We start from the raw sequence: 115,343 nt of genomic DNA on the forward strand, positions 1-115,343 counted from the left end.
GCGTGACCGTGCGCCTCGGTGACGGCGACACCCTGCCCGAGGGCACCGACCTGATCGTCACCGCGCCCGGCTGGCGGCCGGACAAGCCGCTGTTCACCGCCGCCGAGCGGGCCGGCGTGCCGGTCTGGGGCGATGTGGAGCTGGCCTGGCGGCTGCGCGGCCCCGACGCCGCGCCCTGGCTGGCCGTGACCGGCACCAACGGCAAGACCACCACCGTGCGGATGCTCGCCGCCATCCTGGAGGCGGCGGGCCTGCGCACCGCCGCCGTCGGCAACATCGGCGTCTCCCTGCTCGACGCGGTCCTCGGCGACGAGAAGTACGACGTCCTCGCCGTGGAGCTGTCCAGCTACCAGCTGCACTGGGCGCCCTCGCTGCGCGCCCACTCCGCCGTCGTCCTGAACCTGGCACCGGACCACCTCGACTGGCACGGCTCCATGGAGGCCTACGCCGCCGACAAGGGCCGTGTCTACGAGGGGAATCGGGTCGCCTGCGTCTACAACGTGGCCGACAAGGCCACCGAGGACCTGGTGCGCGCCGCGGACGTCGAGGAGGGCTGCCGGGCCGTCGGGTTCACCCTCGGCGCCCCGGCCCCGTCCCAACTCGGCGTCGTGGACGGCATCCTGGTCGACCGCGCCTTCGTGGAGAACCGGCAGCGCGCCGCCCAGGAACTGGCCGAGGTCTCCGACATCGACCCGCCCGTCCCGCACAACGTCGCCAACGCCCTTGCCGCCGCGGCCCTCGCGCGCGCCTTCGGCGTGCCCGCCAAGGCCGTACGGGACGGCCTGCGGGCCTTCACCCCGGACGCCCACCGCATCGCGCACGTGGCCGACGTGGACGGCGTCGCGTACATCGACGACTCCAAGGCCACCAACACGCACGCCGCGGAAGCCTCGTTGGCCGCCTACGAGTCCGTCGTCTGGATCGCCGGCGGCCTCGCGAAGGGCGCGGTCTTCGACGAACTCGTCGCCGGGGCGGCGGCGCGGCTGCGCGGCGCGGTCCTGATCGGCGTGGACCGTGCCCTGATCCGCGAAGCCCTCGCGCGACACGCGCCGGAAGTACCCGTCGTCGACCTCGACCGGACCGACACTGGGGCGATGCTCCAGGCGGTCCAGGAGGCGAAGCGGCTCGCGCGGCCCGGCGACACGGTGCTCCTCGCCCCGGCCTGTGCCTCCATGGACATGTTCACCAACTACAACAAGCGCGGTGACGCGTTCGCGGAGGCCGTACGCGAACTCGGCGCGGGCGCCTGACGGCGGGTCCCGGCCACAGCGGGTGCTTCGGGACCCCCATGGAGGGACGCGTGACTCGGATGTGGCTGCCAGCGCCCGGACGGACCGGGGCGCCCCCCGGCGGACGGCGCCCCCGCGGCCGGGCAGGAGCCGGCGATGTCCGGTAGCCGCACGGGCCGTCCGCCGGCGCAGCGGTCCGTACGGCGGCCCGCGCCCCCCGGAGCCTCCCGGGACAACCCGATGCGCCGGCTGCGCAGCCGCGCGAAGAAGGCCTTGGACCGGCCGCTCACCGCGTATTATCTGATCCTCGGCGGCAGCCTGCTGATCACCGTGCTCGGTCTGGTGATGGTCTACTCGGCCTCCCAGATCACCGCGTTGCAGCTGTCGCTGCCGGGGTCGTACTTCTTCCGCAAGCAGTTCCTGGCCGCCGTCCTCGGCGGCGGGCTGCTGCTCGCCGCCTCCCGCATGCCGGTGAAGCTGCACCGGGCGCTGGCCTACCCGATCCTCGCGGGCGCCGTCTTCCTGATGGCCCTGGTGCAGGTGCCCGGGATAGGGATGGCGGTCAACGGCAACCAGAACTGGATCGCCCTCGGCGGCTCGTTCCAGATCCAGCCGAGCGAGTTCGGCAAGCTCGCGCTGGTGCTGTGGGGTGCCGACCTGATCGCGCGCAAGCAGGACAAGAAGCTGCTGACCCAGTGGAAGCACATGCTGGTGCCGCTCGTCCCGGTCGCCTTCCTGCTGCTCGGGCTGATCATGATCGGCGGCGACATGGGAACGGCGATCATCCTGACGGCGATCCTGTTCGGGCTGCTGTGGCTCGCGGGGGCGCCGACCCGGCTGTTCGTCGGCGTGCTGTCGGTCGCTGCCACGCTCGGTGTGATCCTCATCAAGACGAGCGACAACCGGATGGCCCGGCTCGCCTGCATCGGCGCCACGGAACCCAAGGAGGGCGTCACCGACTGCTGGCAGGCCGTGCACGGCATCTACGCCCTCGCCTCCGGCGGACTCTTCGGCTCGGGCCTCGGTGCGAGCGTGGAGAAATGGGGCCAACTCCCCGAAGCTCACACCGACTTCATCTTCGCCGTCACCGGTGAGGAACTGGGCCTTGCGGGGACACTGTCGGTGCTGGCCCTCTTCGCGGCTCTAGGCTATGCGGGTATCCGCGTGGCCGGACGCACGGAGGACCCCTTCGTGAGGTACGCCGCGGGAGGCGTGACCACCTGGATCACCGCCCAGGCAGTGATCAACATCGGTGCGGTGCTCGGCCTGCTGCCGATCGCCGGCGTCCCCCTCCCGCTGTTCTCCTACGGAGGCTCCGCCCTGCTGCCGACCATGTTCGCCATCGGGCTGCTGATCGCCTTCGCGCGCGACGAGCCCGGTGCGCGAGCGGCGCTTGCGCTGCGGCAACCTCGCTTTGGTAGAAAGCGGGCGGGGGCCTCCGGCTTCGGCCGGGAGCCTCGGAGATGGAACACGATGCGACGGCGTGCCTCGGTGGCGCGTTCGTCCGGAGAGCGGTGAATTTCGGTGCATGTCGTACTCGCCGGCGGGGGCACCGCGGGCCACATCGAGCCCGCGCTCGCCCTCGCGGACGCCTTGCGCAGGCAGGACCCGACCGTGGGGATCACGGCCCTGGGCACGGAGCGCGGCCTGGAGACCAGGCTCGTCCCCGAGCGCGGCTACGAGCTGGCGCTGATCCCCGCGGTACCGCTGCCGCGCAAGCCCACCCCTGAGCTGATCACCGTCCCGGGCCGGCTGCGCGGCACCATCAAGGCGGCCGAGCAGATCATGGAGCGCACCAAGGCGGACGCCGTCGTCGGCTTCGGTGGCTATGTCGCCCTGCCCGGCTATCTGGCCGCCAAGCGCCTCGGCGTGCCGATCGTGATCCACGAGGCCAACGCCCGCCCCGGCCTGGCCAACAAGATCGGCTCCCGGTACGCGGCCCAGGTCGCCGTCTCCACCCCGGACAGCAAGCTGCGCGGCGCCCGCTACATCGGCATCCCGCTGCGCCGCTCCATCGCCACGCTGGACCGCGCCGCCGCGCGCCCGGAGGCCCGCGCGCTGTTCGGCCTGGACCCGAACCTGCCCACGCTGCTCGTCTCCGGCGGCTCGCAGGGCGCCCGCCGCCTCAACGAGGTGGTCCAGCAGGTCGCTCCCTGGCTCCAGCAGGCCGGCATCCAGATCCTGCACGCGGTCGGCCCGAAGAACGAACTACCTCAGGTCCACCAGATGCCGGGAATGCCCCCCTATATTCCGGTAGGTTACGTGGACCGGATGGATCTCGCGTACGCCGCGGCCGACATGATGCTCTGCCGCGCGGGCGCGATGACCGTCGCCGAACTCTCCGCCGTCGGACTCCCGGCCGTCTATGTCCCGCTGCCCATCGGCAACGGCGAACAGCGCCTGAACGCCCAGCCGGTGGTGAAGGCCGGCGGCGGGCTCCTCGTCGACGACGCGGAACTCACGCCCGAGTGGGTGCAGCAGAACGTGCTGCCCGTGCTCGCCGATCCGCACCGGCTGTACGAGATGTCCCGCGCCGCCGCCGAGTTCGGCCGCCGGGACGCCGACGACCTGCTCGTCGGCATGGTGTACGAGGCGATCGCCTCGCACCGTCGCCAGTGACGGAGCGAATCGAGCCAAGACAGGGAGCAAGCGTGGCCGGACCGACCACCGCCGAGCGCGGTGAACGCCAGCAGGAGTTGTCCGGCCCGCCGCCCGTCCGGCGGTCGAAGAGGCCCCGCCTTCGTAGGATCGTCATTCTGGCGGTGGCGACCGTGCTCCTCGGGGGCGGTTCCGTCTGGCTGTTGTACGGCTCGCCGTGGCTGCGCGTGGAACGGGTCTCCGTCTCCGGGACCCGGGTGCTGACGCCCGCACAGGTGCGTTCGGTCGCGGCCGTTCCGGTCGGGGCGCCGCTGGTGTCGGTCGACACCGATGCGATCGAGGCCCGACTGCGCAGGAAACTGCCGCGAATTGACACGGTCGACGTCGTCCGGTCATGGCCGCACGGAATCGGCCTGAAGCTGACCGAGCGCACTCCGGTTCTGGTCATGGAGAAGGGCAAGGACTTCATCGAAGTGGACGACGAAGGTGTCCGATTCGCCACGGTTCCCCAGGCGCCGAAAGGCGTTCCCGTACTGGAATTGACCGTGTCCCGGCCCGGTTCGGCCGCGGCCAGCCTGCGGCGTTTCGGCGTCGACGGGCTGGTGCGCGAGGCCGTGCAGGTCGCCGCCGACATTCCGGCCGCCGTCGCCCATACCACCCGGACCCTCAAGGTCCGTTCCTATGACGACATCTCGCTGGAGTTGAGCGACGGCCGCACCGTCGCGTGGGGGAGTGCCGACAACGGCGCGGCGAAGGCCCGCACGCTCACCGCGCTCATGAAAGCCGCGCCCGATGCGCGGCACTTCGACGTCACGGTTCCCACCGCACCCGCGTCGGCAGGAAGTTGACGCACATCAGTGCAGGCCAGCACCCTGGGTGGGCACTGCTATGGCTGATCACATAGGGTGAAAAGAAAAACGGGAGGTTCGGCGTGTTCGTTGAACGTGCGCCACTTGTCGACTTAGTGTCCTGTTCGGAAGAGTCCAAGGAACAGGCACACTGGTAACCCTAAACTTCAGCGTTAGGGTTCGGGTCGGCGTTCGGACCGTCCCATTCGGCATCAGTCGTCGGATCGCGGCACGGCCGCGAGGCGGCGACACGTAATCGAGGCGAGAGGCCTTCGACGTGGCAGCACCGCAGAACTACCTCGCAGTCATCAAAGTCATCGGTGTCGGCGGCGGTGGTGTCAATGCCATCAACCGGATGATCGAAGTCGGTCTCAAGGGCGTCGAGTTCATCGCCATCAACACCGACGCGCAGGCGCTGTTGATGAGCGACGCCGATGTCAAGCTCGACGTCGGCCGCGAACTCACCCGCGGACTCGGCGCGGGCGCCAACCCGGCCGTCGGCCGCAAGGCCGCCGAGGATCACCGCGAGGAGATCGAGGAGGTCCTCAAGGGGGCCGACATGGTCTTCGTGACGGCCGGTGAAGGCGGCGGCACCGGCACCGGCGGCGCGCCCGTCGTGGCCAACATCGCACGCTCCCTGGGCGCCCTCACCATCGGCGTGGTCACCCGCCCGTTCACCTTCGAGGGCCGGCGCCGCGCGAACCAGGCCGAGGACGGCATCGCCGAACTCCGCGAAGAGGTCGACACTCTCATCGTCATCCCGAACGACCGGCTGCTGTCCATCTCGGACCGCCAGGTCTCGGTGCTCGACGCCTTCAAGTCGGCCGACCAGGTTCTGCTCTCCGGTGTCCAGGGCATCACCGACCTCATCACCACGCCCGGCCTGATCAACCTCGACTTCGCCGACGTGAAGTCGGTCATGTCCGAGGCCGGCAGCGCCCTCATGGGCATCGGCTCGGCCCGCGGCGACGACCGCGCGGTGGCCGCCGCCGAGATGGCGATCTCCTCGCCGCTGCTGGAGGCCTCCATCGACGGCGCCCGGGGCGTCCTGCTCTCCATCTCCGGCGGTTCCGACCTCGGCCTGTTCGAGATCAACGAGGCCGCCCAGCTGGTCAGCGAGGCGGCCCACCCCGAGGCCAACATCATCTTCGGCGCGGTCATCGACGACGCGCTCGGCGACGAGGTGCGCGTCACCGTGATCGCGGCCGGCTTCGACGGCGGCCAGCCGCCGGCCCGCCGGGAGAACATGCTCGGCTCGGCCGCCCCCTCGGGCCGCCGCGAGGAGCCTGCCCCGGCCCGGCAGCCGGAGAGCCGTTCGTCCTTCGGCTCGCTCGGCAGCGTGACCCCGAAGGAGGAGCCGGAGCCCGCGCCCCTCCCGGTCAACGAGGCCCCGGTCGTCCCGTCCATCCCCCCGGCGCCGCGGACCTACGCGGACAGCGCGGCCGAGGAGCTGGACGTGCCGGACTTCCTGAAGTGATAGGACAGCGCGACACCGCGAACGGCGCGCACTTCGCCTTCACCGACCGGTGGGGCGGGGTGAGCGCCGTTCCGTACGAGGAGCTGAATCTCGGCGGAGCGGTCGGTGACGACCCCGACGCCGTACGCACCAACCGCGAACTGGCCGCCAAGGCGCTGGGGCTCGACCCGGCACGGGTCGTGTGGATGAACCAGGTCCACGGCGCCGGCGTCGCCGTGGTCGACGGGCCCTGGGCGGACCGCCCGGCGCCGGAGGTCGACGCGATCGTCACCGTGCGGCCCGGACTCGCGCTCGCCGTGCTCACCGCCGACTGCACCCCCGTCCTGCTCGCCGACCCCGTCGCGCGGGTCGTCGCCGCGGCCCACGCGGGCCGGCCCGGCCTGGTCGCCGGAGTGGTCCCCGCCGCCGTCCGCGCGATGATGGAACTGGGCGCGGACCCGGCCCGGATCGTCGCCCGCACCGGGCCCGCCGTCTGCGGCCGGTGCTACGAGGTGCCGGAGGCGATGCGCGCCGACGTGAGCGCCGTCGAACCGGCGGCGCACTCCGAGACGAGCTGGGGCACACCGGCGGTCGACGTGGGCGCCGGCGTGCACGCGCAGCTCGACCGGCTCGGGGTGCGCGACCGGGGGCAGTCGCCGGTGTGCACGCTGGAGTCGGATGATCACTTCTCGTACCGCCGCGACCGCGCCACCGGGCGGCTCGCGGGCTATGTGTGGCTGGACTGATGGGGCATGACGGACCGTAGGGCTGAACTCGCCGTAAATCTGGCGAAAGTGGAGGAACGGATCGCCGCGGCCTGTGCGGCCGCCGGGCGCAAGCGGGAGGAGGTGACCCTGATCGTGGTCACCAAGACCTACCCGGCTAGCGATGTGCGGATCCTGTCGGAACTCGGTGTGCGTCATGTGGCGGAGAACCGCGACCAGGATGCCGCGCCCAAGGCCGCCGCCTGTTCGGATCTGCCCCTTATGTGGCATTTTGTCGGTCAGTTGCAGACCAACAAGGTGCGTTCTGTGGTCGGTTACGCGGATGTCGTGCAGTCCGTCGACCGTTCCCGGCTCGTCACGGCGCTCTCCAAGGAGGCCGTGCGCGCCGGGCGCGAGGTCGGCTGCCTCATCCAGGTCGCGCTCGACGCGGCGGAGACCGCCGACCCGGCGGCACCGGTGCCGGGCGGGGCCGCGGGAGGCGAGCGGGGCGGTGTGGCGCCGGGCCGGATCGAAGAGTTGGCCGACCTCGTCGCCGCCGCTCCGGCGCTGCGGCTCGACGGGCTGATGACCGTCGCCCCGCTGGCCGGGGAGTACGCCGGTCGTCAACGCGAGGCCTTCGGGCGGTTGATGGATTTGTCGACTGACCTGCGCCGAGCCCATCCGGCTGCGAACATGGTCTCGGCAGGGATGAGTGCGGACCTCGAACAGGCCGTGGCGGCCGGAGCGACACATGTGCGCGTCGGCACCGCGGTACTCGGAGTCCGCCCCAGGCTCGGGTAACGTCGCCAAGAAGTCGGACCACAGCAGAAAATATGGTCAATGTCGCCGAAACGCGGCACAACGACCACGTGGATCGCGGGCACTTGGCAGTAGTCAGTCGATCCACCACAGAGCGGAGGACTCAGAGCATGGCCGGCGCGATGCGCAAGATGGCGGTCTACCTCGGCCTCGTGGAGGACGATGGGTACGACGGCCGCGGGTTTGACCCCGACGACGACTTCGAGCCCGAACTCGACCCGGAGCCGGAGCGGGACCACCGACGGCACGAGCCGTCACACCAGTCGCACGGATCACATCAGCCTCAAAGGGACGAACCGGTACGAGTGGTACAGCCGCCGGCACCACGCGAACCGGTGTCCCATTCCGCTTCGCTGTCCGCGGAATCCGGACGTCCGGCGCGAATCGCGCCCGTGGCATCCATCACACAAGAACGTCAGTCCCTGGAGAAGAGCGCGCCGGTGATCATGCCCAAGGTCGTGTCCGAACGTGAGCCTTACCGGATCACCACGCTCCACCCGCGGACCTACAACGAGGCCCGTACCATCGGGGAACACTTCCGCGAGGGCACTCCGGTGATCATGAATCTGACCGAGATGGATGACACGGACGCGAAGCGACTTGTCGACTTTGCGGCCGGTTTGGTGTTTGGTCTTCATGGCAGCATCGAGCGGGTGACGCAGAAGGTGTTTCTGTTGTCGCCTGCTAACGTCGATGTCACGGCGGAGGACAAGGCCCGCATCGCAGAGGGCGGGTTCTTCAACCAGAGCTGAGACACAACACCGGACAGTGCACGAAAACAGGGGAGAGGGAAGCACGGATCATGAGCGTGTTCCTGGACGTGGTCTACATCGCGCTGATGTGCTTCCTCATCGTGCTCATCTTCCGGTTGGTTATGGACTACGTGTTCCAGTTCGCCCGCTCATGGCAACCCGGCAAGGCGATGGTGGTCGTTCTGGAGGCCACCTACACTGTCACCGATCCACCGCTCAAGCTCCTGCGGCGGTTCATCCCGCCGCTGCGTCTCGGGGGCGTGGCGCTCGACCTGTCCTTCTTCGTACTGATGATCATCGTCTACATCCTGATCTGGATCGTGAGTCGGCTGTGAGCGATGTGAACTACCGTCTTGCCGAATGCCGACGACTACGTTGAGGTGAAGAGATGCCGTTGACCCCCGAGGACGTGCGGAACAAGCAGTTCACGACCGTCCGCCTCCGAGAAGGCTATGACGAGGATGAGGTCGATGCCTTCCTCGACGAGGTCGAAGCCGAGCTGACCCGTCTGCTCCGTGAGAACGAGGACCTGCGCGCCAAGCTGGCGGCCGCCACGCGTGCCGCCGCCCAGAACCAGCAGAACATGCGCAAACCCCCGGAGCAGGACCAGCAGCAGGGCGGCATGCCTCAGCAGGGCGGTATGCCTCAGCAAGGCATGCGAGGTCCGGGCGCTCCGGTGCCCGCCGGCATATCGGGCCCGCCGCAGCAGCAGATGGGTGGCCCCATGGGTGGTCCGCCCCAGCTGCCGAGCGGTGCCCCGCAGCTGCCCGCCGGTCCCGGCGGTCAGGGCGGTCCGCAGGGTCCCGGCCCGATGGGTCAGGGGCCGATGGGCCAGGGCCCGATGGGTCAGGGCTCGATGGGCCAGGGTCCGATGGGTGGTCAGCCCCCCATGCAGCAGCAGATGGGCGGTCCGATGGGCGGCCCCCCCATGGGCGGCCCGATGGGCGGCCCCGGTCAGGGCCCCGGTGGCGACAGCGCCGCCCGTGTCCTCTCGTTGGCCCAGCAGACCGCCGACCAGGCGATCGCCGAGGCCCGTTCCGAGGCCAACAAGATCGTCGGCGAGGCCCGCAGCCGCGCCGAGGGTCTGGAGCGTGACGCCCGTGCCAAGGCCGACGCCCTGGAGCGGGACGCGCAGGAGAAGCACCGTGTCGCGATGGGCTCCCTGGAGTCCGCGCGCGCCACGCTGGAGCGCAAGGTCGAGGACCTGCGCGGCTTCGAGCGCGAGTACCGCACGCGCCTGAAGTCGTACCTGGAGTCGCAGCTGCGTCAGCTGGAGACCCAGGCCGACGACTCGCTGGCCCCGCCGCGCACCCCGGCCGCCGCCTCCCTGCCGCCGTCCCCGGCGCCTTCCATGGCCCCGGCCGGCGCGGGTGCCCCGTCGTACGGCGGCAACCAGGCGATGGGCGGTCCGCCCGTGCCGCCCGCCCCGTCCTACGGCGGTCAGCAGCAGATGTCCCCGGCGATGACCCAGCCGATGGCTCCCGTCCGTCCGCAGGGTCCGTCTCCGATGGGCCAGGCCCCCTCGCCGATGCGCGGGTTCCTCATCGACGAGGACGACAACTGAGGGCCGCCGCACGGTAAGTAGTACGCCGTAGGCGTCGGCAGCGTTCACAGGGCGGGGCCCCGGATCCAGATCCGGGGCCCCGCCCTCGTGCTGCGCGTGTGCACGGGATCTGCGCCGGCTGCGCCGAGTTGAGGCGCACGCGACGGATGTGGCTCCTGTGCCCCGTGTGCTCTGCGCGGCATATGTGCCACCTGCCCCTGTGGGGCGCGCTCGTTCGGCGTGTGCGACGCCGAAGGGCCGGGCCACCGGGAACTCCCGGCGGCCCGGCCCTCTCCGGTTCCCCGGCCCTACGCCTTGCGCAGCCGGAAGGTCAGCGACAGACCCTCGTCGGTGAACGGCTTCCCGTAGGAGTCGTCCGCCTCGCCCTGGGCGAAGTCCGTGGCCAGGACCTCGTCGGCGATCAGTGCCGTGTGCTCGCTCAGCGCCGCGATGACCGCCGGGTCCGTGGCGGTCCAGCGCAGTGCGATCCGGTCGGCCACGTCGAGGCCGCTGTTCTTGCGGGACTCCTGGATCAGCCGGATCGCGTCACGGGCGAGGCCCGCCTGGCGCAGCTCCTCCGTGATCTCCAGGTCGAGGGCCACGGTGGCGCCCGAGTCCGAGGCCACCGACCAGCCCTCGCGCGGGGTCTCCGTGATGATCACCTCGTCCGGGGCCAGGGCGACCGTCTCGCCGTCGACCTCCACGGACGCGGTGCCTTCACGCAGGGCCAGGGACAGCGCCGCCGCGTCGGCGTTCGCGATGGCCTTGGCGACGTCCTGGACGCGCTTGCCGAACCGCTTGCCCAGCGCGCGGAAGTTCGCCTTGGCCGTCGTGTCGACGAGGGAGCCGCCCACCTCCGAGAGAGAGGCCAGCGAGCTGACGTTCAGCTCGTCGGTGATCTGCGCGTGCAGCTCGGGGTGGAGGGACTCGAAGCCCGCGACCGCGACCAGGGCACGCGACAGCGGCTGCCGGGTCTTGACGCCCGACTCCGCGCGCGTGGCGCGGCCCAGCTCCACCAGCCGGCGGACCAGGACCATCTGCCGCGACAGCTCCGGGTCGATCGCCGACAGCTCCGCCGCGGGCCAGGACGCCAGGTGCACCGACTCGGGCGCGCCCGGGGTGACCGGCACGATCAGGTCCTGCCAGACGCGCTCCGTGATGAACGGGGTCAGCGGGGCCATCAGCTTCGTCACCGTCTCGACGACCTCGTGCAGGGTGCGCAGCGCGGCCTTGTCGCCCTGCCAGAAGCGGCGGCGCGAGCGGCGGACGTACCAGTTCGAGAGGTCGTCGACGAAGGCGGACAGCAGCTTGCCGGCGCGCTGGGTGTCGTACGCCTCCAGGGACTGGGTCACCTGGTCGGTGAGCGCGTGCAGTTCGGAGAGCAGCCAGCGGTCCAGCAGCGGGCGGTCGGCCGGGGCCGGGTCCGCCGCGGACGGGGCCCACTCCGACGTGCGCGCGTACAGGGCCTGGAAGGCGACCGTGTTCCAGTACGTGAGGAGCGTCTTGCGGACGACCTCCTGGATGGTGCCGTGCCCCACGCGGCGGGCCGCCCACGGCGAGCCGCCGGCCGCCATGAACCAGCGCACCGCGTCCGCGCCGTGCCGGTCCATGAGCGGGATCGGCTGCAGGATGTTGCCCAGGTGCTTGGACATCTTGCGGCCGTCCTCGGCGAGGATGTGGCCCAGGCAGACGACGTTCTCGTACGACGACCTGTCGAAGACCAGCGTGCCGACCGCCATCAGCGTGTAGAACCAGCCGCGGGTCTGGTCGATGGCCTCGGAGATGAACTGCGCCGGGTACCGGCTCTCGAACAGCTCCTTGTTCTTGTACGGGTAGCCCCACTGCGCGAACGGCATCGAGCCCGAGTCGTACCAGGCGTCGATGACCTCCGGCACGCGTGTGGCCGGCTGCGCGCACTCGGGGCAGGCGAAGGTGACCTCGTCGATGAACGGGCGGTGCGGGTCGAGGCCGGACTGGTCGGTGCCGGTCAGCTCGGTGAGTTCGGCGCGGGAGCCCACACAGGTGAGATGGCCGTCCTCGCAGCGCCAGATGGGCAGCGGGGTGCCCCAGTAGCGGTTGCGGGACAGGGCCCAGTCGATGTTGTTGTTCAGCCAGTCCCCGTACCGGCCGTGCTTGACCGTCTCCGGGAACCAGTTGGTCTTCTCGTTCTCCTCCAGGAGCCGGTCCTTGATCGCCGTGGTGCGGATGTACCAGGACGGCTGCGCGTAGTAGAGCAGCGCCGTGTGGCAGCGCCAGCAGTGCGGGTAGCTGTGCTCGTACGGCACGTGCCGGAAGAGCAGGCCGCGCGCGGCGAGGTCCTCGGTGAGCTTCTCGTCGGCCTTCTTGAAGAAGACGCCGCCGACCAGCGGGACGTCCTCCTCGAAGGTGCCGTCCGGGCGGACCGGGTTGACGACCGGCAGGCCGTAGGCGCGGCAGACCTTGAGGTCGTCCTCGCCGAAGGCGGGGGACTGGTGGACCAGGCCCGTGCCGTCCTCGGTCGTGACGTACTCGGCGTTGACCACGTAGTGGGCCGGTTCGGGGAACTCCACCAGCTCGAAGGGGCGTTGATAGGTCCAGCGCTCCATCTCGGCGCCGGTGAAGGTCCGGCCGGTGGTCTCCCAGCCCTCGCCGAGCGCCTTGGCGACCAGCGGCTCGGCGACGACCAGCCGCTCCTTGCCGTCGGTCGCGACGACATAGGTGACCTCGGGGTGCGCGGCGACCGCCGTGTTGGACACCAGGGTCCAGGGGGTGGTCGTCCACACCAGGAGCGCGGCCTCGCCCGCGAGCGGGCCGGAGGTGAGGGGGAAGCGGACGTAGACGGACGGGTCGACGACCGTCTCGTAGCCCTGCGCCAGCTCGTGGTCCGACAGGCCCGTGCCGCACCGCGGGCACCAAGGGGCGACGCGGTGGTCCTGGACCAGCAGGCCCTTGCCGAAGATCTCCTTCAGCGACCACCAGACCGATTCGATGTACTCGGGGTCCATCGTGACGTAGGCGTCGTCGAGGTCGACCCAGTAGCCCATGCGGGTCGTCAGCTCGGAGAAGGCGTCGGTGTGCCGCAGGACGGACTCGCGGCACTTCGCGTTGAACTCGGCGATGCCGTACGCCTCGATGTCCTGCTTGCCGGAGAAGCCCAGCTCCTTCTCGACGGCCAGCTCCACCGGCAGGCCGTGGCAGTCCCAGCCCGCCTTGCGGCCCACGTGGTAGCCGCGCATGGTGCGGAAGCGGGGGAAGACGTCCTTGAAGACGCGGGCCTCGATGTGGTGGGCGCCGGGCATGCCGTTGGCGGTGGGCGGGCCCTCGTAGAACACCCACTCGGGGCGGCCCTCGGACTGCTCCAGGCTCTTGGCGAAGATCTTCTGCTCCCGCCAGAAGTCGAGCACCCCGTGCTCGAGCGCGGGCAGGTCGACCTGGGCGGGCACCTGGCGGTACGTCGGCGCTGTCATCTGCGGGCTTCCTCCAACGGAACGTGCTGCCTTCCGTCGGAGGGACGAGAGCCTTCTGGCCTGTCGACGCCGTGTGCGGCGCGCTCCCGCGGTACCACCCTCCTTGGCCCCCGATGCGTCTTACGCGCCGGTGAGCCCCCTCATTGGGGTCGCGATGCCGGTTCTACCGGCCGTGGTGGGTCTTCCACGGCTTTCTTCCGGCGGCTCCGGGGTGATCTTCACGTCGCGCTCGCCCCCGGGCTCCCACCGTCCCCGGGTCGCTCTGGGCTGCGTACGCCGCTACTCGTCCCCATCCACGCTTTTCGCTCCGCCCAGTGTACGGCGCTCCGGGGACAGCGGCCGACCGGATTTCCGGCACCGGTGGCGAGGGAGACCGCCAGATGGTGAGATGACCCGAATGGAGAGGTACGGGTGTTCGTATCCTGGGATGCCCGGCTCGGCGGATTACCCGGCGGGTAGCTGGGCACAACGCATGAAGGCTTGCCGCGCTGGGGTCGCGGGGCGGGTGGATCGGGCGGCGTGCCCCGTTGCCGCGGGACGCAAGTCGATTTATCGTCCCAGCACGATTCGCGCGCAAGATCACAATATGTGAAGGGGCCGCGGCCATGGTGGCGAAGAAGACCGCCGTACAGCAGTCGGCATCGGGCAGGTCCCGGGCCGCCGCCGTGGGTGCCTCCGGCGGCTCGGTCAAGGACGCGGGAGGCAAGAAGACCACGCAGGGGCGGGCCGCGAAGAAGGCGCCCGCGGCGAAGCGGGCGCCCTCGAAGAACGCGGCCGAGGTGGCGGTGGGGAAGGTCCCGGCCAAGGAGATCGCCGGGACGGCGCCTCCCCGGAAGGCCGCCGCGCGGAAGAAGGCGGCCGAGAAGGCGGTCGGCAAGGAGACCACCCGGAAGGCCGCCGCGGAGACCGCCCCGAAGGAGGCGGTCGCCGCGGAGCCGGCGCCGAAGAGGGCGGCCGTGAAGGCGCCGGCCGCGAAGAAGAAGCCGGCCGAGGAGCCGGCCGCGAAGAAGACGGCACAGAAGAAGGCGGTTCGGAAGAAGGCCGCCCAGAAGAAGACGGCCACCAAGAAGGCGGTCGCAGGCAGCACGGCGGCCGAGAAGACGGCGGCCAAGGGGGCGGCGGCCGCCGAGCGGACGGTGGCGCGGGAGGGCGGCTCCCCGAAGGACGCCGCCAAGGGCGCGGGCAAGCAGAGCACGGCCAAGAAAGCGGGCGCGGCGCAGGCCGCGAAGCAGACGGGAGCCATGACGGTGGTTGCGAAGAAGACTCCTGGCACGGCCACGGCGGCCACGACCGCCGTCCCCAAGGCGCGGGTCGCCGCGGCGGCGGGACCCGGCGAGCTCGCGGTCCGCCCGGGCGAGGCCCCCTGGACGCCGGAGGAGGTCGAGGAGGCCCGCGCGGAGCTGCTGTCCGAGGTGGAGCGGCTGCGCACCGAGATCAGCTCCTCCGAGGCCTCGCTGGTGGGCCTGATGCGCGACTCCGGGGACGGCGCCGGCGACGACCAGGCGGACACCGGCACCAAGAACATCACGCGCGAGCACGAGATGGCGCTGGCCGCCAACGCGCGCGAGATGCTCGTCCAGGCCGAGCGCGCCCTGCAGCAGCTCGACACGGGCACGTACGGCCTCTGCGAGAACTGCGGCAATCCCATCGGGAAGGCCCGGATGCAGGCCTTCCCGAGGGCCACCCTGTGCGTCGAGTGCAAGCAGAAGCAGGAACGCCGCTACTGAGCGCGTGGGTCGTCCCGGGCGTGCCGTAGTCTCGTCCCCAGCCAGGTACCTAGGTTGAGGGACTCACGTGACAGAGGCGGAGCGCATCATCGGTACGCCGGACACCCCGGACGACAGCGACGAGCGGACGGCCGGAGCGGACCAACAGGACATCCCGGCCGAGCGGCCCCGGGGCAGGCGCCGGATCGCCGTGCTCTTCGGGGTGGCCGTCTTCGCGTACGCCCTCGACCTGATCAGCAAGATGATCGTGGTCGCGAAGCTGGAGCACCATGCGCCGATCGAGGTCGTCGGCGACTGGCTGGAGTTCAACGCCATCCGCAACCCCGGCGCCGCCTTCGGGGTCGGACAGGCCTTCACGATCATCTTCACCGTGATCGCGGCGGCCGTGATCGTGGTGATCATCCGCCTCGCCCGCAAGCTCTACAGCCTGCCCTGGGCGGTCGCGCTCGGCCTGCTGCTCGGCGGTGCGCTCGGCAACCTGACCGACCGGATCTTCCGCTCGCCGGGCGTCTTCGAGGGCGAGGTCGTCGACTTCATCGCCCCCAAGGGCTTCGCGGTGTTCAATCTGGCCGACTCGGCGATCGTCTGCGGCGGCATCCTGATCGTGCTGCTGTCGTTCCGCGGCCTCGATCCGGACGGCACCGTCCACCGGGACTGACCGCGGCGGCCCCGGATCCGGGCCGGGGGCCGCGGCACTCTCGTACGAGGCTGTCGGCCCCGTCCGGCATACTCGACGGGTGAGCACGATTCCCGAGATCCGTACCCTGCCCGTGCCCGACGGCCTGGAGGGTGAGCGTGTCGATGCCGCCATCTCCCGGATGTTCGGCTTCTCCCGGACGAAGGCGGCGGAGCTGGCCGCGGCGGGCAAGGTACAGGTCGACGGCGCGGTGGTCGGCAAGTCGGAGCGGGTGCGCGGCGGGGCCTGGCTCGAGGTCGAGATGCCGCAGGCGCCCGCCCCGGTGCAGGTGGTCGCCGAGCCGGTCGAGGGCATGGAGATCGTGCACGACGACGACGACATCGTGGTGATCGTCAAGCCGGTCGGCGTCGCGGCCCACCCGTCGCCGGGCTGGAGCGGGCCGACGGTCATCGGCGGACTCGCCGCGGCCGGCTACCGGATCTCCACCTCCGGCGCGGCCGAGCGCCAGGGCATCGTGCACCGCCTCGACGTCGGCACGTCGGGCCTGATGGTGGTCGCCAAGTCCGAGTACGCGTACACGTCGCTCAAGCGCCAGTTCAAGGAGCGCACGGTCGACAAGCGCTACCACACCCTGGTCCAGGGCCACCCGGACCCGACCAGCGGCACCATCGACGCCCCCATCGGCCGCCACCCCCACCACGACTACAAGTGGGCGGTCACCGCCGACGGCAAGCCGTCCGTCACGCACTACGACCTCATCGAGGCGTTCCGCGCCGCCTCCCTGCTCGACGTGAAGCTGGAGACCGGCCGCACCCACCAGATCCGGGTCCACATGGCAGCCCACCGCCACCCCTGCGTCGGCGACCTCACCTACGGCGCCGACCCCACGCTCGCCAAGCGGCTGCGCCTCGGCCGCCAGTGGCTGCACGCCGTGCGCCTGGGCTTCGAACACCCCGGGGACGGCACGTGGGCCGAGTTCGCCAGCGACTACCCGGAGGATCTGCAGCAGGCGCTGGACCGGGTCCGCGAGGAGACCTACGCGTGAGCGCGCCGTACACGGTGCGCGTCGCCGAGAATCCGGCCGACCGCGAGGCCTGCTTCGCGGTGCGCAAGGAGGTCTTCGTCGTCGAGCAGGGCGTCCCGCAGGACATCGAGTACGACGCGTACGACGCCGTCGCCGTGCAGGTGCTGGCGGTGGGCGAGGACGGGGTGCCACTCGGCACCGGCCGGCTGCTGTACGGCGCGAGGGCCGCCGAGAAGACCGGCGGCGACCCGTCGCTCGGCTCGCTGGGGCGGCTCGCGGTCCGCCGGGAGGCGCGCGGGCTCGGCGTCGGCGTGGCGCTGGTGCGGGCCATCGAGGAGGCGGCACGCGCGCGTGGCCTGACGGCGGTCGACCTGCACGCCCAGACGCACGCCCTGGGCTTCTACGAGCGGCTGGGCTACACGCCGTACGGGCCGGAGTACCCGGAGGCGGGGATCCCGCACCGGGCGATGCGGCGCGCCCTGTAGCCGCTGAGCCCGGCGGGCGGGGGCAAAGGCGGGGGCAAAGGGGGACATGGCAGGCTTGAGCACTGTTGTGTGATCGTCGACTCCCGGAGCGCTGACAGTGGATCAGTTGGCCCTGCTGTTCGTGTTGCTGCTCGGGGCCCTGGTCAGCGTCCCGCTGGGAGACCGGCTCGGGCTGCCCGCCCCGATCCTGGTGACCCTGTTCGGCATCGTCCTCGCGGTGCTCGACTTCGTGCCCAACGTGAACATCCCGCCCGAGCTGATCCTGCCCGCACTGCTGCCGCCACTGCTGTACGCGGCGGTGCGGCGCACGTCCTGGCGGCAGTTCGCGGCCAACAAACGGCCGATCTTCCTGCTGGCCGTGGCCCTGGTGTTCGTCACGACCGTCTGCGTGGCCGTCGTGGCCAACGCGATCGTGCCCGGTCTGCCGATCGCCGCCGCCGTGGCGCTGGGCGCGCTGGTCGCCCCGCCCGACCCGGTCGCCGCCACCGCTGTCGCCGGGCAGCTCGGACTGCCGCGCCGGCTGGTGTCGATCCTCGAGGGCGAGGGGCTGTTCAACGACGTCACCGCGATCGTGCTGTACCACGTGGCGATCGCCGCCGTCGTCAGCGGCACCTTCTCGCCCTGGCGGGCCGGGATCGACCTGGTGCTGTCCGCCGTGGTCGCCGTCGCCGTGGGACTCGTCCTGGGCTGGGGCGCGAACAAGCTGATGGACGTGCTCGGGGACGCGACCCTGCAGATCGGGCTGACCCTGCTGGTGCCGTACGTGTCGTACGTGCTGGCCGAGGAGCTGCACGGCTCCGGCGTGCTGGCCGTGCTCACCACCGCGCTGTTCATCTCCGAGTACGCCACCGACGCCGACGACGTGATGACCCGGCTCGCCGGGCACACCTTCTGGGACATCGTCGACACGCTCGTCACCGGGGTCGCGTTCGGACTGATCGGGCTCGAACTGCACAACGCGATCCGGACGGCCTCCGGCCACTGGGCCGAGATGCTCGGCTGGGCCGCCGCCGTGGCGGGTGTCGTGGTGCTCGTACGGCTGCTGTGGCTGCTGCCCGCCACCTGGCTCACCAAACGGCTGCACGCGAAACGGGACTTCGACGAGGACATCCCGATGAGCCTGCGCGAGACCGTCGTCATGTGGTGGTCGGGGATGCGCGGGGTGGCCTCGGTGGCCCTGGCGCTGGCCATTCCGCTGACGACCGAGGACGGGTCGCCCTTCCCCGACCGGGACGAGATCGTGTTCATCGCGTTCGGGGTGATCATGGCGACGCTGGTGCTCCAGGGGCTGACCCTGCCGTGGCTGGTGAAGCGGCTCGGGGTGCGGGCGGACACCGAGCGGGAGAAGGAGTTCGAGAAGCAGCTGGCGGTGCGGGCGGCACGGGCGGCGAAGCGGCGGCTGCGGGAGATCGAGGAGGTCGAGGAGCTGCCGGAGGAGCTGTCCGAGCAGATGCTGCGGCGGGCCTTCGACATCGGGGTGCGGATCAGCCCCGACATCGGCGAGGGCGAGCGCCGGGAGGCGCACGAGCAGCGGGTGCGGCGGGTGAAGCGGCTGCGGCGGATCCAGCAGGAGCTGCTCAGCGCGGCGCGGCACGAGGTGCTGGCGGCGCGGAGCGAGCCGGGGGCGGATCCGGAGATCGTGGACCGGGTGCTGCGGCATCTGGACGTGCGCAGCCTGCGCTGAGCGGCCGACGGGATCCGTTTGGCCGGCCGGATCCGCTTGGCCGGCCGAGGGCGGTCATATGAGCACACGGGGGGTGTGGACAACCGGAGGCCCGGGCGGCGCCCCGCTCGTACTCTCGGATCATGGCTCGCAACATTGTGATCAGTGGTGGTGGGACGGGGATCGGGCGTGCGGCGGCCCGGGTCTTCGCGGCGGACGGTGACCGGGTGCTGCTGCTCGGGCGGCGCGGCGGGGTGCTGGAGGAGGCGGGAGTGCCGGGGGCGCTGACGTACGCCGTCGACCTCGGCGACCCGGCGGGCGTGCGCGGCGTGGCGCGGTTCGTCGCTGAGGAGCTCGGCACCGTGGACGTGCTCGTGCACAGCGCCGGCGGCAACGGGGGCCGGGAACCCGAGGGGCCCGCCGAGGACCCCCTCGACGCCGTCGCGCACACCTGGTCGGTCAACTTCCGGATCAACACCCTGACCGCCGTGCTCCTCACGGAGGCGCTCAAGGAGCGGCTGGCCGAGCCCGGCGGGCGGGTGCTGTTCCTCAGCTCCATCGCCGCCTACCGCGGCTCGGGAACCGGGGCGTACGCGGCGGCCAAGGCGGCCCTGCATCCGTACGCCCACGATCTGGCCCGGCAGTTGGGCCCGCGCGGCATCACCGTGAACGTGGTGGCGCCCGGCTATGTGGAGGACACCGAGTTCTTCGGGGGCGCGATCGAGGAGGCGAGACGGGAGCGGCTGATCGCCGAGACGTCCACCGGCCGGGCCGGCACCCCGGGGGACGTCGCGACCACCCTGCACTGGCTGGCCTCGCCGGGCGCGGGGCACATCACGTCACAGATCATCCAGGTCAACGGAGGTGCAGAGCGCGGTCACTGACCGATCCGGCGCGGCCGGTGGCCGACGGGCTCAGCCGCGGCCCGTCCTCGGCGGCTCGTGCGCCCGCCGCGTGGCCGGACCGTCCTGGGCGGGGATGCCGCCCGGCGGTGGCACGGCGTCCGCCGTGTTGACCCGGGGCAGCGCGTACGGGTGCTCCGCGCACAGCCAGCGGATCATCTGCTCGCGCACCGTGACCCGGACCGTCCACACGTCGTCCGAGTCCTTGGCGGTCACCAGGGCACGGACCTGGATGGTGTTCGGCGTCGCGTCGGTGACGGTGAGGTTGGCCGAACGGCCGTCCCAGGCCGGGCACTCGCGCACGATGTCGCGCAGCTTCTCCCGCATCGCCTCCAGCGGCGCCGAGTGGTCCACGTGCCAGTAGACGACGCCGGTCAGCTGCGGGGTGCCGCGCGACCAGTTCTCGAACGGTTTGGAGGTGAAGTACGACACCGGCATGGTGATCCGGCGCTCATCCCAGGTCCGTACGGTCAGGAAGGTCAGCGTGATCTCCTCGACGGTGCCCCACTCACCGTCCACGACCACCACGTCGCCGAGCCGCACCATGTCGCCGAACGCGATCTGCAGCCCCGCGAACAGATTGGCCAGCGTGGACTGGGCGGCGACACCGGCGACGATGCCGAGGATGCCTGCCGAGGCCAGCAGCGAGGCGCCGGCCGCGCGCATCGCCGGGAACGTCAGCAGCATCGCCGCCACGGCCACCACGCCGACCACGGCGGCCACCACGCGCATGATCAGCGACACCTGGGTACGGACCCGGCGGACCCGGGCCGGATCGCGGTGCACACGGGCGTAGCGGGAGTAGGAGGTCTCGACGATCGCCGCCGCGATCCGCACCACCAGCCAGGCCGCGGAGCCGATCAGCACCAGGGTCAGCGTCCGGCCGACGGCGACCCGGTGGTCCGGCAGCAGGCGGGCCTGCTCGTAGGAGCCTCTGAGCAGGGCCGCGGCCAGCACCAGCTGGTACGGGATCCGGCCGCGTCGCAGCAGCTCCCACAGCGGGGTCTCGTTGTGCCGCGCGTCGGCCTTGCGCAGCAGCAGGTCCGTGGCCCAGCCGATGAGCAGGGTCAGAACGACACAGCCACCGACCACGATCAGGGGGCGGAGCACGATTTCCATGCCTGAGAACGTAACCGGCTCCGGCGGCCGTGACCATGCCGATCGGTGACGGCCGCGATCCGGCCGTGCGGCGTTGCCGTGTCCGGCTGGCACGATGGCGGCATGAACATCATGCTCTTTCACTCGACCTACGGCCGCCGACCGGCGGTGCGCGCCGCGGCCGACCGGTTGCGGGCCGCCGGGCACGAGGTGTGGACGCCGGACCTCTTCGCGGGGCGCACGTTCGAGACGGTCGAGGAGGGCATGGCCTGCAAGGACGAGATCGGCAAGGACGAACTGCTGAAGCGGGCCGTGCTGGCGGCGGCGCCCTACTCGGAGCGCGGGCTGGTGTACGCCGGGTTCTCGCTCGGCGCCTCCATCGCGCAGACCCTGGCCCTCGGCGACGAGAAGGCGCGTGGCCTGCTGCTCCTGCACGGGACCTCGGACATCGCGCCGGGCGTCTCGGTGGACGGGCTGCCGGTCCAGCTGCATGTGGCCGAGCCGGACCCGTTCGAGACGGACGACTGGCTGAGCGCCTGGTATCTGCAGCTGGGCCGGGCGGGGGCGGACGTCGAGGTCTACCGGTACGCCGGGGCCGGCCATCTGTACACCGACCCCGGACTGCCGGACTACGACGAGGAGGCGGCCGAGGCCACCTGGCGGGTGGCGCTCGGCTTCCTCGGCGCTCTGTAGTCCGCGGCTACACCGGGTCGTAGGTGCGCTCGACCTTCTGTGTGCCGCTGCGCGTGCGGTACGAACGCACCCAGGAGGAGCTCGCGTTCGCGGCGGTGCGGTCGGACAGGGCGTAGTAGTCCAGCTGTGCGCGGTCCGCGGTGAGGTCCAGCACGCCGTAGCCGTGGCGGTCGGTGTCGACCCAGTGGACGTGCCGGTTGGCCGCGCGGATGACCGGCGCGGCGATCGCCGAGACGGTGCCCTCGGGGACCTTCACGATGTCGTCGAGGTTGTCGGAGGTGACCGAGGTGACCACGAACTCGGTGGCGGCCGACGGCGACAGCGGATAGGTCCCGGCGTCCACGGGCACGTCGTTGGCCCAGGCCATGTGGATGTCGCCGGTGAGGAAGACCGTGTTGCGGATCGCGTTCGAGCGCAGATGGGCGAGGAGTTCGCGGCGGTCGTCGGTGTAGCCGTCCCACTGGTCGGTGTTGAGGGCGAGCCCCTCCTGGGGCAGCCCGAGCAGCTTGGCCAGCGGCTTGAGCAGGTCGGCGGCGAGGGAGCCGACGACGAACGGCGAGATCATCACCGAGTTGCCGACCAGCCGCCAGGTGGTGTCGGACGCCGTCAACCCGGCCTTCAGCCAGTCGAGTTGGGCGCGGCCCGTGATCGTACGGTCCGGGTCGTCCACCGAACCGCTGCCCGTGGACACCTGCTGCGAGCGGAAGGAGCGCAGATCGAGCAGGGACAGGTCGGCGAGCTTGCCGAAGCGCAGCCGGCGGTAGGTGGTGCCCGCGATGGCCGGGCGCACCGGCATCCACTCGAAGTAGGCCTGCCTGGCGGCCGCCTGGCGGGCGCTCCAGGTGCCCTCGGCGCCCTCGGTGTGGTTCTCGGCGCCGCCGGACCAGGTGTCGTTGGCGAACTCGTGGTCGTCCCAGATCGCGATGACCGGTGCCTGCTGGTGCAGGGCCCGCAGATCGGGGTCGGTCTTGTACGTGCCGTGCCGGGCGCGGTAGTCGGCGAGCGTGAGGATCTCGTGTGTGGGCGTGTGCGGGCGGACGACCCTGCCCCGGGTCCCGTAGTCGCCGGACCCGTACTCGTAGATGTAGTCGCCGAGGTGCAGCCAGGCGTCCAGGTCACCGCGCGCCGCGAGGTGGCGGTACGCGGCGAAGTAGCCGGCCTCCCAGTTGGCGCAGGAGACCACGCCGAAGCGCAGGCCCGTGACGGACGCGTCCGCCGCAGGCGCGGTGCGGGTGCGCGCCACCGGGGAGTCGGTGCCGCCGGCCGAGAAGCGGAACCAGTAGTCGGTGGCGGGCCGGAGGCCGCGGATGTCGGCCTTGACGGTGTGGTCGGCGGCGGCCGTCGCGGTCGTGGAGCCCCGGGTGACGACGTCCGTCAACGCCTTGTCACGGGCGACGACCCAGCTGACCTCGGTGTCCGGGCCGATGCCGGAGCCGGGGACGGCATCGGCGGCCGGGGTCACCCGGGTCCACAGCAGGACGCCGTCGGGCAGCGGGTCGCCGGAGGCGACGCCGTGCAGGAAGGCGGGGGCCTGGGTGGCGGCCCGGGCGGGCAGCGCGGCGGCGAGCGGGGCGGCGGCCAGGGCCGCGCCGGCGGTGGCCGCAGCGGCCTTGACGACCGTACGGCGGCGTGGCGAGGGGGAGTTGGTGCCCTCGGATGCTCTGTGTCGAGTGGTCACGACCGCTCAGGTTACTGAGCGGTACGGACAAGAGCGGGCGAACGGGGGAAGTTCGCCCGCTCTTCATCCGGGGGCCAGATCCCGCAGGGCGTCAGCCCTTGAGGGCGGCGTCCACCACCCGGTTGAAGTCGTCGACCGTCATGGGCGGGTTGCCCTGGCTGTCGGCGGTGAGCATCTTGCCGTCCATGACGAAGCTCGGGGTGCCCGTCACGCCGTCCTTGTTGGTGTCGAAGGTCTTCGACATGGCCAGCGCCCAGGCGTCGTAGGTGCCGTTCTTCACCGCGTCCTGGAACTTGGTGTTGCCCTTCAGGGCGGAGACGGTGTCGGCGACCTCGATGAGGTAGTCGTCGCTCTTGAACTTGTCGTTCGTCTCCTCCGGGTGCCACTTCGCCGAGTACAGCGCGGCCTTGTAGTCCAGGAACGCCTCCGGGCTCACGTTCAGCGCGGCGCCCATGGCGCTCATCGCGTTCTTGGAGCCCTCGCCGTTGCTGCCGACCTTGCCCTTGCCCAGCGAGTCGCCGTCGAGGAAGGTGCCGCCGATGAACTGGACCTTGAACTTGCCGTCGTCGACGTCCTTCTTCAGGGTCGGGCCGACGGTCTGCTCGAACTGGGCGCAGACCGGGCAGCGTGGGTCCTCGAAGACCTTGAGGGTCTTCTCCGCGCTGCTCTTGCCGATCACGACGGTGGTGCCGTCGGTGCCGGTGGTGTTGGCCGGGGCGACGACCTTGTCGTCCTTCTGGGCCTCCCAGTGGCTGGGCTTGTTGGCCTGGACGACGGCGTAACCTATGCCGCCCGCGGCGGCGAGGACGGCCACCACCGAGCAGGCCACGACGAGCTGCCGCCTGACCTTGGCGCGCTTGGCCTGCCGCTCGCGCTCCTCGCGCAGCCGTTCCCGGGCCGCCGTCTTCGCCGACTGGCTGTTCCGCTTGCTCATATTGGTGATCTCCATGTGGGACGCGCACAGGTCGTGCGCGGGATACGTGTGGGGGACTTCTGGTGCTCAGCTGTGCCCGGCCCGTCGTGACGGGCCGGCGGCCTCGCTCAGGCGAAGGCCGGAGCGGCCGGAGCGGCCGGAGTGGCCGAAGAGACCGGTGAAACCGGTGCGGCCGACGGGGCCGGGGAGCATGAGCACGGCGGTCCACGCCGTCCCAGGGAGTGCACGAGGAGCCGGTCGCGGGCGGCGGTCGTCCGCGGCGCGGGGCGCGGCAGCCGGCGCGCCGGGGTGCGCCGCACCACCACCGCCACCGCGGCCACCGCCAGCAGCAGCGGCCGGAACGTGGTGGCGGCGACCGCGCGCAGCAGCTGGGCCAGCGCCCGCTCGCCGCGGCGCAGCCAGCAGGCCGCCAGGAGCCCGACGCAGACGTGCGCGGCGAGCAGCAGCCAGGCGGCGACCGGATCGGCGTGCGCGAGGAGCGCGGCGGCGCGGCCGGGGCCGCCGGTCACCTGGGCCAGCGGGGCGCCCACGGTGCCGCCCTGGCACAGCACGTCGAGCCCGACCGCGCGCAGCGGGCCGGCGACCGGGCCGCCTGCCCGGCCGTAACAGGCGTGCTGGCCGGTGGTGAACACCGTGTCGGCGGCCAGCTCCAGCGGAATCAGCAGGGCCGCGATGTGGCCAAAACCGCGCTCGCGGCCCGCCAGCGCGTACGCGGTGACGAAGACGCCCGCGGCGACCGCGGCCACGGTCGGCAGCGGCAGCGGGACCTGGGACAGCAGCACGTGCGACGCGGTGCTGAGGGTCACGACGAAAGCCGTGAACAGCGCCGCGCGCACGGCTCTGAGCTGGGTCCCGGATATGTCCATAGCGGTGGAGAGTCTGTCACGTACTCATGTAAGAGACCCCTAAAGGGTGCCTGTGAATCCCGCTGATCACAGCCCCGGGATCCGGCCGTTGCGGAACAGGTCGACAAAGATCCGGTGGTCGGCACGCGCGCGTGCGCCGTAGCTGTGGGCGAAGTCGGTCAGCAGGGCGGGGAATCCGTCCTCGTCGGCCGCGATCGCCGCGTCGATGGCCCGCTCCGTGGAGAACGGCACCAGGGACTCGCCGGAGGTGTCGTCCGCCGCGGCGTGCATCGTCGCGGTGGCCCGGCCCAGGTCGGCGACGACGGCGGCGATCTCCTCCAGATCGTCGATGTCGCCCCAGTCCAGGTCCACGGCGTACGGCGAGACCTCGGCGACCAGCTGGCCCGCGCCGTCCAGCTCGGTCCAGCCCAGCCACGGGTCGGCGTGCGCCTGCAGCGCGCGCTGGGAGATCACCGTGCGGTGGCCCTCGTGCTGGAAGTAGTCGCGGATCGCCGGGTCGGTGACATGCCGGGAGACGGCCGGGGTCTGGGCCTGCTTGATGTAGATCACGACGTCGTTCTCCAGGGCGTCGCTGTTGCCCTCCAGGAGGATGTTGTACGACGGCAGCCCGGCCGAGCCGATCCCGATGCCGCGCCGCCCCACGACGTCCTTCACGCGGTACGAGTCCGGGCGCTCCAGCGACGAATCCGGCAGCGTCTCCAGGTAGCCGTCGAAGGCGGCGAGCACCTTGTAGCGGGTGGCCGCGTCCAGCTCGATGGAGCCGCCGCCGGGCGCGAAGCGGCGCTCGAAGTCGCGGATCTCGGTCATGGAGTCCAGCAGTCCGAAACGGGTCAGCGAGCGCGCGTCACGCAGCGCGTCGAGCAGCGGACCCCGCGCGGTGTCCAGCGTGAAGGGCGGCACCTCGTCGCGCTTGGCGCCGGTGGCCAGGGCGTGGATGCGCTCGCGGTAGGCGGACGCGTAGACGGCGACCAGGTCGGTGATCTGCTCGTCGCTCAGCGCCTTCGCGTACCCGACGAGGGCGATGGAGGCGGCGAAGCGCTTCAGGTCCCAGGTGAACGGGCCGACGTACGCCTCGTCGAAGTCGTTGACGTTGAAGACCAGGCGGCCGTTGGAGTCCATGTACGTGCCGAAGTTCTCCGCGTGCAGGTCGCCGTGGATCCACACGCACGAGGTGCGCTCGTCCAGGTACGGGCCGTTCAGTATCCGCCCGGCGCCCCGCCCGGCGCCTCGCTCGGCGTCGAGGTCGTGGTAGAAGAGGCACGCCGTGCCCCGGTAGAACGCGAACGCCGAGGACGCCATCTTGCGGAACTTCACGCGGAACGCGGCTGGGTCGGCGGCCAGCAGCTCGCCGAAGGCGGTGTCGAAGACGGCGAGGATCTCCTCGCCGCGCTGCTCGTCGTTGAGCTGGGGGACCGACATCGCTGGGTGCCTCCTGGTGCGGATGGTGCGTGACATGGGGGGTGGATCTTCCCCCTCCCGGCAACGTGCGACGGGCCGGGGGAGTGCCCGTGCTCTCCGGATGAAGGTACGCGGGGGACCCCGCCGCGTGTCAGTGCCGAGGCATAGACTTCGACGCTGTCCCCCCGGACCGTCCGCAGCCGATCGGAAGATCGTCGACGATTGTTTTCTTTGGAGGCCGAAACCGTGTCGAAGCCGCCCTTCACGCACCTGCACGTCCACACCCAGTACTCGCTGCTGGACGGTGCCGCGCGGCTCAAGGACATGTTCAACGCCTGCAACGAGATGGGCATGACCCATATCGCCATGTCCGACCACGGCAACCTCCACGGGGCGTACGACTTCTTCCATACGGCGAAGAAGGCCGGGGTCACCCCGATCATCGGCATCGAGGCGTACGTCGCCCCGGAGTCCCGGCGCAACAAGCGCAAGATCCAGTGGGGCCAGCCGCACCAGAAGCGGGACGACGTCTCCGGCTCCGGTGGTTACACCCACAAGACGATCTGGGCGGCGAACAGGACGGGCCTGCACAACCTCTTCCGGCTCTCCTCGGACGCGTACGCCGAGGGCTGGCTGCAGAAGTGGCCCCGCATGGACAAGGAGACCATCGCCCAGTGGTCGGAGGGCCTGATCGCCTCCACCGGCTGCCCGTCCGGCGAGCTCCAGACCCGGCTGCGCCTCGGCCAGTACGACGAGGCGCTGAAGGCGGCCGCCGAGTACCAGGACATCTTCGGCAAGGACCGCTACTTCCTGGAGCTGATGGACCACGGCATCGACATCGAGCACCGGGTCCGCGACGGCCTCCTGGAGATCGGCAAGAAGCTCGGCATCCCCCCGCTGGTCACCAACGACTCGCACTACACGTACGCGCACGAGGCGACCGCCCACGACGCCCTGCTGTGCATCCAGACCGGCAAGAACCTCTCCGACCCCGACCGCTTCAAGTTCGACGGCACCGGCTACTACCTGAAGTCCACGGACGAGATGTACGCCGTCGACTCCTCGGACGCCTGGCAGGAGGGCTGCCGCAACACGCTCCTGGTGGCCGAGCAGATCGACACCACGGGCATGTTCGAGAAGCGCGACCTCATGCCCAAGTTCGACATCCCCGAGGGCTACACCGAGGTCACCTGGTTCCAGGAGGAGGTCCGCCGCGGCATGGAGCGCCGCTTCCCGGGCGGCGTCCCCGACGACCGCCAGAAGCAGGCCGAGTACGAGATGGACGTCATCATCCAGATGGGGTTCCCGGGCTACTTCCTCGTGGTCGCCGACTTCATCATGTGGGCCAAGAACAACGGCATCGCGGTCGGCCCCGGCCGTGGCTCGGCCGCCGGCTCCATCGTCGCGTACGCCCTCGGCATCACCGACCTCGACCCGATCCCGCACGGCCTGATCTTCGAGCGGTTCCTCAACCCCGAGCGCATCTCGATGCCCGACGTCGACATCGACTTCGACGAGCGTAGGCGCGTCGAGGTGATCAGGTATGTGACGGAGAAATACGGCGCCGACAAGGTCGCCATGATCGGCACCTACGGCACCATCAAGGCCAAGAACGCGATCAAGGACTCCGCGCGCGTGCTCGGCTACCCGTACGCGATGGGCGACCGGATCACCAAGGCCATGCCCGCCGACGTCCTCGGCAAGGGCATCCCGCTGTCCGGCATCACCGACTCCGCCCACCCCCGTTACTCGGAGGCGGGCGAGGTCCGCGGGATGTACGAGAACGAGCCGGACGTGAAGAAGGTCATCGACACCGCCCGCGGTGTGGAGGGCCTGGTGCGGCAGATGGGCGTGCACGCCGCCGGCGTCATCATGTCCAGCGAGACCATCACCGAGCACGTCCCGGTGTGGGTGCGGCACACGGACGGCGTGACCATCACCCAGTGGGACTACCCGAGCTGTGAGTCGCTCGGCCTGCTGAAGATGGACTTCCTGGGCCTGCGCAACCTGACGATCATGGACGACGCCGTCAAGATGGTGAAGGCCAACAAGGGCGTCGACATCGACCTCCTCGGTCTCCCGCTCGACGACCCGACGACCTTCGACCTGCTCCAGCGCGGCGACACCCTCGGCGTCTTCCAGTTCGACGGCGGTCCGATGCGCTCGCTGCTGCGCCTGATGAAGCCGGACAACTTCGAAGACATCTCCGCCGTGTCCGCCCTGTACCGGCCGGGCCCGATGGGCATGAACTCGCACACCAACTACGCGCTGCGCAAGAACGGCCAGCAGGAGATCACGCCGATCCACCCGGAGCTGGAGGAGCCGCTCAAGGAGGTCCTGGACGTCACCTACGGCCTGATCGTCTACCAGGAGCAGGTGCAGAAGGCCGCCCAGATCATCGCGGGTTACTCGCTCGGCGAGGCCGACATCCTCCGCCGCGTCATGGGCAAGAAGAAGCCCGAGGAGCTGGCGAAGAACTTCACCATCTTCCAGACCGGCGCCCGCAAGAACGACTACAGCGACGAGGCCATCCAGGCCCTGTGGGACGTGCTGGTCCCGTTCGCCGGCTACGCGTTCAACAAGGCGCACTCGGCCGCGTACGGACTGGTGTCGTACTGGACCGCGTACCTCAAGGCGAACTACCCGGCCGAGTACATGGCCGCGCTCCTGACCTCCGTCAAGGACGACAAGGACAAGTCGGCGATCTACCTCAACGAGTGCCGCCGCATGGGCATCAAGGTGCTCCCGCCGAACGTCAACGAGTCGGTGCACAACTTCGCCGCGCAGGGCGACGACGTGATCCTCTTCGGCCTGGAGGCGGTGCGCAACGTCGGCACGAACGTGGTCGAGTCGATCATCAAGTGCCGCAAGGCCAAGGGGAAGTACGCGTCCTTCCCCGACTACCTCGACAAGGTCGACGCGGTCGTGTGCAACAAGCGCACCACGGAATCGCTCATCAAGGCGGGCGCCTTCGACACCATGGGCCACACCCGCAAGGGCCTCACCGCGCAGTACGAGCCGATGATCGACAACGTGGTCGCGGTCAAGCGCAAGGAGGCCGAGGGCCAGTTCGACCTCTTCGGCGGGATGGGCGAGGACACCGGCAGCGAGCCCGGCTTCGGACTCGACGTGGAATTCACCACCGACGAGTGGGAGAAGACCTATCTGCTCGCCCAGGAGCGGGAGATGCTCGGTCTGTACGTCTCCGACCACCCGCTCTTCGGCCTGGAGCACGTGCTGTCCGACAAGGCCGACGCGGGCATCGCCCAGCTCACCGGAGGCGAGCACGCGGACGGCGCCGTCGTCACCATCGGCGGCATCATCTCGGGTCTGCAGCGCAAGATGACCAAGCAGGGCAACGCCTGGGCGATCGCCACCGTGGAGGACCTCGCCGGCTCCATCGAGTGCATGTTCTTCCCGGCCACCTACCAGCTGGTGTCGACCCAACTCGTCGAGGACGCCGTGGTGTTCGTCAAGGGCCGGCTCGACAAGCGCGAGGACGTGCCGCGGCTCGTGGCGATGGAGCTGATGGTCCCGGACCTGTCCAACGCGGGCACCAACGCGCCCGTGGTGCTCACCATCCCGGCGGTCAAGGTGACCCCGCCGATGGTCAGCCGCCTCGGCGAGATCCTCAGCCATCACAGGGGCGACAGCGAGGTCCGGATCAAGCTCCAGGGCCCGCGCAAGACGACGGTGCTGCGCCTCGACCGGCACCGGGTGAAGCCGGATCCGGCGCTCTTCGGCGACTTGAAGGTGCTGCTCGGCCCGTCCTGCCTGGCCGGCTGACGCCCCGCCGCGCGGGCCGCTCCGGCGGCCCCGCACCGGGCTCCGCGGCCCCACCTGCCGACAAGGGGCGCACCCGCGCAGGGTGCGCCCCTCGGGTGTCCGGGCCTCAGCGGCCCCGTCGGACCGTGCGAGTCCGAGCCGGCGAGCCTCAGTTGTGGCCGAAGCTCTTCTTCTGCTTACGGGCGGCATCCGCCGGGTCGCCCTGGGCGTGCGTCATCGACTCACGGGACTCCGTCGCCGCCCGCTGCGAGGGCTGCGGAGCCTGCTCGGACTGCGCTGCGCGGTTCTGCGGGCCACCCTGCTTGCGGTTCTTGTTCTTGGCCATGGTGTCTGCCTCCTGAGGGGATCTAGGGGCCAGGGCCGCCATCAGATTCACATAGGCTGACAACAGGCGCATTTCGGATAATTACCCTGTGTAACAGGGCAGGTCGCGGCATGCGGCCTGGATGCGCCACGCCGAAGATCGAGTTCGAGCCGTTAACCTCCGCGTGGTCGGGCAGACTCGAAGCACAGCCTGAAGCAAACCTCCCGGGAAGAGGGTGAGTCGCGTGGACCGCTGCATCGTCCTGGTGGACGCCGGGTATCTGCTGGGGGCCGCCGCCAGTCTCCTCGCCGGTGAGCCCTCCCGCTCCCGCATCACCGTCGACCACGCCGCGCTGATCCAGGCGCTGCGTGAACGCGCCGAGGCCGACACGGAACGGCCGTTGCTGCGCATCTACTGGTTCGACGGCGCCCCCGACCGGGTCCCACAGCCGGAACACCGCCGGCTGCGTGTGATGCCCCGCGTCACCGTCCGGCTCGGCGCCCTGACCCGCAGTGACGGACGCTGGGCGCAGAAGGGCGTGGACGCGGCCATGCACGCCGAGCTCACCGAACTGGCCCGTAACCGCGCCTGTTCCGATGTGGTCCTGGTCACCGGCGACGGCGACCTGCTGCCGGGCATGATGGCCGCCAAGGAGCACGGCGTCGCCGTCCACCTGTGGGCCGTACAGGCCGCGGACGGCGACTACAACCAGTCCGAGGACCTGGTCGCGGAGGCCGACGAGCGGCGCGTTCTCGACCGCACATGGATCACCAAGGCCGTACGCGCCAAGGAACTCACCGGCATCTGCGCGCCGCCGCCCGTGCCCCGGCCCGAGATCGCCGCGATCCTCTCCGCGCCGCTGCCCGAGTCCGCGCTCACCGCCGCCGAACCGCCCGCCGCCGAGGCCCCCGAACACGCCCCGGCGGCCGGGACGGCGCAGGACGGCGCGCCGGAGCGGGGGCCCGCGCACAAGGGCGTACCCACCCCCAAGGACCTCGCCGGGCTGCGCGCCCCCGGCGCCCATGGCGTCCAGCACCCCACGACCGCGACCCTGCGCTGGTCCTCCGACAAGGGCTGGGTGGACCGGCCCGGCGTCCCGGCCGAGTCCTCCGACGCCGCCACCATGCCGACCCTGGCGCAGCTGACCACGGCCGAGCAGCGCTGGGCCGACCGGGAGGAGGACATCACGACGGTCGGCGGCGACCCCTACGAGGTCGGGCAGGTCTTCGCCCGGCGCTGGATGTCCCGCCTCGGTGACCCGGGCCAGCTGCACAAGCTGTCCGGCATGTATCCGCGGGTCCCGCACCGCATCGACGGCGAGCTGCTCAGATACGCGGCCCGCTTCGGGCTCCTCGCCCACAAGGACGACCAGATCGACGAGCACGACCGTTACGCCATCCGGGCGGGGTTCTGGCGGGAGATCGACGTCCGGACCGCCGCCGAGCACGCTCCCGGCGGGGATCGGGCCGAGCCGACGGCCCCCAACGGAGAGCGGGGGCCGCGCACCCCTTAGGCTCGTCCCTTGTGATGACGCGCGCGGCACAGGCACTCCGGCACCGGGATGACGTCGTGTGCGCGGTGCGCGGACTGACCAAGACCTATCCGGCGGTGCGCGGGCGGCGCGGCACGGCGGGGACGCCCGAGGTGCGGGCCACCGACGGGGTGGAGCTGGACGTCCGGCGCGGCGAGATCTTCGGGCTGCTCGGGCCGAACGGGGCCGGCAAGTCCACCCTGGTCCGGCAGGTGACCGGGCTGCTCAGGCCGGACTGCGGCAGCGTCGAGATCCTCGGCCACGACATCGTGCGCCACCCCGAGCGGGCCGCCCGCATCCTCGCCTACCTCGGCCAGGAGTCCACCGCCCTCGACGAGCTGACCGTGTCCCTCGCCGCCGAGACCACCGGGCGGCTGCGCGGCCTCGATGTGCGCCAGGCCCGCGCCGAGCGGGACGCCGTACTGGACGAGCTGGCGCTCGCGCCGATCGCCGGGCGGGCCCTGAAGAAGCTGTCCGGCGGGCAGCGGCGGCTCGCCTGCTTGGCCGCCGCGCTGGTCGGCGAGCGCCCGCTGCTCGTCCTCGACGAGCCGACCACCGGCATGGACCCGGTGGCCCGGCGCGCGGTGTGGGCGGCCGTCGACCGGCGGCGCGCCGAACACGGCACGACCGTGCTGCTGGTCACCCACAACGTCATCGAGGCCGAGACGGTCCTCGACCGGGTCGCGGTCCTCGACCGGGGCCGGGTCATCGCCTGCGACACGCCCGCCGGGCTCAAGGAGCGGGTGGCCGGCGAGGTCCGGGTCGAGCTGGTGTGGCGGGAGCGGGCGCCGCTGGACGTGCCCGAGGTCGCCGTGCTGCGGGAGCAGGCCGTGGAGTCCGGCCGCCGCTGGACGCTGCGGCTCGGGCCCGAGGAGGCCCGCGCGGTCGTCGCCACGGTGACCGGAGGGGCCGCGTTCGCCGCCCTGGACGACTTCACGCTCGCCACGCCCAGCCTGGAGGACGTGTACCTGGCGCTGGGCGGCGCCGCGCGACAGGGACTGGTGAAGGCATGACCGAGACCGCGAGAAGCGTGGTGCGCGCGGTGAGCGCCGGCGCCGTCGCGTCCGTACCGTCCCTGTGGGGCGGTACGGACGCCGCGGGGGACCCGGGCGCCGTAGGGGAGAGGAGCAGCACGACGTGAGCGTCGCACCCGTGAAGGTTCTGGCGGGCAGTGCCCCGACCGTGGAGAACACGGCCCAGGGCCCGGCCCGGCTCGGGCCGCGCGCGCGGCTGTGGCCGTCGCTGGTGGCCGTCTACCGGGCACAGCTGTCCCGGGCCCGGGTGGCGCGGATCCCGCTGCTGTTCGTCGCGACCTTCCAGTCGGTCGGCATCATGATCATGATGCGCGGTGTGGTGGACACCCGTGGCGAGGCCCAGTCCGTGGTGGCCGGGTCGTCGATCGTGGTCGTCGCCTATGTGGCGCTCAATCTGCTCTCCCAGTACTTCGGGCAGCTGCGGGCCAGCGGCGGGCTCGACCACTACGCCACGCTGCCGGTGCCGCCCGCGGCGGTGGTGCTGGGCGCGGCGGCCGCGTACGCGTCCTTCACCGTGCCGGGGACCCTGGTGACCGCCGTCTTCGGCTGCCTGCTGTTCGGGCTGCCGCTGACGAACCTGTGGATCCTGCTCGCGGTGATCCCGCTCGCCGGAGCCGCCCTCGCCGGGCTCGGGGCGGCCTGCGGACTGCTCGCGCCGCGTCCCGAACTGGCCACGCTGCTCGGGCAGTTGGGCATGTCGGCGGCGCTGCTGCTGGGCGTGCTGCCGCCGGACCGGATGCCGGAGATCGTCCGGCTGGCCCGCGATCTGCTGCCGTCCACCTATGGCGTCGAGGCCTATGCGCGGACCTTCGGGAACGGCCCCGACTGGGCCCGCGTCCTCGCTGACCTGGGGGTGTGCGCCGGAGTCGGGGTGATCTCGCTGGCCGTGGCCACCTGGGCGTACCGGCGGGCCGCCGTCCGATGACGCGCCGCACGGGCCGGCCTGGCACGATGTCAGGGTGACCGCACCGCTGACTCCGCCTCCGCCGCCGCACGACCAGCCTCCGCACCAGGTCTGGCAGGCGCCGCCTGACGCTGCGGTGGGGGGCGCGTACGAACAGGACGGTCCCGGGATGAAGTCCGAAGTGCGCGCGGCCGCCGTGGTCACCGTGGCGCTGGCGCTCTGCGGGGTGCTGCTCGGCCTGCTGTGGTGGTGGCTGGCGCCCCATGTGCCGCTCGTCGGCGATCAGATGGACAAGAGCTGGGTCGTCTATCTGAAGGACAGCGAGGGGGAGCAGGCGATCGGCGTGGACGGCACGTTCACGCTGCTGGCGCTGGCCTTCGGCGTGGTCAGCGCGGTCGTCGTGTTCCTGCTGCGGCGGCACGGCGGGGTGCCGCTGGTGGTGGGGCTTGCCGCGGGCGGGCTGCTCGGGTCGCTGCTGGCGTGGCGGCTCGGGGTGTGGCTCGGGCCCACCGAGGACGTGATCGCCCACGCGAAGGCCGTCGGCAAGGGCGTGACCTTCGCGGCCCCGCTGAAGCTGGGCGCGCAGGGAGCGCTGCTCGCATGGCCCTTGGCCGCGCTGGTGGTGCACCTCGGCCTGACGGCCCTGTTCGGCCCCCGCGACCCCGACCCGTACCAGCAGCCCCCTTACCAGGGACCGTACGCGACGCCTCCGGCCTAGGTCCGGTCGTCAAACTCCCTCCCGTTTCCGCTCGACCAGAGGGGACCCCCGACGCCGCAGGGCCCGCCCTCCGGGCGGACGACGAGAGTTCGACGAGGACCTACTAGGGCCGGTTCGACGAATTCCGCCGGCCCCGCCGCGGTCGGTGCCGCGCCTCGCTGCGCTGGCAAGCGCCTGTCCGGCGAGCCGTGCTACGCCGGGCGCCTTCCGTGGTTCGCGTGGCCTTTTCTGGTGCGCCACCTGCGTTTCCGGGTTTTCTTCGACATGCCTCCTCTGCTTAACCGAGGAGGCGGCGTCCGTCGAGGGGTTATGCGCGTCCGATGGGCGCGCGGACGGCGCCGGTGAGGGCGGCCAGGTCGCCGGGGGAGAGTTCGACCTCCAGGCCGCGGCGGCCCGCCGAGACGCAGACCGTGGCGTGCGCCGACGCCGACTCGTCCAGGACCGTGCGGAGCTTCTTGCGCTGGCCGAGGGGGGAGATGCCGCCGCGGACATAGCCCGTGGTGCGTTCGGCCAGGGCCGGGTCGGCCATCGTCGCGCGCTTGCCGCCCACCGCCGACGCCAGGGCCTTGAGGTCGAGGGAGCCCGCCACCGGGACCACCGCCACGGTCAGCGTGCCGTCCACGTCCGCCACCAGCGCCTTGAAGACGCGGTCGGCGGAGACGCCCAACGCCTCGGCCGCCTCCTCGCCGTAGGAGGGGTGGGCCGGGTCGTGCTCGTAGGCGTGGACCGTGTGGGCCACGCCCGCGGCGGCGAGCGCCACCGTGGCCGGAGTGCCGCCCTGCTGCTTCTTCGGCTTCTTCGCCATCGGGTCCCCGGTCTCAGTTCAGACTGGTCGGGCCGCGCGTCAGGTCCGACGCCGGCAAGGACGGCAGACTGCGGATGAAGGCCGTCTCCGAGCGAAGGAGTTTCAGCTCGTCCCGCAGCCGGGAGGCGGTGTCCGGGGCCTGGAGCAGGCGCTGCTTCGTCGGGGTGTCCAGCATCATCGCCGCCGCCACGAGGTAGGAGACCACCGACGGCTCGTCGGGGAGGTCGGAGCCCGTCGTCAGCGACCGCTCCCGGGCACCCGCCAGCCGCTTCTGGTACTGCCGGAACGCCCGCAGCACCCCCTCCGCGAGGGCGCCCGCGCCGTCGCCCGGCTCCTCCGTCAGCTCCTCCAGTTCGGCGGTCAGGAACGGGCCCGACGCGTCCACCGACAGCAGCCGCACCCGCCTGGTCCCGGTCGCCAGCACCTCGAAGGTGCCGCCCGAGCGCTCCCTGATCGTCGCGGCGTCCGCCACACAGCCCACGCCGTGGAAGGCCCGGACCGGGTCGGCGCCGAAGCCGGCGGCCGGGCCACGCTCGGGCACCGCCGTGGGGTCGGGCATGCCCGGTGCGCTCGGCGCCACCTCGTGGCCGTCGCGGATCGCCACGACGGCGAACCGGCGTGGCTCGTCCTCGGGTGCCTTCAGCAGCTCGCGCATCATGGCGCGATAGCGCTCCTCGAAGACGTTCAGAGGGAGCACAAGGCCCGGGAACAGCACCGAGTTCAGCGGGAAGAGCGGGAGACGGACGGTGGTCACGGCGTCACAGCCTAATGGTCACCGGCGGCGCCGTGTCCGCGGTGCTCACTCCGTGGTCGTCGGGGACCCGTTCCGGAACCGTCGGGGAGAGGGGATCAGCCCGTCCCGGGTGGGCCGGTCGACCGCCACCGGAAGCTCAGCGCGCAGCCGCAGGAAGAGTCCCAGCGGGTCGTCGGACACCCGGTCCCAGGGGAAGGACGTGGCGTACGGGCCGATCAGTCCGAACTGGTCCAGGGCGTCCGCCCTGCGGTCGAGGCACACCAGGACGTACGCCAGGAGGTTGCGCATCTCGGCCGGCCACGGGTCGGCCGCCGGGTACCGGGCGGAGAGCGCGATCGCGCGGTCGGCGGCGGCGTCCAGGCGCTCGCGGGGCGCCCCGGCGCCCGGGCCGAGGCAGGCGAGGGCCGCGTGGGCCGGGAGCGCCTGGACGAGCGCGCCGGGCGGCGCGTCCTGGGCGGCCGACTCGGCGAAGTCCAGGCACTCCGCGTGGGAGCCGTGCCAGGTGGCGGCGAGGTAGTGGAGTGCGGCCACATGACAGCCGTAGTGGTGCGGGGAGCGGCGCACCGCCTCCGTCCACAGGCGCTCGAAACCGAGGTGGCCGACGCGGGTGCCGCGCGCGTGGTCCAGCGCGATCCGCCAGGGCACCGGGTCGCGCGGGTCGGCCTCGGTGGCTGCGGTGACGAGCGGGCCCATGTCGGCCAGCAGTTCGGCCCGCGCGGGGGAGGCCCAGCACCGGTCCACCGCGAGCTGGGCGCGCAGCAGCAGGGCGTCCGGGTCGTCGGGGGCGCTCGCGTGCCACTCCTCGGCCCACTCGGGGCGGGAGCGGGCGAAGGCGGCCAGACACCGCGCGTACCGGTCGCGGTCCTCCCACTCGGCCGCCTCGCGGGTGGTGGCGAGCAGCTTCGCCGCGGGCTCGTACTCGCCCCGGCCCGCCGCGACCAGCGCGGGGGCGAGCCGCTCGTCGGGCGCGTCGAGCAGCACCTCGTCGTCGGCCGGCGGTGCGTCGCCGTGGCGCGAGGCGGATCGGGTCCTCCGTGCGGAACGGAGCAGCGCGCGCAGCAGAGCCATGGTGTCGACCATTGAAAGTCGCCGGTTCGCGGCGGCGCCAGTGGCTTCACGCAACCCACGGAAGGTTGTACGCACTCTGGTCAAGTGAGGGTAAAACGTGGCGGTTGCGCCCTTCTTGCGCACACCGCCCTGTCGTCAGCGTCCCCGAAGGGGCACGGGGAACTGCGCGACCAGCCACGACGCACCCGCAGCCGACCGACGGCCTGTCGCGGCCGAACCCGCGGAGCTACCCGCGTCTGAGCAGGCGGGTTGCTCCTGCCGCCACGGTGGTGGCCAGGATCCAGCCCAGCAGGACGATCGCCGCGGCCAGCCACTGCCAGCCGCCGCGCAGCTGCCACTCGCCCGCCTGACCCAGGTCGATGACCGGCAGCAGCAGGTCCAGGGCGAACAGGGCCGGGCTCCAGCCGGGATGCCCGTCGGAGTTCATCGGCTCCAGGGTGGTGTGCGCGAAGGCGAACGCGCTCGCCGCCCACAGCACCGCCATCCACACGGCGGCCCGGCCCGGCCGGTACCCGTAGGCGACCGTCACGTCCTGGGCGTACCCCCACAGCTTGCCGGCCAGTGGCAGTGTCTCGCGGCGCCTGCGCTGCTTGGCGAGCAGCACCTCGCGCGCGTCCTCGTCCTCGCCGGCGGCGCGCAGCACCGCGGCCAGCCGCTCGTACGGCTCCGGGTTGTACTCGGCGGTCGCCGCCGCGACCCACTCCAGCCGCCGGGTCAGCGGGAACGGGCCGCGCGGTACGAGGTTCTCGTACCCGAAGCCGCCCATGTGCAGATTGCCCGGGCCCGGCCAGCTGCCCGCCCGGTCCACCAGCGTCACCACCCGCGCCCCCGACAGCACCACCTTGCCGCGCTCCGGCTGCTCCCCGAGGAAGCGCAGCTCGGGCGTCTGCACCCGGCGCAGCGACAGCTCCTGGTCGTCGGTGAAGACGAACCGGGCCCGCTCCAGGTCGACCGCGTCCCCGAACCGCCCGTCGTCGAGGCGTACCCCGCCCTGGCACTCGAACCGCTGGATCCGGGTGCCGCGTGCGGGCGTGGTGCCGCTCAGCAGCGGGCTGCCCACGCCGGCCGGGCTCAGATACAGGGTGCGCTCCACGGTCAGCTGGGGCGCGTTCAGGGCGAGCCGGCCGGACGGGTTGGCCAGCCGCGCGCCGCGCAGGCTCAGCGACACGCCGACCTTGGCGCTGCGCAGGCTCAGCTCGCCGTGCGACTCCAGGAACTCCGCCTGGAGGTCCTGGCCGACGGTCAGGCCGTCCGCGGCGATCGAGCGGCCCGTCCGGTCCCGGTGGACGACGGCCTGGTTGAGCAGCAGGTCCGTGCCGATGTGCGCGTCGGTCAGCCGGACCCCGTTGCGGAACCGGCAGCGCGGCAGATGCAGATCGCCCTCGGTGTGCACACGGGCCGCCTCCAGGCGCGGCACCGAGCAGTTCACCAGCCGCACGGTGGTGAACCGGGCCTCCGGCAGCAGGACGTCCCGCTCGAACCGGCAGCCCTTCATCTCGACGTACGGCGTGACCGTGCCGCCCGCCAGGTCCAGGGCGCCGGTGATCCGCACCCCGGCCAGCTTCAGGGACGACACCCGGCCGGCCAGCGCGGGCGGCCCGTCGAGCAGCAGCCAGGCGATGATCCGGGCCCGCACGGCGCGCTCGGGCCCCCAGGGCTGTCCGCCGTGCGGATCGTCGACGATGGCGTCCCCGCTGTTCAGGTCGTAGCCGCTGCCGTTGCGGAACGCCTGCCACATCCCGGCCTCGGCGGCGGTCAGGTCGTCGGGCAGGTCCCCGGCGCGCAGGCCGGCCCCCTGGGTCACCGCTTTTCTCTCCTCCTCAGAGCCACGCGCGTGTCGCACTCCGTTTCGTACAACCGTTCATGCCCGCTGAGTGACGCGCCGAACGCCGGACGTGAAGAGGATCTTCCGCCGTCCGGCCGGGTTCTGTATCAGCCATTGATACGCGCGCACCGTCCGTCACCCCGGTCTGCGAGAATTGACCCTGTGATCTCCCGAATCGATCTGCGCGGCGATGCCCTCCCCGAGGGCCCCGCTCTGCGCGACCTGCTGCCCCGGGCCGACTTCGACGTTCAGGCCGCACTGGAGAAGGTGCGTCCGATCTGCGAAGCCGTGCATCATCGCGGCGACGCGGCGCTGATCGACTTCGCGGAGCGGTTCGACGGGGTGCGGCTGGAATCCGTCCGGGTGCCGGCCCAGGCACTCACGGACGCGCTCGCGGCCCTCGACCCGGCGGTCCGCGCGGCCCTGGAGGAGTCGATCCGCCGCGCCCGTCTCGTCCACCGCGAGCAGCGTCGTACGACGCACACGACCCAGGTCGTGCCCGGCGGGTCGGTGACCGAGAAGTGGGTGCCGGTCGAGCGGGTCGGGCTCTACGCGCCGGGCGGCCGCTCCGTCTACCCGTCCTCCGTGATCATGAACGTGGTGCCCGCGCAGGAGGCCGGCGTCCCCTCGATCGCCCTCGCCTCCCCGGCCCAGGCCGACTTCGGCGGCCTGCCGCACCCGACGATCCTGGCCGCGTGCGCGCTGCTCGGCGTCGACGAGGTGTACGCGGCGGGCGGTGCGACCGCGGTCGCGATGTTCGCGTACGGCACCGAGTCCTGCGCCCCCGCGAACATGGTCACCGGCCCCGGCAACATCTGGGTCGCCGCCGCCAAGCGCTTCTTCACCGGCCGGATCGGCATCGACGCCGAGGCCGGGCCCACCGAGATCGCGATCCTCGCGGACGACACCGCCGACCCGGTGCACGTGGCCGCCGACCTGATCAGCCAGGCCGAGCACGACCCGCTGGCCGCGGCCGTGCTGGTCACCGACTCGGTCGAGCTGGCCGACGCGGTGGAGAAGGAACTGGCGCCGCAGACCGCGGCCACCAAGCACGTCGACGACCGGATCGTCCCGGCCCTCGGCGGCAAGCAGTCCGCGATCGTGCTGATCGACGGCGTCGAGGAGGGCCTGCGGGTGGTCGACGCGTACGGCGCCGAGCACCTGGAGATCCAGACCGCCGACGCCGCCGCGGTCGCCGACCGCGTCAAGAACGCCGGCGCGATCTTCATCGGCCCCTGGGCGCCGGTGTCCCTGGGCGACTATGCGGCCGGGTCCAACCACGTGCTGCCGACCGGAGGCTGCGCCTGCCACTCCTCCGGCCTGTCCGTCCAGTCCTTCCTGCGCGGCATCCACATCGTCGACTACACCAGGGACGCACTGGCCGAGGTCGCCCACCACGTGGTCACGCTGGCGGAGGCGGAGGACCTGCCCGCGCACGGCGCGGCCGTCAAGGCGAGGTTCGGCTGGAAGGTACCGGCGAGCAAGTGAACCCGAACCCCGGAATCGACGACCTCCCCGTACGGGCCGAACTGCGCGGCAAGTCCCCCTACGGCGCGCCCCAGTTGGACGTCCCCGTCCGGCTGAACACGAACGAGAACCCGTACCCGCTGCCCGAGCCGCTGGTCGAGCGGATCGCCGAGCGGGTGCGCGCCGCCGCCCGCGACCTGAACCGCTACCCCGACCGGGACGCGGTCCAGCTGCGCACGGAGCTGGCCAAGTACCTGACGCGGACCGGCAAGTACCCGCTCGGCATCGAGAACGTCTGGGCCGCCAACGGCTCCAACGAGGTCATCCAGCAGCTGCTGCAGACCTTCGGCGGGCCGGGCCGCACGGCGATCGGCTTCGAGCCGTCGTACTCGATGCACTCGCTCATCGCGCGCGGCACCGGGACGGGCTGGATCTCCGGCCCCCGGAGCGAGGACTTCACGATCGACCTCGCCGGCGCCGAGCGGGCGATCGCGGAGCACCGCCCGGACGTCGTCTTCATCACCACCCCCAACAACCCCACGGGCAACGCGGTGCCGCCCGAAACGGTCCGCGCGCTGTACGACGCCGCGCAGGCGGCCAAGCCGTCCATGGTGATCGTGGACGAGGCGTACATCGAGTTCAGCCATGGCGACTCGCTGCTGCCGCTGCTCGCGGGCCGCCCGCACCTCGTCGTCTCGCGGACCATGTCCAAGGCGTTCGGCGCGGCGGGCCTGCGGCTGGGCTACCTGGCCGCGCACCCGGCGGTGGTGGACGCCGTCCAGCTCGTCCGGCTGCCGTACCACCTCTCGGCGATCACCCAGGCGACCGCACTGGCCGCCCTGGAGCACACCGACACACTGCTGAAGTACGTCGAGCAGCTGAAGACGGAGCGGGACCGGCTGGTGCGCGAACTGCGCGCGATCGGCTACGACGTCACGGCGTCCGACGCGAACTTCGTGCAGTTCGGGCAGTTCGCCGACGCGCACGAGGCCTGGCAGAAGATCCTCGACCGGGGCGTCCTGGTCCGGGACAACGGCGTACCGGGGTGGCTGCGGGTGTCCGCCGGAACCCCTCAGGAGAACGACGCGTTCCTCGACGCGGTACGTGAGTTGAAGAAGGAGCAGAGTTCATGAACCGCGAAGGACGCGTCGGACGCGTCGAGCGCACCACCAAGGAGACCTCGGTCCTGGTCGAGATCGACCTCGACGGCACCGGGCGGACCGACATCGCCACCGGCGTCGGCTTCTACGACCACATGCTCGACCAACTCGGCCGGCACGGTCTGTTCGACCTGACCGTGAAGACCGACGGCGACCTGCACATCGACTCGCACCACACCATCGAGGACACCGCCCTCGCGCTCGGCACCGCGTTCAAGCAGGCGCTCGGCGACAAGGTGGGCATCTACCGCTTCGGCAACTGCACGGTCCCGCTGGACGAGTCCCTCGCCCAGGTCACCGTCGACCTCTCCGGCCGCCCCTACCTGGTGCACACCGAGCCCGAGACCATGGCGCCGATGATCGGCGAGTACGACACCACCATGACCCGGCACATCCTGGAGTCCTTCGTCGCCCAGGCACAGATCGCGCTGCATGTGCACGTGCCCTATGGGCGCAACGCACACCACATCGTGGAGTGCCAGTTCAAGGCGCTGGCCCGGGCCCTGCGCTACGCGAGCGAGCGGGACCCCCGCGCGGTCGGCATCCTTCCGTCCACGAAGGGCGCGCTGTAGACCATGACCGGACTGTCCACCCTGCTGATCGTCGTCGGACTCTTCCTCGTCGGCGGCATCATCTCCTTCGTCAAGCAGAAGATGCCCACCAGCATGATCGTGCTGGTGTCCATCGGCGCGGCCATGTGCCTGGTCGCCGGAGTGCTGCGGCTGGAGGTGTGGAATTGAGCGCAGCCAGGAAGGTCGTCGTCTTCGACTACGGCTTCGGCAACGTCCGCTCCGCCGAGCGCGCCCTCGCCCGTACGGGAGCCGAGGTCGAGATCACCCGTGACTTCGACAAGGCGATGAACGCGGACGGCCTGCTGGTGCCCGGCGTCGGCGCCTTCGCCGCCTGCATGCGGGGCCTGCGCGCCGCCCGCGGCGACTGGGTGATCGACCGCCGGCTGTCCGGCGGGCGCCCGGTGCTGGGCATCTGCGTCGGCATGCAGATCCTGTTCGCGCGCGGCATCGAGCACGGCGTGGAGACCGCGGGCCTCGACGAGTGGCCCGGCTCGGTCGAGCCGCTCGAGGCCGAGATCGTGCCGCACATGGGCTGGAACACCGTGGCCGTGCCGCCCGGCTCCGAACTGTTCGCGGGCCTGGACGCGGACGCCCGCTTCTACTTCGTGCACTCCTACGCCGTCCGCGACTGGACCTTCGAGGCGCACCACACGCTGCTGCGCCCCCCCAAGGTGACCTGGTCGACGCACGGCACGCCGTTCGTGGCGGCCGTGGAGAACGGCGCCCTGTGGGCGACGCAGTTCCACCCCGAGAAGTCCGGCGACGCCGGAGCCCAGCTCCTCACCAACTGGATCGGAACACTGTGAGCAAGCTCGAACTCCTTCCCGCCGTCGACGTCCGGGACGGCCAGGCGGTCCGCCTCGTGCACGGCGAGTCCGGGACCGAGACCTCGTACGGCTCCCCGCTGGAGGCCGCCCTCGCCTGGCAGCGCTCGGGCGCCGAATGGCTGCACCTGGTCGATCTGGACGCCGCGTTCGGCACCGGCGACAACCGCGCGCTGATCGCCGAGGTCGCGGGCGCGATGGACATCAAGGTGGAGCTGTCCGGCGGCATCCGGGACGACGCCACCCTCGCCGCCGCGCTCGCCACCGGCTGCACCCGGGTGAACCTCGGCACCGCCGCCCTGGAGAGCCCCGAGTGGGTCGCCGGGGTGATCGCCGAGCACGGCGACCGGATCGCGGTGGGCCTTGACGTCCGCGGCACCACGCTGCGCGGGCGCGGCTGGACCCGGGACGGCGGCGACCTCTACGAGACGCTGGCGCGCCTCGACAAGGAGGGCTGCGCCCGCTACGTCGTCACCGACATCGCCAAGGACGGCACGCTGCAGGGCCCGAACCTGGAGCTGCTGAAGAACGTCTGCGGTGCCACCGACCGCCCGGTCGTGGCCTCGGGCGGCGTGTCCTCGCTGGACGATCTGCGGGCCATCGCCGAACTGGTGCCCCTCGGTGTCGAGGGCGCCATCGTCGGGAAGGCCCTGTACGCGAAGGCGTTCACCCTGGAAGAGGCCCTGGAGGCTGTGTCGTCATGACGTCCGAAGCCGTGCGGCGCGTGCAGAGCGGAAGTCCTTGGGAAGAGAGCTTCGGCTTCGCGCGTGCCGTCGCGGCGGGCGACCGGGTGCTGGTGGCGGGCACCACGGCCTTCAAGGGCCGGGTGCTGTACGGGGAGGGCGACCCGTACGAGCAGGCGAAGGTGGCGTTCACCGGCGCGCTGGAGGCGATCGCCGAGTTCGGGCTGGGGCCCGGGTCGGTGATCAGGACCCGGATGTATCTGACCCATCTGCGGGACGTCGACGAGGCGGGCCGGGCCCACAAGGAGCTGTTCGACTCCGTGCGTCCGGCCTCGACCATGCTGGTCGTGGCGGGCTTCGTCGACCCGCGCATCCTGGTCGAAGTGGAACTGGAGGCCTTCCGGGGCCGCACGCAGCAAGACACAGCAAGAGGAGCCGTGGATTCATGACCCTGGCGGTCCGAGTCATCCCCTGCCTGGACGTGGACAACGGCCGGGTCGTCAAGGGCGTCAACTTCCAGAACCTGCGGGACGCGGGCGACCCCGTCGAGATGGCCAAGGTGTACGACGCCGAGGGCGCCGACGAGCTGACCTTCCTGGACATCACGGCATCCTCGGGCAACCGCGAGACGACGTACGACGTGGTGCGCCGCACCGCCGAGCAGGTGTTCATCCCGCTGACGGTCGGCGGAGGTGTGCGCACCGCCGAGGACGTGGACAAGCTGCTGCGGGCGGGCGCCGACAAGGTGGGCGTGAACACCGCGGCGATCGCCCGCCCCGAGCTGATCCGCGAGATCGCCGAGCGGTTCGGGCGCCAGGTGCTGGTCCTCTCGGTCGACGCGCGGCGCAGCCGGCCGGGCGCCTTCGAGGTCACCACCCACGGCGGGCGCCGCGGCACCGGCATCGACGCCGTCGAGTGGGCGCACCGGGCCGCCGAACTGGGCGCGGGGGAGATCCTGCTCAACTCCATGGACGCGGACGGCACCAAGGACGGCTATGACCTGGAGATGATCGCGGCCGTGCGCAAGCACGTCACCGTCCCGGTCATCGCCTCCGGCGGCGCGGGCAAGCTGGCGGACTTCGCGCCGGCCATCGCCTCCGGCGCGGACGCGGTCCTTGCGGCCTCCGTCTTCCACTTCGGCGACCTACGGATCCCCCAGGTGAAACAGGCTCTGCGAGAGGCCGGCCACCCTGTGCGGTGACGCCCTGTTCAGCGCGCCGGCCTGTACCGGCGCTATCTCGATGAGCGGGTCACCTGGAGCGCCGAGTGGAACTCCGCCGCGCTGGACAGCGAGTCGCTGGTCAGGCTCACGACGGCCGAACTGGACGAGCTGCGTGAGGAGCTGATGGCGCTGCTGCGCAGGTACGAGGAGCAGAGCCGGGCCGCTGAAGCCGTCGGCGACACCGCCGGGCGCGAGAACGTCGCGCTGCACGTGTACGGATTCCCGTTCCGCGTCTGAGAGAGGCCGCCGCCTTGCCCACCGCCACCGCGCCGCCCACCGCGCCCGGCGCCGCCGTCGCGCGCCCCGCCCACCGCGACCCCAACGTGCTGCGCTGGCTGGGCGCCTACACCTGCTCCATGCTCGGCGACAACGTCTACTACATCGCGCTGTCCTGGGCCGCCGTCCAGGCCGGGACGCCGGCCCAGGCCGGTCTCGTCATGTCGGCCAGCGCCCTGCCGCGGGCCCTGCTGATGCTCGGGGGCGGCGTCGTCGCCGACCGGTTCGGGCCGCGCCGGGTCGTCATCGGCAGCGACGTGGTGCGCTGCGCGGCGGTCGTCGCGGTGGCCGCGCTGCTCCTCCTCGCCCGTCCCGGCCTGTGGTCGCTGGCCCTGCTCGCCCTGGTCTTCGGCGCCGTCGACGCCATGTTCATGCCCGCCGTGGGCGCCCTTCCGACCCGGATCACCGGCCAGGACCAGCTGGCCCGGGTGCAGGGCATGCGCGGGCTGTCCATCCGCTTCGCGAACGTCGTCGGCGCCCCGCTCGGCGGCCTGGGCGTGGCGCTCGGCGGCGCGGCGGCCGCGTTCGGGCTCGCGGGCCTGCTCATCGCCGCGTCGGTGCCGCTGCTGATCTCGGTACGGGTCCGAGCCCTGCCGGCCGACCCCACGGTCCCCGGCCGGGATGCCGCCGCAGGGATACCTGAGCCGCACACCGCGGAGCCGCGCTCGGCCGAGCCACATGGCGTCGAGGCACATGTGGCCGAGGCACATGGCGTCGAGGCACATGCTGCCGAGCCACGTGCCGTCGAGCCGTCCGCCGGTCCCGCGGTCCGGTCCCGGGCCTGGGGCGATCTGGTGGGCGGGCTGCGCTACATCCGGCGGCACCGGGTGCTGGCCCCGCTGATGGTGGCCATCGCGCTCGGCGACCTGGGGTTCGTCGGCCCGCTCAATGTCGGCCTGACCCTGCTGGCCGATCGGCGCGGCTGGGGCGCGTCCGGAATGGGCTGGGTGCTCGCCGGTTTCGGCGCCGGCGCGGGTGCCATGTCGCTGCTGCTGGCGGTCCGGGGCCGGCTGCCGCGGGCCGGCCTGGTCGCCGGGGCCGCGATCCTCGCGGGCTCCGTCGCGATCGGCGCCCTCGCGTTCGTCCCGTACCTCCTCGCCGCCGTCGGCGTGGCCCTGCTCGTCGGGCTGCTCGCCGGGCTCAGCGGTGCCCTGTGCGGCGCCCTGCTGCAGACCCAGGCCGACCCCGCCTACCTGGGCCGGGTCACCGCCGTCGCCGGCCTGGTCAGCCTCGGCCTCGCCCCGCTGAGCATGCCCGTCGCGGCGGCCGCGATCGGCGCCTGGGGCCTGGGCCCGGTGTTCGTCGTCAGCGCCGTGGTGTGCGGACTCGGCGGCGTCGTCGCCCTGTCCGTACCGAGCCTGCGCCAAGCCGAACTACCCCACTGACGCCCCGCCCCGGACCCCCGACCGGGCCAGCCCACCGAATCTCAGACGCGGGCGTTCGTGGTGCCTAGCTGGCGCGGGTCTGGCCGTGGGGCTGCCTATGTGGGCGATGGCCGGCGGGTGCCTTGGAGGCCCAGGGCCCCGCACGGCAGGTTTGGGGCGCCCATGATGCCCAGGCGACGCCTGTCCGGCCGCAGCGCGGCATGCCCCGCCGGATACCCCATGGGGGCGACGGCCGGGCGCGCCTCAGACACCGGGCGCCCATGATGCCCAGGTGGCGTGGGTCCGGTCGTGGGGCTGTCGGCCGCAGCGCGGCATGCCGGGGGCGGCGGGCAGCGCCGCTCGGATGCTCAGCGCCCCACGCGGCAGCCCCGGCGCGCCCGAGACTTCCGGTGTCGCGCCGGAGGCGTTCCGCGTGGGTCAGATGCCCAGTTGCTTGGATTCCCGCAGCTTGGCGATCGTGTTCTCGTCGCCCTCCAGATCCACCTTGGCCGCGCTCTGCCGGCCGAAAGCGAACAGCAGCAGCTCGGAGGGCTCGCCCGTCGCCGTCACCACGGGCGCACCCCGGTGGGCGACCGCCGTCTGGCCGTCGGGCCGGCGCAGCACCAGGCCCGTAGGCACGCCCCGGCCCAGCAGCCGGGCGGTGCGCTCCAGCCGGGACCACAGGGCCTCCTGGAAGACGGGGTCGAGCTCGCGCGGCGTCCAGTCCGGCTGGGCGCGCCGGACGTCCTCCGTGTGGACATAGAACTCGACGGTGTTGGCGGCCTCGTCGATCTGCTTGAGCTGGAAGGGTGAGAAACGCGGCGGGCCGGTACGGATCAGCTGGATCAGCTCCTCGTACGGCTTCTCGGTGTACTCGTCCATCACCTTCTGCAGGCGCGGCGCGAGCTGCTTGATCAGCGAACCCCCGGCGGCGTCCGGACGGCGCTCGCGCACCACCACGTGCGCGGCGAGGTCACGGGTCTGCCAGCCCTCGCAGAGGGTCGGCGCCTCGGGGCCGGTGGTTTCCAAGAGGTCGGCGAGCAGAAGCCGTTCACGCTTGGCGAAGGTCGACATACCGTCAGCCTACGACCAGGCTCCCGCTTCGCCCACCCGTCGCCCCGGGCCGCCACCCCCAGGGCGCCCACCCACTGGACAGGTCCCGGCACTGTCGGTGCCGCGCGGCACAATGGCACCCATGACCAGCACGCCGCAGCCCAGCAGCCTCGACCCGGAGATCGCCGCGCGCCTCAAGCACAGCGCCGACGGGCTCCTCCCGGCCATCGCCCAGCAGTACGACACCGGAGAGGTGCTGATGCTGGGCTGGATGGACGACGAGGCGCTGCATCGCACGCTGACCACCGGCCGCTGCACGTACTGGTCCCGCAGCCGCCGCGAGTACTGGGTCAAGGGCGACACCTCTGGCCACGTCCAGTGGGTGAAGTCGGTCTCCCTCGACTGCGACGCCGACACCGTGCTGGTCAAGGTCGACCAGGTGGGCGCCGCCTGCCACACCGGCGCCCGCACCTGCTTCGACGCCGATGTGCTCCTCAAGGACGCCGGCCCCGGCGCGCCGGCCGCCGCCGCCCAGGACTCCGGCTCCCCGCGGGCGCGCGCGAAGAGCGCGGGTCAGTAAGGTCTGCCGCCATGGATCTTGAGACGTTCCGCAAGCTGGCGGTCGACCGCCGGGTCATCCCGGTCACCCGCACGCTCCTCGCCGACGGCGACACCCCGGTCGCGCTGTACCGCAAGCTGGCCGCCGAGCGCCCCGGCACCTTCCTGCTGGAGTCCGCCGAGAACGGCCGCGCCGCGTTTCAGTGGTCCCGTTACTCCTTCGTGGGCGTACGGTCGTCCGCCACCCTGACCGAGCGGGACGGCCGGGCCCACTGGCTCGGCACCCCGCCCGTCGGCGTCCCGGTCGGCGGCGACCCGCTGGCCGCCCTGCGCGCCACCGTCGAGGCCCTGCACACCCCCCGCGACCTCGCCCACGACCTGGGCCTGCCGCCCTTCACCGGAGGCATGGTCGGCTACCTCGGCTACGACATCGTCCGCCGCCTGGAGCGGATCGGACCCGGCGAGCGGGACGATCTGCAGCTGCCCGAGCTGACCATGCTGCTCACCAGCGACCTGGCCGTGATGGACCACTGGGAGGGCACGGTCCTGCTGATCGCCAACGCGATCAACCACAACGACCTGGACACCGGCGTCGACGAGGCGTACGCGGACGCCGTGGCCCGGCTGGACGCCATGGAGGCCGACCTGTGCCGCCCGGTCGCCCAGCCCCCCGCGGTGCTGCCGCCCTCCGAACTGCCCCCGTACACCGCGCGCTGGGGCGGCCCCGACTTCCGGGAGGCCGTCGAGGACGTCAAGGAGCGCATCCGGGCCGGCGAGGCCTTCCAGGTCGTCCCCTCGCAGCGCTTCGAGACGCCGTGCACGGCGAGCGCACTGGACGTGTACCGGGTGCTGAGGGCCACCAACCCGTCCCCGTACATGTACCTGCTCCGGCTGCCCGACGGGGCCGGCGGCGCCTTCGACGTGGTCGGCTCGTCCCCCGAGGCGCTGGTCAAGGTCGAGGACGGGCGGGCCATGGTCCACCCCATCGCCGGCACCCGGCCGCGCGGCGCCACCCCGCAGGAGGACCAGGCGCTCGCCGACGAACTGCTCGCCGACCCCAAGGAGCGCGCCGAGCATCTGATGCTCGTCGACCTCGGGCGCAACGACCTCGGCCGGGTCTGCGAGCCCGGCTCGGTCGAGGTCGTCGACTTCATGTCCATCGAGCGGTACTCGCACGTCATGCACATCGTCTCCACGGTCACCGGCCGCGTCACCCCCGACCGCACCGCCTTCGACGTGCTGACGGCCTGCTTCCCCGCGGGCACCCTCTCGGGCGCGCCCAAGCCCCGCGCCATGCAGATCATCGACGAGCTCGAACCGTCCCGGCGCGGCTTGTACGGCGGCTGCGTCGGCTATCTGGACTTCGCCGGTGACTCCGACACGGCCATCGCCATCCGTACGGCGCTGCTGCGCGACGGCACCGCCTACGTCCAGGCGGGCGCGGGCATCGTCGCCGACTCCGACCCGGTCGCCGAGGACCAGGAGTGCCGCAACAAGGCGGCGGCGGTGCTCCGCGCGGTGCACACCGCGAACCGTCTCGGAAGGGACCGAGTGAACCCCGGGTGACGTAACGCCTGGGGTTCAGGCGATAGTGGAGTACGTGACAGCCGTACCTCACCCCCGTTCCGAAGCCCTAGGACCCGCGCGGGCCGGCCGGCGGAGCCTTGCCGTGGCGCTGCTGAGCGGCGCGCTCGGCGCCGCCGTGGCGCTGCTCGCCACGCGCCAGCGCTGGTCGGAGGGCACCGCCACGGTGGCCGGCGGGGCCTTCCCGCTCACCGCCAGGGGCAGCGACGTGACGGGCGTCCCCGCGGCCCTCGCCATAGTGGGCCTCGCCGCCCTCGTCGCCGTCTTCGCCGTCCGCAAGGGCGGCCGACTGCTCGTCGCCGCGCTGCTCGCGCTGTCCGGCGCCGGTACGGTCGCCGCGGCCCTGACCGGCGCCTCCGACGGCTCCGCGCTCGACGAGAAGGCCGCCGAGGCCTCCGGCGACACCTCCGCCACGGTCGCCGCGCTCAGCTATACGGCCTGGCCCTATGTGGCCGCCGTCGGCGGCGTGCTGCTCCTGCTCGCCGGGCTCCTCGCGCTGCGCTACGGCCGGCTGTGGCCCGCCATGTCCGGCCGCTACGAACGCGGCACGGCCCGCCCGCGCCGCACCGCCCCGGCCGCCGACCCCGACCGGCCCGAGGACCTGTGGAAGGCCCTGGACCGCGGCGAGGACCCCACGTAGGCGCTAGGCGCTCCGCTGGTTGGGCTGTGCCGGGTCGTCGGTGGGGTGCGGATTCGTCGTGGCCGATCGCGCAGTTCCCCGCGCCCCTTCGGGTGCGCCTTCGAAGCGGGGCGGGCTTCGGTCGTCCCGGTTGGGTCGTCGGTCGGGTGCGGCTGCGTCGTGGCTGGTCGCGCAGTTCCCCGCGCCCCTGACGGGGCACACGGACACGGCAGCCGGAAGAGCCGCCGTCAGCCGTCGCACGTCTGCGACGCCATCGCGGCCGAGCGCGCCGTTCCCCGCGCCCCCTTCGGGGCGCTGTGTGCCGGTGGTGTGGCGAAGTAGACGTTCGTCGGAACCTACCCCTGCTCACGTCGGGCGTAGCCGTACGGGACAATGGACGGTGATGAGCGTCCGGCTCACACACGCACACAGCAACGAGGAGCAAGAAATGGCGGGCAGCAGCCACGGTCACACCCCGGCCGCCTGGACCGGTGTCATGATCGCCTTCATCGGGTTCTGCGTCGCGGGCGCCTTCATGGTGATGGCGCAGCCGATCGGCTTCTGGGCCGGCATGGCGATCGTGGTGCTCGGCGGTGTCGTCGGCGCCGTCATGCGCTCCATGGGCCTCGGTCAGCCGAAGGACGCCCACCAGGTCCCCCAGACCCGGGCCGCGGTGACGCCCGAGCCCGCCGCCGCGGAGAGCTGACCCGGCGTAACCGGCCCGGCACCGGCTGACCCGCCGGACGACCGCCGCGTCACGACCTCGTGGAGGGGCGCCACGGCACCGCACCGGCGGCCGCTGCGCCCCTCACGTGCGTCCACGGCCACAGGGGGGACAATGCGAGACGTGAACGCCGACACTGAGCACCTGGTGCCGCGCCAGGACCGCGCGGCCGTCCTCGCCCGGCTCGCGGTCCCGGCGGGCCTCCTCGCGGCCGTCGCCGGAGCCTTCGCGTACGTCGCAACGGTCGACCCGAACGAGCCCGGCCACTACCCGGTGTGCCCCCTGTACGGCTACACCGGCCTGTACTGCCCCGGCTGCGGCGGACTGCGCAGCGCGCACGCCTTCATCCACGGGGACCTCACGGCCGCGCTCCAGGCCAACGCCCCGGCCGTGGCCGCCTACCTCGCCTTCGCCGTCCTGTGGACCGTCTGGGTGATCCGCGCGGTGCGCGGGCGGCCGATGCGGCTCCCTCTGGGGCCGGTACACCTGTGGAGCCTGGGGGCGGCGCTGCTGGTCTTCACCGTTGTCCGGAACCTGCCGTTCGGTGGCTGGTTGCATCCTTGATCGACAGGGTGGCGTCCAGGTAATAGGACCGGCGGCAACCGGATGCGGAGCCTTCGCCGTCCTGCGGATACCATCGCAGTGACCACGGGGTTCCGACCCCCAGGAACAACCGCCCGGAAGGGGGCCGCTCGCGTGAGTGTGCTCGACGAGATCATCGACGGAGTCCGTGCCGACCTGGCGGATCGGCAGGCGCGCGTCAGCCTCGACGAGCTCAAGGAGCGCGCGGCGAAGGCGCCGGTCGCCAAGGACGGCGTGGCCGCCCTGCGCGGCGACGGCGTCAAGGTCATCTGTGAGGTCAAGCGCTCCAGCCCGTCCAAGGGCGCGCTGGCCGCGATCGCCGACCCGGCCGGGCTTGCCGCCGACTACGAGGCGGGCGGCGCGGCCGTCATCTCGGTCCTGACCGAGCAGCGCCGCTTCGGGGGCTCGCTCGCCGACCTGGAGGCGGTCCGGGCCCGCGTGGACATCCCGGTGCTGCGCAAGGACTTCATCGTCACCTCGTACCAGTTGTGGGAGGCCCGGGCGTACGGCGCCGACCTCGCGCTGCTGATCGTCGCCGCCCTCGACCAGCCGGCCCTGGAGTCGCTGATCGAGCGGGCCGTCTCCATCGGCCTCACCCCGCTCGTCGAGGTGCACGACGAGGACGAGGTGGACCGCGCGGTGGACGCGGGCGCCAAGGTGATCGGTGTCAACGCGCGCAACCTGAAGACCCTGGAGGTCGACCGCGGCACGTTCGAGCGGGTCGCCCCGGAGATCCCGGACAGCGTGGTCAAGGTCGCCGAGTCCGGCGTCCGCGGCCCGCACGACCTGATCGCCTACGCCAACGCGGGCGCCGACGCGGTCCTGGTCGGTGAGTCCCTGGTGACCGGGCGCGACCCCAGGACGGCCGTCGCCGACCTGGTGGCGGCGGGCGAGCACCCCGCGCTGCGGCACGGCCGGAACTGATCTCCCGGTAGGCTGAGCACCGATGACTGCGACGACTCCCGTGCCGACCACGGACCGGTACGCCCGCCTTGCGCGCGGCTGCCGTCCCCGTGGCTGCCGCGCGCCCGCCCGCCGGGTGCACGGGCGCCGGGTGCGCTACGTCATCGGTGACGAGCCCGGGCAGGTGAACGGCCGTCGATGGCAGCGCCTCCGAAGGGGCGCGGGGAACTGCGCGACCGGCGACCACGGTCCCGCAGCCGACTGACGGAGCCCGCTCCCCACGGCGCTGAGTGTCTTTCCACAAGCTCACCGTGAGGTTTCCGCATGCCCAGCGAGTTCTTCATCCCCGACCCGGAGGGTCGGATCCCCAGTGCCGAGGGCTACTTCGGCGCGTTCGGCGGCAAGTTCATCCCGGAGGCGCTCGTCGCCGCCGTGGACGAGGTCGCCGTCGAGTACGACAAGGCCAGGCACGACCCGGAGTTCGCCCGCGAGCTCGACGACCTCCTGGTCCACTACACCGGCCGCCCGAGCGCGCTCACCGAGGTGCCGCGGTTCGCCGAGCACGCCGGCGGCGCCCGGGTGTTCCTCAAGCGCGAGGATCTTAACCACACCGGCTCCCACAAGATCAACAACGTGCTGGGCCAGGCCCTGCTCACCAAGCGGATGGGCAAGACCCGCGTCATCGCGGAGACGGGCGCGGGCCAGCACGGCGTCGCCACCGCCACCGCCTGTGCGCTGTTCGGGCTCGACTGCACCATCTACATGGGCGAGATCGACACCGAGCGGCAGGCCCTGAACGTGGCCCGGATGCGCATGCTGGGCGCCGAGGTCGTCGCCGTGAAGTCCGGCAGCCGCACCCTGAAGGACGCCATCAACGAGGCCTTCCGGGACTGGGTCGCCAACGTCGACCACACCCACTACCTGTTCGGGACCGTGGCCGGACCCCATCCGTTCCCCGCCATGGTGCGCGACTTCCACCGGGTGATCGGCGTGGAGGCACGCCGCCAGCTCCTGGAGCGGGCGGGTCGGCTTCCCGACGCCGCGGTCGCCTGCGTCGGCGGCGGCTCCAACGCCATCGGCCTCTTCCACGCCTTCATCCCGGACACCGGCGTCCGCCTCGTCGGCTGTGAGCCCGCCGGGCACGGCGTCGCCACCGGCGAGCACGCGGCCACCCTCACCGCGGGCGAGCCCGGCATCCTGCACGGCTCCCGCTCCTTCGTGCTCCAGGACGACGAGGGCCAGATCACCGAGCCGTACTCGATCTCGGCCGGCCTGGACTACCCGGGCGTCGGCCCCGAGCACTCCTACCTCAAGGAGTCGGGCCGCGGCGAGTACCGCGCGATCACCGACGACGCGGCCATGCAGGCGCTGCGCCTGCTGTCGCGCACCGAGGGCATCATCCCGGCGATCGAGAGCGCCCACGCGCTCGCCGGTGCCCTGGAGGTCGGCAGGGAGCTGGGCCAGGACGGGTTGCTCCTGGTCAACCTGTCCGGCCGCGGCGACAAGGACATGGACACGGCCGCCCGCTATTTCGGCCTGTACGACACCGACGCGCACGCCGAGACCGAGGGGGACGCCAAGTGAGCGGGAACATCCAGCTGCTGACCGACACGCTCGCCGCCGCGAAGGCGGAGGGGCGGTCCGCCCTCATCGCCTACCTCCCGGCCGGGTTCCCGACCGTGGACGGCGGTATCGAGGCGATCAAGGCCGTCTTCGACGGCGGTGCCGATGTCGTCGAGGTCGGGCTGCCGCACAGCGACCCGGTCCTGGACGGCCCGGTCATCCAGACCGCCGACGACATCGCGCTGCGCGGCGGCGTCCGGATCGCCGACGTCATGCGCACCGTCCGGGAGGCCCACGAGGCGACCGGGAAGCCCGTCCTCGTCATGACCTACTGGAACCCCATCGACCGCTACGGCGTGGCACGCTTCACCGCCGAGCTGGCGGAGGCGGGCGGTGCGGGCTGCATCCTGCCCGACCTGCCGGTCCAGGAGTCGGCGCTGTGGCGCGAGCACGCCGCGAAGCACGACCTCGCGACGGTCTTCGTGGTCGCCCCCAGCAGCAGGGACGCCCGGCTCGCGGAGATCACCGCGGCCGGCAGCGGCTTCGTCTACGCCGCCTCGCTGATGGGCGTCACGGGCACCCGCGAGTCCGTCGGCGCGCAGGCCCAGGACCTGGTGGAACGCACCCGCGCCACCGGCACCGACCTGCCCGTCTGCGTCGGCCTAGGAGTCTCCGACAGCACCCAGGCCGCCGAGGTCGCCGGCTTCGCCGACGGCGTGATCGTCGGCTCGGCTTTCGTCAAACGAATCCTGGAAGCACCGGACCACCCCACCGCACTGACAGCCATCCACAAACTGGCCAAGGAACTGTCCCAGGGCGTACGCAAACAGCCATAGAACCAGCAGCATCCCCGCGCCCCGATGGCGTGGCGGCCGAATGACGGGGTGTTGACGGGCACGGCGTTCGCCGATTGGTTACCGGCCGCGCCCCGAAAGGGGCGCGGGGAACGGCGCAACCAGCCACGACGGCGCCGCAGCCGAACGACGAGGCATTGGCCGGTTGCCGTGCTGTGGTGGCGCCCCGAAGGGGGTGCGGGGAACGGCGCGATCGGCCACGACGGTGCCGCGGTCGAACGACGGGTGTTGGCTGGTGCCGGCGTTCGCTGATCGGTTGTCGGCTGGGGTGGTGCCCCGAAGGGGGCGCGGGGAACGGCGCGATCGGCCACGACGGCGCCGCAGCCGAACGACAGGTGTTGGCCGGTGCTGGCGTTTGCTGATGGGTTGCCGCGCTGTGGTGGCGCCCCGAAGGGGGCGCGGGGAACTGCGCGATCGGCCGCGATGGCGCCGCGTCCGAACGACGGGTGTTGGCCGGTGTCGGCGTTTGCTGATGGGTTGCCGTGCTGGGGTGGTGCCCCGAAGGGGGTGCGGGGAACTGCGCGGTCAGCCACGATGGCGCTGCGGTCGAACGACGGGTGTTGGCCGGTGTCGGCGTTCGTCGATCGGTTGCGCCCCGGAGGGGAGTCGCGCGATCAGCCACGACGGTGCCGCAGACGAACGACGGCCCATCGCCGCCCCACCCGCGGAGCGCGGAGCGCCCGTCACTCGAACGGGTGGACCTCGCACCGCGAAGGCGCACTGGGCCTCCCCGGTTCGTTCTGGGGGTGTGAGCGAGAAGAATCGTGACGGAAAGCGCAACGCCCGTGAGCGACTGGCGGTCGAGCGAGAGAAGCAGAAGTCCGCGGAGAAGCGGCGCCGCGCGCTGATCGTGGGCGCGAGCGTGCTCTGCGTGCTCGGGCTCGCGGCAGTGATCGGCGTGGTCGCCGCGAACGCGGGCAAGGAGAAGAACAGCGCCAGCTCGGGCCCGGTCGTGGCACCCTCCGGCGCACAGGGCAAGGACGGCCTCGCCATCCCGGTCGGCAAGGACGACGCCAAGTCCACGCTCACGGTGTGGGAGGACTTCCGCTGCCCGGCCTGCCAGGTCTTCGAGACGGCGTACCGCCCCACGCTCCACGAGCTGGCCGACGCCGGCAAGCTCAGAATCGAGTACCACCTGGTCACGCTCATCGACGGCAACCTCGGCGGCAGCGGCTCCCGGCGCGCGGCCAACGCGGCCGCCTGCGCCCAGGACGCCGGAAAGTTCCGCGAGTACCACGACATGCTGTACACGAACCAGCCCAAGGAGACGGACGACGCCTTCTCCAGCGATGCCAGACTGATCGAGCTGGCGGGCAAGGTGGACGGCCTCGACACGCCCGAGTTCCAGAAGTGCGTCAAGGACGGCACGCACAATAGCTGGGTGGCGAAGTCCGACAAGGCCTTCGCGTCGGGCGGCTTCACCGGCACGCCGACCGTTCTGCTGAACGGCAAGAACATCTACCAGGACCAGTCGCTGACCCCGGCCAAGCTCAAGCAGATGGTGGAGGCGGCCGACAAGGGGTGAGTGATTCTCACTCGCCCGTTATGGACCCGTAGCCGGGCTGACTGCCGTGTGTCCGGCCCGGCACGGTAGCGTCGACCCTGCCATGGAACTTGCCTACATTCCCAGCCCGTCGCGCGGGGTGCTGCATCTCGGCCCGATTCCGCTGCGCGGCTACGCGTTCTGCATCATCATCGGCGTGTTCGTTGCCGTCTGGCTCGGCAACAAACGCTGGGTCGCCCGCGGGGGCCGCTCCGGCACGGTGGCCGACATCGCCGTCTGGGCCGTGCCGTTCGGCCTCATCGGCGGTCGGCTCTACCACGTGATCACGGACTACCAGCTGTACTTCAGCGAGGGCCGTGACTGGGTGGACGCCTTCAAGGTGTGGGAGGGCGGGCTAGGCATCTGGGGCGCGATCGCGTTCGGCGCGCTGGGCGCGTGGATCGGCGCCAGGCGCCGGGGCATCCCGATGCCCGCGTACGCCGACGCCGTCGCCCCCGGTATCGCCCTGGCGCAGGCGATCGGACGCTGGGGCAACTGGTTCAACCAGGAGCTGTACGGGCGCGAGACGGACCTTCCCTGGGCGGTGCACATCACCTCCTCCTCGGGCGGCCGGGTGCCGGGCTACTACCACCCGACGTTCCTGTACGAGTCCCTGTGGTGCATCGGCGTCGCCGTCCTGGTCATCTGGGCCGACCGGCGCTTCAAGCTGGGCCATGGCCGGGTGTTCGCCCTGTATGTCGCCGCGTACTGTGTGGGCCGCGCCTGGATCGAGTACATGCGCGTCGACAGCGCCCACCACATCCTGGGCCTGCGCCTCAACGACTGGACCGCGCTGCTCGTCTTCGTGCTGGCGGTGGTGTACATCGTCGTGTCGGCGAAGAAGCGGCCCGGCCGGGAGGCCGTCGTGGAACCGGGCGCCGTCGCGGATGCCGAGGGTTCGGTTCCCGGCGCGGAGCCCGGGTCCGGCACCGCGTCCGACGGTGAGACGAAGGACGAGACGCAGGACAAGGCACAGGACGCGACGGGGGACGAGGCGCAGGACCGGACGAAGGACGGGGCGGACGCCGAGGCCGGCGACCGGGCCGAGCCGGAGGCCGGGACCGCCGGGATCCCCGAGGGCCGGGCCGAGGTCGCCGAGGTTCCGGAGGCGAAGGACGAGGCGGAGTCGGCCACGAAGAAGAGCTGACCCACGGTCGTACGGCAGCGAGGGCGCCCCGGATCACGGGGCGCCCTCGGCGTGTCTCATGGCTTGCGGGCCGCCGAGGACAGCGTCCGCCGGGCCGCCGCCACCACGGCCGCGTCGATGAACCGGCCGTCCGGCAGCGCCTGGGCGCCGCGCTCCGTCGTGGCCGCCTTCACGATCGTCTCGGCCTGTTCCAGCTCCGCCTCCGTGGGCAGATAGGCGCGCTCGATGATCGGCAGCTGACGCGGGTGGATGGCGGCCCGGCCTAGGAAGCCGAGGGCGCGGCCGTGGGCGCAGGAGGCGGCGAGGCCCGCCAGGTCGCGGATGTCGGGGTGGACCGACTGGGGCGGCGGCGCGAGCCCGGCCGCCCGCGCGGCGACGACGACCCGGGAGCGGCACCAGTCGAGGCCCGCGTCATCGCGTACGCCCAGGTCGGCCCGGAGGTCCGCCTCGCCGAGGGAGATGCCACGCAGGGCTGGGTGGGCGGCGGCGATGGCGTGGGCGTGCTCGATGCCCAGGGCGGTTTCGAGGAGGGCGTACAGCCGATGCCCGGTGGCCTCGGCGGCGCGCACCACCTCGTCGGCGGAGGTCACCTTCGGCAGCCGTACCCCGGACACGCCCGGCAGCCCGGCCGTCGCCCGCAGGTCGGCCGCCGCCCATGGCCCCTCCGTGCCGTTCACCCGGACGTGGACCTGCACAGGCTGGGGCTCGGACAGGAGGTCGACGGTCGCCGCGCGGGCGTACTCCTTGCGGTCCGGGGCGACCGCGTCCTCCAGGTCGATGACCACCACGTCCGCGCCGCAGGCCAGCGCCTTGGCCACCACATGCGGGCGGTCGCCCGGGACGTACAGCCAGGTGAGCGGGAACGGGATCACAGGGCGCCCTCCTCGCGCAGGGCGTGGAGCTCCGCCGGGGTCAGGCCGAGCTCGGTCAGGACGGCCTCCGTGTCCGCGCCGTGCGGGCGGCCCGCCCAGCGGATCTCGCCGGGGGTGGCGGAGAGCCGGAAGAGGACGTTCTGCATGCACAGCGGGCCCAGTTCCGGGTCGTCGACGGTGGTGATGGTGCCCAGCGCGGCGTACTGGGGGTCGGACATCACGTCCCGTACGTCCTGGACCGGTGCCACCGCTGCCTCCGCCTTCTCGAAGGCGGACACCACCTCGTCGCGGGTGCGGGCGGCGATCCAGCGGCCGACCGCCGTGTCGAGGACGTCGGCGTGCGCCGCTCGTCCGGCGCCGGTCGCGAACCACGGCTCGTCGATCAGGTCCGGGTGGCCGACCAGGTCCATGATGCGTTCGGCGACCGACTGGGCGGAGGCGGAGACGGCGACCCAGGCGCCGTCGGCCGTGCGGTAGGTGTTGCGCGGGGCGTTGTTCTGGGAGCGGTTGCCGGTGCGCGGCTGGACATGGCCCAACTGGTCGTACCAGATCGGCTGCGGGCCGAGGACGGTCAGGATCGGCTCGATGATGGCCATGTCGACGACCTGGCCCTCGCCGGTGCGCTCCCGGGCGGCCAGGGCCGTCAGCACCGCGTACGCCGTGGCCAGCGCGGCGATGGAGTCGGCGAGGCCGAAGGGCGGCAGCGTCGGGGGCGCGTCCGGCTCGCCGGTGATCGCGGCGAAGCCGCTCATCGCCTCGGCGAGGGTGCCGAAGCCGGGGCGGCGCGCATACGGCCCGAACTGGCCGAAGGCGGTGACCCGGGTGAGGACGAGGCGAGGGTTGACGGCGGACAGCTCGGCCCAGCCCAGGTCCCATTTCTCCAGCGTGCCGGGGCGGAAGTTCTCGATCACCACGTCGGCGGTGGCGGCCAGCCGCAGCAGGGTGGCACGACCGCCGGGCTTGGACAGGTCCAGGGTGAGGGTGCGTTTGTTGCGGCCGAGCAGCTTCCACCACAGGCCGACGCCGTCCTTGGCGGGGCCGTGACCGCGGGACGGGTCGGGCTTCGCCGGGTGCTCGACCTTGATGACCTCGGCGCCGAAGTCACCGAGCAGGGTGGCGGCGAGGGGACCGGCGAACAGCGTGGCGAGATCGAGGACGCGCAGGCCGTGCAGGGGCTGGGGCGCGTTCATGCGGCGTACGGGGCCCGCTGCGGGACGGGTCCGGTGGCCGCGCTGCCGGGTGCGGTGGGGGTCATGGGCGGGTCGCCTCCAGGTGGGTGAGGTGGGCGAGAGCGTCGAAGCCGATGCCGTCGAAACCGGTGACGGAGGTGGCGAGGCGGTTCTTGAGGGGGGCCGTCCAGCGGTCGGGCAGGGCGGCGGGGGTGCCGGCGAGCAGGCCGGCGATGCTGCCCGCGGTGGCGCCGTTGGAGTCGGTGTCCCAGCCGCCCGACACGGCGCGGCAGACGGAGCCGGTGAAGTCGCCGTCCGCGTGGGTGAGGGCGGCGGCGATCAGGGCGGTGTTGGGGATGGCGTGGACCCAGTGGTAGATCGCGGAGTGGCGGGCGTGCAGCGCGTCCACGACCTGGTCGAAGTCCGGGTGTTCGGCGGCGAGCCCGACGGCGTGGCCGAGGGCCTCGGCCAGCCGGGAACCGGGCGGCACCACCGTGCGGCCGACACGCAGGCAGGCGTGCACGTCGAGGGTTCCGGTGGCCGCGGCGGCGATGGTGGCCGCGGTGAACATCGCCGCGTAGACGCCGTTGGCGGTGTGGCTGAGCACGGCGTCGCGGTGGGCCTGTGCCGCGGCGGCGCCCGGGTCGCCCGGGTTGGTCCAGCCGTGCAGGTCGGCGCGGATGAGGGCGCCGATCCACTCGCGGAAGGGGTTGTGGTGGCGGGCCGTGTGCGGGGGTTCGAGGCCGGCGAGGAGGTTGCGGTAGGCGATGCGCTCGGCGGTGAAGGTGCGGCCTGCGGGGAGTTCGTCGAGCCAGAGCCGGGCCAGGTCGGCGGTGTTGAACGCCCTGCCGTGCCGGCGGAGCAGCAGGAGCGTCAGCAGCGGGTGGTTGAGGTCGTCGTCCTCGGGCATGCCGTCGATGTTCTCGGCGAGCGAGGTGGTGGCCGAGCGGCGGTTCCAGGGGTGGGCCGCCTTGAGGTCGTCGGGGACCCCGCGGGCCGTGAAGTACGCGGCGAGGGGCCAGTTGCCGGTGGACCGCGCGAGCCGGCGGATGCCGTCGAGGGGGAGGTTCTCGACCGGCTTGCCCAGCAGACAGCCGACGGCCCGGCCCAGCCAGGCCGCTTCGAGCCCGAGCGGGGTGAGGGCCGTACGGCCGGCGGCGCCCCGCAGCCCACTCCCGTCCGGACACCCCGGGGCCCGGGGTCCCGCGGGCCCGCGATCCGGGAACCTGTGATCGGGGACCCGGTGATCCGGCGCGCGGTGCCCCGCCGGTCCGCCGGCCGTCGGTCCGCGCCCCGCCGGTCCGCCACCGCCCGGCCCACTGCCGGTCGGCACACCGCCCGCCGTCCCATGCCCCATCGGCCTGCGCGCCACCGGCCCGCGCCCCGTCGGTCCGCCACTCGGCGCGAGCGGTTCGGTCGGCCAGTCGGGGCACAGGGCCTTGATCCGCGCCAGCTCGGTCGGCTCCCGCTCGGCCGACGCGGCGGGCAGGTCGGCCAGCTCGTCCAGCAGGTCCTCCGCGAGCAAGCGGAGGTACCGCGACGCAGGCTGCGGGGAGGCCCCGGCCCGCATCGGCGCGGCACCGCCGCCCGCCGCCGTCCAGCGTGCCTCGATCGCCGCCGGCTCGCGCCCGTCCTGGCGCGCCTGGCGAAGCTCGTGGGCCACCAGGTCCTCCGGCTGGACCCAGGTCAGCCGGAGCATTCCGGACCCCCGAGTGCGGTGAACGCCCGCTCGTGGGCCCGGCGCCGCCCGACGTCCCGGGCGAAGACCTCCCGGGCGACCTCGGTGAGCGTCCGGGCCGGCGCCCACAGATCCAGCCGGCTCGCCTCCGCCACGGTCTTGGCCCAGTCCTCCGGGACGGGCGAGCCGAGGGCGCCGGCCAGCGCACCCGCCATCGTCGCGATCGAGTCGCAGTCGCGGCCGTAGTTGACCGAACCCAGGACCGCCTGCCGGTAGTCGCCGCCGGCCACCAGCAACATGCCGAGCGCGACGGGGAGTTCCTCGATCGAGTGCAGCCGGGACGGACGGCGGGCACCGAGGGACGGGGCGCGGTAGTCGGGGCCGACCGTGTCGTGGGGAGCCACCGCCTCACGCAGCGGGACCAGCGCCGACTCGATGTCGCGGTACCGGCCGGCCACCGCGCAGACCTCCTCGATCGCCGCCCGGGTGCCGTCCTTCGCCAGCGCCAGGCAGGCGGCCACGACCGACTCGGGGCTCGCGCCGGGTGCCGTGGCCGCCGCCACCGCCGCGGCGAGGACCCCGGCCGCCTCACGGCCGTACGACGACTGGTGCGCGCCCGCGACGTCCAGCGCCTCGGCGTACGCGCCCGCCGGGTTGGCCGCGTTGACCAGGCCGACGGGGGCCATGTACATCGCCGCCCCGCAGTTGACGATGTTGCCCGTGCCCGCCTCCCGGGGGTCCACATGGCCGTACGCAAGACGGGCCACCAGCCACTTCTCCGCCAGGAAGATCCGGTGCAGCGGCAGGGCCTCCGCCTCAAGCTCGGGGATCCAGCGGAGGTTCGTCATCAGGTCCGGGACCAGGTGGTCGGCGACGGCGTAGGCGTCCAGGTGGTCCCGGACCAGCGCGTACACCCGGACCAGCGCGTGGGTCATCAATGTGTCGTCGGTGACGTGCCCGTCGCCCTTGTGGTACGGGGCGATGGGGCGGGCGGTGCGCCAGTCGTCGCCGTGCCAGGGGCCCACGATGCCGTGCACACGGCCACCGTGGCGTTCGAGGATCTGCTCGGGCGAGTAGCCCTCGACGGGGCCGCCGAGGGCGTCTCCGACAGCGGCGCCGACGAGCGCCCCGGTGATCCGCTCGCGCAGACCCGTACCGCTGCCTTCATATGCTTCAGGCGTCATGATCCGGACCATCCTCTTGGCGCGGTCGGTTGGGCGGCTTCCAGGAGTTCGGCGAGTTCGACCAGGTCGGTGCCGGTGAGGCGGGGGAGCGCACAGCCCGAGAGGGTGCGGCAGGCGTCCCGCCACGCGGGTGGGATCGCCGCGCCGCCGCCCAGCGCCCCGGTCAGCGCCCCCGCCAGCGCGGGGGCCGAGTCGGCGACCCGGGACAGACAGGCCGCGGCGGGCACGGCCTCGGCGATCCGGCCGCGCGCGGCGGTGGCCAGGGCGAGGGCGACCGGGACCGTCTCGGCGGCGGCGATGCCGTAGCTGTAGACGTGGTCGACGATCTGGTGCTCCAGGAGCGGGACCAGGGCGAAGGCGGTCCCGGTGTCGTGGGCGAGGGCCAGCGCATGGCGGGCGTTGCGGCCGATCTCCGTTGTCGGGGGCAGCTCGCCGAGGGCCGCCGTCACACAGGTGTCCACGTCCGCGCCGGTGAGGGCCAGCGCGAGGGCGGCCGCCATCGCACGGGCGCCGTGCACCCCGTCGCCGTCCTGGGTGTAGCGGGCGTCGAACTCGGCCAGTTCGGCGGCGCGCCGGGGGTCGCCGCGGTGCGCGACGGCGAGCACACAGGCGCGTACGCAGGCCGCGTCGTCGAAGTAGTGCGGGTTGTCGTGGCCGGTGGCGGGCGGACGCAGTCCGGTGGCGAGGTTGCCGAGGCCGGCCCGGACCGAGATCCGGGCGCGCAGCGGCAGCACCGCGGACTCGACCTCGGGGGCGCGCTCGGCCGCGGCGGCGACCTCGGAGGCGACGGCGCTCCAGGTGAGGTCGATGGCGGCGCGGGTGCGGCGGTCCCGGCTCAGGTCCCCGAGCGCGCTGTCGTCGCCGGCGCGCAGCACCGCCTCGGCCGCGAACGCCGCCCACTCGGCGTCGTCGGAGGGGCCGAGGCACAGCGGCTCCGGGGGCTGGTTGAGCGCGATCGGCACGGGCAGCGTGGTCGTCGCGTTCTGCTCGGCGAAGGTGTCCAGCTCGCGGGTGAGGCGCCGCGTCCACTCGGGCATCCGGGCGGCCCGGTGCCGCGCCGCGGGCCAGCCGGCGGCGTCCCCCGCGGCCAGCCCCAGCAGCAGCCCCTCGATCCGGCGGTTCACGGCAGCACCTCCCCCCGCTCGGCCGGCGCGCACGCCGCGGGTACGTACGCCGCGGTGTCCGCGGGCGGCACGGTCGCCGTCTCCGCGGCCGGGCGGGGCTCGACCCGTACGGCGTCCGGGACGAGCCCTTCCGCGGTCCGCGTCACGAGGTCGCGCAGCGCACCGGGCGGTACGTGCGGTTCTGCTTCGCGTGGTTCGGGTGTCTCCCGGTTCAGGAGTTCCCGGGTCTCCGCGACCAGGAGGTCCGCCACGTCGAGCACGTGGTGGCCCGCCATGGAGGGCAGACAGGTGCCGCGGGCCGGGCCGATCGCCGCCGCCCAGTCGGCCGGGACGGCGCGGACGCCCTCGGTCGCGCCGGCCAGCGCGCCCGCCACGGCGGCGGTGGTGTCGGCGTCCCGGCCCATGTTGACCGCCGTCAGGACGGCCCGCCGGAAGTCGCCGTCGGCGGACGCGTACGCGCCGAAGGCGAGCGCCACCGCCTCGGGGGCGAGGTCGGTCCAGGGGTAGCCGCCGACGACGACCGCGGAGCGGACCGCGCGTTCGCCGCGGTGGGCGACGGCGGCCGCCCGGCGCAGTGAGCGTGCCGTCCACGAGTCGTCGGGTACGACGGCCAGGGCGGCGGCCACCACCGCGCTGACCGGCGCCCCCGCCATCGCCGCCGCCACCCCGGCGGCCACCGCCTGCCCGCCGTGGATGCCCTCGCCGTCATGGCTGACCGAGCCGTCGATCGCGACCAGCCGGGCCGCCTCGGCGGGGCGGCCCGGCGCGAACACCCCGAACGGGGCCGCCCGCATCGCGAGACCGTCGCTCCAGGCGTGCCGGTGCTGGGCCGAGATGGGCGCGGCCAGCCCCCGGCGGAGGTTCTCCAGCGTGCCCCGCTCGCTGAATCCCGCGCCCTTGAAAGGCCCCTCGTACCGGCTCGCGATCCACTCGTGCCAGGCCGCCTCCGCATGCTCCGGGGTGAGGGCGGAGCCGTGCCGGGCGAGCAGCAGCCCCGAGAAGATCGCGTACTCGGTGTCGTCGGTGCCGGACGGCCGTTCGACGACGTATCCGGTGATCCGGCCCCAGCGGGCCCGGATCTCCGAGGGCTTCAGGTTCTCCGCCGGGGCCCCGAGCGCGTCTCCCACCGCCAGGCCGAGCAGCGCGCCGCGCGCCCGTTCGCGGAGTCCGGTGGCGTCCCCGCGGGCCGGGACCGAGGGGATGCGGGCGATCGATGCCATGGGCGGCTCTCTCCGTGGGGCGGCTTTTGCGGATGTCTGCCACCGGAGCCGTCGACGCGAGCACCGAGGGCCCCAGCATCACCCGGTCGACATGTGCGCAGCTCTATGCACGTATGAGCAAAGAAGGTAAAGGCGCAGGTTAGCCCAGCCTTTCCTTGCTGGCGGGCGGGAAATCAAAGGCGTAGATTCGGTGTTGTCGAAAAGTAGAACCTGTCCAATTAAGCTCCTGGGGGACCCCTATGGCCATCATCGAGACCGAGGCCGCGCTGCATGAGGCGCACCGGGACAACCACACGCACCGGGACGTGAACGGCGGCTGGCTGCGCCCCGCCGTGTTCGGCGCCATGGACGGCCTGGTCTCCAACCTCGCCCTGATCACCGGCGTGGCCGGCGGCGCGGTCAGCCACCAGACCATCGTCATCACGGGGCTCGCGGGCCTCGCCGCCGGCGCCTTCTCCATGGCGGCCGGCGAGTACACCTCCGTCGCCTCGCAGCGCGAGCTGGTCGAGGCCGAGCTGGACGTCGAGCGGCGGGAGCTGCGCCGGCACCCGCAGGACGAGGAGAAGGAACTGGCGGCGCTCTACGAGACGCGGGGCGTCGAGCCGGAGCTGGCCCGCGAGGTCGCCCGGCAGCTGTCCCGGGATCCCGAGCAGGCCCTGGAGATACACGCCCGTGAGGAGCTGGGCGTCGACCCGGGCGACCTGCCGTCGCCGCTGGTTGCGGCGGTGTCCTCGTTCGGCTCCTTCGCGCTGGGCGCCCTGCTGCCCGTGCTGCCGTATCTGCTGGGCGCGACCGCGCTGTGGCCGGCCCTGCTGCTGGCCCTCGTCGGGCTGTTCGGCTGTGGCGCCGTGGTCGCCAAGGTGACCGCGCGGAGCTGGTGGTTCAGCGGCCTGCGGCAGCTCGCCCTGGGCGGTGCGGCGGCCGGTGTGACGTACGCCCTGGGCAGTTTGTTCGGAACGGCCGTAGGATAAGTCGGCTGGTAGCTGTGCGCTGGGCCGCATGAACAGCTGTTACCTCCTGGTTTCGAATGCTTAACCACTGGGCATGAGCCGTAAGCGCTGTGGGCAAGGACGCCTGCGGCGCATCCGCGGGATGGGCGATGCCGCTCCTCCCGCCCCCTCGGACCGATGGACATGGATCTGTCCCGACCGGTCCCCACATACTTCCGCCGCCGTGCGCGGCGACTCTGTCGCGCACCCCGGCGACGTCCGCATGCTGGAACGGACCATCCGGTTCCCGAGAGCCGTTCCATCGTGTAACCTGCACGAAATTTTGCACTCACGCAGAGGGCCAGCGTCGTCCCTCGGCACCGCATATGCCAGATGACGACGACGGGAGAGCCGATGCGTACGCCGCGCCAGCCGTCCCAGCATTCCACGAATGGCCGGAACTGGTCGTTCATGGATGCTCGCCCTGCTGCGCAGGGTATGTACGACCCCCGCAATGAGCACGACGCCTGTGGCGTCGGCTTCGTGGCCACCCTCACCGGTGAGGCGAGCCATGTGCTGGTCGAGCAGGCGCTCACGGTTCTGCGCAACCTGGAGCATCGCGGTGCCACCGGCTCCGAGCCGGACTCCGGCGACGGCGCGGGACTGCTCTCCCAGGTGCCCGACGCCTTCTTTCGTGACGTGGCCGGATTTGAACTCCCCGCGGCCGGGGCGTACGCCGTCGGCATCGCCTTCCTGCCCGAGGAGAACACCGCCGAGGCCGTCTCACAGATCGAGACGATTGCCCACGAGGAGGGACTGACCGTCCTCGGCTGGCGCGAGGTCCCGGTCGCCCCCGAACTGCTGGGCGCCACCGCCCGCTCGACCATGCCGGTCTTCCGGCAGCTCTTCGTCAGCGGGGGAGGCGCCGACGAGGGCATCGCGCTGGACCGCAGGGCGTTCGTGCTGCGCAAGCGCGCCGAGCGCGAGGCCGACGTCTACTTCCCGTCGCTGTCCGCGCGCACGATCGTGTACAAGGGCATGCTGACCACCGGCCAGCTCGAACCCTTCTTCCCCGACCTGTCCGACCGGCGCTTCGCCAGCGCGATCGCGCTCGTGCACTCCCGGTTCTCCACCAACACGTTCCCGTCGTGGCCGCTCGCGCACCCGTACCGTTTCGTCGCGCACAACGGTGAGATCAACACCGTCCAGGGCAACCGCAACTGGATGCGCGCCCGCGAGTCCCGGCTGGTCTCCGACCTCTTCGGCGACGGAGACCTGGACCGCCTCTTCCCGGTGTGCACCCCGGGCGCCTCCGACTCGGCCTCCTTCGACGAGGTGCTGGAGCTGCTGCACCTCGGCGGCCGCTCGCTGCCGCACTCCGTGCTGATGATGATCCCGGAGGCGTGGGAGAACCATGACTCCATGGACCCGGCACGGCGCGCCTTCTACCAGTTCCACGCCACGATGATGGAGCCCTGGGACGGCCCGGCCTGTGTCACCTTCACCGACGGCACCCAGGTCGGCGCCGTGCTCGACCGCAACGGACTGCGCCCCGGCCGCTACTGGGTGACCGACGAAGGCCTCGTCGTCCTCGGTTCCGAGGTCGGTGTCCTCGACATCGAGCCCGCGAAGGTCGTCCGCAAGGGCCGGCTGCAGCCCGGCCGCATGTTCCTCGTCGACACCGCCGAGCACCGCATCATCGAGGACGACGAGATCAAGGCGACCCTGGCCACCGAGCAGCCCTACGCCGACTGGCTGGAGGCCGGTGAGATCGAGCTGGGCGACCTGCCCGAGCGCGAGCACATCGTGCACACCCACGCCTCGGTCACCCGCCGCCAGCAGACCTTCGGCTACACCGAGGAGGAGCTGCGCGTCCTGCTCGCGCCGATGGCCAAGGCGGCCGCCGAGCCGATCGGCTCCATGGGCACCGACTCGCCGATCGCCGCCCTGTCCGCGCGCCCGCGCCTGCTGTTCGACTACTTCACCCAGCTGTTCGCGCAGGTCACCAACCCGCCGCTGGACGCGATCCGCGAGGAACTGGTCACCTCGCTGCGCTCCGCGCTGGGCCCGCAGGGCAACCTGCTCGACCCCACGGCCGCCTCCTGTCGCACCGTCGTGCTGCCCTTTCCGGTCATCGACAACGACGAGCTGGCCAAGCTCATCCACATCAACGCCGACGGCGACATGCCGGGCTTCAAGGCCGCGACCCTCTCCGGTCTGTACCGGGTCAGCGGCGGCGGCGACGCCCTCGCCGCCCGCATCGACGAGATCTGCGCCGAGGCCGACGCGGCCATCGGGAACGGCGCCCGGCTGATCGTCCTGTCGGACCGCCACTCGGACGCCGAGCACGCCCCGATCCCCTCGCTGCTGCTCACCGCCGCCGTCCACCACCACCTCATCCGCACCAAGCAGCGCACCCACGTGGGCCTGCTGGTCGAGGCCGGCGACGTCCGCGAGGTCCACCATGTGGCCCTGCTCATCGGCTACGGCGCCGCCGGGGTCAACCCGTATCTGGCGATGGAGTCCGTGGAGGACCTGGTCCGCGCGGGCACCTTCCTGCCGGGCATGGAGACCGAGAAGGCCATCCGCAACCTGATCTACGCGCTCGGCAAGGGCGTCCTGAAGGTCATGTCCAAGATGGGCATCTCGACCGTCGCCTCCTACCGCGGCGCCCAGGTCTTCGAGGCCGTCGGTCTGGACGACGCCTTCGTCGAGAAGTACTTCGACGGCACCGTCACCAAGATCGGCGGCATCGGCATCGACGTCGTCGCCCAGGAGGTCGCCGCCCGGCACGCCAAGGCCTACCCGGCCTCCGGCATCGCCCCCGCGCACCGCGCCCTGGAGATCGGCGGCGAGTACCAGTGGCGCCGCGAGGGCGAGCCGCATCTGTTCGACCCCGAGACGATCTTCCGCCTCCAGCACTCCACGCGCACCGGGCGCTACGACATCTTCAAGAAGTACACCGGGCGCGTGAACGAGCAGTCCGAGCGTCTGATGACGCTGCGCGGCCTGTTCGGCTTCGCCGCGGACCGGCAGCCGGTCCCGGTCGACGAGGTCGAGCCGGTGAGCGAGATCGTCAAGCGCTTCTCGACCGGCGCCATGTCGTACGGCTCGATCTCCCTCGAGGCGCACCAGACGCTCGCGATCGCCATGAACCAGCTGGGCGGCAAGTCCAACACCGGTGAGGGCGGCGAGGACCCGGAGCGCCTGTACGACCCGGCGCGCCGCTCGTCGATCAAGCAGGTCGCCTCCGGCCGCTTCGGCGTGACCTCCGAGTACCTGGTCAACGCCGACGACATCCAGATCAAGATGGCCCAGGGCGCCAAGCCCGGCGAGGGCGGCCAGCTGCCCGGCCACAAGGTGTACCCGTGGGTGGCCAAGACCCGGCACAGCACCCCCGGCGTCGGCCTGATCTCGCCGCCGCCGCACCACGACATCTACTCCATCGAGGACCTGGCCCAGCTGATCCACGACCTCAAGAACGCCAACCCGGCCGCGCGGATCCATGTGAAGCTGGTGTCCGAGGTCGGCGTCGGCACGGTCGCCGCGGGCGTCTCCAAGGCGCACGCGGACGTGGTCCTGATCTCCGGGCACGACGGCGGCACCGGCGCCTCCCCGCTGACCTCGCTCAAGCACGCGGGCGGCCCCTGGGAGCTGGGCCTCGCCGAGACCCAGCAGACGCTGCTGCTCAACGGCCTGCGCGACCGGATCGTGGTGCAGACCGACGGCCAGCTGAAGACCGGCCGCGACGTGGTCATCGCCGCGCTGCTCGGCGCCGAGGAGTTCGGTTTCGCGACCGCGCCGCTCGTCGTCTCCGGCTGCGTCATGATGCGCGTCTGCCACCTGGACACCTGCCCGGTCGGCATCGCCACCCAGAACCCGACCCTGCGGGACCGGTTCGCCGGCAAGGCCGAGTACGTGGTGAACTTCTTCGAGTTCATCGCCCAGGAGGTCCGCGAGATCCTCGCCGAACTGGGCTTCCGCTCCATCGAGGAGGCCGTCGGCCACGCCGAGGCGCTCGACGTCAGCCGGGCCGTCGACCACTGGAAGGCGCAGGGCCTGGACCTGGAGCCGCTGTTCCACGTGCCCGAACTGCCCGCGGGCGCGGTCCGCCACCAGGTCGTCGAGCAGGACCACGGCCTGGCCAAGGCCCTGGACAACGAGCTGATCAAGCTCGCCGCCGACGCCCTGGCCGCGGCCGGCGCCACCGACGCCCAGCCGGTGCGCGCCCAGGTCGCCATCCGCAACATCAACCGCACGGTCGGCACCATGCTCGGCCACGAGGTGACGAAGAAGTTCGGCGGCGCGGGTCTGCCCGACGACACGATCGACATCACCTTCACCGGCTCGGCGGGCCAGTCCTTCGGCGCCTTCCTGCCGCGCGGCGTCACCCTCCGTCTGGAGGGCGACGCCAACGACTACGTCGCCAAGGGCCTGTCCGGCGGACGGGTGATCGTGCGCCCGGACCGCGGCGCCGACCACCTCGCCGAGTACTCCACGATCGCGGGCAACACCCTCGCGTACGGCGCGACCGGCGGCGAGCTGTTCCTGCGCGGCCGCACGGGCGAGCGGTTCTGCGTCCGCAACTCCGGTGCGCTGGTGGTCTCCGAGGGCGTGGGCGACCACGGCTGCGAGTACATGACCGGCGGTCACGCGGTGGTCCTCGGCGAGACGGGCCGCAACTTCGCGGCCGGCATGTCCGGCGGCGTGGCCTACGTCGTCGACCTGAACCGCGACAACGTCAACGCCGGCAACCTGGACGCGGTCCAGGCGCTGGACGAGACGGACAAGCAGTGGCTGCACGACGTGGTGCGCCGCCACCAGGAGGAGACCGGCTCGACGGTCGCCGAGAAGCTCCTGGCCGAGTGGGACACCGCGGTCGACCGCTTCAGCAAGATCATCCCCAGCACGTACCAGGCAGTGCTCGCCGCCAAGGACGCCGCCGAGCGAGCCGGTCTCTCCGAGACCGAGACCCACGAGAAGATGATGGAGGCGGCGATCAATGGCTGACCCGAAGGGCTTCCTGAACCACGGCCGTGAGGTCGCCGAGACCCGTCCCGTCAGCGAGCGCGTCAAGGACTGGAAAGAGGTCTACGTCCCCGGCTCCCTGCTGCCGATCATCAGCAAGCAGGCCAGCCGGTGCATGGACTGCGGCATCCCGTTCTGCCACAACGGCTGTCCGCTCGGGAACCTGATCCCCGAGTGGAACGACTACGCCTACCGCGAGGACTGGGACGCCGCCTCGGAGCGGCTGCACGCGACGAACAACTTCCCGGAGTTCACCGGGCGGCTGTGCCCGGCGCCCTGCGAGTCGGCGTGTGTGCTCGGCATCAACCAGCCGCCGGTCACCATCAAGAACGTCGAGGTCTCGATCATCGACAAGGCGTGGGACGGCGGTGCCGTACGGCCGCAGGTGCCCGAGCGGCTGTCCGGCAAGACGGTCGCGGTGATCGGCTCGGGCCCGGCGGGCCTGGCCGCCGCCCAGCAGCTGACCCGGGCCGGCCACACCGTCGCCGTGTACGAGCGCGCCGACCGGATCGGCGGCCTCCTGCGCTACGGCATCCCCGAGTTCAAGATGGAGAAGCGGCACATCAACCGCCGTATCGAGCAGATGCGCGCGGAGGGCACCCGGTTCCGCACGGGCATCGAGGTCGGCCGCGACCTGAAGGCGACGGACCTGCGCAAGCGGTACGACGCCGTCGTCATCGCCGCCGGTTCGACGACCGCCCGTGATCTGCCGGTGCCCGGCCGTGAACTCAAGGGCATCCACCAGGCGATGGAGTACCTGCCGCTGGCCAACAAGGTCCAGGAGGGCGACTACGTCACCACGCCGCTCTCGGCCGCGGGCAAGCACGTCGTGGTGATCGGCGGCGGCGACACCGGCGCGGACTGCGTGGGCACCGCCCACCGCCAGGGCGCGGCCTCCGTCACCCAGCTGGAGATCATGCCCCGCCCGAACGAGGAGCGGAACAAGGTCAGCCAGCCCTGGCCGACCTTCCCGATCCTCTACAAGGTCACCTCGGCCCACGAGGAGGGCGGCGAGCGCATCTACTCGGCGTCCACCACCCACTTCGAGGGCGACGAGGACGGCAATGTCCAGTGGCTGCACCTGGCCGAGGTCGAGTTCGTCGACGGCAGGCTGACCCAGAAGCCGGGCACCGAGCGCCGGATCCCGGCCCAGCTCGTCACGCTCGCCATGGGGTTCACCGGCACCGACCGGGAGAACGGCCTGGTCGACCAGTTCGGCCTGGAGCTGGACGAGCGCGGCAACATCGCCCGCGACGCCGACTTCCAGACCGATGTGCCGGGCGTCTTCGTCGCCGGTGACGCCGGCCGCGGCCAGTCGCTCATCGTGTGGGCGATCGCCGAGGGCCGCTCGGCCGCCAAGGGCGTCGACCGCTTCCTGACCGGCGCCACCGACCTGCCGGCCCCGATCCACCCGACGGACCGCTCCCTGGTCTGACGAACCCCCACCAGACGTCCCGTACAAAGGCGTACGGAACACCGACGGCGCCTGCCCACCAGTCCCCGACCGGACACCCGGGCAGGCGCCGCCGTCTACCCACACCCGAAAGAGGCGCGGGGAACTGCACGCCGAGCCACGACGCACCCGCAGACAACGGACGACGCGCAACGGCGTTTCCGATGAAGCCCCGGGGACGATTCAGCACCCGATAGGGGCGCGGGGAACTGCGCGACAAGCCACGACGCACCCGCAGACAACGGACGAAGCGTAACGGCGTTCTGATGAAGCTCCGGGGATGATTAGGCGCCCGATAGGGGCGCGGGGAACTGCGCGACAAGCCACGACGCACCCGCAGACGACAGACCACAGACGACGCGCTACAGCACCTCGTACAACTCCCCGTACACCCGCCACCGCAAAGGCCTGCGCAGCTCCATGTTGCCGTCGTAGAGGAACTGCCGCTGGGCCGTGTCGATGCGGGTGGTGTCGATGCCGGGACGCTTGGCCCGCATCGCCTTTCGGCGGACGTCCAGGAAGATGTCGAGGTACGCCTTCTCGCGGCCGCCCTCGGCCGGGGTGTCGGCCTCCTTCAGGGCGCGTTCGCGCAGGCCGTAGAAGCCGTTCGGGCCGGTGCCGGGACCGTGGAAGACCATCGCGTCGTAGTAGACGAACTGGCCCAGCGTGCCCAGTCCGTCCAGTTTGGCGAGGCGGACGGCGGGGTCGAAGTAGGACCGGTCGCGCTCGGCTTCCTGGGCCGCGCGGAAGGCCGGGAGCCTCGACTCCGCCTTCCAGGCGGCGGTGAAGCCGGGGTCGAGACCCTCGTGCGAGTCCGTGCCGTCGACCTTGCGCAGGGCGGGCAGATAGCCGGCCAGACCGTTGCCCGGATGCGCCTTGGTGTAGCGCTCGACCAGGGTGAGCAGGTCGTGGGTTCCGGTGCAGAAGCCGATGATGCCGGCGGTGTAGCCCTGGCCGTCGCCGATGTCCTCGATATAGCCGTACGTGCTGCGCCAGTCCAGCGTGGAGTTCTCCGCGCTCGCCACGAGCTGCTGCGCCAGCTCCTTCTTCTCCGGCGCGGCGAGCCCCGGCGGGGCGTCCGCGATCACCTGGTCGTCCTGGGACTTCTCCGACTGCTCGGCCCGCGCCTTGGCGTCCGTGCGGGCCTGGGCGGCGGCGGAGGTGGGCTGGGGCGAGGACGCGCCCGAGTCGCCCGGCGTGGCCACGTACACCACCGCCGTGACGATCACCGGGACGGCCGCGAACAGCAGAATTCCGGCACGTTTCATGACATCACCGTACGGCCCCGGTCAGGCCGCCCCTCCTGTGAGTTCCGAGACCTTCGCCCAGGTCAACACCGCCAGCAGAGCCAGCACGGCGACGCCGGCGCCCGCCTGCACCAGGGTGCGGCGGCCGTCCCGGGGCGCGTACGCGTACGCGAGCGTCAGCGTGCCGCCCGCCAGCAGGCCGCCCAGGTGCCCCTGCCAGGACGCGAACCCGGCGGAGATCAACAGCCACAGCAGCAGCCCCGCCATGTAGCGGTTGACGGCGTTCATGTCGTAGCCCAGGCGGCGGGCCATCACGTAGTAGGCGGCGCCGAGCCCGAAGATCGCGCCGGACGCGCCGACCGTCAGAGTGTCCGGGGCGAGCAGCAGCACCAGCACGGAGCCGCCGAGCGCCGAGAGCAGATACAGGGCGAGGAAGCGGACGCGGCCCAACTGAGCCTCGACCACCCGGCCGAGGCTCCACAGCGACACCATGTTCAGCACGATGTGCACGATGCCGAACGGCGTCTCCGTGGCCGGCAGATGCAGGAACGGCCCGGTGAGCAGCCGGTACCACTCGCCGCCTGCGAGCCCCTCCGCGTGCACGTCGGGGCCGTACGGGTACTGCCACAGATAGTGCGTGCCGTCGCCGCCCACGAGCCCCCGCCCCAGCATCCCGAACGAGTCGACGACCGCAGGGCGCACCAGTTCGGCGAGATAGGCGAGGACGTTGAGGCCGATGAGGACACCGGTGACGACCGGCACCGTCGTGATCCGGCCACCGAACGCGGTCCGCGCCTGCCGTACCGACCGGGCGCCCTCCTTCACGCAGTCCACGCACTGGTGGCCGACGGCGGCCTCGCGCATGCAGTTCGGGCAGATGTAGCGGTCGCAGCGGGTGCAGCGGACATGCGACTCCACCTTGGTATGGCGGTAGCAGGTGGTCACGGCGGACTCGGCGGCCACGGCCGGCTCCTCAGAATCACGGGGACGGGACGAGCCGGTGGGGACGGCGGCGAACAAAATAGCGAACTGTGCCGGTGGGAGGGAAAAGCGGGGGTCGAAGATCGCGTAGTCTCGGCCTACGGAGCCGTACGAGGGGGGAGCCCGGCATGGCCGCGATCAGTCTCAGCAAGGTGACGGAGAGCGCGCCCGCGCTGGTCGAGTCGTACCGCACGGCCGGGGTGTCGCTCACCGAACGCGGGCTCGACGGGCTGCGCGCGGCCGTCTACCTCGTCGTCGACCACTCCGGGTCGATGAGGCCGTACTACCAGGACGGCAGCGTGCAGGCGCTCGCGGACCGGGTGCTCGGGCTGTCCGCGCACCTCGACGACGACGGCCGGGTGCCGGTGGTGTTCTTCTCGACGGACGTCGACGCCGTCACGGACATCGCCCTTGCCGACCACCAGGGCCGCATCGAGCGGATCGCGGCCGGGCTCGGGCACATGGGCAAGACCAGCTACCACCTGGCCATGGACGCGGTCATCGACCACTACCTCGACAGCGGCTCCACCGCCCCCGCCCTCGTCGTCTTCCAGACCGACGGCGGCCCGATCAGCAAGCCCGCCGCCGAACGCTATCTGTGCAAGGCGGCGAAGCTGCCGCTGTTCTGGCAGTTCGTCGGGTTCGGCGACCCGGACAGCCGCCAGTTCGACTTCCTGCGCAAGCTGGACGAGTTGGCGGTGCCGGAGAAGCGGGTGGTCGACAACGCGGGTTTCTTCCACGCCGGTTCGGACCCCCGGACCATGCCGGACGCGGAACTCTACGACCGCCTCATCACCGAATTCCCCATCTGGCTGAAAGCAGCCCGAGCCAGGGGCATCGTCCCCTCACCCTGACCCCACCGCGCGCTGACGCTCTCCGGGACAGGCCGGGCGCCGTGACGCTCGGGGCGCGATGCGTGTCCGACCACCGCCGCTGAGCGCGCCTCCCGGGCCGTGCGTCACGTGTCGCACTCCAGCACCGTGCGGCACAGGCTGCAGCGGGCCCGGATCCGGCCCTTCACCGGCACCCGGATGCGCTGCTGGCACGTCGGGCAGGGGAAGGAGACCCGCAGCAGGCCGCCGCCGTCGGGGGTGAAGACATAGGGCACGCCGGGCTGCGGCCCGTGGGCGTGCCTGCGGTCGCGGGCGTAGCGGCGGCGGCCCGCCCAGCCCGCGGCGGTCAGCGGCGGCTGCTGTTCGTCGTGCCGGGCCTGGGCCATCCCCTTGGTGTACGCCGTGTACGCCTGCGGACTGGTGAACCACACCGCCGGGTCCTCGCCGAAGACCAGGGCGCGCTTGGCCAGGACGTAGCCGAACTCCTCCGGAGTGAGGTAGCCGAGCTTCTGGGACGACACCGTGTCCTCCCGGTAGGCGTCCAGCAGGAGCCAGCCCGCGCCGAGGTACGTGGTCGCCGTGTCCGTGAGGATCTCGTTCTCCGCCGTGCTGGGGAAGGACAGGTCCAGACGGTGCAGATAGACGTGCATCACCTCGTGCGCCAGGGCCGCCCCGATGTCCCGTCGGTGGGTGCGGAAACGGTCGTTCAGCTCGACGAAGTACTCGGGGCCCGCGGCGAGTTCGACGTTCGCCGCGTGGGTCATCTCGCGGAAGCTGACGATCAGGCGGGCGTCCGGCAGCCGGAAGTGCCGGACGATCTCGCCGGCCACCCGCTGCGCGCCCAGGTGCAGATCGTCGGTGTCGCAGAAGGCCACGTCCGCGGGGGCCACGCTGGTCGCGAAGGTCTGGATCGTGTCGTACGACAGGCGTCTGTACAGCGCGGTGATCGCGGCTCGCACCGTCTCCAGATGCGGGTAGCCGTGCTCGACGGGTCCGTCGTTCGCCACGCCGTTACCCCCAAGGACGCCCTGGACTTCCCATCCACTCTATGCGGGTGTGCACGGTTTTCACCGGTCCGCGGTTCCTCCGCCGCCCGTCGGCGGTACCGGCCCGGGCCGAAACCGTCGATCCGGACGAATCCGCGCATCCGGCCCACCAGTTCGAGCCGTGCGACCCGCTCCGCGGACGGTGACCGCACCGCCGCCCCCCCCCGGTCGCCGAAGACCGGTGCTGCTCGGATGCCCGGCGGATGGTCCTTCGAGGTGCATCGGGCGGTCGGCGCGGGCGCGGTGACGGCCGTACGGCGTCCGTCGGGGCCGGGGCGGTGTTCTCCGGCCGGGTCAAGGAAATCCTCGTCGTCACCGAACTGCCGGTCGACGCGGTGGCATGCCGCGTCGGCCGTGACGATCCCGCCCGCTTCTTCCGGCTGTTCGCCCGCCGGGGCGGCACGCCCCCGGTCCGCTTCCGCGCCCGGCGGGGCCGCGCCGTGCCCCGGCGGCCCACCGGTGATCGAAACCCCCGCCGCCGCTCACTAGGCTGGGCCCCCATGACCACCAGCAACACCGGTAACGGTGACGTCGATCCCGCCGTCCGCGCGGAACTCGACCGGCTGCGCGACAGCATCGACAACATCGACGCGGCCGTCGTCCACATGCTCGCCGAGCGCTTCAAGTGCACCCAGCAGGTCGGCCGCCTCAAGGCCGTGCACCAGCTCCCGCCCGCCGACCAGGCCCGTGAGGCCCGGCAGATCACCCGGCTGCGCAGCCTCGCCGAGAACGCCAAACTGGACCCGGCCTTCGCTGAGAAGTTCCTCAATTTCATCATCGCCGAGGTGATCAGACACCACGAGCGCATCGCCGAGGACACCGCCAACAGCAAGGCCGCCGAGCCCAGCTGACCTCGGGCGACGCGACGGGCCCACGGCGCCCGGGCGGCGGGGCCCGGCCACGTGCCGGGCACTGTTCGTCAGTCCGCGAGTACTCCCCGTCAGTGTCCGGGCGTAAGCTGGTGGGTCACGCGGGAGGGACGTGGGCCATGCCGTCGGATGCCGAGATCCTCATCGTCGACGACCATCAGCACACGCTGTACGCGCTGGAGCACGCCCTGGCCCCACTGGGCCTCCGGCTCGGCCGCGCCACCACCTCGGACGAGGCGCTCAAGCAGGTCCTGCGCGGCCGGGTCGGCCTCCTCCTGCTCGACGTGAGCGCACCCGGCGCGCACGGCCAGGACGGACCCGACGGGCTGGACGTGGTGCGCTGCATACGCCGCCTGGAGCAGACCCGGCACATCCCCGTCGTCCTGCTCACCGGCGCGGGCCCGGACCGCGAACTGGCCGCGGCTGCCTACGGGCTCGGGGTCGCCGACCTCGTCCGCGCCCCGGTCGACCCCTGGGCCCTGCGCACCAAGGTCCGCCACCTGTACGCCGCCCACCAGCGCACCCTGGCCCTGGAGCGGGAGGTGCGCGAACTGCGCGCGCTGATCGCCGACCGCGCCCAGGACGCGGAGCGCGGCCCGCGCACCGCCCGGCCGCACCCCGACGGCCGGGTGCCGCCGCAACGCGACACTCTGCGGGCCGCCACCACCCAGGATCGGACATAAGCCGCGTACCGCATGCACCCCTGTGCGCTGTCGGTGGCATCGGGCAGCATGGCCTGCATGTCCGTACTGACGCGCGACGAAGCGCACAACCGAGCACAGCTCCTCGACGTCCACCGCTACACGATCGAGCTCGACCTGACCACCGGGGACGAGACCTTCGACTCGCGCACCGAGATCAGGTTCTCCGTGCGGGCGGACTCCGCGAACGCCGATACGTTCGTCGAGGTCAAACCCGCCGAGCTGCGCTCGGTCACGCTCGACGGACAGCCCCTCGACCCCGACTCGCTGGACCAGAACCGGCTGCCGCTGAAGAACCTCGCCGCGGGTGAGCACGAACTGCGCGTCGACGCGCGGATGCGCTACTCCCGCACCGGCGAGGGCATGCACCGCTTCACCGACCCCTCCGACGGCGAGACGTACGTCTACACCCAGCTCTTCATGGACGACGTGCAGCGCGTCTTCGCCGCCTTCGACCAGCCCGACCTGAAGGCCGTCTTCGAGCTGTCCGTCACCGCCCCCGAGGGCTGGACCGTCCTCGCCAACGGGGTCACCGAGCACCTCGGCGAGGGCCGCTGGCGGGCCGCCCCCACCCCGCTGATCTCCACCTACCTCGTCGCCGTCGCCGCCGGACCCTGGCACTCCGTGCGCACCGAGCACCGCGGCCTGCCCTTCGGCCTCCACTGCCGCCGCTCCCTCGCGCCGTACCTCGACACCGACGCCGAGGAGATCCTCGACGTCACGCGCGCGTGCTTCGACCGCTACCACGAGAAGTTCGACGAGCCCTACCCCTTCGACTCCTACGACCAGGCGTTCGTCCCCGAGTTCAACGCCGGCGCCATGGAGAACCCGGGCCTGGTCACCTTCCGCGACGAGTTCGTCTTCCGCTCCGCCGTCACCGACACCGAGCGGCAGACCCGCGCCATGGTCATCGCCCACGAGATGGCCCACATGTGGTTCGGCGACCTCGTCACCCTCAAGTGGTGGGACGACATCTGGCTCAACGAGTCCTTCGCCGAGTACATGGGCTACCAGACCACCGCCGAGGCGACGCGCTTCACCGACACCTGGGTCGACTTCGGCATCGCCCGCAAGGGCTGGGGATACAACGCCGACCAGCGCCCCTCCACCCACCCCGTCGCCCCCGAGGCCGTCGACGACACCGCCGCCGCGCTGCTCAACTTCGACGGCATCTCCTACGCCAAGGGCGCCTCCGCGCTGCGCCAGCTCGTCGCCTGGCTCGGCGAGAAGGACTTCCTGGCCGGCATCAACACCCACTTCGCCCGGCACAAGTTCGGCAACGCCACGCTCGCCGACTTCATCGACTCCCTGGCCGGCGCCACCGAACGCGATGTGCACGCCTGGGCCGACGCCTGGCTGCGCACCACCGGCGTGGACACCCTCACCCCGGCTGTCACCCCCGCCGCCGACGGCACCTGCGCGCTCACCGTCGAACGTACCGGCAGCCGCCCGCACCGCATCACCGTCGGCCTGTACGACCGCGACCTCGCCAACGAGGGCCGCCTCGTGCTGCGCGAGCGCGTCGGCCTCGACGTCCCGCAGCCCGCGCCGCACCCCCTCGGCAAGCGGCCCGCGCTGCTGCTCCTCAACGACGGCGACCTGACCTACGCCAAGGTGCGGTTCGACGCCGAGTCCTTCGAGGCGCTGCGCACCGGACTGTCGGGCCTGCCCGACCCGCTCACCCGCGCGGTCGTCTGGAACGCGCTGCGGGACGCGGTCCGCGACGGCGAACTGCCGCCCGCCGCCTACCTGGACGCCGCCCGCACCCATCTGCCGCACGAGACCGACCTCGCCCTCGTCGAGGGCGTCCTCGCCTTCGCCACCGAGCATGTGGCCGGCCGGTACGTCACGCCCGAGGACCGCCCCGCCGCCCTGGCCACGCTCTCCGCGCTCTGCCGCGACCTCATCCGGCGCACCGAGGACGGCGACAGCCCCGGCCTGCGGCTGCTCGCCGTCCGCCACTTCATCGACGTCGCCGCCCACCCCGACACGATCGCCGCCTGGCTCGCCGACGGCATCGTGCCCGGCGGACCGGAGCTGGACCCGGAGCTGCGCTGGCGCATCCTGGGCCGGCTCGCCGTGCTCGGCGCCACCGACGAGGCCGCCATCGCCGCCGAACGGGAGCGCGACCCGAGCGCCACCGGCCAGGAGGGCGCCGCTCGCTGCCGCGCCGCCCTGCCCGCCCCGGGGGCCAAGCGCGCGGCATGGGAGGCGATGTTCGCCGCGGACAGCGGGGCCGAGCTGTCGAACTACCTGTTCATCGCCACCGCCCGCGGCTTCTGGCAGCCCGAACAGGCCGATCTGGTACGGGAGTACGTGCCGCGCTACTACCCGGACGCGGTCGCCGTCGCCGCCCGCCGCGGCCCGGCCATCGCCTCCGCCGTCGGCCGCTGGGCCTTCCCGGCCCACATCGTGGACGCCGAGAATCTCGCCCTCGGCGAGGCCTGCCTGCGCGACGGCGCCCCGAACACGGCCCTGCGCCGCTGGCTCACCGACGAACTGGACGACCTCTCCCGAGCCCTACGAATCCGCGAGGCGTAACGCCCCCAGGGGGCCACCCCTGCCGGGGGACGCGTCTACGGGGAGTCGCCCTACCTGGTTACCCGCCCCCGGGCCGCTTCCTGATGGTTCGGCGGGTTGGGGCGTCGGGTGGCCCACTGCCGCGGGGGATGCCCCCCTATTGGGGGTGCCGCTGTTGGGACCCCCGCCGGGGGATGCTTCTAGGGGAAGCCGCCCCGCCCGGGACCGCCCGCCCTCGGCTCCCCGTCCCGGGCCGCTTCCTGATGGCTCGGCGGGTTGGGGCGTCGGGTGGCCCACTGCCGCGGGGGATGCCCCCTACTGGGGGTGCCGCTGCTGGGACCCCCGCCGGGGGATGCTTCTAGGGGGAGTCGCCCTGCCCGGGACCGCCCGCCCTCGGCTACCCGTCCCGGGCCGCTTCCTGATGGTTCGGCGGGTTGGGGCGTCGGGTGGCCTACTGCCGCGGGGGATGCCCCCCACTGGGGGTGCCGTCGCTGGGACCCCGCTGGGGGGACGCGTCTACGGGAAGCCGCCCCGCCCGGGACCGCCCGCCTTCGGTGGGCCGCCCCCTGACGGCTTGGGGGATTGGCGGTTCACCCGCGCTGAGGGCTGCCTCCATCGGGTGCGCCTCTGCTGGGAGACATCCCCGTTGGGGGTGCCCCCCCGCTGGGGGACAGCCCCACTGGGCCGTGCCCCTGCTGCGGACGCCCCCGCCGGGGGACACCCCGCCCGGGGCCGGCCGCGCCGCGAGCTGTCCCGGCCACCCGGCCCCCTGATGGTCCGGCGGGTTGCGGGGATTGGGGGCCACCTGCCTTGGGGCCCGCCTCCGTTAGGGGACGGCTCCACCGGGGTGCCCCCCGCCGGGGGATGCCCCCTCCCGAGGACACTGCCCACTCAGGGATGGCTGCCCCCGGTCACCCGGCCCCGTAGCTGTTTGGCGAAAACGTCGGCCGTCCGTTCGATGTCGCGGCCCCGGTGTTCGGGTACCCAACATGTTTTCCCCGTACGGGAGTACCCACTTTCGGGTCCGATCGTTGCGTATCCCGGGCGCGTCGAGGCCATCGTGTACAAGCTGGAAGTCCCATGGTCGTTCCCCCTTCCCGCGCCCCGGAGGAGAGCCCATGACCCTGCCCCCCTTCGCCTCGTCGCCCGAAGGCCCCGACGCGCTGCGGCCGTTGCTGGACACCGTGCTCGACGCCCTGCGGGACGGCGGACGGGCGCGCGGCGGCCCGCTGCCCGCGGGCGGCCCCGAGGCCGTCGCCGCGCGGATCGCCGAGGCCGTGGGGGACGTCCTGCCCGACGAGGGCGACCCCGACGCCCTGCACACCCTCGTGCGGGCCCTCGCCGAGGGCTCGGCCGACCCCGCCGACCCACTGTGCGCGGCCCATCTGCACTGCCCGCCGCTCGCCGTCGCCACCGCCGCCGATCTCGCGGTGAGCGCCCTCAACCCCTCCCTGGACTCCTGGGACCAGGCCCCCGCCGCCTCCGCGCTGGAAGCCGTCGTCACCCGCGCCCTCGCCCGGCAACTCGGCCTGGCGGACGCCCTCGTCACCACCGGCGGCACCGAGTCCAACCAGCTCGCGCTGCTGCTCGCCCGCGAGACACAGGGCGGCGGCGTCCGGCTCGTGTGCGGGGCCAACGCCCACCACTCGCTGACCCGCGCCGCCTGGCTGCTGGGCCTGCCCGAACCCGTGGTCGTACCCGCGCCGGGCGGCATCCTCGATCCGGCCGCGCTCGACGACGCCCTCACCGGGCTCCCGCGCCCCCTGCTGGTCGCCGCCACCGCCGGCACCACCGACGCCGGCCTCATCGACCCGCTCCCCGAGATCGCCGCACTGTGCTCCGCCCACGGCGCCCGGCTGCACATCGACGCCGCCTACGGCGGGCCGCTCGTCTTCAGCGACCGGCACCGTGAGCAGCTCGCCGGTCTCGAAGCCGCCCACACCGTCACCCTCGACCTGCACAAACTCGGCTGGCAGCCGGTCGCCGCGGGCCTGCTCGCCGTGGCCCGCCCGCGCGACCTCGCCGTGCTCCAGCACCGTGCCGACTACCTCAACGCCGACGACGACACCGAGGCCGGGCTCCCCGACCTGCTGGGCCGCTCCCTGCGCACCACCCGGCGACCCGACGTCCTCAAGACCGCCGTCACCCTCAAGACCCTCGGCCGCCGCGGACTCGGCACCATGGTCGACCAGGTGTGCGCGCGGGCCCGGGAGTTCGCCGCCCTCGTCCAGGACCACCCCGGCTTCGAGCTGTACGACCGGCCCGTCATCAGCACGGTCCTGTTCCGGCCCGCCGGGGCCGACGACGACACCGTCGCCGCCGTCCGGCGCGGCCTGCTGGAGGAGGGCCGGGCCGTGCTCGGCCGCGCCCGCCTCGGCGGCCGCCTCTGGCTGAAGACCACTCTCCTCAACCCCCACGCCCGGCCGGACGAACTGGCCCACCTCCTGAAACTCGTGGAAGGAAGCACCCCCGGATGACCAGCCCCCCACACCACGAGAGCGATGTGCCCCGCGACCTCGTCGGCATCGGCATCGGCCCGTTCAACCTCTCCCTGGCCGCCCTCGCCCACCCGCTCACCGCACTCGACACCGTCTTCTACGAACAACGCCCCGGCTTCGACTGGCACCCCGGACTGCTCATCGAGGGCGCCACCGTCCAGGTCCCCTTCCTCGCCGATCTGGTGACCCTCGCCGACCCGACCAGCCACTGGAGCTTCCTCAACTATCTGAGGAACCGGGACCGGCTCTTCCCCTTCTACTTCGCCGAGCGCTTCCACAGCCTGCGCGCCGAGTACGACGCCTACTGCCGCTGGGTCGCCGAGAACCTCCCCGGGCTGCACTTCTCCCACCAGGTCGACGCCGTCCGCTGGGACCCCGAACTCGAGGTCTTCGAGGTCGACCACACCCGGCTCGACACCGAGGGCGAGGCCGAGTCCCTGGGCCGCACCCACACCAGGAACATCGTCTTCGGTGTCGGCACCGCCCCCTATGTGCCCGATCCGCTGAAGCCCCTGGTGGAGGCGGCCGGCGTCCCCGTCGTGCACGCGGCCGACTATCTGGAGCACCGCGAGGCGTTCCTCGCCGCCGGGCATGTCACCGTCGTCGGCTCCGGACAGTCCGGCGCCGAGATCTTCCTGGACCTGCTGCGCCACCGCCCGCCCGGCCGCGAACGGCTCCACTGGCTCGGCCGCACGGAGGCCTTCGCGCCCATGGAGTACTCCAAGCTGGGCCTGGAGCACTTCACGCCCGACTACAGCCGGTACTTCCACGGTCTGTCCGAACCGGTCCGCGACCGGCTCGTCGCCGCCCAATGGCAGCTCCACAAGGGGATCGACGCCGAGACCATCGCCGCCATCCACGACGAGCTGTACCGCCGCACCCTGCACGGCGGCTGGCCCGACGCCGTGCTCACCCCCGGGGTCCGGGTGCGCACAGCGGGCCGCGTCGCCACCACCAAGATCGAACTCCACCTGGAACACGTCCAGCAGGACAGCCGCTCCCGGCTCACCACGGACGCGGTCGTCCTCGCCACCGGCTACCGGGAACGCCCGCTGGACCGCATCCTCGCCGGACTCGACCCCCTCGTGTGCCGCGACAGTGCCGGCCGGCCCCAGGTGGACGAGGCGTTCCGGCTCGTGCTCGATCCGTCCGTCACGGGGACGGTGTACGTGCAGAACGCGGAACGCCACACCCATGGCGTCGGCGCCCCCCGACCTGGGCCTGGCCGCCTGGCGCAGCGCCACCATCCTCAACTCCCTGACGGAGAAGGAGACATACCCGCTGCCCACCCGGACGGCCTTCACCAGCTTCGGACTCCAACCGCTCCGGAAGGTGCCGTCCCCCAGGCAGGCGAGGATACTCACCCCGCTCGTGGACGACCGGAGCTGACGCAACGGCCCCGGGCCGGCGCCGCCGGTGCCCGAGGCCGCGCGGGAGACCCCAGGCCCAGTCGTCGAACTTCCCTTCCCAGCCGCGGGGCCGGAGGTGCCCCCGGCCCCGCGACGTCCTGCACCCTCCCCCGAGCTCTCGGCTCCGCCCGACCAGGGGAACCCCACGACGCCGCAGGGCCCGCCCTCCGGGCGGACGACGGGAGTTCGACGACAGACCTAGAACACCGGCGTGCCGGCGCGGGTCAGCTTCCAGTCGACCGACGCGAAGTCCTGGGGAGCCAGGACGCCCTTCGCGGTCACCCACTCCGCGATCCGGGTCCGGATCTCCGTCGACTCCGACCACAGCTCCTGGGCCGAGGCCACGTGCGGGAACGCACCGCCGCCGTTGGCCCGGTAGTTGTTCACCGCGAAGACGAACTTCTGCGCGTCGTCCAGCGTGGCCCCGTCGAAGGTGAGGTTCTTGATCCGCGAACCGGCCGGCTGGGCGATGTCGATGTCGTACCGGAGCCCCGACACATAGTCGTAGTTGTAGTCCGGCCGGCCGCCCGCGTTGGTGAGCTTCTGCACGTCGACCACCGCGTCCGGGGCCGTCTGGACGTAGTACTCCGCCGAGTACTCCAGGTACGCCCGCACCTGGGCGCCCGTCAGCAGCTTCGCGACCAGCGTGTTGTCGTACACGTACAGGCTCGACAGGTCCCGGATCGTCACGTCGCCGGCCGGGATCTCCGAGGTGCGGGAGAACGGCGAGGCCTGCGAGATCACCGGCAGCGCGGCGTACTCGGTGCCGGCCAGCGCGGCCTTGACCACGTCCTCCTGCACCTTGTTGATGAGGTCGATGATCGGCGCGTCCTTGTAGCGGGCGTCGACCGTGGTCAGTGTCTCGGTGGCGGTGCCGACCACCTGGTTGACGTACTTGACGACCTTCGCGTGCTCGTCGGACAGCAGCTTGGTGATCTTCGGGTCGTCGGCGACGGTGTTGGAGTTGCGCAGCGAGGCGGAGACCGACTCCACCGTCCAGCGGCCCTTGGCGAACACCAGCTCGATGTCGAACAGGGTGAGCCGCTCGGCGAAGTACAGCGGCTCGGACAGCACGACCGTCCTGCCGGTCTTCTCGTTGGTGACCTTCAGTTCCGGGATCTCCACGTGGGAGTGCCCGACCAGGATGGCGTCGATGCCCGGCACCTGCTTGGCGACGTTGGCCGCCGCGTTCTCCACGTACGGCACCTGGTCGCCGTACGACGATGTGCCGGACGTGCCGGAGTGCGCCGAGACGACCACGACGTCCGCGCCCATGGAGCGCAGCTTCGGCACCCACTTCGCGGCCTGCTCCTCCAGGCCCGGGAACTTCAGCTTGCCCTGCACGAGCGCCTTGTCCCAGATGGCGATGCCGGGGTTGGTCAGGCCGAGGACGGCGACGGTGACCGGCGGGGCGCCCTTCACCGGGAACTTCTTGATGAAGTAGGGCGGGAAGGCGGGCTTGAGGGTCTTCGCGTCGACGGCGTTGGCGCCGAGCAGCGGGAAGCGCAGCTGGTCCTCGAACGTGCGCAGCGTCTCGATGCCGTAGTTGAACTCGTGGTTGCCGAGGGCCGCCGCGTCGTAGCCGATCGCGTTCATCGCCTGGGCCATCGGGTGCACCGGGCCGCCCTTGGCGGTGATCGGGTCGACCTTCGCGTAGTAGTACGTCAGCGGGGTGCCCTGGATGGTGTCGCCGGCGTCCAGGAGCAGGGTGTTCTCGCGGCCCTTCTCCTTGCGCACCTGGTTGATCAGGGTGGAGACGCGGGCCAGGCCCATCGCGTTGCCGGCGGCGTCGGAGTACTCCGCGTCCTTGAAGTAGTCCCAGTTGAAGACGTGCCCGTGCAGGTCGGTGGTGCCCATGACGGTCAGGGAGTGGCGCTTCGGCTGCTTGCCGTGCGTCCCTTGCGCGGGAGACGTCGACGCCTGCGCAGGGGCTGCCGCGGCACCGGCGATCGCCACTCCCGCTCCGGTTGCTGCGGACTTCTTCAGGAACTTCCGGCGGTTCAGCGGCATCGTGCGGTCTCCTCGGGGAATGGTTCAACAACGCGCGTAGATTCTGGCCCGGCCCGGCCGACGGCAACAGGTCGGGGAGGTTTCGATCTGATGACCTCATCGGTGAACTCCGGTGTCCTAACCAGGGAAAGGCGTGACAGAGTGGGACGTATGGCCACTCCCTCGCCCGAGCTGCCCCGCGTCGCCGTCCGTGGCGAGGCGCATCTGGAGGTCGACCCGGAGATCGCCCGCATCGGCGTCACCGTCACCGCCCGCGGACGGGACCGGCGTTCGGCCCTCGACGACCTCACCCGGCGCAACGCCGTCGTCCTCGACGTCGTCAAGTCCTACGGCGAGGCGGTGGAGCGCCTGGAGACGGGCTTCCTGTCCATCACCCCGGAGCTGTCAGCGCACGGCCGGGGCGAGCGCGTGCGCACCTACCACGGCAGCGTGCACCTCACCGCCGAGCTCTCCGACTTCCCGGCGCTCGGTGAACTCGCCTCCCGCCTCGCCGACTTGGAGCTGACCCGGGTCGACGGCCCCTGGTGGGCGCTGCGCCCCGGCTCGCCGGTGCACGGGGAGGCCCGCCGGCAGGCGGTGCACGAGGCGGTGCGCCGGGCCCGCGAGTACGCGGAGGCGCTCGGCACCTCGCTGGCCGCGCTGGTGGAACTCGCCGACATCGGCGCGGAGGGCGCCGAGCCCTACGGCCACCCCGGTGTGCGCGCCCGCTCCGTGGCCTTCGCCGTTGCCGCGGAGAACGCGGAGAACACAGCACCCCCGCTCGACCTTGAACCCCAGCGACAGCATGTGTACGCACAGGTCAACGCGCGATTCACGATGACGCCCCCACGCCTGTGAGCCCGGGGTCGAAACTTTGTGGGAATGCGACAGTCAGTAACCGTCCGCTGATTCTCTCCGGCCGTCCGTGACGCCTCCCCGAGGGTCATTCCGGGCGCCTTGTATGCTCATCGGAGCGCCGGGCCGCACAATTCAACAGTTGTCAATGACCCTTTACGTAAAGGTTGTTGAGTAGTCACGTCCGGCCAATTCTCTACCCGCCGGTAAGCCCTAGGCTCGATGCATGCGCCGAGCAAAGATCGTCTGTACATTGGGGCCCGCCACCGACTCGTACGACCAGATCAAGGCACTGGTCGAGGCCGGAATGGACGTCGCCCGATTCAACCTCAGCCACGGCGATCACGCCGAGCACGAGGAGCGTTACCAGCACGTACGCAAGGCCGCAGACGAGACCGGCCGCAGCGTCGGCCTGCTCGCCGACCTTCAAGGCCCGAAGATCCGCCTCGGCCGCTTCCTCGAAGGACCGGTACTCCTTGAACGCGGCGACACCTTCATCATCACGGTGGAGGCGGACGCCGAGGGTGACCGCAACCAGTGCGGAACCACTTACTCCGGCCTGGCCGCCGACGTCACGCCCGGTGAGCGCATCCTCGTCGACGACGGCAAGGTCTGCCTGGAGGTGACGTCCGTCGACGGCCCCCGGGTGCACACCACGGTGGTCGAGGGCGGCATGGTCTCCGACCACAAGGGCCTCAACCTGCCGGGCGTCGCCGTCTCCGTGCCCGCGCTCTCCGACAAGGACGAGGCCGACCTCCGCTGGGCCCTGCGCACCGGCTTCGACGTCATCGCGCTCTCCTTCGTCCGCAGCGGCAAGGACATCGAGGACGTCCACCGGATCATGGACGAGGAGGGCCGCCGCCTCCCGGTGATCGCCAAGGTCGAGAAGCCGCAGGCCGTCGACGCCATCGACGACATCGTGGCGGCCTTCGACGGCATCATGGTCGCGCGCGGCGACCTCGGCGTCGAAATGCCCCTGGAGCAGGTGCCGATCGTCCAGAAGCGTGCCATCAAGCTCGCCAGGCGCAACGCCAAGCCGGTCATCGTCGCCACCCAGATGCTGGACTCGATGATCGAGAACTCGCGCCCCACCCGCGCCGAGGCCAGCGACGTCGCGAACGCCGTCATCGACGGCACGGACGCGGTGATGCTGTCCGGCGAGACCAGCGTCGGCAAGTACGCGATCGAGACGGTCCGCACCATGGCCCGCATCGTCGAGGCGGCCGAGGAGGACATCCTGGCCAAGGGCCTCCCGCCGCTGACCGAGCGGAACAAGCCCCGCACCCAGGGCGGCGCGGTCGCCCGCGCGGCGGCGGAGATGGGCGACTTCCTCGGCGCGAAGTTCCTGGTCGCCTTCACCCAGTCCGGAGACACCGCCCGTCGGCTGTCCCGCTACCGCTCCCCGATCCCGCTGCTGGCCTTCACCCCGGAACCGGCGACCCGCTCCCAGCTCAGCCTCACCTGGGGTGCGGAGACCTTCTTGGGCCCGCACGCCGAATCCACCGACGCCATGGTCGCCCAGGTCGACGAGCTGCTCCTGACGTACGGCCGCTGCCAGAAAGGCGACGTCGTCGTCATCACGGCGGGCTCCCCGCCCGGCGTCTCCGGTACGACGAACATGGTGCGCGTCCACCACATCGGTGAGGACGACAGCTCTCGATAAAGGCCCGGTCACACGAAAGGCCCCTCCACCCGGAGGGGCCCCGAAAAATCACTGACCTTGGAAACCAAGGAAAAGTGCCCCGGGTCGGACTCGAACCGACACTGTACGGGTTTTGAATCCGTTGCCTACTGCCAATTGGGCTACCGGGGCTCGAAGAATCAAAGGTTTTCCCCGACCCTCCGCGCGTCCACCATACCGTAGCTAGGTAGGCTCTTGTCAGCAGTGCCCCTGCCCTGAACGAGGAGCCCCCGTGACCGCCGAGTCGCCCCAGCCCGTAGACGTGCCCGACGACGACAAGTCGCACGTGCCTCCGCTGACGACCCGCGTCGTCATCGCCGAGGACGAGGCGCTGATCCGGCTCGACCTGAAAGAGATGCTGGAGGAGGAGGGGTACACCGTCGTCGGTGAGGCAGGCGACGGGGAGCAGGCCGTGGCACTCGCCCGCGAGCACCGGCCCGACCTTGTGATCCTCGACGTGAAGATGCCCAAGCTGGACGGCATCTCCGCGGCCGAGAAGATCGCCGAGGAGTCCATCGCCCCGGTCCTCATGCTCACCGCCTTCTCGCAGCGCGATCTCGTCGAGCGGGCCCGCGACGCCGGGGCCATGGCGTACCTGGTGAAGCCGTTCAGCAAGAGCGATGTGGTGCCGGCCATCGAGATGGCCGTCTCCCGCTTCAACGAGCTGCGGCAGCTGGAGAAGGAGGTCGCCGACCTCACACAGCGGCTGGAGACCCGCAAGCTGGTCGACCGCGCGAAGTCCGTCCTCCAGACCGAGTACGGGCTGACCGAGCCGGCCGCCTTCCGGTGGATCCAGAAGACCTCCATGGACCGCCGGATGTCCATGCAGCAGGTCGCCGAGGCCGTCATCGCGGACAACGCCGAGAAGAAGTCCGCCAAGCCGGACCGAGGCTGACCTCCATCAGCGACGAGGCCCGCACCCCCGTGTTCCGGGGACGCGGGCCTCATCACACGGCGCCCCCGAAGGGGCGCGGGGAACGGCGCGACCAGCCACGACGCGCCTGCAGCCGATCCCGCGGAGCGCCTAGTCCATACGCCTTGCGCACCGACCGTGCCGGCGCTGCGGTCGACGGCGCCCCTGAAGGGGCGCGGGGAACGGCGCGACCAGTCACGACGTGCCTGCAGCCGATCGACGCCGCACCCGCAGCCGACCGGCGACGGACCGCAGCCGATCGACGATGCGCCCGCAGTCGGTCGACGACGGACCGCAGCCGACCGGCGCCGCAGCACGGCCGATCCCGCGGAGCGCCTAGTCCATACGCCTTGCGCACCGACCGTGCCGGCGCTGTGGTCGACGGCGCCCCTGAAGGGGCGCGGGGAACGGCGCGACCAGCCACGACGCACCCGCAGCCGACCGACGATGCACCCGCAGCCGACCGACGCCGCGCCCGCAGGCGGCTGGCGACGGACCGCAGTCGACCGCCGCCGGACCGCAGCCGACCGACGCCGCGCCCGCAGTCGACCGGCGACGGACGCGCCCGCAGCCGACCGACGCCGCAACACAGCCGAACCCGCGGAGCGCCTAGTCCTCGCCCAGATACGCCTTGCGCACCGACTCGTCGTGCAGCAGCTCCTGCCCGGTGCCCGACAGGACGACGGTGCCGACCTCCATGACATGGCCGTGATCGGCGAGGGAGAGCGCGGCCTGGGCGTTCTGCTCGACCAGCAGAATCGTTGTGCCCTGGGCCTTCAGCTCGGCGATGGTGGCCATGATCTTCTGCATCATGATCGGCGACAGCCCCATCGAGGGCTCGTCGAGCATCAGCAGCTTCGGCTGGGACATCAGCGCCCGGCCCATCGCGAGCATCTGCTGCTCACCGCCGGACAGGGTGCCCGCGGCCTGCTTGCTGCGCTCCCCGAGGATGGGGAACAGGTCGTAGGCGCGCTGGATGTCCTTCTCGATGCCCGGCCGGTCGCTGCGCAGGAACGCGCCCAGGCGCAGATTGTCCTCGATGGTCATCCGGGGGAAGATGTGCCGCCCCTCGGGGGAGTGGGCGAGCCCCAGCGCGACCACCTGGTGCGCGGGCACCTTCTTCAACGACCTGCCGTTGAACCGGATCTGCCCGCCCACCGGCCTGAGCAGCCCCGAGAGCGTGCGCAGCGTGGTGGTCTTGCCGGCCCCGTTGGTGCCGATGAGGGTGACCACCTCGCCGGCCTCGACCTTGAAGGAGATGCCCTTGACGGCCTCGATCTTGCCGTAGGCGACCCGGAGGTCCTCGACTTCGAGCAGTGCGGTCATCGGTCGTTCTCCTTGCCGGGCGCGGCGTCCTGCGGAGTGTCGGCGTGTGCCTCGGCGGCCTCGACCTCGGCGACCTCCTCGGCGCCGGGCGCGTTCTCGAACGGCTCGCCCAGGTAGGCGGCGACGACCCGCTCGTCGCCCTGCACGGTCGCGCTGTCGCCCTCGACGAGCTTCTCGCCCTGCACGAGGACGGCGACGCGGTCGCAGAGGTTGAAGATGAAGCGCATGTCGTGCTCGATGACGAGGACGGCGATGCCCTGGTCGCGGATGGCGAAGACCAGTTCCTCGGTGGCCCGGGTCTCCTGCGGGTTCATGCCCGCGGTCGGCTCGTCGAGGAGCAGCAGCCCCGGCTCACTCGCCAGCGCCCGGGCGATCTCCAGCTTGCGCTGCTCGCCGTAGGGCAGGTTGCGGGCCAGGTGCTCGGCCTTCCCGTCCAGGCCGACGAACCGCAGCAGCTCCATGGCGCGTGCGCGGGAGGCCGCCTCGGCCCGGTGGAAGCCGGGGCCGCGCAGCAGCGCGGACCAGAGGCCCTCCTTGGTGCGGGTGTGCCGGCCGACGAGGACGTTCTCCAGCACCGTCATGTTGGCGAACAGCCGGATGTTCTGGAAGGTGCGGGCGATGCCGGCCGCGGTGACCTTGAACGACTTCGGCGGCAGTACGGCGCCCTTGTAACGGACCTCGCCCTCGGTCGGGACGTACAGGCCCGTCAGGCAGTTGAAGAAGGTCGTCTTGCCGGCGCCGTTCGGGCCGATCAGGCCCACGATCTCACCGCTGTTGACGGTGAGGTCGACATTGCGCACGGCCGTCAGGCCACCGAAGCGCATGGTGACGCCGCGGGCGTCGAGCACGGCCTCGCCGGGCGCGGAGGCACCGGGCGCGGCGCCCCGGGTGGTGGTGTCGGTAGTCATCGTGGTTCAGGCCCCTGCCTTGGTGAGGACGGCGGGCGCTTCGGCCTCTTCGTGGAATTCGAGCTGGCGGCGCCGGTTGGGGATCAGGCCCTCCGGGCGGAAGCGCATCAGCAGGATGAGCGCGACACCGAAGGCCAAGAGCTGGTAGTCGCCGAGGAACTGGAGCTTGTTGGGGATCAGGAACAGCAGGGACGCGCCGATGAGCGGCCCGCTGATGGTGCCCATGCCGCCGAGGACCACCGCGGCCAGCAGGAACGCCGAGTTGGGCGGGATGGGACCGGCGAAGAGGTACTGCTCCGGGGTGACCGTGTAGGTGACGTGGGCCTGGACGGTTCCGGCGAGGCCGGCCAGCGAGGCGCCGACGGCGAACGCGATGAGCTTGACGCGGAAGCCGTTGATGCCCATGGCGTGGGCCGCGGTCTCGTCCTCACGGATGGCCACCCAGGCACGCCCGATGCGGGAGTCACCGCTGCGCCGGAAGACCAGCACGACGACCGCGGTGATGATCAGCATCAGGAAGAAGTAGTTGGCGAACCGGCCGATGGTGAAACCGCCGACATCGTGCTGGGCACCGAAGTCGAAGCCGAGGATGTCGAGGTTCGGGATCGACGCGATGCCGTTGGAGCCGTTGGTGAGGTCGGGTCCTGAGGTGCCGTCGAGGTTGTTGGCGGTGATCCGGAAGATCTCACCGAAGCCGAGGGTGACGATGGCGAGATAGTCGCCGCGCAGCCGCAGGGTCGGGGCGCCGATGAGCACACCGAAGACGAGGGAGGCGGCGGCGCCCACCAGGACGGCGGCCCAGAACGGGAAGTGCACGTCGAACGGGGAGCTGGGCGAGCCGGAGACCAGGGCCGCCGCGTAGGCGCCGACGCCGAGGAAGGCCACGTAGCCGAGGTCGAGCAGGCCCGCGAGGCCGACGACGATGTTCAGACCGAGGGCGACGGTCGCGAAGATGAGGATGTACACGCCGACCGTGGCGTACTGGTCGTCGGTCTGGGTGAAGGGGAACAGGGCCGCCGCGACGAAGGCGCCGACCATGGTGATGTTCTGGTGCCGGGCGGTGATCTGGGACGCCTGGGCGACCAGCCCCGCCTTGTTGAGCGCGGCGAAGCCGAACCCCGCCGTGATCAGGAAGCCGATGAACAGCTCGTCGTACGAGGTGCCGATGCCGTAGGTGAAGACGGTCAGGCCCAGGGCGAGGATCGCGACGATGATCAGGATCTCGGCGTACGACGGCAGCGCGCCCACGGGGCGGGGAGTGCCGCCGGCGTAGGAGGCCTTGACCGTCTGCCAGCCGTGGGCGAGGCGGTGCTTGATGTGCTCCCAGGCGGACTCGTCCGGGTCGAGCGGGTCGGGCTCGGGCCGTTCGAACGGCAGCGTGTGCGCGCCGAGGACGGCGATCAGGGAGGCCGCGGCCGCGAGATAGCCGCCGGGCTCCAGGTTGACGACGCCGCCGAGCGTGGAGCTGATCGCGATGACCGTGTACCAGGCGGTGCCGAACGCGGCCAGCGACGCGAACCGGAGCGCGCCGTCGCCGCCCGCGGGCGTCAGCCCGGTCAGGCCCTTCACCCCGTACGAGGAGAGGCCGAACAGCGCGGTCAGCGCCCCGGCGATGAGCACCAGGACCTGGAGGCCGCCGGGGTAGCCGTAGACGGTGAGGTCGCCGGGGAACTCGGACGTCCAGGTCCAGGCGAGAAACGTCGAGACGACGCTGAGGACGCCGCCGCCGGTGGCGAGGGCGCGCGCGACGGGCGCGGGCATGCCCAGGGCGCCGCTCGTGCGGCCGGCGACCGGGGCGCTGGGGGTCTCGGGTGCGGTGGTCTGTGTGGTCATCGGTGTCACGCCCTGTCCGCGACGCGCTCGCCGAGCAGGCCCTGTGGCCTGAACAGCAGTACGAGGATGAGGAGTACGAAGGCCCAGACGTCGGCCCAGGACTGGCTGCCGAACTTGTCCATGCCCGGGATGTCGGCGATGTAGGCGGTGGCCAGGGTCTCGGCGACGCCGAGGACGACACCGCCGATCATGGCGCCGTAGATGTTGCCGATGCCGCCGAGGACGGCCGCGGTGAACGCCTTCAGACCGAGGATGAAGCCCATCTTGTAGTCGATCTGGCCGTACTTCAGGCCGTAGGCGACACCGCCGACGGCCGCGAAGGTGGCACCGAGGGCGAAGGCGATCACGATGATGCGGTCGGTGTTGACACCCATGAGCTTCGCGGTGTCCGGATCCTGGGCGGTGGCCTGCATGCCGCGTCCGGTGCGGGTCTTCATGACGAAGTAGGCGAGGACGGCCATGCTGATGGGCGCCGCGGCGAACAGGAAGATGTCGCCCGTCTGGATCGTGACGTTGCCGAGGTGGAACGGGCCGCCGTCGATCTGCGGGAAGGTGCGCGCGGACTTGGCCTCGGGGTACCAGGCCCAGACCGCCTGCTGGAGGGCCAGGGACAGGCCGATGGCGGTGATGAGCGGAGCGAGCCGGGGAGCGCCGCGCAGCGGACGGTAGGCGAGTCGTTCCGCTCCCACCGCGACGATGACGGAGACCAGGATGGCGCCGATGAGCATGAGCGGCAGGGCCACCCACATGGTGGTGCCGTCGGGCAGCACCCACAGATAGACCGAGAGGGCCCCGAAGGCGCCGGTCATGAAGATCTCGCCGTGGGCGAAGTTGATGAGCTGGACAATGCCGTAGACCATTGTGTAACCGATGGCGACCAGCCCGTACATGGATCCCAGTAGCAGGCCGTTGACCAGCTGCTGCGGCAGTTCGTTCACCGCATGTCCTCCGAGACTTCGGATGTTTCGACGGATGACGGATGGAGCCGGATGCGAGTCCGCGCGGGGCGCCTGTGGAACAGCGCCCCGCGCGGCTCAGGTGGTGCGGGCGGATCAGCCGGTGTAGGTACCGGACTTGACCGACTCCCAAGCGCCGTTCTTGACGGCGTAGACGGTGAGCTGCTTGTTGGTCGCGTCACCGTACTCGTCGAAGGAGACCTTGCCGGTCACCCCGTCGAAGGAGACGTTCTGCATGGCCTCGGAGACCTTCGCGCGGGCGTCGGACGGCAGCTTGCCGCCGTTGTCCTCGACGACCTTCTTCACGGCCTCGATGATCGCCCAGCCGGAGTCGTAGGAGTAGCCGCCGTACGCCTCGTAGGCCTCCTTGTAGCCCGCGGCCTTGTAGTTCGCGACGAACTCCTTGGCGGAGGGGAGTTCTTCGACCGGGGCGCCGACCGAGGTGGCGAGGTCGCCGGTGGCGGTCGCGCCGGCCAGCTTGATGAAGTCGGCGCTGTAGATGCCGTCGCCGCCGATCACGGGGATCTTGGCGCCGGCGGCCTTGATCTGCTTGCTCAGCGGGCCGGCCTGCGGGTACTCGCCGCCGTAGTAGACGACGTCGGCGCCCGAGTTCTTGACCTTGGTGGCGACCGCGGAGAAGTCCTTGGTGTCCGGGTTGATGTGCTCGCTGCCCGCCACGGTGCCGCCGAGCTTCTTGAACTCCTCGGTGAAGGTGGCGGCGAGGCCCGCGCCGTAGGTCTTCTTGTCGTCGATGACGAAGACCTTCTTCTTCTTGGCGTCGTTGAACAGGTACTGCGCGGCGAACGGGCCCTGGATGGCGTCCGTGGTCGCGGTGCGGAAGTACGACTTGTACGGACGCGCCTTCGACGTCTGCCAGTTGGTGCCCTGGGTCAGGGCCGGGTTGGTGTTGGCCGGCGAGACCTCGACCAGCTTGGCGTCGTCGAACACCTTCTGCATCGACTCGGCCACCGACGAGTTCAGCGGGCCGACGACACCGAGGACGCTCTTGTCGGCGACGAGCTTGGTGGCGTTCTGCTGGCCGGAGGAGGGCTGCCCCTGGTCGTCGAGGGCCTGGATCTCGAAGGTGATGCCCTTGACGTAGTCCTCCTTGTTCGCGGTCTTGGCCGCGAGGTCCACCGAGTTCTTGATACCGAGGCCCAGCGCGGACAGGTCGCCGGTCAGCGGGGCGTCGACGCCGATGACAACGGTGGTGCCGCCACTGCCGGAGTCGGAGCCCTTGTCGCCGCTGTCGCGCGAGCCGCAGGCGGTGAGGGTGAGTGCTCCCGCCGCCAGCGCGGCGGTGATGGCGATGAGCGAACGTTGACGCACGATCCATCCTTTCCCTGGCACGACCGCGTCCCCGTGGAAACGGTCGAGTCGCGCGCTGGGCCGAAAAAACAATCCGACGGCGCGGTGACTGGCCGTGACTCTAAGCCTGCTGTGACGAACGGGGAGAGAGTCTGGCCAATGCTGTGACGCTCTTGTTATGACACCAGGTAATGCAGAGCGGTACACGCTGGGGGGAACGCGTGAATTCCGGTCGATTCGCCCCGTCCGCATGGTGAGAACATGCAGGACCGGCCGTGATTCGTTCAGGTGTCTCAGGCGTTTTGGTGATTACGGGAACTGGTGCCGCAGGCAACTCGAAGGGCTTCTGTGACGTGCTGTGCGCAGCGTGACTCCAGGATGAAACCGTGGGCTTGTATTGCGTGCGTATTACGCAGAGTTACGTCCAGGAAAGGAAGTCCGGCGTCTTTCGGCACTTTTCCCGTATTCCGTCACGTGCATGGTTGTCGTGATCTTGCGGGGAGAGCCCGCTTTTGCCCGGAAAAGGCGCCCACGGCGTCACGACCAGCGAAAGCGAAGGGGCGCGGGGAACTGCGCGCCTGGCCACGACGCAGCCGCAGCCGAACGACGGCGCGTCACGGCCCGGTGAGGATCAACGGCTCGGCACGGCCCGCTGTTCAGCCCTGGGCGGGACGGACCCGGGCCTCGTCGTCCGCGTCGATGTCACGCAGCAGACAGGTCAGCCGGGCGCTGCACACCCGCCGACCCGCCTCGTCACTGATCACGATCTCGTACGTCGCCGTGCTCCGCCCCCGGTGCAGCGGCGTCGCCACCCCGGTGACCAGGCCCGACCGCACGCCCCGGTGGTGCGTGCAGTTGAGGTCGACGCCCACGGCGATCTTCGAACTGCCCCCGTGCAGCATCGAACCCACCGAGCCCAGGGTCTCCGCCAGCACGGCGGACGCACCGCCGTGCAGCAGCCCGTACGGCTGGGTGTTCCCCTCCACCGGCATCGTCCCGACGACCCGCTCGGCCGATGCCTCGACGATCTGCACGCCCATGCGCGTCCCGAGATGGCCCGCGGAGAACAGCGCCGGCAGGTCCACCCCGAGCGCGGCGTACTCGTCGACCGTCTCCTGCGGGAACTTCACATTCTGCTGCTCGCCCATCGGCCAGGCTCCGTCCGTCGTGATCAACTCACTGGAACTCGACTGAGCAAACGCTCACTCGGTCGCCGATTGTTCCAGACGCACCACGACGGACTTGCTGGCCGGGGTGTTGCTGGTGTCCGCGGTGGCGTCCAGCGGCACGAGCACATTGGTCTCGGGGTAGTAGGCCGCCGCACAGCCCCGCGCGGTCGGGTAGTGCACGACCCGGAACCCCGCCGCCCGCCGCTCCACGCCGTCCCGCCACTCGCCGACCAGGTCGACGTACGAGCCGTCCGCGAGCCGCAGGTCCCGCGCGTCCTCCGGGTTCACCAGCACCACCCGGCGCCCGTTCTTGATCCCCCGGTAGCGGTCGTCGAGGCCGTAGACGGTGGTGTTGTACTGGTCGTGCGAGCGGATCGTCTGCAGCAGCAGCCGGCCCTCCGGCAGCTCCGGGTACTCGACCGGCGCCGCCGTGAAGTTCGCCTTCCCCGTGGCCGTCGGGAAGCGGCGCTCGTCGCGCGGGCCGTGCGGCAGCGCGAAACCGCCGGGCCGGGCCACGCGCGCGTTGAAGTCCTCGAAGCCGGGGATCACACGCGCGATGCGGTCCCGGATCGTCGCGTAGTCCTTCTCGAACTCCTCCCACGGGACCACGCTGTCCGCGCCGAGCACCCGGCGCGCCAGCCGGCACACGATCGACGGCTCGGACAGCAGCCTCGGGCTCGCCGGTTCCAGCCGGCCCCGGGAGGCGTGCACCATGCCCATGGAGTCCTCGACGGTCACGAACTGCTCGCCCGACCCCTGCAGATCACGCTCGGTGCGGCCCAGGGTGGGCAGGATCAGTGCACGCGCGCCCGTGACCACGTGCGAGCGGTTGAGCTTCGTCGACACATGCACGGTCAGCCGCGCGCGCCGCATGGCCGCCTCGGTCACCTCGGTGTCGGGGGAGGCGGAGACGAAGTTGCCGCCCATCGCGAAGAAGACCTTCGCGGCACCGTCGCGCAGGGCGCGGATGGCGCGTACGACGTCGTAGCCGTGCTCGCGCGGCGGGGCGAAACCGAACTCCTTCTCCAGGGCGTCCAGGAAGGCCGGGGCGGGCCGCTCGAAGATGCCCATCGTCCGGTCGCCTTGCACGTTCGAGTGACCGCGCACCGGGCAGACGCCCGCGCCCGGACGCCCGATGTTGCCGCGCAGCAGCAGGAAGTTGACCACCTCACGGATGGTCGGCACGGAGTGCTTGTGCTGGGTGAGGCCCATGGCCCAGCAGACGATCGTGCGCTCGGAGGCGAGCACCATCGCCAGCGCCCGGTCGATCTCCTCGCGCGTGAGGCCCGTCGCCGTCAGCGTCTCGTCCCAGTCGGCGGCGCGGGCGGCCTCGGCGAACTCCTCGTAGCCATGGGTGTGCTCGCGGACGAAGTCCTCGTCGACGGCGCCCTCGGTCTCCAGGACCAGCTTGTTGAGGAGGCGGAAGAGGGCCTGGTCGCCGCCGATGCGGATCTGCAGGAACAGATCGGTCAGCGCGGCGCCCCTGAGCATGCCCTGCGGGGTCTGCGGGTTCTTGAACCGCTCCAGGCCCGCCTCGGGCAGCGGGTTGACACTGATGATCCGCGCGCCGTTGGCCTTGGCCTTCTCCAGGGCGGAGAGCATCCGCGGATGGTTCGTCCCCGGGTTCTGGCCGGCGACGATGATCAGGTCTGCCTTGTAGAGGTCCTCGAGCAGCACGCTGCCCTTGCCGATGCCGATGGTCTCGGAGAGGGCCGAGCCGGACGACTCGTGGCACATGTTCGAGCAGTCGGGCAGGTTGTTCGTGCCCAGCTCGCGCGCGAAGAGCTGGAACAGGAACGCGGCCTCGTTGCTGGTGCGGCCCGACGTGTAGAAGAGCGCCTCATCGGGGGAGGAGAGCGCGGCGATCTCGTCGGCGACGATGTCGAAGGCGCGCTCCCAGGAGACCGGCTCGTAGTGCTCGCCGCCCTCCGGCAGGTACATGGGGTGGGTGAGCCGCCCCTGCTGTCCCAGCCAGTAGCCGCTGCGGGTGGCCAGGTCGGCGACCGGGTGCGCGGCGAAGAACTCGGGAGTGACCCGGCGCCGGGTGGCCTCCTCGGCCACCGCCTTCGCGCCGTTCTCACAGAACTCCGCCGTGTGCCGGTGGTCCGGCTCGGGCCAGGCACAGCCCGGGCAGTCGAAGCCGTCCTTCTGATTGACGCGCAGCAGGGTCAGCGCGGTGCGCTTCACCCCCATCTGCTGCTGGGCGATGCGCAGCGTGTGCCCGATGGCCGGCAACCCCGCCGCCGCATGCTTGGGCTCGCCGACCTGCGGCGCGTCCTGGACCGGATCACCCTTCGGCGGCTTCGTCGCCATCACGCGCTCCCCTCGACTGCTGCTTCTGTGCGCTTGCATTCGATACTCCCATGCCGCGGTGACAATGATCGAGGGCAGTGCGGAAAGGGATCTTGGTCGCCGCCCGGAGTGTGGGGCCGGGGCCGAGTGTCAGTGCGGCGTGGCAGGATCGGGTGCGTGGCAGAGACAGCATCGAAGAAGACCGACAAGACCTCCGGCGGCGGCCGTCCCCGGCTCATGCTCATGGACGGGCACTCGCTGGCCTACCGCGCGTTCTTCGCGCTGCCCGCGGAGAACTTCACGACCGCGACGGGCCAGCCGACGAACGCCATCTACGGCTTCGCGTCGATGCTCGCCAACACGCTGCGCGACGAGGCGCCCACGCACTTCGCGGTGGCCTTCGACGTCTCCCGCAAGACCTGGCGTTCGGAGGAGTTCGCCGAGTACAAGGCGAACCGCTCCAAGACCCCGGACGAGTTCAAGGGCCAGGTCGAGCTGATCGGCGAACTGCTCGACGCGATGCACGCCCCGCGCTTCGCCGTCGAGGGGTACGAGGCGGACGACATCATCGCCACGCTCGCCACCCGCGCCGAGGCCGAGGGCTTCGAGGTGCTGATCGTCACCGGTGACCGCGACTCCTTCCAACTGGTCACCGAGCACACGACGGTGCTGTACCCGACCAAGGGTGTATCGGAGTTGACCCGCTTCACCCCTGAGAAGGTTGTTGAGAAGTACGGGTTGACGCCGGCGCAGTACCCCGACTTCGCGGCGCTGCGCGGCGACCCGTCCGACAACCTCCCGGGCATCCCCGGCGTCGGCGAGAAGACGGCCGCCAAGTGGATCAACCAGTTCGGTTCCTTCGCGGAACTGGTCGAGCGCGCCGACGAGGTCAAGGGCAAGGCCGGGCAGAACCTCCGCGATCACCTGGAGTCGGTCAAGCTCAACCGGCGGCTCACCGAACTGGAGCGCCAGGTGGAGCTGTCGCGGACGGTCGCCGAACTGGAGCGCGCTCCGTACGACCGCAAGGGCGTCGTGCTGGTCCTGGACACCCTGGAGATCCGCAACCCGTCCCTGCGCGAGCGGCTGTTCGCCGTCGACCCGGGCGCCGAGGAGGCCGAGACCACCGTGGTCGCGGCCGACGGCGTGGAACTGGACGGCACCGTGCTCGGCACCGGCGAGCTGGGCCCCTGGCTCGCCGAGCACGGCACGCGGCCCCTGGGCGTCGCCACCGTCGACACCTGGGCCCTCGGCACCGGCTCGGTCGCCGAGGTGGCGCTCGCCACGGCCGACGGGCCCGCCGCCTGGTTCGACCCGGCCGAGCTGGACGAGGCCGACGAGAACGCGTTCGCGGCCTGGCTGGCGGACGCCGGCCGGCCCAAGGTCCTGCACAACGCCAAGGGCGCCATGCGGGTCTGCGCCGAGCACGGCTGGAGCATCGACGGCGTCGGCATGGACACGGCGCTCGCGGCCTACCTGGTCAAGCCGGGCCGCCGCTCCTTCGACCTGGACGCGCTGTCCCTGGAGTACCTGGGCCGTGAGCTGGCGCCCGCCGCCGCGGCCGACGGCCAGCTCGCCTTCGGCGCGGAGGACGGCGCCGAGGCGGAGGCGCTCATGATCCAGGCCCGCGCGATCCTCGACCTGGGCGAGGCCTTCGAGGGCCGGCTGGGGGAGGTCGGCGCGGCGGACCTGCTGCGGGACGTCGAGCTGCCGACCTCGGCGCTGCTCGCCCGCATGGAGCGGCACGGCATCGCGGCGGACCGGGCCCACCTGGAGACCATGGAGCAGATGTTCGCGGGCGCCGTGCAGCAGGCGGTGAAGGAGGCCCACGCGGCCGCCGGGCACGAGTTCAACCTGGGCTCGCCCAAGCAGCTCCAGGAGGTCCTCTTCGGCGAACTGGCGCTGCCCAAGACCAAGAAGACCAAGACCGGCTACACCACCGACGCCGACGCCCTGGCCTGGCTCGCCACCCAGACCGAGAACGAGCTGCCGGTCATCATGCTCCGCCACCGCGAGCAGGCGAAGCTGCGCGTCACGGTCGAGGGCCTGATCAAGACGATCGCGGCCGACGGCCGCATCCACACCACGTTCAACCAGACCGTCGCGGCCACCGGCCGGCTCTCCTCGACCGACCCGAACCTGCAGAACATCCCGGTCCGCACGGACGAGGGCCGCGCGATCCGCCGTGGCTTCGTCGTCGGCGACGGCTTCGAGTCCCTGATGACCGCCGACTACAGCCAGATCGAGCTGCGCGTGATGGCCCACCTGTCCGAGGACGAGGGCCTGCTCGACGCGTTCACCTCGGGCGAGGACCTGCACACCACCGTCGCCTCGCAGGTGTTCTCGGTCGAGCGCGCCGGGGTGGACGCGGAGATGCGTCGCAAGATCAAGGCGATGTCGTACGGCCTGGCGTACGGGCTGTCCGCCTTCGGCCTCTCCCAGCAGTTGAACATCGAGGCGGCCGAGGCCCGGACCCTGATGGACACATACTTCGAGCGGTTCGGCGGCGTGCGGGACTATCTGCGCCGCGTGGTCGACGAGGCGCGGGCGACCGGCTACACGGAGACGCTGTTCGGGCGCCGCCGCTACCTGCCGGACCTCAACAGCGACAACCGCCAGCGGCGCGAGATGGCCGAGCGGATGGCCCTGAACGCGCCGATCCAGGGCACGGCGGCCGACATCGTCAAGATCGCCATGCTCAACGTCGACCGGGCGCTGCGCGAGGCGGGCCTCACGTCCCGCATGCTCCTCCAGGTTCACGACGAAATCGTCCTGGAGATCGCCCCGGGCGAGCGCGCGGCCACGGAGGAGATCGTCCGCCGCGAGATGGCTGCCGCCGTGCACCTGAGGGCTCCCCTGGACGTCTCGATCGGCGCGGGCCCCGACTGGGAATCAGCAGCCCACTGACCAAGGAGAGAGCACGAGGGATCTTGGGGGGCGGTGAAACGCGCGGTCGCGCAGAGCCACCGCCCCCATGTTTCGCTACCCCCCACTTCCCATCGCCGCCCCCGTGTTCCGCCGCCCCGCCAATTCCCGCCGCAACGGCGAGCACCCCCGACGGCGCTTCCCGGCGGTGCCGAACCCACCGATTCCCCCTCACCAACCAACCCGCAGCCGCCCCCTCTGACCAGCCCACACCCCGCCCCCCACATCCCATCGCCGCCCGCATGTTCCGCCGCCCCCCCAATTCCCGCCGCAACGGCGAGCACCCCCGACGGCGCACCCCGGCGGTGCCGAACCCACCGATTCCCCCCTCACCAACCAACCCGCACAACCCCCCGCCACCAACCAACCCGCACAACCCCGGCCAAGCCCCGCAGGGCACCGTCACTCACGTGGCCCCCGCCAGAACGCCCCCGCCACGCCCGCCCGTAAGGATGCGGGCATGGGTATACGCATGCTCCACCGCCGGACGGCACAGGCGTGGATCACCGCCGGGGCGGACACCGCCGCGGCCCCGTCCATGCCGCCCCCGCAGGTCCCGGCCCTCGCGGCCGACGCAAGCACCGCCCGCATCCCCACCGCCCCGGCGACCACGGTGCGCAAGGCCGTGACCGACCTCGGGCGGCGCCTCGGAGGGCACACCCCCCGCCCCGACCCGACCCCGCGCTGGCACCACTGGACCGAGCTGGCCCGCAGCTACCTCGCGCTGTTCCTCACCCTGCTCCCACGCCCGCGCCCACCCCGCACCATCACCGTGTTCGTCGCCACCGTCACCGAGCGACCGGCCGGCTCCGCTCCGCCTCGTCCCCTCCGGAACCGGCGGGAACCGGGGCCTGACGCCACGCCCTGACCCCCAGGGCGTACACCACGAGCCCCGGCACGAGCCCCGCGCCCGCCCCGAAGCACACCGCCGGCACCAGGTCCCAGGGCTGCGCAATGTCGCCCCAGTACGCCCACCAGCGGGTCGCACGCTCGACCGCTCCGACCACCGCGCAGCAACCGATCACGGCACCGGCCCCCCACCGGTCCCGTACGGACAGGACCGGCACACCCACCGGTTCGCGCGCGGGCGCCCGCCGCACCGCACACACCACGAACGCGGCGATCACGAGCGCGGCGAACGCCGAGCCGCCGTACTGCAGATACCGGTACAGCGGCGCGCCCGCCAGATCCCGGTCCAGGACCGGGAGCAGCCGTGTGCCCCAGCGGCCCTCGTGCGTGAACGCGTCCCACACCACGTGGGTCAGCGCCCCGAGGACGGCGGAGACGTACCACCGGGCCACCGTGGCGGGCCGCACGCGCGCGCGTGGCGCCCCGCACCGCAGCAGCGCCGCGGGCCGTGCCCGGTGGGCCCGCGGCAACAGGGCCACCAGCGGCTCGCGCACCAGCAGCCACAGACCCACCAGCGCCCAGGCGGTCAGCACGTCGACGCCGAGGATGCCGCCCGGCGAGTGCGTGACCGTCCCGAACTCCATCGCACCCGGCAGGACGCTCGCCACGTAGTAGGTCATGTCGGGCGCGAAGGAGCCCGCGACGAGCACCGCGGGCACCAGCCGGCCCCGCCCGGTGCCGTCCGTGCGCACCGCGGGCAGGACGGCGGCGGCATGGCTGAGAGTGAACGGCAACGAGGCCCCCTGAAGCGGTCGTCGGCTGCTGTGCCGACCCGGTGATCGCGTCCGTCAAGTATGCGGGGCCTCGGTCACCGCAACGGCATATGGCCAACCGGTGAAAACCGGGCTGCAACGGGTGCCCGAGCAAAGAAAGTTGCCGTAGGGTCACCCGGGGCGCCGCCCGGTGACGCAGGGCCGAAGGGATCACCGTGCGTGCCCGTAGGGCACAACAGGGCAACCACTGCTCCGGGTCAACCGTCACAACAGAGCGAGCAGGCAGTCGGAGACGGGCGCTGGGGCGTCCAGGGGAGGGTTCACTCTATGGCGGCGCATTTCGGCAGGAGGCTGCGCAAGGGAGCGGCGACGACCGCGGCGGCCGCCGCGGCGGTCGCGGCCCTCTCGGCGTCCCAGGCTCCGGGCGTGACGACCGACCCCGACAAGCCGGCCGCCACCGGCACCAGCGCCTCCGCTCCGGAGGACGGTGCCGAGCAGAACGCCACCGGCAATTCGCCGTACTACACGGACCTGCCGCCCCTCAACAGCCCCAGTCCCAGCCCCTCGTCGACCGCCGGCACCTCGGTCACCCAGGGCGATGCCGAGGCGGGCATACCGGCCACCGTGCTGGACGCGTACAAGAGGGCCGAGGCGGAGCTGCGCTCCGCCAAGCCGGGCTGCAACCTGCCCTGGGAACTCCTCGCCGCCATCGGCAAGGTCGAATCCGGCCAGGCCCGGGGCGGCCGGGTCGACGCGAACGGCGACACTCTGAGCCCGATCCTCGGCCCGCAGCTCGACGGCAACGGCTTCGCGCTCATCAGGGACACCGACAACGGCGCGTACGACGGCAACAGCCTCTACGACCAGGCCGTCGGCCCCATGCAGTTCATTCCGTCCACCTGGGCCTGGGCGGGCCGCGACGGCAACGGCGACGGCAAGAAGGACCCCAACAACATCTACGACGCCGCGCTCGCGGCCGGCCACTACCTGTGCCGCTACGGCTGGGACCTGTCGGTGCAGGCCGACCTCGACAAGGCGATCCTCAGCTACAACAACTCGCAGGACTACCTCAACACCGTCCTGTCGTGGCTGGAGTACTACCGCAAGGGCACCCACTCGATCCCGGACGGCACCGGCCGGCTGCCCAGCAGCCGCAGCGACGAACCCGGCCGCACCAGCCCCTCCCCGTCGCCCGAGAAGCCCGGCGGGTCCACGCCGAAGCCGGAGCAGCCGAACAACACCCCGAAGCCCAACGAGCCGTCCCCGCCGAGCACGCCGTCCCCGCCGGCCACGCCCACCGACACGGTGGACCACCTGGCCGACGCCGGCACCGCCAAGCTCTCCGCGATGGCCGGCGACACCTTCGCCAAGAAGATCAGCACGCGCGCCGAGACCAAGGCCGGCAAGTCCGTCGGCAAGGTCCGCGTCCGGTTCACGCTGATCGGGGACACCGACGCCACCTTCGCCGGCGGCGAGAGCGTCGCCACGGTCGCCACCGACAGCAGCGGCGTGGCCGTCGCGCCGGCGCTGAAGGCGGGCCAGAAGACCGGCGACTTCACCGTCCGGGCCACCGTCGTGGGCCGCCCCGCGGTCAAGGGCCTCGACTACGCGGCGACGGTCACCGCGCGCGCCGCCGACGCCCTCGCCCGCACCGGCGAGGCCCCGCTGACGTGCACGGCGGGCGGCGAGTTCGCCGACCAGGTCACCGTGCAGGCCACGTACCAGGGCGCGGTCGCGGACGGCGTCGCGGCCACCGCGACCCTGGTCAAGTCGGCGGACGACACCACCGTCAACGACAAGGGCCCCTACTTCAAGGACGCCGACGGCACCGCGGTGCGCACCCTGACCGACCTGGTGACCGACGCGAACGGCCGGATCACGCTGCCCACGCTGTACGCGGACGACACCGAGGGCACGTTCCTGCTCCGCATCGTCACCACCGGCGGCGCGACGCTGACCGTCGAACTGACGGTGACCGCGGCCGCCACCCCGTCCCCGTCGCCGACCGCCTCCGCGACGTCGTAACGGCCGTCGGCACACCGCTCCCCGCGAGGGCGCCCTCCGCATCCGCGGACGGGCGCCCTCGTCCGTGTGCGACGTGTTCTCATCTCGCCCTCCCGTTGCTACCGTGCCGGACCTGACGCACCATCAGCTCGCGGCTGCGTCCGACTGTTCCGACCGTCCGGGGAGGCTCCGCATGCGCGCCCTGATCGCCGCCGCGACCGGTCTCGCCGTCGCGCTCGCCCTGGTCCTCGCCATCACCGCCATGGGCCTGCCGGACGGCAGGACCTCCCCGAAGCCGCTGCTGACGACCGTGCCCGCACACCCCTGACCGTCCCGCCCGGGAGGGAGGCCGAGATGCGCCGCAAGGCCGGCCTGGTCCTGCTCGCCCTCGCCGTGTTCTTCGCGGCGCTGTCCCCGCTGCTGCGCTGGTACGCCTTCCCGCGCCTGGCCAAGGTCCCGCCGAACCAGTACCAGGACATGGTCCTGGAGGCGAAGGGCGCCACCCTCCTCGACTACGGCACGATGCAGGCGCGGAAGGTCTCCAAGGTCACCATCGTGCAGACCCTCAAGGGCAATGTGGAAGCCTCGAAGAAGGTCGAGCGGACGGCGGGCCGGGACGTGGTCGTCTGGGACGGCCTGTCCTATGTGCAGGGCCCCGACGGCAAGACGGTCTCCGAGATCCCCGAGCGCTACATCTTCGACGCGCACTCCCAGGAACCCGTCCACGCCACGGGCGAGATGGTCGACGGCGACCCGGTCCGACGGGACGGCATCGAGTTCAAGTGGCCCTTCCTCACCGAGAAGCGGGACTACGAGTACTTCGACGCGCAGGCCCGCGCCACCAGCCCCATCCGCTACCAGGGCACCCAGAACTTCCGCGGCCTGACCGTCTACTACTTCGAACAGACCGTCCCCTGGACCAAGGTCCCCTTCCCCAAGTCCCTGCCCGTCGAGGGCATCACCCCCGAGTCGGTCGCCAAGACCGGCACGACCCGCTGGTACACCACGGTCCGCAAGTTCTGGGTCGAGCCCGTCACCGGGGCGCCCGTCTACGGCGAGGAGATCCACAAGGAGGAACTGCGCGGCGGCACCCTGCTCGGCGGCCGGGACCGGGTGACGGCGTTCGCCGGCCACGTGAAGATGCGCGAGGACTACATCGAGCACACCGTGTCCCTGGTCAAGCAGAACCGGACCGTCGTCCTCCTGCTGACGTCCTACCTGCCCTGGGGATTCCTGTCCCTCGGCATCCTGCTGCTGGTCCTCTCCCTCTACCTGGAGGCACGCGATCGCCGGCCGGGCCGATCCGCGCCCGCGAACGCGGCCGAACCGGAGCCCGTCAGCGCCTGAACCGGTCGGTTCCCCGGCCGGTCAGCGCCGGAGCCGGGCATTGGTGTGCCGGGTCGGCTCGGCCGTGGCCGGGTCCTCGGGCCACGGATGCTTCGGATACCGCCCGCGCAGCTCCGCCCGCACACCCCGGTAGCCGTCCTGCCAGAACGAGGCCAGGTCGGCGGTGACCGCGGCGGGCCGCCCGGCGGGGGAGAGCAGGTGCACGAGCAGCGGCACTCCCGCGACGGCCGGCGACTCGTGCAGCCCGAACATCTCCTGCAGCTTCACCGCGAGGACGGGCTGTTCGGGATCGCCGTAGTCGATCCGGATCCGGGACCCGCTCGGCACGGCGATCCGTTCCGGGGCCAGTTCGTCGAGGTGCGCGGCCGTCCCGTCCGCCCACGGCAGCAGCCGTGCCAGCGCCTGCCCGGCGTCGAGCCGCGCGAGGTCGGCCCGGCGCCGGGCCCGCCCCAGCTCCGGCTCCAGCCACTCGTCCACGCGCGCGTGGAGCGCGTCGTCCGACACGTCCGGCCAGGGCTCACCGAGGTGCAGCCGCAGAAAGGCCAGCCGCTGCCGCAGCACGCCCGCCTCAGCGGACCACCGCAGCAGCCCGAACCCCTCCTGCCGCAGCCCCGCCAGCAGCGCCCCGCGCACCAGGGCGGGCGCGGCGTCCGGCAGGGGCCGCACGGCCAGCTCGACGGCGCCCAGCCGCTCGACCCTGCGCGCCACGACATCGCCGTCGCCCCAGTGCACCTCGTCCCGCCCGTCGAGCAGCGCCCCGCCCGCGAGCCGGGCCACGTCCTCGTCCACGACGGCCCCGAGCCGCACGCGCGCGTGGCCCTTGCCCACGGGGCGGTCGGCGGCGGCGACGGCGAGCCACTCGCAGCCGCGCAGCGCCGAGCCCTCCGCGGCCTCGGCCCGCGTCCCCGACACCATCAGCCACGACCCGCCGGCCCACCTCCCCACCCGCTCGGGAAACGCGAGAGCGGCGACGACCCCCGCGGCCCGGTCCGCACCGGAGCCCGCCGCACCGGAGCCCGCCGCACCGGAGCCCGCCGCACCGGAGCCCGCCGCACCGGAGCCCGCCGCACCGGAGCCTGCCGGGCCGCCGCCCGTCCCGGCCGGCGGCGACGCCACCGACGGGCCGGCCGCCGCCTCCCCGTGCGCCGGGAGGCCGGACCCGGCGGCGACGGCCCGCAGCCGTCGCACCTCCGCCCGCCACCGCCCCGCGTAGGCGTCACCCCCGCGCGTAGCGGTCCGCACCGCGGCCGCGAGATCGTCGCCGTACGTCCGCGGCGCCTCCTCGCTCAGCAGCGCGACCACCTCCGCCGCCCGCTCCACGCCCACCAGCGGCGCCGCGTCGAGCAGCGCCCGCCCCAGCCGGGGGTGCAGCCCCAGCCGGGCCAGCCGCAGCCCCCGCGGCGTCGCCCGGCCCGCCGGGTCCACCGCGCCGATCGCCGTCAGCACCTCGCGCGCCGCCGCCATCGCCCCGCCCGGCGGGGGATCCAGCAGCGCGAGACCGGAGGCGTCCGGATCGCCCCAGCAGGCCGCCTGAAGGGCGAACGCCGTCAGGTCGGCCACCTTGATCTCCGGCGCCGGGAAACGCGGCAGCCGCGCGTCCTCGGCCTCCGCCCAGCACCGGTACACCGTGCCCGGCGCCTCGCGCCCGGCACGGCCCGCCCGCTGCCGCCCCGCCGCCTGCGACGCCCGTACCGTCGTCAGCGCGCTCAACCCGCGCGCGTGGTCCACCCGCGGCTCCCGCGCGAGCCCCGAGTCGACCACCACCCGCACCCCGGGAACCGTCAGCGAGGACTCCGCGACGGACGTGGTCAGCACCACCCGGCGGCGCTCCCCGGGCGCCAGGACCGCGTCCTGCACCGCCGCCGGCGCCCGCCCGTGCACCTGGAGCACCTCGACGTCACCGAGGTCGCGCGGATCCCCCAGCTGCCCGGCGACCCGGGCGATCTCGCCGACACCCGGCAGGAAGCACAGCACGTCCCCCGAGCGCTCGGCCAGCGCCCGCCGCACCACCGACGCCACGTGCGCCGTCAGCGCCGGATCGACCCACAGGCCGTGCGGCGGCCGCACGGGACGCGCCGGGGGCGCCCACACCACCTCGACCTCGTACGCGGCACCCCGCGCCTCGACCACCGGCGCCCCGCCCAGCAGCCGCGCCCACCCCTGCGCGTCCGTGGTCGCCGACGCCGCCACCAGCCGCAGCTCCGGCCGCAGCGTCTCGCGCACGTCCCACAGGAACGCCGCCGCCGTGTCCGCGTCCAGATGCCGCTCGTGGCATTCGTCGAGCACGACGACATCGACACCGGCCGACTCCTGGTCCCGCTGGAGCCGTTGCAGCAGCACACCGGTCGTGACCACCTCCACGCGCGCGTGGCGCCCCACGACCCGCTCGCCGCGCACCGTGTAGCCGACGGAGCGCCCGACCTCCTCGCCCAGCAGCCACGCCATCCGGCGGGCCGCCGCGCGCGCCGCGATCCGCCGCGGCTCGGCCACGACCACCCGCCGCGCCGGACCCTCGCCCAGCAACCCGGCCAGCGCGAGCGGCACCAGCGTGGTCTTGCCGGTGCCGGGCGGCGCCACCAGGACGGCGGTGCCGTGCCCCGCCAGGGCGTCGTCCAGCGCGGGCAGGGCAGCACGTACGGGCAGGGCGGCCAGGGCGTCGTAACGGATCACGCCCCCAGTGTCGTACGCCCGCGGAACCGCCCCCCACGCGCGCGTGCGTTCAGTCCCGCTCGCAGACGAAGATCGCCGTCCCCGGGACGAGGGCGCCCCGCAGCGGGGACCAGCCGCCCCACTCGGCCGTGTTCCACGCCGGCCACTCCGGCTCGATCAGGTCCACCAGCCGGAAACCGGAGGAGACGATGTCCCGGACCCGGTCGCCGACCGTCCTGTGGTGCTCGACGTACACCGCCCGGCCCTCCTCGTCCTGCTCGACGTAGGGCGTGCGGTCGAAGTACGACGACGACACCGTCAGCCCCTCCGGCCCCGGCTCGTCGGGGAACGCCCAGCGGATCGGGTGCGTGACGGAGAAGACGAACCGGCCGCCCGGGCGCAGCACCCGGCGCACCTCCCGCAGCACCAGCCGCGGGTCCGCCACGAACGGCAGCGCCCCGTACGCCGAGCACGCCAGGTCGAAGGAGGCGTCCGCGAACGGCAGTGCGGCGGCGTCGGCGCACACCAGGGGAAACGATCCACCGATGCGCAGCGCGTGCTGCAGCTGGCGGTGCGAGAGATCCAGGGCCACCGGACGCGCGCCCTGCGCGGCGAGCCAGCGCGCGCACTGCGCCGCGCCCGCGCCGATCTCCAGGACGGCCGCGCCCTTCAGCTCCTCGGGCGGGCCGAGCAGTTCGGCCTCCACCTCGTCGAGGCCCTCGGGACCCCACACGAAACGGTCGTCCCCGAGGAACGTGCCGTGCTCCACCTGGTATTCGTCCGCGTTCCTGTCCCACCAGCCGCGGTTGGCGCGGGCGCTCTCCGCGACACCGGCGACACGCCGCGTGGCCTCCGGCTCGGACGCTTCGGGCTCTTGGATGATCGGCTCCCTCGTCGTACTGTTCCCTGCAACCTTCGGGCGTGGCACGGAAGGCGTGTCACGAAAGGGGCCCCGCGGACCGGCGTGGCCTGGCGAGACGGTTCTTGTGCCGGGTATGCGGCGATCCGCCCCGGCTGTGCGCCTTCGTGCATTGACCCTGTCCGGCTGCCCCCGTATGCTACAAGTTGCGCTGCGGGCCTGCGCTCCTCAGACGTAGCAGGCTGCGCTCGCATCTGTTGTATGTCCCCTCGGTTGTCGAGGCGCCGTCGCCGTATTCCTGGCGGGGCGCTTCCTAGGCTGTCCGGCTTCTGCAGAGCGAAACGGGCTCCCGGCGTAAGCAGTACCTACGACTCAATGTCCGTACCGGAGCCCTTTCCCACATGACGAGCAGCACCGAGACCACCGCCACCACCCCGCAGGTAGCGGTCAACGACATCGGTAACGAGGAAGCCTTCCTCGCCGCGATCGACGAGACGATCAAGTACTTCAACGACGGCGACATCGTCGACGGCGTCATCGTGAAGGTCGACCGGGACGAGGTCCTGCTCGACATCGGTTACAAGACCGAAGGTGTCATCCCGAGCCGCGAGCTCTCGATCAAGCACGACGTCGACCCGAACGAGGTCGTCGCCGTCGGTGACGAGATCGAGGCCCTGGTCCTCCAGAAGGAGGACAAGGAAGGCCGCCTGATCCTCTCGAAGAAGCGCGCCCAGTACGAGCGTGCCTGGGGCACCATCGAGAAGATCAAGGAAGAGGACGGCATCGTCACCGGTACCGTCATCGAGGTCGTCAAGGGTGGTCTCATCCTCGACATCGGCCTCCGAGGCTTCCTGCCCGCGTCTCTCGTCGAGATGCGCCGTGTCCGCGACCTCCAGCCGTACGTCGGCAAGGAGCTCGAGGCCAAGATCATCGAGCTGGACAAGAACCGCAACAACGTGGTCCTGTCCCGCCGCGCCTGGCTGGAGCAGACCCAGTCCGAGGTTCGCCAGACGTTCCTCACGACCCTCCAGAAGGGTCAGGTCCGCTCCGGTGTGGTCTCCTCGATCGTCAACTTCGGTGCCTTCGTGGACCTGGGTGGCGTCGACGGTCTGGTCCACGTCTCCGAGCTGTCCTGGAAGCACATCGACCACCCCTCCGAGGTCGTCGAGGTCGGCCAGGAGGTCACCGTCGAGGTCCTCGACGTCGACATGGACCGCGAGCGCGTCTCCCTGTCGCTGAAGGCGACCCAGGAAGACCCGTGGCAGCAGTTCGCCCGCACCCACCAGATCGGCCAGGTCGTGCCCGGCAAGGTCACGAAGCTGGTTCCGTTCGGTGCGTTCGTCCGCGTCGACGAGGGCATCGAGGGTCTGGTCCACATCTCCGAGCTGGCCGAGCGCCACGTGGAGATCCCGGAGCAGGTCGTCCAGGTCAACGACGAGATCTTCGTCAAGGTCATCGACATCGACCTGGAGCGTCGCCGGATCTCGCTGTCCCTCAAGCAGGCCAACGAGTCCTTCGGTTCCGACCCGGCGTCGGTCGAGTTCGACCCGACCTTGTACGGCATGGCCGCGTCCTACGACGACCAGGGCAACTACATCTACCCCGAGGGCTTCGACCCCGAGACCAACGACTGGCTCGAGGGCTACGAGAAGCAGCGCGAGGAGTGGGAGCACCAGTACGCCGAGGCGCAGCAGCGCTTCGAGCAGCACCAGCAGCAGGTCATCAAGTCCCGCGAGGCCGACGCTGCCGCTGCCGCCGAGGGTGGCGAGGCCGCCGCTCCGGCCGCGTCCGGTGGCGGTTCGTACTCCTCCGAGGGCCCGGACAACTCCGGCGCGCTGGCCTCGGACGAGGCGCTGGCCGCGCTGCGCGAGAAGCTCGCCGGTGGTCAGAGCTGACCTGAGCGCCTGCCGCTGAGGCTTGGCCGTTGACTGAGGGGCCGCACCTTTCGAGGTGCGGCCCCTCAGCCTTGCGAGCCACCGGTCGTCGGCCGGCCGCGGGTCGTCCGTGGCCGCGCGCGCAGTTCCCCGCGCCCCTGGGGAGTTGTCCTCGCCCTTGTGGAAACGCGGGGGACACATCGGGGGCCGATGGCCCGTAACCGGCCATTGGGAGGCTTTCTCGGTCGTTCATGATCGAGATGGGAGCCTCGCCATGGCACAGCCTCAGTCCGGGTCGGGAACGAGTCGTCGTACATTCCTGCGCAGCGTCGGCGTCACCGGCGGCGCGGGAGCCATGTTCGCCACCATGGGGGCGCTCGGCCTCGCCCCCACCGCCGCCTACGCGGCCGAGAAGGAGGCCCCCTTCCAGCCGCCCCGCCGCGGCGACTTCACCCTCCAGGGCCGCACCGGCAAACCCGCCGAGGTGGTCGTCATCGGAGCCGGCATCGCCGGCCTCACCTCCGCGTACGAACTGGGCAAGGCCGGCTACGACTGCACCGTGCTGGAAGCCCGCGACCGGGTCGGCGGCCGCAACCTCACCGTCCGCGGCGGCGACACGCTCACGGACATCAACGGCGTGCGGCAGACGGCCGGATTCAGCAAGGGCCAGTACATGAACGCGGGCCCGGCACGCCTCGCCCAGTGGATGGTCACCCTCGACTACTGTCGCGAACTCGGCGTCCCCATAGAGGTCTTCACCAACTCCAACGCCAGCGCGTTCATCTACAACCCGGGCACCGGCATGACGGCGCCGGTCCGGTACCGGACCGCGAAGGCCGACGTCTACGGCTATGTCTCCGAACTGCTCGCGAAGGCCACCAACGCGGGCGCCCTCGACGGCGAACTGACCGCCGACGACAAGGAACGGCTGCTCACCTTCCTCAAGAGCTACGGCTCCCTCGGCGCCGACCACACCTACACGGGCACCGAGCACCGCGGCTTCACCGTCGACCCCGGCGCCTCCGGCACGCCCGGGACCGAACTCGGTGACGTCCCCACGCTCTCGGAGGTCTTCGCCTCCAACGTCGGCCGCTCCTTCTCCTTCGAGTTCGGCTACGACCAGGCGATGCTCATGTTCCAGCCGGTCGGCGGCATGGACCGGATACCCGGAGCGTTCGCACGCGCCATAGGCGAGGAGCGGATCCGCACGGGCGCGCCCGTGACCGACATCAGGAACACCGGCGACGGTGTCGTCGTCACCTACACCCAGCACGGCCGCACCCGCACCGTCAAGGCCGACTACTGCATCGCCACCCTGGCACCGCACATCCTCGCGAAGACCTCGCACAACCTCGGCTCCGCGGTGCAGACCGCCCTCCTCGCCGTGCGGCCCTCCTACGCCTCCAAGATCGGCCTGGAGTACAAGAGCCGTTGGTGGGAGCGGGACTTCAGGATCTTCGGCGGCATCACCGAGACCGACATGGACCTGGACCACATCTGGTACCCGTCCTACGGCCACCTCGGCGACCGCGGTGTGATCATCGGCTACTACAACACCGGCGCCCACTCCGAGGTGTACTCGGCGCTCACCCCCGCCCAGCGCCTGGAGCGCGCCGTGGCCCAGGGCGTCGCGATCCACGGGGAGAAGTACCGCACCGAACTGGCCGCGTCGTTCTCGCACCAGTGGAAGCTCGCCCCCTACCTGGAGGGCGCCTGGCACTCCATGCCCGGCGGCCCCGACGCCCCGGCGTACGCGCCGCTCAACCAGGCGCAGGGCAACGTGTACTTCGCCGGCGACTACCTGAGCTACCTGGACGCCTGGCAGCACGGCGCGATCACCTCCGCCCGCAAGGTCGTCACCGAACTGCACCGGCGCGTGCTCGCCGCCTGACCTCGTCCCGCGCGTCGACACGACGGCTCCACGCGGTCCGAGCACCGCCCGGAGCAGCCCTGACCCGTCCGGGGGAAGCGGGAATGCCCGCGTCCCCCCGGACGTTGTTCCCGGGGGAACAGAGGAGGAGCGGTCACAGTGCTTGATCCGCAGGGTTTGTACGCGTGGGAGCCGAAGGGGCTGGCCGTCGTCGACATGGCGCTGGCCCAGGAGTCGGCCGGCCTTGTCATGCTCTACCACTTCGACGGATACATCGA

At 71.9% G+C, this 115,343-nt stretch carries 94 protein-coding genes, 1 tRNA gene and 2 pseudogenes (2 of these 97 cut by a window edge); 64 read left to right on the top strand and 33 right to left on the bottom strand.

Annotated features, from left to right (window positions below; all coding sequences use genetic code 11):
* The 10 genes from murD to CTZ28_RS04755 form a co-directional block, all read left to right on the top strand.
* Positions 1-1,250, top strand: partial view of a UDP-N-acetylmuramoyl-L-alanine--D-glutamate ligase gene (murD, locus tag CTZ28_RS04710; protein WP_183154267.1) — the 3' portion only. Its footprint begins 175 nt before the window's first position; only the last 1,250 of its 1,425 coding nucleotides appear in the window; its start codon lies beyond the left edge, outside the window; its stop codon occupies positions 1,248-1,250.
* Positions 1,251-1,385: 135 nt separating this feature from the next.
* Complete coding sequence (gene ftsW, locus CTZ28_RS04715; protein WP_121887933.1) at positions 1,386-2,747, top strand: putative lipid II flippase FtsW; 1,362 nt, start codon at positions 1,386-1,388, stop codon at positions 2,745-2,747.
* A gap of 6 nt (positions 2,748-2,753) precedes the next feature.
* Positions 2,754-3,848, top strand: coding sequence for an undecaprenyldiphospho-muramoylpentapeptide beta-N-acetylglucosaminyltransferase (gene murG / locus CTZ28_RS04720; RefSeq protein WP_121887934.1), 1,095 nt, complete (start codon positions 2,754-2,756; stop codon positions 3,846-3,848).
* A 32-nt stretch (positions 3,849-3,880) separates the two neighbouring features.
* Positions 3,881-4,675 (top strand): cell division protein FtsQ/DivIB, encoded by a 795-nt coding sequence (locus tag CTZ28_RS04725; protein WP_121887935.1) that lies wholly within the window; start codon positions 3,881-3,883, stop codon positions 4,673-4,675.
* A 277-nt stretch (positions 4,676-4,952) separates the two neighbouring features.
* Positions 4,953-6,152 (top strand): cell division protein FtsZ, encoded by a 1,200-nt coding sequence (ftsZ, locus tag CTZ28_RS04730; RefSeq protein WP_121887936.1) that lies wholly within the window; start codon positions 4,953-4,955, stop codon positions 6,150-6,152.
* The gene (gene pgeF, locus CTZ28_RS04735; RefSeq protein ID WP_121887937.1) at positions 6,149-6,877 is read left to right on the top strand and encodes a peptidoglycan editing factor PgeF; all 729 of its coding nucleotides are present in this window, start codon (positions 6,149-6,151) and stop codon (positions 6,875-6,877) included. Before ftsZ ends, pgeF begins: the two co-directional genes overlap by 4 nt.
* Positions 6,878-6,883: 6 nt before the next feature.
* Positions 6,884-7,636: a YggS family pyridoxal phosphate enzyme gene (locus CTZ28_RS04740; protein ID WP_121887938.1), complete on the top strand. Its 753-nt coding sequence runs from the start codon at positions 6,884-6,886 to the stop codon at positions 7,634-7,636.
* A 128-nt stretch (positions 7,637-7,764) separates the two neighbouring features.
* Positions 7,765-8,406 (top strand): cell division protein SepF, encoded by a 642-nt coding sequence (locus tag CTZ28_RS04745; protein ID WP_121887939.1) that lies wholly within the window; start codon positions 7,765-7,767, stop codon positions 8,404-8,406.
* A gap of 50 nt (positions 8,407-8,456) precedes the next feature.
* Complete coding sequence (locus CTZ28_RS04750; protein WP_121887940.1) at positions 8,457-8,741, top strand: YggT family protein; 285 nt, start codon at positions 8,457-8,459, stop codon at positions 8,739-8,741.
* Positions 8,742-8,794: 53 nt separating this feature from the next.
* Positions 8,795-9,970 (top strand): DivIVA domain-containing protein, encoded by a 1,176-nt coding sequence (locus tag CTZ28_RS04755; RefSeq protein ID WP_121887941.1) that lies wholly within the window; start codon positions 8,795-8,797, stop codon positions 9,968-9,970.
* A 287-nt stretch (positions 9,971-10,257) separates the two neighbouring features.
* Here the strand turns inward: CTZ28_RS04755 and ileS are convergent, their stop codons facing one another.
* Entirely contained in the window at positions 10,258-13,395 is a 3,138-nt protein-coding gene (gene ileS, locus CTZ28_RS04760) for an isoleucine--tRNA ligase (protein ID WP_121887942.1), read from the bottom strand.
* 605 nt (positions 13,396-14,000) lie between these two features.
* Here ileS and CTZ28_RS04770 point away from each other — a divergent pair.
* The 6 genes from CTZ28_RS04770 (at position 14,001) to CTZ28_RS04795 (ending at position 19,815) form a co-directional block, all read left to right on the top strand.
* The gene (locus tag CTZ28_RS04770; RefSeq protein ID WP_121887943.1) at positions 14,001-15,122 is read left to right on the top strand and encodes a TraR/DksA family transcriptional regulator; all 1,122 of its coding nucleotides are present in this window, start codon (positions 14,001-14,003) and stop codon (positions 15,120-15,122) included.
* Positions 15,123-15,189: 67 nt separating this feature from the next.
* Complete coding sequence (gene lspA, locus CTZ28_RS04775) at positions 15,190-15,780, top strand: signal peptidase II (RefSeq protein ID WP_121887944.1); 591 nt, start codon at positions 15,190-15,192, stop codon at positions 15,778-15,780.
* A 79-nt stretch (positions 15,781-15,859) separates the two neighbouring features.
* Complete coding sequence (locus tag CTZ28_RS04780; RefSeq protein WP_121887945.1) at positions 15,860-16,804, top strand: RluA family pseudouridine synthase; 945 nt, start codon at positions 15,860-15,862, stop codon at positions 16,802-16,804.
* Positions 16,801-17,268 (top strand): GNAT family N-acetyltransferase, encoded by a 468-nt coding sequence (locus CTZ28_RS04785; protein WP_121887946.1) that lies wholly within the window; start codon positions 16,801-16,803, stop codon positions 17,266-17,268. Before CTZ28_RS04780 ends, CTZ28_RS04785 begins: the two co-directional genes overlap by 4 nt.
* Positions 17,269-17,365: 97 nt before the next feature.
* A complete protein-coding gene (locus tag CTZ28_RS04790) occupies positions 17,366-18,952 on the top strand; it encodes a Na+/H+ antiporter (RefSeq protein ID WP_121887947.1) in 1,587 nt (528 codons plus the stop codon).
* A 122-nt stretch (positions 18,953-19,074) separates the two neighbouring features.
* Positions 19,075-19,815 (top strand): SDR family NAD(P)-dependent oxidoreductase, encoded by a 741-nt coding sequence (locus tag CTZ28_RS04795; protein WP_121887948.1) that lies wholly within the window; start codon positions 19,075-19,077, stop codon positions 19,813-19,815.
* Positions 19,816-19,845: 30 nt separating this feature from the next.
* Here the strand turns inward: CTZ28_RS04795 and CTZ28_RS04800 are convergent, their stop codons facing one another.
* Positions 19,846-20,952: a mechanosensitive ion channel family protein gene (locus CTZ28_RS04800; RefSeq protein ID WP_121887949.1), complete on the bottom strand. Its 1,107-nt coding sequence runs from the start codon at positions 20,950-20,952 to the stop codon at positions 19,846-19,848.
* Between the two features lie 102 nt (positions 20,953-21,054).
* Here CTZ28_RS04800 and CTZ28_RS04805 point away from each other — a divergent pair, with 102 nt between their 5' ends.
* Positions 21,055-21,624 carry a dienelactone hydrolase family protein gene (locus CTZ28_RS04805; protein WP_121887950.1) on the top strand — a complete coding sequence of 190 codons (570 nt, stop codon included), beginning with the start codon at positions 21,055-21,057 and terminating at the stop codon, positions 21,622-21,624.
* Between the two features lie 7 nt (positions 21,625-21,631).
* On the opposite strand, the gene CTZ28_RS04810 is transcribed toward CTZ28_RS04805, so the two are convergent.
* The 4 genes from CTZ28_RS04810 to CTZ28_RS04825 all read right to left on the bottom strand — a co-directional run bounded on the left by CTZ28_RS04810 (position 21,632) and on the right by CTZ28_RS04825 (position 26,521).
* Positions 21,632-23,302: an alkaline phosphatase D family protein gene (locus CTZ28_RS04810; protein ID WP_121887951.1), complete on the bottom strand. Its 1,671-nt coding sequence runs from the start codon at positions 23,300-23,302 to the stop codon at positions 21,632-21,634.
* 91 nt (positions 23,303-23,393) lie between these two features.
* Positions 23,394-24,236 carry a thioredoxin domain-containing protein gene (locus tag CTZ28_RS04815; RefSeq protein ID WP_121887952.1) on the bottom strand — a complete coding sequence of 281 codons (843 nt, stop codon included), beginning with the start codon at positions 24,234-24,236 and terminating at the stop codon, positions 23,394-23,396.
* Between the two features lie 107 nt (positions 24,237-24,343).
* Positions 24,344-25,102, bottom strand: a complete 759-nt coding sequence (locus tag CTZ28_RS04820; protein ID WP_121887953.1) for a hypothetical protein — start codon at positions 25,100-25,102, stop codon at positions 24,344-24,346.
* 66 nt (positions 25,103-25,168) lie between these two features.
* Positions 25,169-26,521 (bottom strand): DUF2252 domain-containing protein, encoded by a 1,353-nt coding sequence (locus CTZ28_RS04825; RefSeq protein ID WP_121887954.1) that lies wholly within the window; start codon positions 26,519-26,521, stop codon positions 25,169-25,171.
* Positions 26,522-26,746: 225 nt separating this feature from the next.
* Here CTZ28_RS04825 and dnaE point away from each other — a divergent pair, with 225 nt between their 5' ends.
* Entirely contained in the window at positions 26,747-30,286 is a 3,540-nt protein-coding gene (gene dnaE, locus CTZ28_RS04830; RefSeq protein WP_121888106.1) for a DNA polymerase III subunit alpha, read from the top strand.
* Positions 30,287-30,434: 148 nt separating this feature from the next.
* Here dnaE and CTZ28_RS46840 read toward each other — a convergent pair whose 3' ends face one another.
* Positions 30,435-30,611 (bottom strand): hypothetical protein, encoded by a 177-nt coding sequence (locus CTZ28_RS46840; protein WP_183154268.1) that lies wholly within the window; start codon positions 30,609-30,611, stop codon positions 30,435-30,437.
* A 223-nt stretch (positions 30,612-30,834) separates the two neighbouring features.
* Between CTZ28_RS46840 and CTZ28_RS04835 the strand changes: the two genes are divergently transcribed.
* From CTZ28_RS04835 to CTZ28_RS04850, 5 genes are read left to right on the top strand one after another with little or no spacing between them, the layout of a single operon-like run.
* On the top strand, positions 30,835-32,103 hold the full coding sequence (locus tag CTZ28_RS04835) for an NYN domain-containing protein (RefSeq protein WP_121887955.1): 1,269 nt from the start codon (positions 30,835-30,837) through the stop codon (positions 32,101-32,103).
* Between the two features lie 56 nt (positions 32,104-32,159).
* Positions 32,160-33,134 carry an ABC transporter ATP-binding protein gene (locus tag CTZ28_RS04840; RefSeq protein WP_121888107.1) on the top strand — a complete coding sequence of 325 codons (975 nt, stop codon included), beginning with the start codon at positions 32,160-32,162 and terminating at the stop codon, positions 33,132-33,134.
* Positions 33,131-33,262 carry a hypothetical protein gene (locus tag CTZ28_RS48020; RefSeq protein ID WP_259471474.1) on the top strand — a complete coding sequence of 44 codons (132 nt, stop codon included), beginning with the start codon at positions 33,131-33,133 and terminating at the stop codon, positions 33,260-33,262. Before CTZ28_RS04840 ends, CTZ28_RS48020 begins: the two co-directional genes overlap by 4 nt.
* On the top strand, positions 33,259-34,080 hold the full coding sequence (locus tag CTZ28_RS04845) for an ABC transporter permease (protein WP_121887956.1): 822 nt from the start codon (positions 33,259-33,261) through the stop codon (positions 34,078-34,080). Before CTZ28_RS48020 ends, CTZ28_RS04845 begins: the two co-directional genes overlap by 4 nt.
* Positions 34,081-34,114: 34 nt before the next feature.
* Positions 34,115-34,777, top strand: coding sequence for a DUF2567 domain-containing protein (locus tag CTZ28_RS04850; RefSeq protein WP_121887957.1), 663 nt, complete (start codon positions 34,115-34,117; stop codon positions 34,775-34,777).
* Positions 34,778-35,084: 307 nt separating this feature from the next.
* Here the strand turns inward: CTZ28_RS04850 and ybaK are convergent, their stop codons facing one another.
* From ybaK to CTZ28_RS04870, 4 genes are all read right to left on the bottom strand, one after another.
* Positions 35,085-35,582: a Cys-tRNA(Pro) deacylase gene (gene ybaK, locus CTZ28_RS04855; RefSeq protein WP_121887958.1), complete on the bottom strand. Its 498-nt coding sequence runs from the start codon at positions 35,580-35,582 to the stop codon at positions 35,085-35,087.
* A gap of 13 nt (positions 35,583-35,595) precedes the next feature.
* A complete protein-coding gene (locus tag CTZ28_RS04860; protein WP_121887959.1) occupies positions 35,596-36,336 on the bottom strand; it encodes an LON peptidase substrate-binding domain-containing protein in 741 nt (246 codons plus the stop codon).
* Positions 36,337-36,381: 45 nt separating this feature from the next.
* Complete coding sequence (locus CTZ28_RS04865; RefSeq protein WP_398655288.1) at positions 36,382-37,404, bottom strand: hypothetical protein; 1,023 nt, start codon at positions 37,402-37,404, stop codon at positions 36,382-36,384.
* A 226-nt stretch (positions 37,405-37,630) separates the two neighbouring features.
* A complete protein-coding gene (locus tag CTZ28_RS04870; RefSeq protein WP_121887960.1) occupies positions 37,631-39,208 on the bottom strand; it encodes an oxidoreductase in 1,578 nt (525 codons plus the stop codon).
* Positions 39,209-39,391: 183 nt separating this feature from the next.
* On the opposite strand from CTZ28_RS04870, the gene hisD reads away from it, so the two are divergent.
* From hisD to CTZ28_RS04915, 10 genes and pseudogenes are all read left to right on the top strand, one after another.
* Positions 39,392-40,717: a histidinol dehydrogenase gene (gene hisD / locus CTZ28_RS04875; RefSeq protein WP_121887961.1), complete on the top strand. Its 1,326-nt coding sequence runs from the start codon at positions 39,392-39,394 to the stop codon at positions 40,715-40,717.
* Positions 40,714-41,829 (top strand): histidinol-phosphate transaminase, encoded by a 1,116-nt coding sequence (locus CTZ28_RS04880; RefSeq protein ID WP_121887962.1) that lies wholly within the window; start codon positions 40,714-40,716, stop codon positions 41,827-41,829. Before hisD ends, CTZ28_RS04880 begins: the two co-directional genes overlap by 4 nt.
* Positions 41,826-42,428, top strand: coding sequence for an imidazoleglycerol-phosphate dehydratase HisB (gene hisB / locus CTZ28_RS04885; RefSeq protein WP_121887963.1), 603 nt, complete (start codon positions 41,826-41,828; stop codon positions 42,426-42,428). The genes CTZ28_RS04880 and hisB overlap by 4 nt, the downstream gene beginning before the upstream one ends.
* A gap of 3 nt (positions 42,429-42,431) precedes the next feature.
* Positions 42,432-42,596: a hypothetical protein gene (locus CTZ28_RS46845; RefSeq protein WP_183154269.1), complete on the top strand. Its 165-nt coding sequence runs from the start codon at positions 42,432-42,434 to the stop codon at positions 42,594-42,596.
* The gene (hisH, locus tag CTZ28_RS04890; protein WP_121887964.1) at positions 42,593-43,234 is read left to right on the top strand and encodes an imidazole glycerol phosphate synthase subunit HisH; all 642 of its coding nucleotides are present in this window, start codon (positions 42,593-42,595) and stop codon (positions 43,232-43,234) included. The genes CTZ28_RS46845 and hisH overlap by 4 nt, the downstream gene beginning before the upstream one ends.
* Positions 43,231-43,956, top strand: a complete 726-nt coding sequence (gene priA / locus CTZ28_RS04895; RefSeq protein ID WP_121887965.1) for a bifunctional 1-(5-phosphoribosyl)-5-((5-phosphoribosylamino)methylideneamino)imidazole-4-carboxamide isomerase/phosphoribosylanthranilate isomerase PriA — start codon at positions 43,231-43,233, stop codon at positions 43,954-43,956. Before hisH ends, priA begins: the two co-directional genes overlap by 4 nt.
* Complete coding sequence (locus CTZ28_RS04900) at positions 43,953-44,384, top strand: RidA family protein (protein ID WP_121887966.1); 432 nt, start codon at positions 43,953-43,955, stop codon at positions 44,382-44,384. The genes priA and CTZ28_RS04900 overlap by 4 nt, the downstream gene beginning before the upstream one ends.
* The gene (hisF, locus tag CTZ28_RS04905; RefSeq protein ID WP_121887967.1) at positions 44,381-45,136 is read left to right on the top strand and encodes an imidazole glycerol phosphate synthase subunit HisF; all 756 of its coding nucleotides are present in this window, start codon (positions 44,381-44,383) and stop codon (positions 45,134-45,136) included. Before CTZ28_RS04900 ends, hisF begins: the two co-directional genes overlap by 4 nt.
* Before the next feature lie 9 nt (positions 45,137-45,145).
* Positions 45,146-45,394, top strand: a pseudogene (locus CTZ28_RS04910) (transcriptional regulator); the annotation flags it as partial.
* 14 nt (positions 45,395-45,408) lie between these two features.
* Positions 45,409-46,818 carry an MFS transporter gene (locus tag CTZ28_RS04915; RefSeq protein WP_310887590.1) on the top strand — a complete coding sequence of 470 codons (1,410 nt, stop codon included), beginning with the start codon at positions 45,409-45,411 and terminating at the stop codon, positions 46,816-46,818.
* A gap of 417 nt (positions 46,819-47,235) precedes the next feature.
* Here CTZ28_RS04915 and CTZ28_RS04920 read toward each other — a convergent pair whose 3' ends face one another.
* A complete protein-coding gene (locus CTZ28_RS04920) occupies positions 47,236-47,871 on the bottom strand; it encodes a TIGR03085 family metal-binding protein (RefSeq protein WP_121887968.1) in 636 nt (211 codons plus the stop codon).
* Positions 47,872-47,992: 121 nt separating this feature from the next.
* On the opposite strand from CTZ28_RS04920, the gene hisI reads away from it, so the two are divergent.
* The 11 genes from hisI (at position 47,993) to lgt (ending at position 57,927) form a co-directional block, all read left to right on the top strand.
* Entirely contained in the window at positions 47,993-48,430 is a 438-nt protein-coding gene (gene hisI, locus CTZ28_RS04925; protein ID WP_121888109.1) for a phosphoribosyl-AMP cyclohydrolase, read from the top strand.
* Between the two features lie 11 nt (positions 48,431-48,441).
* The gene (locus CTZ28_RS04930; protein ID WP_121887969.1) at positions 48,442-49,974 is read left to right on the top strand and encodes an anthranilate synthase component I; all 1,533 of its coding nucleotides are present in this window, start codon (positions 48,442-48,444) and stop codon (positions 49,972-49,974) included.
* Positions 49,975-49,999: 25 nt separating this feature from the next.
* On the top strand, positions 50,000-50,632 hold the full coding sequence (locus CTZ28_RS04935) for a TIGR02234 family membrane protein (RefSeq protein ID WP_121887970.1): 633 nt from the start codon (positions 50,000-50,002) through the stop codon (positions 50,630-50,632).
* Positions 50,633-51,059: 427 nt separating this feature from the next.
* A complete protein-coding gene (locus tag CTZ28_RS04940; protein WP_121887971.1) occupies positions 51,060-51,317 on the top strand; it encodes an HGxxPAAW family protein in 258 nt (85 codons plus the stop codon).
* Positions 51,318-51,449: 132 nt separating this feature from the next.
* Positions 51,450-51,899 carry a DUF2752 domain-containing protein gene (locus tag CTZ28_RS04945; RefSeq protein ID WP_121887972.1) on the top strand — a complete coding sequence of 150 codons (450 nt, stop codon included), beginning with the start codon at positions 51,450-51,452 and terminating at the stop codon, positions 51,897-51,899.
* A gap of 132 nt (positions 51,900-52,031) precedes the next feature.
* Positions 52,032-52,841 carry an indole-3-glycerol phosphate synthase TrpC gene (gene trpC / locus CTZ28_RS04950; protein WP_121887973.1) on the top strand — a complete coding sequence of 270 codons (810 nt, stop codon included), beginning with the start codon at positions 52,032-52,034 and terminating at the stop codon, positions 52,839-52,841.
* A gap of 22 nt (positions 52,842-52,863) precedes the next feature.
* Positions 52,864-53,085 (top strand): tryptophan biosynthesis modulator TrpM, encoded by a 222-nt coding sequence (trpM, locus tag CTZ28_RS49460; protein ID WP_121887974.1) that lies wholly within the window; start codon positions 52,864-52,866, stop codon positions 53,083-53,085.
* A 59-nt stretch (positions 53,086-53,144) separates the two neighbouring features.
* Positions 53,145-54,404, top strand: coding sequence for a tryptophan synthase subunit beta (gene trpB, locus CTZ28_RS04960; protein WP_121887975.1), 1,260 nt, complete (start codon positions 53,145-53,147; stop codon positions 54,402-54,404).
* Positions 54,401-55,219, top strand: a complete 819-nt coding sequence (trpA, locus tag CTZ28_RS04965; RefSeq protein WP_121887976.1) for a tryptophan synthase subunit alpha — start codon at positions 54,401-54,403, stop codon at positions 55,217-55,219. Before trpB ends, trpA begins: the two co-directional genes overlap by 4 nt.
* A 766-nt stretch (positions 55,220-55,985) precedes the next feature.
* Complete coding sequence (locus CTZ28_RS04970; RefSeq protein ID WP_121887977.1) at positions 55,986-56,762, top strand: DsbA family protein; 777 nt, start codon at positions 55,986-55,988, stop codon at positions 56,760-56,762.
* A gap of 82 nt (positions 56,763-56,844) precedes the next feature.
* Positions 56,845-57,927 carry a prolipoprotein diacylglyceryl transferase gene (gene lgt / locus CTZ28_RS04975; RefSeq protein WP_121887978.1) on the top strand — a complete coding sequence of 361 codons (1,083 nt, stop codon included), beginning with the start codon at positions 56,845-56,847 and terminating at the stop codon, positions 57,925-57,927.
* A 56-nt stretch (positions 57,928-57,983) separates the two neighbouring features.
* Here lgt and CTZ28_RS04980 read toward each other — a convergent pair whose 3' ends face one another.
* The 6 genes from CTZ28_RS04980 to CTZ28_RS05005 form a co-directional block, all read right to left on the bottom strand.
* The gene (locus tag CTZ28_RS04980) at positions 57,984-58,799 is read right to left on the bottom strand and encodes an HpcH/HpaI aldolase/citrate lyase family protein (protein ID WP_121887979.1); all 816 of its coding nucleotides are present in this window, start codon (positions 58,797-58,799) and stop codon (positions 57,984-57,986) included.
* Complete coding sequence (locus CTZ28_RS04985; protein WP_121887980.1) at positions 58,796-59,989, bottom strand: CaiB/BaiF CoA transferase family protein; 1,194 nt, start codon at positions 59,987-59,989, stop codon at positions 58,796-58,798. The genes CTZ28_RS04980 and CTZ28_RS04985 overlap by 4 nt, the downstream gene beginning before the upstream one ends.
* Positions 59,990-60,050: 61 nt before the next feature.
* Positions 60,051-61,667, bottom strand: coding sequence for an ADP-ribosylglycohydrolase family protein (locus tag CTZ28_RS04990; protein ID WP_121887981.1), 1,617 nt, complete (start codon positions 61,665-61,667; stop codon positions 60,051-60,053).
* Positions 61,655-62,830, bottom strand: a complete 1,176-nt coding sequence (locus CTZ28_RS04995) for an ADP-ribosylglycohydrolase family protein (protein ID WP_121888110.1) — start codon at positions 62,828-62,830, stop codon at positions 61,655-61,657. The genes CTZ28_RS04990 and CTZ28_RS04995 overlap by 13 nt, the downstream gene beginning before the upstream one ends.
* The gene (locus CTZ28_RS05000; RefSeq protein ID WP_259471476.1) at positions 62,827-63,987 is read right to left on the bottom strand and encodes an ADP-ribosylglycohydrolase family protein; all 1,161 of its coding nucleotides are present in this window, start codon (positions 63,985-63,987) and stop codon (positions 62,827-62,829) included. Before CTZ28_RS05000 ends, CTZ28_RS04995 begins: the two co-directional genes overlap by 4 nt.
* On the bottom strand, positions 63,951-65,174 hold the full coding sequence (locus CTZ28_RS05005; RefSeq protein ID WP_121887983.1) for an ADP-ribosylglycohydrolase family protein: 1,224 nt from the start codon (positions 65,172-65,174) through the stop codon (positions 63,951-63,953). The genes CTZ28_RS05000 and CTZ28_RS05005 overlap by 37 nt, the downstream gene beginning before the upstream one ends.
* Positions 65,175-65,413: 239 nt before the next feature.
* Here CTZ28_RS05005 and CTZ28_RS05010 point away from each other — a divergent pair, with 239 nt between their 5' ends.
* The 3 genes from CTZ28_RS05010 to CTZ28_RS05020 all read left to right on the top strand — a co-directional run bounded on the left by CTZ28_RS05010 (position 65,414) and on the right by CTZ28_RS05020 (position 72,566).
* Positions 65,414-66,145, top strand: a complete 732-nt coding sequence (locus CTZ28_RS05010; RefSeq protein ID WP_121887984.1) for a VIT1/CCC1 transporter family protein — start codon at positions 65,414-65,416, stop codon at positions 66,143-66,145.
* Between the two features lie 372 nt (positions 66,146-66,517).
* Complete coding sequence (gene gltB, locus CTZ28_RS05015) at positions 66,518-71,113, top strand: glutamate synthase large subunit (RefSeq protein WP_121887985.1); 4,596 nt, start codon at positions 66,518-66,520, stop codon at positions 71,111-71,113.
* Complete coding sequence (locus CTZ28_RS05020; protein ID WP_121887986.1) at positions 71,106-72,566, top strand: glutamate synthase subunit beta; 1,461 nt, start codon at positions 71,106-71,108, stop codon at positions 72,564-72,566. Before gltB ends, CTZ28_RS05020 begins: the two co-directional genes overlap by 8 nt.
* A 380-nt stretch (positions 72,567-72,946) precedes the next feature.
* Here the strand turns inward: CTZ28_RS05020 and CTZ28_RS05025 are convergent, their stop codons facing one another.
* A complete protein-coding gene (locus CTZ28_RS05025) occupies positions 72,947-73,852 on the bottom strand; it encodes a chitosanase (protein ID WP_121887987.1) in 906 nt (301 codons plus the stop codon).
* Positions 73,853-73,873: 21 nt separating this feature from the next.
* Positions 73,874-74,794, bottom strand: a complete 921-nt coding sequence (locus CTZ28_RS05030; RefSeq protein WP_121887988.1) for a rhomboid family intramembrane serine protease — start codon at positions 74,792-74,794, stop codon at positions 73,874-73,876.
* A gap of 146 nt (positions 74,795-74,940) precedes the next feature.
* Between CTZ28_RS05030 and CTZ28_RS05035 the strand changes: the two genes are divergently transcribed.
* Positions 74,941-75,666: a vWA domain-containing protein gene (locus tag CTZ28_RS05035; protein WP_121887989.1), complete on the top strand. Its 726-nt coding sequence runs from the start codon at positions 74,941-74,943 to the stop codon at positions 75,664-75,666.
* A gap of 104 nt (positions 75,667-75,770) precedes the next feature.
* Here CTZ28_RS05035 and CTZ28_RS05040 read toward each other — a convergent pair whose 3' ends face one another.
* On the bottom strand, positions 75,771-76,652 hold the full coding sequence (locus tag CTZ28_RS05040; RefSeq protein WP_121887990.1) for a hypothetical protein: 882 nt from the start codon (positions 76,650-76,652) through the stop codon (positions 75,771-75,773).
* 539 nt (positions 76,653-77,191) lie between these two features.
* On the opposite strand from CTZ28_RS05040, the gene CTZ28_RS05045 reads away from it, so the two are divergent.
* The 5 genes and pseudogenes from CTZ28_RS05045 to CTZ28_RS05065 all read left to right on the top strand — a co-directional run bounded on the left by CTZ28_RS05045 (position 77,192) and on the right by CTZ28_RS05065 (position 84,668).
* Positions 77,192-77,542 (top strand): chorismate mutase, encoded by a 351-nt coding sequence (locus tag CTZ28_RS05045; RefSeq protein ID WP_121888111.1) that lies wholly within the window; start codon positions 77,192-77,194, stop codon positions 77,540-77,542.
* A gap of 137 nt (positions 77,543-77,679) precedes the next feature.
* The gene (locus CTZ28_RS05050; protein WP_121887991.1) at positions 77,680-78,243 is read left to right on the top strand and encodes a response regulator; all 564 of its coding nucleotides are present in this window, start codon (positions 77,680-77,682) and stop codon (positions 78,241-78,243) included.
* A gap of 57 nt (positions 78,244-78,300) precedes the next feature.
* Positions 78,301-80,802 carry an aminopeptidase N gene (gene pepN / locus CTZ28_RS05055; RefSeq protein WP_183154270.1) on the top strand — a complete coding sequence of 834 codons (2,502 nt, stop codon included), beginning with the start codon at positions 78,301-78,303 and terminating at the stop codon, positions 80,800-80,802.
* 1,097 nt (positions 80,803-81,899) lie between these two features.
* Positions 81,900-83,258, top strand: coding sequence for a pyridoxal phosphate-dependent decarboxylase family protein (locus CTZ28_RS05060; protein WP_121887992.1), 1,359 nt, complete (start codon positions 81,900-81,902; stop codon positions 83,256-83,258).
* Positions 83,255-84,668 (top strand): annotated as a pseudogene (locus tag CTZ28_RS05065) (lysine N(6)-hydroxylase/L-ornithine N(5)-oxygenase family protein). Before CTZ28_RS05060 ends, CTZ28_RS05065 begins: the two are co-directional and overlap by 4 nt.
* Before the next feature lie 218 nt (positions 84,669-84,886).
* Here the strand turns inward: CTZ28_RS05065 and CTZ28_RS05070 are convergent.
* Positions 84,887-86,698, bottom strand: coding sequence for a bifunctional metallophosphatase/5'-nucleotidase (locus tag CTZ28_RS05070; RefSeq protein WP_121887993.1), 1,812 nt, complete (start codon positions 86,696-86,698; stop codon positions 84,887-84,889).
* A 150-nt stretch (positions 86,699-86,848) separates the two neighbouring features.
* Here CTZ28_RS05070 and CTZ28_RS05075 point away from each other — a divergent pair, with 150 nt between their 5' ends.
* Positions 86,849-87,535 (top strand): SIMPL domain-containing protein, encoded by a 687-nt coding sequence (locus CTZ28_RS05075; protein ID WP_183154271.1) that lies wholly within the window; start codon positions 86,849-86,851, stop codon positions 87,533-87,535.
* 223 nt (positions 87,536-87,758) lie between these two features.
* Positions 87,759-89,195 carry a pyruvate kinase gene (gene pyk, locus CTZ28_RS05080; protein ID WP_121887995.1) on the top strand — a complete coding sequence of 479 codons (1,437 nt, stop codon included), beginning with the start codon at positions 87,759-87,761 and terminating at the stop codon, positions 89,193-89,195.
* Between the two features lie 75 nt (positions 89,196-89,270).
* Here pyk and CTZ28_RS05085 read toward each other — a convergent pair.
* Positions 89,271-89,345: transfer RNA gene (locus CTZ28_RS05085), tRNA-Leu, on the bottom strand.
* Positions 89,346-89,445: 100 nt separating this feature from the next.
* Here CTZ28_RS05085 and CTZ28_RS05090 point away from each other — a divergent pair.
* Positions 89,446-90,108 (top strand): ANTAR domain-containing response regulator, encoded by a 663-nt coding sequence (locus CTZ28_RS05090; RefSeq protein WP_121887996.1) that lies wholly within the window; start codon positions 89,446-89,448, stop codon positions 90,106-90,108.
* Between the two features lie 627 nt (positions 90,109-90,735).
* On the opposite strand, the gene CTZ28_RS05095 is transcribed toward CTZ28_RS05090, so the two are convergent.
* From CTZ28_RS05095 to CTZ28_RS05125, 7 genes are all read right to left on the bottom strand, one after another.
* Complete coding sequence (locus CTZ28_RS05095) at positions 90,736-91,452, bottom strand: ABC transporter ATP-binding protein (protein WP_121887997.1); 717 nt, start codon at positions 91,450-91,452, stop codon at positions 90,736-90,738.
* A complete protein-coding gene (locus tag CTZ28_RS05100) occupies positions 91,449-92,360 on the bottom strand; it encodes an ABC transporter ATP-binding protein (RefSeq protein ID WP_121887998.1) in 912 nt (303 codons plus the stop codon). Before CTZ28_RS05100 ends, CTZ28_RS05095 begins: the two co-directional genes overlap by 4 nt.
* 6 nt (positions 92,361-92,366) lie before the next feature.
* Complete coding sequence (locus tag CTZ28_RS05105; RefSeq protein ID WP_121887999.1) at positions 92,367-94,193, bottom strand: branched-chain amino acid ABC transporter permease; 1,827 nt, start codon at positions 94,191-94,193, stop codon at positions 92,367-92,369.
* Positions 94,194-94,198: 5 nt separating this feature from the next.
* The gene (locus CTZ28_RS05110; protein ID WP_121888000.1) at positions 94,199-95,131 is read right to left on the bottom strand and encodes a branched-chain amino acid ABC transporter permease; all 933 of its coding nucleotides are present in this window, start codon (positions 95,129-95,131) and stop codon (positions 94,199-94,201) included.
* 114 nt (positions 95,132-95,245) lie between these two features.
* Positions 95,246-96,478, bottom strand: coding sequence for a branched-chain amino acid ABC transporter substrate-binding protein (locus CTZ28_RS05115; protein WP_121888001.1), 1,233 nt, complete (start codon positions 96,476-96,478; stop codon positions 95,246-95,248).
* A gap of 635 nt (positions 96,479-97,113) precedes the next feature.
* The gene (locus CTZ28_RS05120; protein ID WP_121888002.1) at positions 97,114-97,605 is read right to left on the bottom strand and encodes a hotdog fold thioesterase; all 492 of its coding nucleotides are present in this window, start codon (positions 97,603-97,605) and stop codon (positions 97,114-97,116) included.
* A 54-nt stretch (positions 97,606-97,659) separates the two neighbouring features.
* Entirely contained in the window at positions 97,660-99,939 is a 2,280-nt protein-coding gene (locus tag CTZ28_RS05125; protein ID WP_121888003.1) for an FdhF/YdeP family oxidoreductase, read from the bottom strand.
* A 156-nt stretch (positions 99,940-100,095) separates the two neighbouring features.
* Here CTZ28_RS05125 and polA point away from each other — a divergent pair, with 156 nt between their 5' ends.
* A complete protein-coding gene (gene polA / locus CTZ28_RS05130; protein ID WP_121888004.1) occupies positions 100,096-102,822 on the top strand; it encodes a DNA polymerase I in 2,727 nt (908 codons plus the stop codon).
* 478 nt (positions 102,823-103,300) lie between these two features.
* Entirely contained in the window at positions 103,301-103,708 is a 408-nt protein-coding gene (locus CTZ28_RS05135) for a hypothetical protein (RefSeq protein ID WP_121888005.1), read from the top strand.
* Here CTZ28_RS05135 and CTZ28_RS05140 read toward each other — a convergent pair.
* A complete protein-coding gene (locus CTZ28_RS05140; RefSeq protein ID WP_121888006.1) occupies positions 103,629-104,483 on the bottom strand; it encodes a DUF4184 family protein in 855 nt (284 codons plus the stop codon). The two genes, CTZ28_RS05135 and CTZ28_RS05140, sit on opposite strands and share 80 nt — an antisense overlap.
* Positions 104,484-104,789: 306 nt before the next feature.
* Between CTZ28_RS05140 and CTZ28_RS05145 the strand changes: the two genes are divergently transcribed.
* The 3 genes from CTZ28_RS05145 to pgfA all read left to right on the top strand — a co-directional run bounded on the left by CTZ28_RS05145 (position 104,790) and on the right by pgfA (position 107,813).
* A complete protein-coding gene (locus CTZ28_RS05145) occupies positions 104,790-106,487 on the top strand; it encodes a lytic transglycosylase domain-containing protein (RefSeq protein WP_121888007.1) in 1,698 nt (565 codons plus the stop codon).
* A gap of 172 nt (positions 106,488-106,659) precedes the next feature.
* Positions 106,660-106,794, top strand: a complete 135-nt coding sequence (locus CTZ28_RS05150) for an SPW_0924 family protein (protein WP_121888008.1) — start codon at positions 106,660-106,662, stop codon at positions 106,792-106,794.
* 26 nt (positions 106,795-106,820) lie between these two features.
* A complete protein-coding gene (pgfA, locus tag CTZ28_RS05155; protein ID WP_121888009.1) occupies positions 106,821-107,813 on the top strand; it encodes a cell envelope lipid trafficking protein PgfA in 993 nt (330 codons plus the stop codon).
* Between the two features lie 21 nt (positions 107,814-107,834).
* Here the strand turns inward: pgfA and CTZ28_RS05160 are convergent, their stop codons facing one another.
* Both CTZ28_RS05160 and CTZ28_RS05165 read right to left on the bottom strand, forming a co-directional pair.
* The gene (locus tag CTZ28_RS05160; RefSeq protein ID WP_121888010.1) at positions 107,835-110,483 is read right to left on the bottom strand and encodes an ATP-dependent RNA helicase; all 2,649 of its coding nucleotides are present in this window, start codon (positions 110,481-110,483) and stop codon (positions 107,835-107,837) included.
* Positions 110,484-110,532: 49 nt separating this feature from the next.
* Positions 110,533-111,390: a class I SAM-dependent methyltransferase gene (locus tag CTZ28_RS05165; RefSeq protein WP_398655307.1), complete on the bottom strand. Its 858-nt coding sequence runs from the start codon at positions 111,388-111,390 to the stop codon at positions 110,533-110,535.
* Between the two features lie 332 nt (positions 111,391-111,722).
* Here CTZ28_RS05165 and rpsA point away from each other — a divergent pair, with 332 nt between their 5' ends.
* From rpsA to CTZ28_RS05185, 3 genes are all read left to right on the top strand, one after another.
* Positions 111,723-113,216: a 30S ribosomal protein S1 gene (gene rpsA / locus CTZ28_RS05175; RefSeq protein ID WP_121888012.1), complete on the top strand. Its 1,494-nt coding sequence runs from the start codon at positions 111,723-111,725 to the stop codon at positions 113,214-113,216.
* A 253-nt stretch (positions 113,217-113,469) separates the two neighbouring features.
* Positions 113,470-115,086, top strand: coding sequence for a flavin monoamine oxidase family protein (locus CTZ28_RS05180; RefSeq protein WP_121888013.1), 1,617 nt, complete (start codon positions 113,470-113,472; stop codon positions 115,084-115,086).
* 138 nt (positions 115,087-115,224) lie between these two features.
* Positions 115,225-115,343, top strand: partial view of a PAC2 family protein gene (locus tag CTZ28_RS05185; protein ID WP_121888014.1) — the 5' portion only. 817 nt of this gene lie beyond the right edge of the window; 119 of the gene's 936 nt are visible here — the first part of the coding sequence; the start codon lies at positions 115,225-115,227; its stop codon lies beyond the right edge, outside the window.

This window comes from Streptomyces shenzhenensis (assembly GCF_003688995.1).
Taxonomy (GTDB): Bacteria; Actinomycetota; Actinomycetes; order Streptomycetales; family Streptomycetaceae; genus Streptomyces; species Streptomyces shenzhenensis_A.

Excerpts from the sequence above, each read along its gene's own strand:
- ftsW (WP_121887933.1), top strand. The coding sequence starts at position 1,386 with ATGTCCGGTAGCCGCACGGGCCGTCCGCCGGCGCAGCGGTCCGTACGG.
- CTZ28_RS04740 (WP_121887938.1), top strand. The coding sequence starts at position 6,884 with ATGACGGACCGTAGGGCTGAACTCGCCGTAAATCTGGCGAAAGTGGAG.
- CTZ28_RS04745 (WP_121887939.1), top strand. The coding sequence starts at position 7,765 with ATGGCCGGCGCGATGCGCAAGATGGCGGTCTACCTCGGCCTCGTGGAG.
- CTZ28_RS04750 (WP_121887940.1), top strand. The coding sequence starts at position 8,457 with ATGAGCGTGTTCCTGGACGTGGTCTACATCGCGCTGATGTGCTTCCTC.
- CTZ28_RS04755 (WP_121887941.1), top strand. The coding sequence starts at position 8,795 with ATGCCGTTGACCCCCGAGGACGTGCGGAACAAGCAGTTCACGACCGTC.
- ileS (WP_121887942.1), bottom strand. The coding sequence starts at position 13,395 with ATGACAGCGCCGACGTACCGCCAGGTGCCCGCCCAGGTCGACCTGCCC.
- CTZ28_RS04770 (WP_121887943.1), top strand. The coding sequence starts at position 14,001 with ATGGTGGCGAAGAAGACCGCCGTACAGCAGTCGGCATCGGGCAGGTCC.
- CTZ28_RS04795 (WP_121887948.1), top strand. The coding sequence starts at position 19,075 with ATGGCTCGCAACATTGTGATCAGTGGTGGTGGGACGGGGATCGGGCGT.
- CTZ28_RS04800 (WP_121887949.1), bottom strand. The coding sequence starts at position 20,952 with ATGGAAATCGTGCTCCGCCCCCTGATCGTGGTCGGTGGCTGTGTCGTT.
- CTZ28_RS04805 (WP_121887950.1), top strand. The coding sequence starts at position 21,055 with ATGAACATCATGCTCTTTCACTCGACCTACGGCCGCCGACCGGCGGTG.
- CTZ28_RS04815 (WP_121887952.1), bottom strand. The coding sequence starts at position 24,236 with ATGAGCAAGCGGAACAGCCAGTCGGCGAAGACGGCGGCCCGGGAACGG.
- CTZ28_RS04820 (WP_121887953.1), bottom strand. The coding sequence starts at position 25,102 with ATGGACATATCCGGGACCCAGCTCAGAGCCGTGCGCGCGGCGCTGTTC.
- CTZ28_RS04825 (WP_121887954.1), bottom strand. The coding sequence starts at position 26,521 with ATGTCGGTCCCCCAGCTCAACGACGAGCAGCGCGGCGAGGAGATCCTC.
- CTZ28_RS46840 (WP_183154268.1), bottom strand. The coding sequence starts at position 30,611 with ATGGCCAAGAACAAGAACCGCAAGCAGGGTGGCCCGCAGAACCGCGCA.
- CTZ28_RS48020 (WP_259471474.1), top strand. The coding sequence starts at position 33,131 with ATGACCGAGACCGCGAGAAGCGTGGTGCGCGCGGTGAGCGCCGGCGCC.
- ybaK (WP_121887958.1), bottom strand. The coding sequence starts at position 35,582 with ATGGCGAAGAAGCCGAAGAAGCAGCAGGGCGGCACTCCGGCCACGGTG.
- CTZ28_RS04865 (WP_398655288.1), bottom strand. The coding sequence starts at position 37,404 with ATGGCTCTGCTGCGCGCGCTGCTCCGTTCCGCACGGAGGACCCGATCC.
- hisB (WP_121887963.1), top strand. The coding sequence starts at position 41,826 with ATGAACCGCGAAGGACGCGTCGGACGCGTCGAGCGCACCACCAAGGAG.
- CTZ28_RS46845 (WP_183154269.1), top strand. The coding sequence starts at position 42,432 with ATGACCGGACTGTCCACCCTGCTGATCGTCGTCGGACTCTTCCTCGTC.
- CTZ28_RS04900 (WP_121887966.1), top strand. The coding sequence starts at position 43,953 with ATGACGTCCGAAGCCGTGCGGCGCGTGCAGAGCGGAAGTCCTTGGGAA.
- hisF (WP_121887967.1), top strand. The coding sequence starts at position 44,381 with ATGACCCTGGCGGTCCGAGTCATCCCCTGCCTGGACGTGGACAACGGC.
- CTZ28_RS04920 (WP_121887968.1), bottom strand. The coding sequence starts at position 47,871 with ATGTCGACCTTCGCCAAGCGTGAACGGCTTCTGCTCGCCGACCTCTTG.
- hisI (WP_121888109.1), top strand. The coding sequence starts at position 47,993 with ATGACCAGCACGCCGCAGCCCAGCAGCCTCGACCCGGAGATCGCCGCG.
- CTZ28_RS04930 (WP_121887969.1), top strand. The coding sequence starts at position 48,442 with ATGGATCTTGAGACGTTCCGCAAGCTGGCGGTCGACCGCCGGGTCATC.
- CTZ28_RS04940 (WP_121887971.1), top strand. The coding sequence starts at position 51,060 with ATGGCGGGCAGCAGCCACGGTCACACCCCGGCCGCCTGGACCGGTGTC.
- CTZ28_RS04945 (WP_121887972.1), top strand. The coding sequence starts at position 51,450 with ATGCGAGACGTGAACGCCGACACTGAGCACCTGGTGCCGCGCCAGGAC.
- trpM (WP_121887974.1), top strand. The coding sequence starts at position 52,864 with ATGACTGCGACGACTCCCGTGCCGACCACGGACCGGTACGCCCGCCTT.
- trpB (WP_121887975.1), top strand. The coding sequence starts at position 53,145 with ATGCCCAGCGAGTTCTTCATCCCCGACCCGGAGGGTCGGATCCCCAGT.
- lgt (WP_121887978.1), top strand. The coding sequence starts at position 56,845 with ATGGAACTTGCCTACATTCCCAGCCCGTCGCGCGGGGTGCTGCATCTC.
- CTZ28_RS04985 (WP_121887980.1), bottom strand. The coding sequence starts at position 59,989 with ATGAACGCGCCCCAGCCCCTGCACGGCCTGCGCGTCCTCGATCTCGCC.
- CTZ28_RS04990 (WP_121887981.1), bottom strand. The coding sequence starts at position 61,667 with ATGCTCCGGCTGACCTGGGTCCAGCCGGAGGACCTGGTGGCCCACGAG.
- CTZ28_RS04995 (WP_121888110.1), bottom strand. The coding sequence starts at position 62,830 with ATGACGCCTGAAGCATATGAAGGCAGCGGTACGGGTCTGCGCGAGCGG.
- CTZ28_RS05005 (WP_121887983.1), bottom strand. The coding sequence starts at position 65,174 with ATGGCATCGATCGCCCGCATCCCCTCGGTCCCGGCCCGCGGGGACGCC.
- CTZ28_RS05010 (WP_121887984.1), top strand. The coding sequence starts at position 65,414 with ATGGCCATCATCGAGACCGAGGCCGCGCTGCATGAGGCGCACCGGGAC.
- gltB (WP_121887985.1), top strand. The coding sequence starts at position 66,518 with ATGCGTACGCCGCGCCAGCCGTCCCAGCATTCCACGAATGGCCGGAAC.
- CTZ28_RS05020 (WP_121887986.1), top strand. The coding sequence starts at position 71,106 with ATGGCTGACCCGAAGGGCTTCCTGAACCACGGCCGTGAGGTCGCCGAG.
- CTZ28_RS05025 (WP_121887987.1), bottom strand. The coding sequence starts at position 73,852 with ATGAAACGTGCCGGAATTCTGCTGTTCGCGGCCGTCCCGGTGATCGTC.
- CTZ28_RS05035 (WP_121887989.1), top strand. The coding sequence starts at position 74,941 with ATGGCCGCGATCAGTCTCAGCAAGGTGACGGAGAGCGCGCCCGCGCTG.
- CTZ28_RS05045 (WP_121888111.1), top strand. The coding sequence starts at position 77,192 with ATGACCACCAGCAACACCGGTAACGGTGACGTCGATCCCGCCGTCCGC.
- CTZ28_RS05050 (WP_121887991.1), top strand. The coding sequence starts at position 77,680 with ATGCCGTCGGATGCCGAGATCCTCATCGTCGACGACCATCAGCACACG.
- pepN (WP_183154270.1), top strand. The coding sequence starts at position 78,301 with ATGTCCGTACTGACGCGCGACGAAGCGCACAACCGAGCACAGCTCCTC.
- CTZ28_RS05060 (WP_121887992.1), top strand. The coding sequence starts at position 81,900 with ATGACCCTGCCCCCCTTCGCCTCGTCGCCCGAAGGCCCCGACGCGCTG.
- CTZ28_RS05070 (WP_121887993.1), bottom strand. The coding sequence starts at position 86,698 with ATGCCGCTGAACCGCCGGAAGTTCCTGAAGAAGTCCGCAGCAACCGGA.
- CTZ28_RS05075 (WP_183154271.1), top strand. The coding sequence starts at position 86,849 with ATGGCCACTCCCTCGCCCGAGCTGCCCCGCGTCGCCGTCCGTGGCGAG.
- pyk (WP_121887995.1), top strand. The coding sequence starts at position 87,759 with ATGCGCCGAGCAAAGATCGTCTGTACATTGGGGCCCGCCACCGACTCG.
- CTZ28_RS05095 (WP_121887997.1), bottom strand. The coding sequence starts at position 91,452 with ATGACCGCACTGCTCGAAGTCGAGGACCTCCGGGTCGCCTACGGCAAG.
- CTZ28_RS05100 (WP_121887998.1), bottom strand. The coding sequence starts at position 92,360 with ATGACTACCGACACCACCACCCGGGGCGCCGCGCCCGGTGCCTCCGCG.
- CTZ28_RS05105 (WP_121887999.1), bottom strand. The coding sequence starts at position 94,193 with ATGACCACACAGACCACCGCACCCGAGACCCCCAGCGCCCCGGTCGCC.
- CTZ28_RS05120 (WP_121888002.1), bottom strand. The coding sequence starts at position 97,605 with ATGGGCGAGCAGCAGAATGTGAAGTTCCCGCAGGAGACGGTCGACGAG.
- CTZ28_RS05125 (WP_121888003.1), bottom strand. The coding sequence starts at position 99,939 with ATGGCGACGAAGCCGCCGAAGGGTGATCCGGTCCAGGACGCGCCGCAG.
- CTZ28_RS05135 (WP_121888005.1), top strand. The coding sequence starts at position 103,301 with ATGGGTATACGCATGCTCCACCGCCGGACGGCACAGGCGTGGATCACC.
- CTZ28_RS05145 (WP_121888007.1), top strand. The coding sequence starts at position 104,790 with ATGGCGGCGCATTTCGGCAGGAGGCTGCGCAAGGGAGCGGCGACGACC.
- CTZ28_RS05150 (WP_121888008.1), top strand. The coding sequence starts at position 106,660 with ATGCGCGCCCTGATCGCCGCCGCGACCGGTCTCGCCGTCGCGCTCGCC.
- pgfA (WP_121888009.1), top strand. The coding sequence starts at position 106,821 with ATGCGCCGCAAGGCCGGCCTGGTCCTGCTCGCCCTCGCCGTGTTCTTC.
- rpsA (WP_121888012.1), top strand. The coding sequence starts at position 111,723 with ATGACGAGCAGCACCGAGACCACCGCCACCACCCCGCAGGTAGCGGTC.
- CTZ28_RS05180 (WP_121888013.1), top strand. The coding sequence starts at position 113,470 with ATGGCACAGCCTCAGTCCGGGTCGGGAACGAGTCGTCGTACATTCCTG.